This is a genomic window from Paraburkholderia sp. GAS348, from assembly GCF_050434205.1.
Taxonomy (GTDB): Bacteria; Pseudomonadota; Gammaproteobacteria; order Burkholderiales; family Burkholderiaceae; genus Paraburkholderia.
Window position 1 is genome coordinate 230320 of the sequence record NZ_JBNPVT010000003.1, and the last position, 115343, is coordinate 345662.

Annotated in this window: 101 protein-coding genes and 8 pseudogenes (1 of these 109 running past the window's edge); 57 read left to right on the forward strand and 52 right to left on the reverse strand. The window is 62.3% G+C overall.

Annotated features, from left to right (window positions below; all coding sequences use genetic code 11):
- Positions 1-85 precede the first annotated feature (85 nt).
- Positions 86-1453, reverse strand: coding sequence for an MFS transporter (locus P3T22_RS06485; RefSeq protein WP_063499896.1), 1368 nt, complete (start codon positions 1451-1453; stop codon positions 86-88).
- 735 nt (positions 1454-2188) lie between these two features.
- On the opposite strand from P3T22_RS06485, the gene P3T22_RS06490 reads away from it, so the two are divergent.
- Complete coding sequence (locus P3T22_RS06490; protein ID WP_429324552.1) at positions 2189-4642, forward strand: glycogen/starch/alpha-glucan phosphorylase; 2454 nt, start codon at positions 2189-2191, stop codon at positions 4640-4642.
- A gap of 146 nt (positions 4643-4788) precedes the next feature.
- Here P3T22_RS06490 and P3T22_RS06495 read toward each other — a convergent pair whose 3' ends face one another.
- Together P3T22_RS06495 and P3T22_RS06500 are read right to left on the reverse strand one after the other, a co-directional pair.
- On the reverse strand, positions 4789-5916 hold the full coding sequence (locus P3T22_RS06495) for a hypothetical protein (RefSeq protein ID WP_429324553.1): 1128 nt from the start codon (positions 5914-5916) through the stop codon (positions 4789-4791).
- Positions 5917-6256: 340 nt separating this feature from the next.
- Positions 6257-6646 (reverse strand): DUF6232 family protein, encoded by a 390-nt coding sequence (locus P3T22_RS06500; protein ID WP_063500831.1) that lies wholly within the window; start codon positions 6644-6646, stop codon positions 6257-6259.
- A gap of 158 nt (positions 6647-6804) precedes the next feature.
- On the opposite strand from P3T22_RS06500, the gene P3T22_RS06505 reads away from it, so the two are divergent.
- Both P3T22_RS06505 and P3T22_RS06510 read left to right on the forward strand, forming a co-directional pair.
- Positions 6805-7056: a toxin HicA gene (locus P3T22_RS06505; RefSeq protein ID WP_429324554.1), complete on the forward strand. Its 252-nt coding sequence runs from the start codon at positions 6805-6807 to the stop codon at positions 7054-7056.
- Complete coding sequence (locus P3T22_RS06510) at positions 7046-7369, forward strand: type II toxin-antitoxin system HicB family antitoxin (protein ID WP_063499891.1); 324 nt, start codon at positions 7046-7048, stop codon at positions 7367-7369. Before P3T22_RS06505 ends, P3T22_RS06510 begins: the two co-directional genes overlap by 11 nt.
- A gap of 131 nt (positions 7370-7500) precedes the next feature.
- Here the strand turns inward: P3T22_RS06510 and P3T22_RS06515 are convergent, their stop codons facing one another.
- The 3 genes from P3T22_RS06515 to P3T22_RS06525 form a co-directional block, all read right to left on the reverse strand.
- On the reverse strand, positions 7501-8643 hold the full coding sequence (locus tag P3T22_RS06515; protein WP_063499890.1) for a porin: 1143 nt from the start codon (positions 8641-8643) through the stop codon (positions 7501-7503).
- Positions 8644-8900: 257 nt separating this feature from the next.
- Entirely contained in the window at positions 8901-10016 is a 1116-nt protein-coding gene (locus P3T22_RS06520) for a succinylglutamate desuccinylase/aspartoacylase family protein (protein WP_063499889.1), read from the reverse strand.
- 312 nt (positions 10017-10328) lie between these two features.
- Positions 10329-11111 carry an ABC transporter substrate-binding protein gene (locus tag P3T22_RS06525; RefSeq protein WP_063499887.1) on the reverse strand — a complete coding sequence of 261 codons (783 nt, stop codon included), beginning with the start codon at positions 11109-11111 and terminating at the stop codon, positions 10329-10331.
- 687 nt (positions 11112-11798) lie between these two features.
- Here P3T22_RS06525 and P3T22_RS06530 point away from each other — a divergent pair.
- From P3T22_RS06530 to P3T22_RS06550, 5 genes are all read left to right on the forward strand, one after another.
- Positions 11799-12947 carry an ABC transporter substrate-binding protein gene (locus P3T22_RS06530; protein WP_429324555.1) on the forward strand — a complete coding sequence of 383 codons (1149 nt, stop codon included), beginning with the start codon at positions 11799-11801 and terminating at the stop codon, positions 12945-12947.
- On the forward strand, positions 12947-14746 hold the full coding sequence (locus P3T22_RS06535) for a diguanylate cyclase domain-containing protein (protein WP_429324556.1): 1800 nt from the start codon (positions 12947-12949) through the stop codon (positions 14744-14746). Before P3T22_RS06530 ends, P3T22_RS06535 begins: the two co-directional genes overlap by 1 nt.
- A gap of 276 nt (positions 14747-15022) precedes the next feature.
- Positions 15023-15331, forward strand: a complete 309-nt coding sequence (locus tag P3T22_RS06540) for a hypothetical protein (RefSeq protein WP_429324693.1) — start codon at positions 15023-15025, stop codon at positions 15329-15331.
- A 14-nt stretch (positions 15332-15345) separates the two neighbouring features.
- A complete protein-coding gene (locus P3T22_RS06545) occupies positions 15346-15684 on the forward strand; it encodes a hypothetical protein (protein WP_063499884.1) in 339 nt (112 codons plus the stop codon).
- 99 nt (positions 15685-15783) lie between these two features.
- Positions 15784-16209, forward strand: coding sequence for a lytic transglycosylase domain-containing protein (locus P3T22_RS06550; protein ID WP_082855525.1), 426 nt, complete (start codon positions 15784-15786; stop codon positions 16207-16209).
- Here the strand turns inward: P3T22_RS06550 and P3T22_RS06555 are convergent.
- Positions 16199-16720, reverse strand: a complete 522-nt coding sequence (locus tag P3T22_RS06555; protein WP_429324557.1) for a glycosyltransferase family 2 protein — start codon at positions 16718-16720, stop codon at positions 16199-16201. The two genes, P3T22_RS06550 and P3T22_RS06555, sit on opposite strands and share 11 nt — an antisense overlap.
- Positions 16721-16854: 134 nt before the next feature.
- On the opposite strand from P3T22_RS06555, the gene P3T22_RS06560 reads away from it, so the two are divergent.
- Positions 16855-17145, forward strand: a complete 291-nt coding sequence (locus P3T22_RS06560; RefSeq protein ID WP_063499880.1) for a hypothetical protein — start codon at positions 16855-16857, stop codon at positions 17143-17145.
- 9 nt (positions 17146-17154) lie between these two features.
- On the opposite strand, the gene P3T22_RS06565 is transcribed toward P3T22_RS06560, so the two are convergent.
- From P3T22_RS06565 to phnG, 7 genes are all read right to left on the reverse strand, one after another.
- Complete coding sequence (locus tag P3T22_RS06565; protein ID WP_429324558.1) at positions 17155-18288, reverse strand: alpha-D-ribose 1-methylphosphonate 5-triphosphate diphosphatase; 1134 nt, start codon at positions 18286-18288, stop codon at positions 17155-17157.
- Positions 18289-18395: 107 nt separating this feature from the next.
- Positions 18396-19163, reverse strand: a complete 768-nt coding sequence (phnL, locus tag P3T22_RS06570) for a phosphonate C-P lyase system protein PhnL (protein ID WP_429324559.1) — start codon at positions 19161-19163, stop codon at positions 18396-18398.
- Between the two features lie 8 nt (positions 19164-19171).
- Positions 19172-19942 (reverse strand): phosphonate C-P lyase system protein PhnK, encoded by a 771-nt coding sequence (phnK, locus tag P3T22_RS06575; protein ID WP_063499877.1) that lies wholly within the window; start codon positions 19940-19942, stop codon positions 19172-19174.
- Entirely contained in the window at positions 19939-20862 is a 924-nt protein-coding gene (locus tag P3T22_RS06580) for an alpha-D-ribose 1-methylphosphonate 5-phosphate C-P-lyase PhnJ (RefSeq protein WP_429324560.1), read from the reverse strand. Before P3T22_RS06580 ends, phnK begins: the two co-directional genes overlap by 4 nt.
- Positions 20859-21986 carry a carbon-phosphorus lyase complex subunit PhnI gene (locus tag P3T22_RS06585; protein WP_429324561.1) on the reverse strand — a complete coding sequence of 376 codons (1128 nt, stop codon included), beginning with the start codon at positions 21984-21986 and terminating at the stop codon, positions 20859-20861. The genes P3T22_RS06580 and P3T22_RS06585 overlap by 4 nt, the downstream gene beginning before the upstream one ends.
- Entirely contained in the window at positions 21986-22621 is a 636-nt protein-coding gene (gene phnH / locus P3T22_RS06590) for a phosphonate C-P lyase system protein PhnH (protein WP_429324562.1), read from the reverse strand. The genes P3T22_RS06585 and phnH overlap by 1 nt, the downstream gene beginning before the upstream one ends.
- The gene (gene phnG / locus P3T22_RS06595; protein ID WP_429324563.1) at positions 22621-23106 is read right to left on the reverse strand and encodes a phosphonate C-P lyase system protein PhnG; all 486 of its coding nucleotides are present in this window, start codon (positions 23104-23106) and stop codon (positions 22621-22623) included. The genes phnH and phnG overlap by 1 nt, the downstream gene beginning before the upstream one ends.
- Positions 23107-23287: 181 nt before the next feature.
- Here phnG and phnF point away from each other — a divergent pair, with 181 nt between their 5' ends.
- The 3 genes from phnF to phnN are packed head-to-tail and all read left to right on the forward strand — an operon-like array spanning position 23288 to position 25331.
- Complete coding sequence (gene phnF / locus P3T22_RS06600; RefSeq protein WP_063499872.1) at positions 23288-24046, forward strand: phosphonate metabolism transcriptional regulator PhnF; 759 nt, start codon at positions 23288-23290, stop codon at positions 24044-24046.
- Positions 24043-24765, forward strand: a complete 723-nt coding sequence (locus P3T22_RS06605; RefSeq protein ID WP_063499871.1) for a DUF1045 domain-containing protein — start codon at positions 24043-24045, stop codon at positions 24763-24765. The genes phnF and P3T22_RS06605 overlap by 4 nt, the downstream gene beginning before the upstream one ends.
- 2 nt (positions 24766-24767) lie before the next feature.
- Entirely contained in the window at positions 24768-25331 is a 564-nt protein-coding gene (gene phnN, locus P3T22_RS06610) for a phosphonate metabolism protein/1,5-bisphosphokinase (PRPP-forming) PhnN (RefSeq protein ID WP_429324564.1), read from the forward strand.
- Between the two features lie 47 nt (positions 25332-25378).
- Here the strand turns inward: phnN and P3T22_RS06615 are convergent.
- Positions 25379-25501, reverse strand: a pseudogene (locus P3T22_RS06615) (LysR family transcriptional regulator); the annotation flags it as partial.
- 69 nt (positions 25502-25570) lie between these two features.
- On the opposite strand from P3T22_RS06615, the gene P3T22_RS06620 reads away from it, so the two are divergent.
- Positions 25571-26761: a M20 aminoacylase family protein gene (locus tag P3T22_RS06620; RefSeq protein ID WP_063499869.1), complete on the forward strand. Its 1191-nt coding sequence runs from the start codon at positions 25571-25573 to the stop codon at positions 26759-26761.
- A gap of 85 nt (positions 26762-26846) precedes the next feature.
- Here the strand turns inward: P3T22_RS06620 and P3T22_RS06625 are convergent, their stop codons facing one another.
- On the reverse strand, positions 26847-27671 hold the full coding sequence (locus P3T22_RS06625; protein ID WP_063499868.1) for an IclR family transcriptional regulator: 825 nt from the start codon (positions 27669-27671) through the stop codon (positions 26847-26849).
- 204 nt (positions 27672-27875) lie between these two features.
- Here P3T22_RS06625 and P3T22_RS06630 point away from each other — a divergent pair, with 204 nt between their 5' ends.
- From P3T22_RS06630 to P3T22_RS06655, 6 genes and pseudogenes are all read left to right on the forward strand, one after another.
- Complete coding sequence (locus P3T22_RS06630; RefSeq protein WP_063499867.1) at positions 27876-28580, forward strand: FadR/GntR family transcriptional regulator; 705 nt, start codon at positions 27876-27878, stop codon at positions 28578-28580.
- 195 nt (positions 28581-28775) lie between these two features.
- Positions 28776-29369: pseudogene (locus P3T22_RS06635) on the forward strand (four-carbon acid sugar kinase family protein); the annotation flags it as partial.
- Positions 29370-29491: 122 nt separating this feature from the next.
- Complete coding sequence (gene otnI / locus P3T22_RS06640) at positions 29492-30283, forward strand: 2-oxo-tetronate isomerase (protein ID WP_429324565.1); 792 nt, start codon at positions 29492-29494, stop codon at positions 30281-30283.
- Between the two features lie 127 nt (positions 30284-30410).
- A pseudogene (locus P3T22_RS06645) lies at positions 30411-30716 on the forward strand (D-erythronate dehydrogenase); the annotation flags it as partial.
- Positions 30717-31179: 463 nt separating this feature from the next.
- Positions 31180-32382: a 3-oxoadipyl-CoA thiolase gene (gene pcaF / locus P3T22_RS06650; protein ID WP_429324566.1), complete on the forward strand. Its 1203-nt coding sequence runs from the start codon at positions 31180-31182 to the stop codon at positions 32380-32382.
- Positions 32383-32939: 557 nt separating this feature from the next.
- Positions 32940-33512, forward strand: coding sequence for a hypothetical protein (locus tag P3T22_RS06655; RefSeq protein WP_429324567.1), 573 nt, complete (start codon positions 32940-32942; stop codon positions 33510-33512).
- Positions 33513-33758: 246 nt separating this feature from the next.
- Here P3T22_RS06655 and P3T22_RS06660 read toward each other — a convergent pair whose 3' ends face one another.
- Entirely contained in the window at positions 33759-35033 is a 1275-nt protein-coding gene (locus P3T22_RS06660; protein WP_429324568.1) for a metallophosphoesterase family protein, read from the reverse strand.
- Positions 35034-35037: 4 nt separating this feature from the next.
- Between P3T22_RS06660 and P3T22_RS06665 the strand changes: the two genes are divergently transcribed.
- From P3T22_RS06665 to P3T22_RS06675, 3 genes are all read left to right on the forward strand, one after another.
- A complete protein-coding gene (locus tag P3T22_RS06665; RefSeq protein ID WP_236721006.1) occupies positions 35038-35238 on the forward strand; it encodes a hypothetical protein in 201 nt (66 codons plus the stop codon).
- Between the two features lie 341 nt (positions 35239-35579).
- A complete protein-coding gene (locus P3T22_RS06670; protein ID WP_429324569.1) occupies positions 35580-36605 on the forward strand; it encodes a hypothetical protein in 1026 nt (341 codons plus the stop codon).
- 134 nt (positions 36606-36739) lie between these two features.
- Positions 36740-36994 carry a hypothetical protein gene (locus tag P3T22_RS06675; RefSeq protein ID WP_429324570.1) on the forward strand — a complete coding sequence of 85 codons (255 nt, stop codon included), beginning with the start codon at positions 36740-36742 and terminating at the stop codon, positions 36992-36994.
- Between the two features lie 66 nt (positions 36995-37060).
- Here P3T22_RS06675 and P3T22_RS06680 read toward each other — a convergent pair whose 3' ends face one another.
- Positions 37061-38278, reverse strand: a complete 1218-nt coding sequence (locus P3T22_RS06680; protein WP_063500827.1) for a sensor histidine kinase — start codon at positions 38276-38278, stop codon at positions 37061-37063.
- 556 nt (positions 38279-38834) lie between these two features.
- Here P3T22_RS06680 and P3T22_RS06685 point away from each other — a divergent pair.
- Entirely contained in the window at positions 38835-39995 is a 1161-nt protein-coding gene (locus P3T22_RS06685) for a porin (protein WP_063499860.1), read from the forward strand.
- A 73-nt stretch (positions 39996-40068) separates the two neighbouring features.
- Here P3T22_RS06685 and P3T22_RS06690 read toward each other — a convergent pair.
- Positions 40069-40700 (reverse strand): annotated as a pseudogene (locus P3T22_RS06690) (LysR family transcriptional regulator).
- Positions 40701-40806: 106 nt separating this feature from the next.
- Between P3T22_RS06690 and P3T22_RS06695 the strand changes: the two are divergent.
- Both P3T22_RS06695 and P3T22_RS06700 read left to right on the forward strand, forming a co-directional pair.
- Complete coding sequence (locus tag P3T22_RS06695) at positions 40807-41688, forward strand: aldo/keto reductase family oxidoreductase (RefSeq protein ID WP_063499859.1); 882 nt, start codon at positions 40807-40809, stop codon at positions 41686-41688.
- A 283-nt stretch (positions 41689-41971) separates the two neighbouring features.
- Positions 41972-42814 (forward strand): alpha/beta hydrolase, encoded by an 843-nt coding sequence (locus P3T22_RS06700; RefSeq protein WP_429324571.1) that lies wholly within the window; start codon positions 41972-41974, stop codon positions 42812-42814.
- Between the two features lie 159 nt (positions 42815-42973).
- On the opposite strand, the gene P3T22_RS06705 is transcribed toward P3T22_RS06700, so the two are convergent.
- Positions 42974-43474, reverse strand: coding sequence for a thioesterase family protein (locus P3T22_RS06705; protein WP_429324694.1), 501 nt, complete (start codon positions 43472-43474; stop codon positions 42974-42976).
- 304 nt (positions 43475-43778) lie between these two features.
- Here P3T22_RS06705 and P3T22_RS06710 point away from each other — a divergent pair, with 304 nt between their 5' ends.
- Positions 43779-44105 carry a DUF4148 domain-containing protein gene (locus P3T22_RS06710; protein ID WP_429324695.1) on the forward strand — a complete coding sequence of 109 codons (327 nt, stop codon included), beginning with the start codon at positions 43779-43781 and terminating at the stop codon, positions 44103-44105.
- Between the two features lie 165 nt (positions 44106-44270).
- Here P3T22_RS06710 and gabD read toward each other — a convergent pair whose 3' ends face one another.
- Positions 44271-45731 carry an NADP-dependent succinate-semialdehyde dehydrogenase gene (gabD, locus tag P3T22_RS06715; RefSeq protein WP_063499856.1) on the reverse strand — a complete coding sequence of 487 codons (1461 nt, stop codon included), beginning with the start codon at positions 45729-45731 and terminating at the stop codon, positions 44271-44273.
- Positions 45732-46283: 552 nt separating this feature from the next.
- Positions 46284-47567: a 4-aminobutyrate--2-oxoglutarate transaminase gene (locus P3T22_RS06720; RefSeq protein ID WP_429324572.1), complete on the reverse strand. Its 1284-nt coding sequence runs from the start codon at positions 47565-47567 to the stop codon at positions 46284-46286.
- A gap of 122 nt (positions 47568-47689) precedes the next feature.
- Here P3T22_RS06720 and P3T22_RS06725 point away from each other — a divergent pair, with 122 nt between their 5' ends.
- Entirely contained in the window at positions 47690-49207 is a 1518-nt protein-coding gene (locus tag P3T22_RS06725; RefSeq protein WP_063499854.1) for a PLP-dependent aminotransferase family protein, read from the forward strand.
- Positions 49208-49296: 89 nt separating this feature from the next.
- Here the strand turns inward: P3T22_RS06725 and P3T22_RS06730 are convergent, their stop codons facing one another.
- The 5 genes from P3T22_RS06730 to phnC form a co-directional block, all read right to left on the reverse strand.
- Positions 49297-50133 carry an EamA family transporter gene (locus P3T22_RS06730; RefSeq protein WP_429324573.1) on the reverse strand — a complete coding sequence of 279 codons (837 nt, stop codon included), beginning with the start codon at positions 50131-50133 and terminating at the stop codon, positions 49297-49299.
- A gap of 363 nt (positions 50134-50496) precedes the next feature.
- Positions 50497-52584 (reverse strand): hypothetical protein, encoded by a 2088-nt coding sequence (locus P3T22_RS06735; protein WP_429324574.1) that lies wholly within the window; start codon positions 52582-52584, stop codon positions 50497-50499.
- A gap of 1064 nt (positions 52585-53648) precedes the next feature.
- Complete coding sequence (phnE, locus tag P3T22_RS06740; RefSeq protein ID WP_063499852.1) at positions 53649-54491, reverse strand: phosphonate ABC transporter, permease protein PhnE; 843 nt, start codon at positions 54489-54491, stop codon at positions 53649-53651.
- On the reverse strand, positions 54488-55465 hold the full coding sequence (gene phnD / locus P3T22_RS06745) for a phosphonate ABC transporter substrate-binding protein (RefSeq protein ID WP_063499851.1): 978 nt from the start codon (positions 55463-55465) through the stop codon (positions 54488-54490). Before phnD ends, phnE begins: the two co-directional genes overlap by 4 nt.
- A 42-nt stretch (positions 55466-55507) precedes the next feature.
- Positions 55508-56425, reverse strand: a complete 918-nt coding sequence (gene phnC / locus P3T22_RS06750) for a phosphonate ABC transporter ATP-binding protein (protein WP_063499850.1) — start codon at positions 56423-56425, stop codon at positions 55508-55510.
- A gap of 291 nt (positions 56426-56716) precedes the next feature.
- Between phnC and P3T22_RS06755 the strand changes: the two genes are divergently transcribed.
- The 5 genes from P3T22_RS06755 (at position 56717) to P3T22_RS06775 (ending at position 65763) form a co-directional block, all read left to right on the forward strand.
- The gene (locus tag P3T22_RS06755) at positions 56717-57751 is read left to right on the forward strand and encodes a M14 family zinc carboxypeptidase (protein ID WP_063499849.1); all 1035 of its coding nucleotides are present in this window, start codon (positions 56717-56719) and stop codon (positions 57749-57751) included.
- The gene (locus P3T22_RS06760) at positions 57748-58524 is read left to right on the forward strand and encodes an alpha/beta fold hydrolase (RefSeq protein WP_429324575.1); all 777 of its coding nucleotides are present in this window, start codon (positions 57748-57750) and stop codon (positions 58522-58524) included. Before P3T22_RS06755 ends, P3T22_RS06760 begins: the two co-directional genes overlap by 4 nt.
- A 145-nt stretch (positions 58525-58669) precedes the next feature.
- Positions 58670-63511: an NAD-glutamate dehydrogenase gene (locus P3T22_RS06765; protein WP_063499847.1), complete on the forward strand. Its 4842-nt coding sequence runs from the start codon at positions 58670-58672 to the stop codon at positions 63509-63511.
- A 156-nt stretch (positions 63512-63667) separates the two neighbouring features.
- Entirely contained in the window at positions 63668-64573 is a 906-nt protein-coding gene (locus P3T22_RS06770) for a cation diffusion facilitator family transporter (RefSeq protein WP_063499846.1), read from the forward strand.
- Positions 64574-64689: 116 nt separating this feature from the next.
- Complete coding sequence (locus P3T22_RS06775) at positions 64690-65763, forward strand: purine-nucleoside phosphorylase (protein WP_063499845.1); 1074 nt, start codon at positions 64690-64692, stop codon at positions 65761-65763.
- Positions 65764-66070: 307 nt separating this feature from the next.
- Here the strand turns inward: P3T22_RS06775 and P3T22_RS06780 are convergent, their stop codons facing one another.
- Together P3T22_RS06780 and P3T22_RS06785 are read right to left on the reverse strand one after the other, a co-directional pair.
- Positions 66071-66379, reverse strand: coding sequence for a DUF4148 domain-containing protein (locus P3T22_RS06780; protein ID WP_063499844.1), 309 nt, complete (start codon positions 66377-66379; stop codon positions 66071-66073).
- A gap of 223 nt (positions 66380-66602) precedes the next feature.
- Entirely contained in the window at positions 66603-67607 is a 1005-nt protein-coding gene (locus P3T22_RS06785) for a LysR family transcriptional regulator (RefSeq protein WP_063499843.1), read from the reverse strand.
- Between the two features lie 185 nt (positions 67608-67792).
- Here P3T22_RS06785 and P3T22_RS06790 point away from each other — a divergent pair, with 185 nt between their 5' ends.
- The 4 genes from P3T22_RS06790 (at position 67793) to P3T22_RS06805 (ending at position 74798) form a co-directional block, all read left to right on the forward strand.
- A complete protein-coding gene (locus tag P3T22_RS06790; RefSeq protein WP_063500824.1) occupies positions 67793-68647 on the forward strand; it encodes an alpha/beta hydrolase in 855 nt (284 codons plus the stop codon).
- 49 nt (positions 68648-68696) lie between these two features.
- Positions 68697-69908, forward strand: coding sequence for an efflux RND transporter periplasmic adaptor subunit (locus P3T22_RS06795; protein WP_063499842.1), 1212 nt, complete (start codon positions 68697-68699; stop codon positions 69906-69908).
- A gap of 74 nt (positions 69909-69982) precedes the next feature.
- A complete protein-coding gene (locus P3T22_RS06800) occupies positions 69983-73168 on the forward strand; it encodes an efflux RND transporter permease subunit (protein WP_429324576.1) in 3186 nt (1061 codons plus the stop codon).
- Between the two features lie 13 nt (positions 73169-73181).
- Entirely contained in the window at positions 73182-74798 is a 1617-nt protein-coding gene (locus tag P3T22_RS06805; protein ID WP_429324577.1) for an efflux transporter outer membrane subunit, read from the forward strand.
- A 137-nt stretch (positions 74799-74935) separates the two neighbouring features.
- On the opposite strand, the gene flhC is transcribed toward P3T22_RS06805, so the two are convergent.
- The 7 genes and pseudogenes from flhC to P3T22_RS06840 all read right to left on the reverse strand — a co-directional run bounded on the left by flhC (position 74936) and on the right by P3T22_RS06840 (position 79032).
- The gene (flhC, locus tag P3T22_RS06810; RefSeq protein ID WP_028194931.1) at positions 74936-75505 is read right to left on the reverse strand and encodes a flagellar transcriptional regulator FlhC; all 570 of its coding nucleotides are present in this window, start codon (positions 75503-75505) and stop codon (positions 74936-74938) included.
- 14 nt (positions 75506-75519) lie between these two features.
- Complete coding sequence (gene flhD, locus P3T22_RS06815; protein WP_035558891.1) at positions 75520-75840, reverse strand: flagellar transcriptional regulator FlhD; 321 nt, start codon at positions 75838-75840, stop codon at positions 75520-75522.
- A 464-nt stretch (positions 75841-76304) separates the two neighbouring features.
- Positions 76305-76623 (reverse strand): annotated as a pseudogene (locus P3T22_RS06820) (YeeE/YedE thiosulfate transporter family protein); the annotation flags it as partial.
- A gap of 49 nt (positions 76624-76672) precedes the next feature.
- Positions 76673-77200: pseudogene (locus P3T22_RS06825) on the reverse strand (GNAT family N-acetyltransferase); the annotation flags it as partial.
- A gap of 126 nt (positions 77201-77326) precedes the next feature.
- Positions 77327-78241: a helix-turn-helix domain-containing protein gene (locus P3T22_RS06830; RefSeq protein ID WP_429324578.1), complete on the reverse strand. Its 915-nt coding sequence runs from the start codon at positions 78239-78241 to the stop codon at positions 77327-77329.
- A 120-nt stretch (positions 78242-78361) separates the two neighbouring features.
- Positions 78362-78664 (reverse strand): addiction module antidote protein, encoded by a 303-nt coding sequence (locus P3T22_RS06835; RefSeq protein WP_063499837.1) that lies wholly within the window; start codon positions 78662-78664, stop codon positions 78362-78364.
- Positions 78661-79032 carry a type II toxin-antitoxin system RelE/ParE family toxin gene (locus P3T22_RS06840; protein ID WP_429324579.1) on the reverse strand — a complete coding sequence of 124 codons (372 nt, stop codon included), beginning with the start codon at positions 79030-79032 and terminating at the stop codon, positions 78661-78663. Before P3T22_RS06840 ends, P3T22_RS06835 begins: the two co-directional genes overlap by 4 nt.
- 293 nt (positions 79033-79325) lie before the next feature.
- Here P3T22_RS06840 and P3T22_RS06845 point away from each other — a divergent pair, with 293 nt between their 5' ends.
- The 5 genes from P3T22_RS06845 (at position 79326) to P3T22_RS06865 (ending at position 81607) form a co-directional block, all read left to right on the forward strand.
- Positions 79326-79694, forward strand: coding sequence for a nuclear transport factor 2 family protein (locus tag P3T22_RS06845; protein WP_063499835.1), 369 nt, complete (start codon positions 79326-79328; stop codon positions 79692-79694).
- A 35-nt stretch (positions 79695-79729) separates the two neighbouring features.
- Positions 79730-79879 carry a hypothetical protein gene (locus P3T22_RS06850; RefSeq protein WP_429324580.1) on the forward strand — a complete coding sequence of 50 codons (150 nt, stop codon included), beginning with the start codon at positions 79730-79732 and terminating at the stop codon, positions 79877-79879.
- Positions 79880-80112: 233 nt separating this feature from the next.
- Entirely contained in the window at positions 80113-80577 is a 465-nt protein-coding gene (locus tag P3T22_RS06855; protein ID WP_424103801.1) for an RbsD/FucU family protein, read from the forward strand.
- A gap of 260 nt (positions 80578-80837) precedes the next feature.
- On the forward strand, positions 80838-81269 hold the full coding sequence (locus tag P3T22_RS06860) for a DoxX family protein (protein ID WP_063499833.1): 432 nt from the start codon (positions 80838-80840) through the stop codon (positions 81267-81269).
- A 65-nt stretch (positions 81270-81334) separates the two neighbouring features.
- Positions 81335-81607, forward strand: a complete 273-nt coding sequence (locus tag P3T22_RS06865) for a hypothetical protein (protein ID WP_063499832.1) — start codon at positions 81335-81337, stop codon at positions 81605-81607.
- Positions 81608-81693: 86 nt separating this feature from the next.
- Here P3T22_RS06865 and P3T22_RS06870 read toward each other — a convergent pair whose 3' ends face one another.
- Together P3T22_RS06870 and P3T22_RS06875 are read right to left on the reverse strand one after the other, a co-directional pair.
- The gene (locus tag P3T22_RS06870; protein ID WP_429324581.1) at positions 81694-83160 is read right to left on the reverse strand and encodes an MFS transporter; all 1467 of its coding nucleotides are present in this window, start codon (positions 83158-83160) and stop codon (positions 81694-81696) included.
- Between the two features lie 133 nt (positions 83161-83293).
- Positions 83294-84595 (reverse strand): MFS transporter, encoded by a 1302-nt coding sequence (locus P3T22_RS06875; protein ID WP_429324582.1) that lies wholly within the window; start codon positions 84593-84595, stop codon positions 83294-83296.
- Between the two features lie 408 nt (positions 84596-85003).
- Here P3T22_RS06875 and P3T22_RS06880 point away from each other — a divergent pair, with 408 nt between their 5' ends.
- Entirely contained in the window at positions 85004-85723 is a 720-nt protein-coding gene (locus tag P3T22_RS06880) for a response regulator transcription factor (RefSeq protein WP_063499830.1), read from the forward strand.
- A gap of 12 nt (positions 85724-85735) precedes the next feature.
- On the opposite strand, the gene P3T22_RS06885 is transcribed toward P3T22_RS06880, so the two are convergent.
- Positions 85736-86641, reverse strand: coding sequence for a dihydrodipicolinate synthase family protein (locus P3T22_RS06885; protein WP_063499829.1), 906 nt, complete (start codon positions 86639-86641; stop codon positions 85736-85738).
- A 347-nt stretch (positions 86642-86988) separates the two neighbouring features.
- Between P3T22_RS06885 and P3T22_RS06890 the strand changes: the two genes are divergently transcribed.
- From P3T22_RS06890 to P3T22_RS06915, 6 genes and pseudogenes are all read left to right on the forward strand, one after another.
- Positions 86989-87945: a 4-hydroxyproline epimerase gene (locus P3T22_RS06890; protein WP_429324583.1), complete on the forward strand. Its 957-nt coding sequence runs from the start codon at positions 86989-86991 to the stop codon at positions 87943-87945.
- Positions 87942-89069, forward strand: a complete 1128-nt coding sequence (locus P3T22_RS06895) for an NAD(P)/FAD-dependent oxidoreductase (RefSeq protein ID WP_429324696.1) — start codon at positions 87942-87944, stop codon at positions 89067-89069. The genes P3T22_RS06890 and P3T22_RS06895 overlap by 4 nt, the downstream gene beginning before the upstream one ends.
- Positions 89062-89331: pseudogene (locus P3T22_RS06900) on the forward strand ((2Fe-2S)-binding protein); the annotation flags it as partial. The gene P3T22_RS06895 and the pseudogene P3T22_RS06900, both read left to right, overlap by 8 nt.
- 128 nt (positions 89332-89459) lie before the next feature.
- Positions 89460-90800 carry an FAD-dependent oxidoreductase gene (locus P3T22_RS06905; RefSeq protein WP_429324584.1) on the forward strand — a complete coding sequence of 447 codons (1341 nt, stop codon included), beginning with the start codon at positions 89460-89462 and terminating at the stop codon, positions 90798-90800.
- A gap of 299 nt (positions 90801-91099) precedes the next feature.
- Positions 91100-91867, forward strand: coding sequence for a helix-turn-helix transcriptional regulator (locus P3T22_RS06910; RefSeq protein ID WP_063500822.1), 768 nt, complete (start codon positions 91100-91102; stop codon positions 91865-91867).
- Positions 91868-91879: 12 nt separating this feature from the next.
- Positions 91880-92209: a hypothetical protein gene (locus P3T22_RS06915; protein WP_028194912.1), complete on the forward strand. Its 330-nt coding sequence runs from the start codon at positions 91880-91882 to the stop codon at positions 92207-92209.
- Between the two features lie 19 nt (positions 92210-92228).
- Here the strand turns inward: P3T22_RS06915 and P3T22_RS06920 are convergent, their stop codons facing one another.
- From P3T22_RS06920 to P3T22_RS06930, 3 genes are all read right to left on the reverse strand, one after another.
- Positions 92229-92483: a hypothetical protein gene (locus P3T22_RS06920; protein WP_063499825.1), complete on the reverse strand. Its 255-nt coding sequence runs from the start codon at positions 92481-92483 to the stop codon at positions 92229-92231.
- Positions 92484-92639: 156 nt separating this feature from the next.
- Positions 92640-92972, reverse strand: a complete 333-nt coding sequence (locus P3T22_RS06925) for a hypothetical protein (protein ID WP_063499824.1) — start codon at positions 92970-92972, stop codon at positions 92640-92642.
- A 267-nt stretch (positions 92973-93239) separates the two neighbouring features.
- Positions 93240-95123 (reverse strand): bifunctional sugar phosphate isomerase/epimerase/4-hydroxyphenylpyruvate dioxygenase family protein, encoded by a 1884-nt coding sequence (locus tag P3T22_RS06930; protein WP_429324585.1) that lies wholly within the window; start codon positions 95121-95123, stop codon positions 93240-93242.
- Between the two features lie 319 nt (positions 95124-95442).
- Between P3T22_RS06930 and aroQ the strand changes: the two genes are divergently transcribed.
- The 3 genes from aroQ (at position 95443) to P3T22_RS06945 (ending at position 98261) form a co-directional block, all read left to right on the forward strand.
- Entirely contained in the window at positions 95443-95898 is a 456-nt protein-coding gene (aroQ, locus tag P3T22_RS06935) for a type II 3-dehydroquinate dehydratase (RefSeq protein ID WP_063499822.1), read from the forward strand.
- Complete coding sequence (locus P3T22_RS06940; RefSeq protein WP_429324586.1) at positions 95895-96788, forward strand: shikimate dehydrogenase; 894 nt, start codon at positions 95895-95897, stop codon at positions 96786-96788. The genes aroQ and P3T22_RS06940 overlap by 4 nt, the downstream gene beginning before the upstream one ends.
- Before the next feature lie 93 nt (positions 96789-96881).
- Positions 96882-98261: an MFS transporter gene (locus P3T22_RS06945; protein WP_429324587.1), complete on the forward strand. Its 1380-nt coding sequence runs from the start codon at positions 96882-96884 to the stop codon at positions 98259-98261.
- Positions 98262-98362: 101 nt separating this feature from the next.
- Here the strand turns inward: P3T22_RS06945 and P3T22_RS06950 are convergent, their stop codons facing one another.
- From P3T22_RS06950 to P3T22_RS06970, 5 genes and pseudogenes are all read right to left on the reverse strand, one after another.
- Positions 98363-99058, reverse strand: a complete 696-nt coding sequence (locus P3T22_RS06950) for a TetR family transcriptional regulator (RefSeq protein WP_063499819.1) — start codon at positions 99056-99058, stop codon at positions 98363-98365.
- 106 nt (positions 99059-99164) lie between these two features.
- A complete protein-coding gene (locus P3T22_RS06955; protein WP_429324588.1) occupies positions 99165-100496 on the reverse strand; it encodes an NAD(P)/FAD-dependent oxidoreductase in 1332 nt (443 codons plus the stop codon).
- Between the two features lie 15 nt (positions 100497-100511).
- Entirely contained in the window at positions 100512-101306 is a 795-nt protein-coding gene (locus P3T22_RS06960; RefSeq protein WP_429324589.1) for an anti-sigma factor, read from the reverse strand.
- A complete protein-coding gene (locus P3T22_RS06965) occupies positions 101306-101875 on the reverse strand; it encodes an RNA polymerase sigma factor (RefSeq protein WP_429324590.1) in 570 nt (189 codons plus the stop codon). Before P3T22_RS06965 ends, P3T22_RS06960 begins: the two co-directional genes overlap by 1 nt.
- A gap of 85 nt (positions 101876-101960) precedes the next feature.
- Positions 101961-102200, reverse strand: a pseudogene (locus tag P3T22_RS06970) (dihydrodipicolinate synthase family protein); the annotation flags it as partial.
- Between the two features lie 339 nt (positions 102201-102539).
- On the opposite strand from P3T22_RS06970, the gene P3T22_RS06975 reads away from it, so the two are divergent.
- Positions 102540-105620 (forward strand): transglycosylase domain-containing protein, encoded by a 3081-nt coding sequence (locus P3T22_RS06975; RefSeq protein WP_429324591.1) that lies wholly within the window; start codon positions 102540-102542, stop codon positions 105618-105620.
- Between the two features lie 105 nt (positions 105621-105725).
- On the opposite strand, the gene P3T22_RS06980 is transcribed toward P3T22_RS06975, so the two are convergent.
- The 4 genes from P3T22_RS06980 to P3T22_RS06995 form a co-directional block, all read right to left on the reverse strand.
- Positions 105726-106952 (reverse strand): ROK family transcriptional regulator, encoded by a 1227-nt coding sequence (locus tag P3T22_RS06980; RefSeq protein ID WP_429324592.1) that lies wholly within the window; start codon positions 106950-106952, stop codon positions 105726-105728.
- Between the two features lie 30 nt (positions 106953-106982).
- Positions 106983-107780: an ATP-binding cassette domain-containing protein gene (locus P3T22_RS06985; protein ID WP_063499812.1), complete on the reverse strand. Its 798-nt coding sequence runs from the start codon at positions 107778-107780 to the stop codon at positions 106983-106985.
- Positions 107781-107799: 19 nt separating this feature from the next.
- On the reverse strand, positions 107800-108786 hold the full coding sequence (locus P3T22_RS06990) for an ABC transporter permease (RefSeq protein WP_063499811.1): 987 nt from the start codon (positions 108784-108786) through the stop codon (positions 107800-107802).
- Positions 108787-108889: 103 nt separating this feature from the next.
- Positions 108890-109894, reverse strand: coding sequence for a sugar ABC transporter substrate-binding protein (locus P3T22_RS06995; protein ID WP_063499810.1), 1005 nt, complete (start codon positions 109892-109894; stop codon positions 108890-108892).
- 576 nt (positions 109895-110470) lie between these two features.
- Here P3T22_RS06995 and P3T22_RS07000 point away from each other — a divergent pair.
- Both P3T22_RS07000 and P3T22_RS07005 read left to right on the forward strand, forming a co-directional pair.
- A complete protein-coding gene (locus P3T22_RS07000; RefSeq protein WP_063499809.1) occupies positions 110471-110668 on the forward strand; it encodes a type II toxin-antitoxin system VapB family antitoxin in 198 nt (65 codons plus the stop codon).
- Positions 110665-111036 carry a type II toxin-antitoxin system VapC family toxin gene (locus tag P3T22_RS07005; RefSeq protein ID WP_063499808.1) on the forward strand — a complete coding sequence of 124 codons (372 nt, stop codon included), beginning with the start codon at positions 110665-110667 and terminating at the stop codon, positions 111034-111036. The genes P3T22_RS07000 and P3T22_RS07005 overlap by 4 nt, the downstream gene beginning before the upstream one ends.
- On the opposite strand, the gene P3T22_RS07010 is transcribed toward P3T22_RS07005, so the two are convergent.
- Positions 110947-111474: a LysR family transcriptional regulator gene (locus P3T22_RS07010; protein WP_429324593.1), complete on the reverse strand. Its 528-nt coding sequence runs from the start codon at positions 111472-111474 to the stop codon at positions 110947-110949. The genes P3T22_RS07005 and P3T22_RS07010 overlap by 90 nt on opposite strands.
- A gap of 130 nt (positions 111475-111604) precedes the next feature.
- Between P3T22_RS07010 and P3T22_RS07015 the strand changes: the two genes are divergently transcribed.
- The 3 genes from P3T22_RS07015 to P3T22_RS07025 form a co-directional block, all read left to right on the forward strand.
- Complete coding sequence (locus tag P3T22_RS07015; RefSeq protein WP_429324594.1) at positions 111605-112579, forward strand: sugar ABC transporter substrate-binding protein; 975 nt, start codon at positions 111605-111607, stop codon at positions 112577-112579.
- Between the two features lie 81 nt (positions 112580-112660).
- Positions 112661-114391, forward strand: coding sequence for an ATP-binding cassette domain-containing protein (locus P3T22_RS07020; RefSeq protein WP_429324595.1), 1731 nt, complete (start codon positions 112661-112663; stop codon positions 114389-114391).
- Positions 114392-114394: 3 nt separating this feature from the next.
- A protein-coding gene (locus P3T22_RS07025) for an ABC transporter permease (protein WP_063499806.1) crosses the window boundary here: on the forward strand, positions 114395-115343 show its 5' portion. Its footprint extends 53 nt past the window's final position; the window shows 949 of its 1002 coding nt (coding positions 1-949); the start codon lies at positions 114395-114397; its stop codon lies beyond the right edge, outside the window.

Below are 115343 nucleotides of genomic sequence, written 5' to 3' on the forward strand. Positions count from 1 at the left end.
GAATCGACATGGCGGGATCGAAAATACCGCGACTCAGGCAGTTTAGAAAAACGGGCGCACAGCCACTGCAGTGCGCCCGTTTCTTTTATTCCGCCGACGCTTTCGCGTGCACGCCCGCGCGGTGCGACGGCGCGAACAGACGCAGTCCGCTCGCGAGGCTCGCCGCGCCGGCAAAGAAGGCGCCGGCGCTGAGCGCGAGTGTCGGTCCGTGCCGGCCGGCGATGCCAAAGCTCAGCGCGACCAGCGCAGCGCCGGTGGTCTGTCCGAGCAGCCGGGCCGTCGCGACGATGCCGCTGGCGCCGCCGCTGCGCTCGGGTGGCGCGCTCGCCATCAATGCCTTCAGGTTGGGAGACTGAAAGAAGCCGAAGCCCGCGCCGCAAATCGCCATGCGGATGCCGATGTCGAGCACATGCGGATGCACCGGCAGCAATGCCAGCGACGCCATCCCTGCCGACATCACCGCAAGGCCGATCGCACCAAGCAAGCCCGGCGGATAGCGATCGGACAGACTGCCCGCCAGCGGCGCGGCCAACGCGACCACCACGGGCCACGGCGTCATCAGAAAACCTGTCTCGACCTGGCTGCGATGCAGCACATCCTCGAAGTAGAAAGGCAGCGACACGAACGCCAGCGCTTGCGCGGCGAACGAACACACCGCGGTCACCGCCGACAACGCGAACACCGGCCGCTTGAACAGATCGACCGGCAGCATCGGCGCCGGGTGACCGGCTTCACGGCGAATCAGCAATACGCCGAACACCACGGCGACCGCGGCCGCACTCAGCACCCGTTGCGTCGAAGCGCGCTGGGCCGCCTCGCCGAGCGCGAAGATCAGCGCGGCGAAGGTGATCACGTTGAGGAGCGCCGCAACCGGGTCGAAGTTGTGCTTGCCGCGCTCGGTGTGCGGCAGCGCAGGCCACGCGAAGGCCAGCGCCAGCAGGCCGAGCGGCACGTTGACCGCGAACAGCCACGGCCATGCGGCAACGGACAGAATCAGCGACGCCACCGTCGGCCCGACCGCAAACGACACGCCGACGATCAGTGCGTTAGTGCCGAGGCCGCGTCCGAGGCGATGCGGCGGATACAGATAGCGGATCAGCGCCGTGTTGACGCTCATGATCGCGCTCGCGCCGAGACCTTGCAGCACGCGCGCGGCGGCCAGCATTGGCAGCGTCGACGCGAGCGAGCACGCTAGCGACGCCAGCGTGAACAGCGCAATGCCGCCGATATAAATCCTGCGATGCCCGACGATGTCGCCGAGCGCGGCGAGCGGCAGCAGTGTTGCGACCATCGCGAGCTGGTAGGCGTTGATGATCCACACCGACGCCGCGGGCGCGGCGTGCAGATCCCCGGCGATGGCGGGCAGGGCAGTGTTGGCGATCGCGGTATCGAGCGTGGCGAGCGCGACCGCGAGCATGATCGCGGCCATCGCGCGGCGGTTGGCGGCGCTCATTGGGCCGTCCGCTGGAAGGGTTTGGTCGAGCGTGGCGCCACGGGTGGCGCTGGGTTGATCGGGCAAGGCGTGGCTCGTCGGTTATGCATGCCGTGGCGCCGGGCGCGTCGGAGGGATAGCGCGGCGCAAGCGGCAGGATTGCGTGGCGTGAAGCGCGCGGGGCCTGAGTCGAGCAGTCAGGTCGGCTCGCGCGGCGAATGGTGCGATTGTTACAGAGACGTGGAAATCGTGCTGGCCGGTCAGCGGGCGGGGCGCGTTGTCGAGTGCTTGCAATGCAACTAACGGTCAAGCCCGGGCGGCATCTTCGAACCGGCGCGCCTCGGCGTCGTCACGTACCACTTCAGCACCACCGTTCAGCAGACGAGGCGCTCCGATTTGATCACATATAGAGCCGGTCAACGCATTCATCGGCAAGTCACACGTCGGAAAAATAATCGTGCTGCCTCTCCCATGCAGGCGGCTTTCACTGCTCGCCATCGTTTGCCTGTTTTGCGGGCCGATGCACGCGCGCAGTGCCGCGCACCGGCTGCGTCTGCACCGGGTACGTGCGCGAAAGCCGTGAAGCAGCGTGTGTCGGCGGGCATGGCATGTGCATGAACACCCGCTTGCGCTCGCCGATGTTCGCGGGCCGTAAAATGTCGTACTCTGTTTGTTAACCCGCCTGACCGGCACGCGCCTCCCGTCCGTCACCTATGCGGTTCGCGCATGTCGCGTCGTCATTTCCCGGAGGCTTCGATGACAGCCGTCGATCTGGAATTCGACCAGCTCAACAGTACCGTCGACGCGCTACGGCGCTCAATTTCCAATCGCATGATGTATGGCGTCGGCAAGGACGCCGTCACCGCTCACCCGCATGACTGGCTGCATGCCGCGGCGCTCGCCGTGCGCGACCGGCTGGTCGCGCGCTGGATGAAGACCACGCGCCTGCAGTACGAACAGGACGTCAAACGCGTCTACTACCTGTCGATGGAATTCCTGATCGGCCGCACGTTTACGAACGCGTTGCTCGCGCTCGGCATCCACGATCAGATGAAGGAGGCGCTCGCCAGTCTCGGCGTCGATATGGACACGCTGGTCAATATCGAGCCGGACGCGGCCCTCGGCAACGGCGGTCTCGGGCGGCTCGCCGCCTGTTTTCTCGATTCGATGGCGACCCTCGGCATTCCGGGCTTCGGCTACGGTATCCGTTATGAATACGGCATGTTCCGTCAGGAGATCGTCGACGGCGAGCAGGTCGAAGCGCCGGACTATTGGCTGCGCGCAGGCAATCCGTGGGAGTTTCCGCGGCCCGAGATCAAGTACATGGTGCATTTCGGCGGGCGCACGGTACAACGCGGCGAGCATGTCGAGTGGATCGACACCGAGCATGTGAACGCCACCGCCTACGACACGGTGATTCCGGGTTACGCGACCAGTGCGACGAACACGCTGCGCCTGTGGTCCGCGCGCGCAACCGAAGAGCTCGATCTCGGCGCCTTCAACCGCGGCGATTACCGCAACGCGGTCGACACCAAGAACATGTCTGAGAACGTCTCGCGGCTGCTCTATCCGGACGATTCGACGCCGGCGGGCCGCGAGTTGCGGCTGCGTCAGGAGTACTTCTTTGTTTCAGCGACGATGCAGGACCTGATTCGCCGCTATCAGCGCACACACAGCACGTTCGGGCGCTTCTCCGAAAAAGTCGCGGTGCATTTGAACGATACGCACCCGGTGCTGGCGATTCCGGAGCTGATGCGTTTGCTGGTGGACGTTCATCATCAACCGTGGGACAAGGCATGGCAGCACGTCACCAGGATCTTCTCGTACACGAACCACACCTTGATGCCCGAAGCGCTCGAAACGTGGGACGTCGAGATGCTTGCGCGCCTTTTGCCGCGGCATCTGGAGATCATCTTCGAGATCAATGCGGGGTTTCTCAAGCATGTCAGCGAACAATTGGGACATGACGGCGAGATGATCCGCCGCATTTCGCTCGTCGACGAATATGGCCAGCGGCGTGTGCGGATGGCGTATCTGGCGATCGTCGCGAGTCACAAGGTGAATGGCGTATCGAAGCTGCACTCGCAACTGATGACGCGCGATATTTTCGCCGACTTCGCGCGCCTCTATCCGGACCGTTTCACCAACGTCACCAACGGCATCACGCCGCGGCGCTGGCTGGCGCAGGCGAGTCCGTCGCTGTCGTCGCTGATCGATCAGCAGATCGGCACGCATTGGCGCAGCAATCTGTTCGAGCTGGAACAACTGCGCAATCTGCGCAACGATGGTGCGTTCCTTGAGGCCTTTCGTGAAGCGAAGCGGCAGAACAAACTGCGGCTCGTGCAGCGGCTCGCGCATCACACCAAACTGCACTTCGATCCCGATGCGTTGTTCGACCTCCAGGTCAAGCGCATTCACGAATACAAGCGGCAGTTGCTGAACGTGCTGCACGTGATCGTGCGCTATAACCAGATTCGCGCGAATCCGGAGCGCGATTGGGTGCCGCGCGTGGTGATGTTCGCCGGCAAGGCCGCGTCCGCGTATCGCATGGCGAAGACGATCATCAAGCTGATCGGCGACGTCAGCGAGAAGGTCAATCACGATCCGTTGATCGGCGATCGCCTCAAGGTAGTGTTCGTGCCGAACTACGGCGTGAGCGTGGCCGAGTTGATCATTCCGGCGGCCGATCTGTCGGAGCAGATTTCAATGGCCGGCACTGAAGCATCAGGCACGGGCAACATGAAACTCGCCCTGAACGGCGCGTTGACGATCGGCACAATGGACGGCGCCAACATCGAAATCTGCGACGCGGTGGGGCGCGAGAACATCTTTATCTTCGGCCATACCGCTGACGAAGTGGACGACCTGCGCGCCACCGGTTACCGGCCGCGGCATGTGTACGAGGAGAATCCGGAACTGCGCATGGCCCTCGACCAGATTCGCACGGGCTTCTTCTCGCCGGACGATCCGCTGCGCTTCTCGGACATCTTCCACACGTTGGTGGATTGGGGCGATCACTATATGGTGCTCGCCGATTTTGCCGCGTTTGCGAAAGCGCAGGACGAGGTGGATGCGCGTTTCGTCGACAAGCGCGCGTGGGCCGAGAGCGCGATCGAGAATGTCGCGGGCATGGGGCAGTTTTCATCGGACCGCACCATCGGCGAATATGCGCGCAACATCTGGCATGTGAATCCGCTCAGTCTGGAGTGACGCGGGCGTGTTGCGGCGCTTGCTAAAATGCGTGCTCAAATAAGAAAAGGCCGTGCGTAATGAACTGCACCCCAAAAGTTGGACACCCGTCCAACGATTTGGGGTGCAGTTCATTACGCACGGCCTTTTCTATCGACCCATGAACATCACGGAGCGAATCGTTCGCTCTCTTGCGCGGCATGCAGACCTAACTGCCCGCGCGGGAAATCGAACAGCACGTCGATATTCTGCATCGCCATCAAACCGACCACGATCCGGCTAGCGTCCGGCTTCGCCTTGACGATCGTGACTTGCGCCTTCTCGTAACGGTGCACCCACGAACCCGTGCCGATGGCCGTCGCATAGTTGCCCTGGTCGAGCACATTGCCGACATCGCCGTCACCGGTCCAGTTGGGCGCTTTGTCCATTTCGATGCGGATCATGCCGGTGCTGCCGGTGGCGAACACCAGCGGCGCGCAGAAGGTCATCTTGTCGCCCACATTCACGCAGCCTCGCGGCCATTGCGCCGTGCCGTCTTTCGACACCGTCATCGGCACCATCGTGTAGTCCTTTGTAATCGCGTTCGAGGGGCTCAACACCATGTACGGCTTCGCGAAATTCGAGTGCACCAGATAACGTTGGCCGATGTTGCCGGGCAACGCACGCAATGGTTGGGTGCAGCAGCTATCGTCCGGCTGCGCGGCGCCGACGCCGACGATGCCGGAAAACGCCCAGCCGAATTCACCGGTGTAGCCGTCCATCCCGACGCACTTCCGCGCATTCGGCAGGCAGCGCACGACGTCCACCGCTTGTGTGGCGATCGGCGTTGGCGTCGTGCCGGCGAGGCTGAACGGCACCTTGACGGCCGCCCCGAGAATTTCTACGCCGTTCGCGAATGACAACGACGTCACGCCGCCGGCACTCGCATAGCTCGAACCCGGCAGCACCGACTTCAACACTCGCGTGCCTTGCGTGCCCGTGTCGAGCGCCATGTATACCGGCTTGCCGTCGAGCTGGACCGGCAGGCCGAGGCGTGCGTGATCTTCGTCGGCACGCTCCACGTGCAGCGGAATCAGCAGGCCATCGTTGCCGCCGTTGATCAGCGCGGCGTTGGCGGCTGGCGGCGTGGGGGTGGGGAAGGTGACGGAGCAGCCGGTCAACGCGGCGAGCGCACCGGCTGCGATCAGCGCCGCTGCGGCAGAACGACGAAATTGAAGGCGAAATTGAAGGCGGAAATGAGGACGGAAATGAAAACCGACATGCCGGCGCGCGGCATCGAGATACGACAGGGACATAGGATCACGCTTTGCAAAAAGGCGGGTCCCTGGCGAAGGCGATGCATCGTGAGCTGCCGGTTGGGCAACTCGAACAGCACTGGCGGCAATCTCACTGGATTGCTGCGGCGTGGGCGGGGGAAACCGGGACGCTTGCGGGGGCCTGCGGGAGGGAACACGCGATAACAGGAGCGGCGACTCTACACGGCCTCCCGCGGACAATTGCAAAGATGTGTAAAGATTTGAGGGGCAGCTAGCAAGTTGCCCGTGCAAGCATTGATCTATGTCAATAGTCGCGCGGACGGCGGATCACGGTGGCTTGCGCGCGACCGAGCGTGGCGCGATTGCGGATGGCGGTTGCTCAAGCCCCGGGCGCCGAGGTGGCAGCCTTTGCATCGTGCACGGCTGCGGCGACCCGCTCGACGAACTCGCGGTCGGTGCTCATGAGCGCTTCACGCGGGCCATTCGCGGTCTGCACCATCAAACGATGCGTGATGTCCTGAGTCGCCCACGTGAGCCAGCCGACCACGATCAGCATCGTGCCGCATACCATGCCGACGGGGGAGCGCAATATCCCGCCGGCAATAGCGCCCACGAGTCCGGCGAGCGAGATCGCGCGCGGCAGAACTTTGTTCTTCTGTACGGTGACGACCTGCACGTCGACGATGTCGCGCAGCGGAAAGACCTGGCCGGCCGACGAGAGTGCGTTGCGCGTGACCGACACGCCGCGGTCATTGAAAGGGGTTTCCATCGAGTCCAATGCAAGCGGTAGCGAAGGGCGCAGCGTACCAGATGCGGCGGCAGCGCTGGAAGTGGCCAGGTGGCGCAAGACGCTGCTGATCGATTCGCTCAGTGCCACACTTCAGCCTGACGCTTGAAAAGTGGTATCACTAATGGCACCATGGATTCATGACGGAGAAAATTCTTGGCCAGATGCGCCGCGAGCCGACCAATGTCCGTTTCTCGGCGTTACTTAAGGTGTGCACGCAATATTTCGGCGAACCACGCCGCTCGAGCACGAGCCACGCAGTGTTCAAAACGCCGTGGCCGGGAGATCCTCGCGTCAATATTCAAAACGATAACGGCAAAGCCAAGGCGTATCAGGTACGTCAGGTATTACAAGCCATAGAAAAGCTCACGGAGAGTCAACATGCCCGCTGATCACTACACCTATCGCGTTACCTGGTCGCCCGAGGACGGCGAACATGTCGGCTTGTGCGCGGAGTTTCCGTCATTATCGTGGCTTGCGCGCACCCCGGATGCCGCGCTGAAGGGCATTCGCGCAGCTGTCGCCGAAGCAGTCGCGGATATGCAGGAAAGCGGCGAGGCGGCACCCGAACCATTGGCCGAGAAGCGCTATAGCGGCGAGTTCAGAGTTCGGATACCGCCGGAGCAGCATCGCGCGCTCGCAATGCAAGCGGCTGAGCAGGGCGTCAGTCTGAATCGGCTAGTGAGTATGAAGCTCGCGGCGTAAGTGTCGGCGTGGGCGCGCAGAGTGCGTCGCATGGCACTCGAACCACCCCCCAAAAAGAAAAACGCCCCGCAGGGCGTTTTCCAGAACCTCGGGACAGCAAGGAACTCGCGCTCCTCGCCGGCAACACCCGATCAGAACTTGTGACGCAGGCCTACGCGAACCGCCAGTTGCGTGCTTGCGCCTGCGGCCGGCAGGTAGCTGCTCGCGCTGGAGCCGATCTGCGCTTGCAGATCGGTATTCTTCGACGTCTTGCCCGCAGCTTGCTGATAGACGCCCAGCAGGTACACGTCGGTGCGCTTGCTCAGTGCGTAGTCGGCGCTGGCATCGATCTGATTCCAGTGACCGTTGGTCAGATCCCTGGACTGCATGTACGTGTAGCCCAGCGCGCCCGTCAGTGCCGGCGTGAATGCGTACTTGCCGCCTGCTTCGTACGCGTTGAACGTCGTCATGTGCCCGGTGATCTGCTCGATGTTCGTGTGCGTCCAGAGAGCCCACATCGTAGCTGCGCCGATCGAGTACCTGGTGCCGACGCCGACCGTCGACAGGTCCTTAGCCGTACCGCTGATCGCCGAGTTAGCGAGCGTCGTCGAGAAGGTCGTCGGCGATGCCGAACCCGGGTAGCGGATGTCCGTATACGCCGCGCCGATGCCGAACGGACCGTTCGCATAGTTCAGGCCGAAGCTGTAAGCCGACGACGAACCGGTAGCGCCCGGCGCGCCAGCAAATGCACCCGCCTGGTTCGAGAAGCCGTACATCGCGCCGAACGTCAGGCCCGCGAAGTTCTCGCTGGTGAACTTGACCGAGTTGCTGATGCGGCTCGACGTGAGCTGGTCGATATCGTTGATGTGGTAGGCGTAGTTGCCCGCGACGGTCTGGCCGCCGTTGGCGTACGAGCCGCCCAGATAGTCGGTCGAGAACGAGTATTGACGGCCGAACGTGAGCGAGCCGATGCCGTTCTTCGAAAGGCCGACGAATGCCTGGCGGCCGAACAGCGAACTGCCTTGGCCCAGCGCGCCGGTGCCGGAGTTAAAGCCGTTTTCCAACAGGAAGAGCGCCTTCAGGCCACCGCCGAGGTCTTCAGAACCACGCAGGCCCCAACGGCTGCCTTGCGAGACGCCGTCGCCGTATTGGTAGAGGTGCTGGCCTTTGGGGCCGGCGTGATTGACATACGTGAAACCGGCATCGATCAGGCCATACAGCGTGACACTGCTTTGTGCGTGGGCGGCGCTGGCGAAGACTGCGAGAGTAGCGGCGGCAAATACTTTCTTGTTCAAAACAATTCTCCGATTAAAAAATAAGCGATCGCCACACCGTGCTCTTTGGCGAGGTCGTGCGATGGCCCGAAATTTAAGGGAGCGCCGAGTAAGGTCTGTGACAGCTTTGTTTATTTTTGGAATCTGTCGCGCCGGCGCGACACTCCGGGCGCGTAAACGCAGATCGCCCGCTGAAACAGCGGGCGATCTGCTTGGCCGGCACCGCTCCCGCATGCAAAAACAGGGGAGCGTCGCCGCAGGTGTTCCTCAAAGGCGCCTTAGTTGCTCAACAACGACCCGCTTCTGAACGCTTTCGCACCGGCAATGCGCGCGAATTCCAGCCCGGCCGTCGCGAAGCGCGTCAAATGCCGCGCGTACAGCACGCCGGCCACGTTGCTCTTCAGCGTCACGACGCGATCGGTCAACGGATCGACGATATCGGCGATCTCCTGGCCGACATCGACCCAGGTACCGACTTCGCAGCGATAGACAAGAACACCGCTGATCGGCGCGACGATCGGCTCGGCGCCGGCCAGAGGCGTCGCGGCGAATTCGAGCGCCGGCAGCGGCGCCGGCGTGCCGTCGATCACGCCACGCGCGGTCAGGTACTCGATGATCGCCTGGGCGTCGCGCTCGGCGTACTCGTACGACACTTCGCGTTGACCGCGCAATTCGATCGTGACCGAGATCGAGCCGTTCGGAATCGGGAAACGGTCGCCGTAACGGCCGCGCAGATCCGACCAGCAGAAGCTGTGGATTTCGTCGAACGGATTGCCTACCGAATTCAGCGCCAGCAGCGACGCCTTGGCGTCCAGATAGCGGGCAAGCGGCTCGACTTCCGGCCACAGGTCCGGATTCGTGTACAGATGCATCGCGGCTTCCCAGTCGCAGTGCAGATCGAGCACGACATCGGCGTCACACGAGAGCTTTTGCAGCGCCAGCCGTTGCGATTCGAGTTCGGTTTCGGGCTTTTGCGCGTCGAGCGCTTCGCGCATCGCCGCGCGGATTGCTGTGCGATTGGCGTCGGCGTTGTCGGTCAGACGCGCTTCGATGCCGGGCTTGATCAGCGCCGCCAGTTCGTAGAAATTGCGGTTGAAGTTCTGCGCACTGTTGGTCTCGAAGCGGCCCGTCAAATGGCCGAGAAAGTGCTGATTCAGACCGATCGGATTGGCCACCGGCACGATCACGACTTCGCCGCGCAGCTTGCCGGCGCCTTCCAGCGCCGCGAGCTTGCGACGCAACGCCCACGAGACCAGCATGCCGGGCAACTCGTCGGCATGCAGCGACGACTGGATGTAAATCTTCTGCCCGCCGCCGGGGCCATAGTGAAAACTCGTCAAATCACGGGCGGTGCCGAGCGTCGGGGCAATCAGCGGATGGGTTTGGGTTTGCATGGTTTTCAAATCCGCGGGCAAGTGGGGCATGCCGCGCTTTGTCGTTGATTACAGGGGGAAAGGGTGTCTCAAGGCCGGTCTTCGGCGGGCTGGTTTGGCGCGCCTCTATCGCACGATCTTAGCCGATATGACGCAACGCGTGGTCTTTTGCGGCGTCGTGCGGATCGTGCGCGGCATGCGGGCAGGCCTGTCCGGTTCGATCGCAGTCCGGGTGGCGCGGCAAAGCGGCCCTGCAAACGAAACGGGCTCCGCATGGTGCGGAGCCCGTTCCTCGCAAGCCGGCAAGCGCGTCGTCAGACGCGCGTGGCTGGCTTAGCCGCCGTACACGTCGAAGTCGAAGTACTTCTTCTCGAGCTTCTTGTACGTACCGTCCTTGATGATGTCGGCGATCGCCTTGTCGACCTTCGCCTTCAGATCGGTGTCTTCCTTGCGCATGCCGATGCCCGCGCCGTTGCCGAGGATCTTCTCGTCGACGATATCCTTGCCCGCGAACTCATAGCCCGCGCCGCGCGGCGTCTTCAGGAAGCCGATTTCAGCTTCAACCGCGTCCTGCAGCGATGCGTCAAGACGACCCGACAGCAAGTCCGCGTAGACCTGGTCCTGGTTCTGATACGGCACGACCTTCGCGCCCTTCGGTTCCCAGTACGTCTTCGCGTAGGTTTCCTGGATCGTGCCTTGCTCGACGCCAACCGCCTTGCCCTTCAGCGAATCGGCGGTCGGCAGGATGCCCGAACCCTTCTTCGTAACGAGGCGCGTCGGCGTGTTGAACAGCTTCGACGAGAAGGCGATCTGTTCAGCGCGTTGCGGCGTCATGGACATCGACGACAGCACGCCGTCGAACTTCTTCGCCTTCAGGGCCGGGATCATGCCGTCGAAGTCGTTTTCGATCCACACGCACTTGGCCTTCAGGCGCGCGCAGATTTCATTGCCGAGGTCGATGTCGAAGCCCGCGAGCTTGCCGTCCGAACCCTTGGACTCAAACGGGGGGTAGCTGGCGTCAACGCCGAAACGGATAGTCGACCAATCTTTAGCGTGTGCGCCAATCGAGACGGTTGCAAGCAGAGCAACCGTCAAAGCCGCTAGCAGTTTTTTCACTGTTTAACTCCTCGGTGTAGTTCAAATACTCCCGCATGCGGTTGTGCCGCTGCGGGATGCCCGGCGCGACTCACGACCAGGCCTGGGTTGAGGCTGCCGGCCGGGGCGGCCAAGCAGCGCGCGCAAAGCTTATCAGTTCAAAAAGATTGGGTAGCTAGTGAAACACCGGATAGCGCATGGCCATAGCTTTTGAAGCTGGAATGTGGTGGGGATTCGGCGGCGCCCGCCATGCGTATTTTCGGTGCGCGGCGTGTTGCCCTGTAAAGACGGCGTAATGAAGTTAGCTAATGGCGGAGCTTTGCCCGAATGCTCCGCAAGATGCGGTGTGCCGGCAAAACCAGTCTCGAGAATAGCGCTATATACCGCCGCTTATTGCGAATTATTACAGCGCTCGCGATTGTTTCAAATGGCTGTCGATGAATTAAAGATTTCGCGGGAACTACCGTTAAATACAGATGAGTGCATTTGTTAAATCATGGCTGACAGGTTGTTTTTCTCGATCGGGACGGGGCCTGAACCAAAAATGCATTGCCTGGCGCTATCATCAACCGTTTGCACGCCTGCCTTCGCGGCGTGCGAATGTATCGGTATCTGTCTGAACAAACTGATCGGGCACGACGTCCGCGGTTAAATACCGCGCGCCTGTTTGCGTTCGTAATAACGGCCTTCTGCGAAGCGGTGTTGTATATGCACACGATTTCGATGGCAGACGAAATGCGCTGTTTCAAACCATCGCTCCGACGCCGAATTGCAGTCGCGGCAGCACGCGCGAATTCGCTGCGCTGCTGCGGGTTTTGCGGGGTTTTGACACTGCTGATAAACGCCGCTTTCTGCTGCAGCCTTTTGTCGTCAGCACCCGCCGTGGCCGCCGACAAAGTTCTGCGTGTACTGGCGTGGCCCGGTTATGCGGACGCCGATGTCGTCGAGACTTTCGAAGCGCGCTACCACGCGAAAGTCGAAGTCACCTTGGTCGATTCCGACGAGGCGCTATGGGCGCAGATGCATGCCCAGGGTATGCCGCAGTTCGATGTGCTCGCTGCGAATACGGCTGAAATCGAGCGCTATACCCGCGCGAATCTGCTGGCGCCGCTCGATCTGGCCAGTTTGCCGAATACGAAAAAACAGTTGCCGCGGTTTCAGGCGCTGTCGTCGATTGAAGGGCTGACTTCGGCAGGCAATGTGTACGCCATTCCATTCACGTATTCGTCGATGGGGCTGATCTATGATCGTACGCAGATCGCCGTTGCGCCGCGCTCGATGCGCGAATTGTGGAATCCGCGTTACCGCGGCAAGGTTCTGGACTTCAATAGCGCCCCGCATAATTTCTCGTTCACCGCGCTGGCGCTGGGCTATCCCCGTCCCTTCCAGCTCGACGCCACGCAGATGCGCGTGATCGCTCACAAACTCGTCGATCTGCGCCGCAACCTGCTGACCTATTACACGCTGCCGGAAGAAGCGACCGCGTTCTTCATCCAGCATAAAGTTGCCTTGATGTTCGGCAACTATGGCACCCAGCAGGTTGAATCGTTGCGCCGCGCCGGCGCCGACGTGGGCTACGTGATTCCCGACGAAGGAGCGCTCGCCTGGCTGGACTGCTGGTCGATGACGCGTTCCGCCAAGGATCGCCCGCTCGCGCTTGCGTGGATCAACTACATGCTCGAACCGGGCGTCAGTGGGTTGTTGACGCAACGTCAGGGGCTCGCCAACACGCTGACGGCGCCGGCGGAAGACAGCGACAAAGCGCACATTATCTGGATCGGCCCAGTGGAAGATATTCAGCGGCGTGAAGAACTGTGGAACAGAATCGTGTCCGGCGACAGGTCGGAGCGTTTTTGATGATGCGCCCCGGCTTGACATTCAAGTTATCGGTTCTGCTGGCGTGCATTGGCGTGCTCGCCTCCGGCGCGACCGGCTACTACACGTATCGTGCCAACCGTACGATGCTGGTGAACGAAGCCGAACGCAGCCTGCTGACTTCAACGGAACTGCTGGGCCAGCGCTTTTCCGTGGCGATCGACGATGTCGGCGCAGACGCGCTGGTGCTCGCGAGCTTGCCGTCTTCGGTGGACGTCTTGCGGACCGACAACGGCATGGGGGCAAATGCGCCACGCGAACAGCTGGCGCAGGTGTATGCCAGCTTCATGGTTCACCACCCCGAGTACCTGCAAATCCGCCTGATCACCCGCAAGCACTACGGACTCGAACTGGTCCGTTTCGATCGTGATGCGGACGGCCTGGTGCGGGTCGCGGGGAACAGCTTGCAGGAAAAAGGCCAGTTCGCGTATGTGTTCGACACGCTGGCGTTCTCGCCCGGGCGCATTTACACCTCGCCGATCTCGGTGAATCACGAGTACGGCACGCATGCCGCCGAGGGTAAGCCGACGCTGCGGCTCGGCACACCGGTGGCGGACGCGAGTGGGGCAGTGGCGGGCGTCGTGATTATCGACATCGATCTGGCCGGCCTGCTCAACCGTTTGCAAAACGATTTGCCGAGCGACTACCAAGTCTATCTCGCCAACGAATGGGGCGATTTCCTGGTCCATCCGGATGCCTCGAAAACGTTCGGCTTCGACAGAGGGCGCCGTGTTCTGATGCAGGACAGCTTTTCCGCCACCAGGCCGCTCTTCGATCAGTCGGAAGGCGAAGTTCTGCTGAACGGTCTCATGCGGCCGCGGCAGGCGGCGGGTCAAGTGCTGGCTTTCGTGCGCCGGCCGTTCGGCGCGTCCGAGGGCAACCGCTTTATCGTGCTCGGCCTTGCCAAGCCGCTCAAGGATGTATTGTCCGGCGCTACCGAGCTGGGTAACAGAATCATTCACATGGTGTTGATCTCTAGCGTGTTGGCGCTGTTCCTGGCGGTTCTGTTTGCGCGTGCCCTGACCAAGCCTTTGCACATTCTCGCGTTTGCAGCGACGCATCTGTTCGCCGAGCACGCGATGGAAACGCTGCCGCTCAAACGTACCGACGAGATCGGCATATTGGCGCACTGCTTCGATCGTCTGCGCCGGGAAATCAAGTCGCAGATGGATGTGCTGCATAACAAGCAACGTGAGCTCGTGCATCTCGCCACGCACGACGGGCTGACCGGCCTGCCGAACCGCATGCTGTTCATGCAGAAGCTCGAGGTGGCGATCAAGGAAGCGGCACGGCGTCAGGAAGGGCTCGCCGTGCTGTTCGTCGACCTCGACCGCTTCAAGCAGATCAACGACCAGTTCGGCCATTCGATTGGGGACAAGGTGCTCGCCGCGGTGGCGCACCGGCTGAAGCAGGTGCTCGGCACGGCGGATGTTGCCGCGCGCCTCGGCGGTGACGAGTTCATCGTGTTGATCGAGGGGCCGCGTTCTGCCGAGGCCGAACCGGGGATTGCGTCGCGGATCATGGCCGCGTTGAACGAAGCATTGCGGATCGACGGACAAAGCGTGACGGTGGGCGCGAGCATCGGCATCAGTCAGTTTCCGGACGATGGCGCTACGGCAGAGGAGCTGCTGCTCAACGCCGACGCGGCGATGTATGGGGCCAAATCCGATGGACGGTGTGGGTATCTGCGCTACCAGGATGTGCTGGCGGCGCGGAGGCACGCGCTGGAGCAGACGGGCGAAGGGGCAACGGAAGGCCGTGAAGCGGAGCCGACTGCCTGAAGCGCCGATAGCCGGTCTCATAATCGTCATACGAATAACCCGCCCGAAACGCGAGGCAACTTCGCCTCGTTCGGCGCTTCATCGAGCGCCGAAGCAATCGTTTGCGCCGATCTTGAGATAACTCTTTTTGATTTTCGCGGGCGCGTTTTCGGCCTATCAACTTTTCCCGCCGGCCTGCCGAAAACATCGCTATAGCAACGGGATTGACTGGAGATGGGTGTGAAGCGACAAGTGTGGTTTTTGGTGACCGTTCTCGCGTTGGCCGGCTGCGCTCAGATGTCTGCGCAGAATGCCGCGCGTACTGACAAGGCGCCCAACGAAGTCATCAGCTTCGAGATTCCGCCGGATGCGCTCGGGGCGCATGACCCGCAACTCACCACCGTGCTTGCCAAGGCAGGCGCCTTGGCTGCCGCGCAGCAGCAGTCCACGGTCGTGCAGGTCACCGCGCTGGGTCAGGATTTCGCGTACCTGAACCAGGCGGTATGGAAGGGCGTGCCTGTGCAACGCATGTCGAAGGTGAGCTTCGAAAATCGAACCGCCGGTCTTGGTCAGCCGTATAGCGTGTCGATCAGGACGGTGCAATGAGGGGGGCCATCGCGATGCTTCGAATCACCTTACTGACGGTGGCCACGCTGCTCGCCGCGCCTGCCTTTGCAGGCCAGCCGGGAACGGATCTGCAGTCGGCCGCCGCATTTCCCGCCGCGGCGGACAAGGTTTATCCGCCGTTGCCATCGCTTGCGATGCTGCCGCCGTCGAGTGGCAGTGACGATGACTTGCCTGTGAAGCCGGCGCTGCATCGAAAGAAATCACATGCGCCGGTACAGATGCAGGAGCGCAAGGCGCCGCCGATGCCGACTGTCCGGCTCGTCGTGTCCGATGCTTCACATGCGTACCTCGACTCCGTGCAACGGCAAATCGATCAGGCTCTCGCCAAGTGATTCGGCCAGCGGTCCGCTGCCTCCAATTTTTATCGCGATCAAGCGGAAGGATGAATCGTGTCCTTGAAAAACTTCTGTATTGCGCTGGCGTGGCTGTCGATGTGCGGTGTGGCACGCGCGGCGGATGATTGCTTCAATGAGGCCGCAGCTTACCAGGGCGTCAATCCATGGATATTGCGGGCCGTCGCATGGTACGAGTCGAAGGGGGACCCGGGCGCGATACACCGGAACGCGGACGGTTCGATCGACGTCGGTCAGTTGCAGATCAATTCGATTCATTTCGGCGATCTCGCGCGTGAGGGTGTGCCGCATCGTGCGCTGACCGACCCGTGCGTGAACGTCTATGTGGCGGCCTGGCTGCTCAAGCAGAAGATGGTCAAGCACGGCAATACCTGGCGCGCGATCGGCGCGTACCACTCGGAAACGCCGAAGCAGCGCGACGCCTACGCACGCAGCATTCAGCAGGTGCTGGTCGCCTGGGGGCAGTTGCCGTCCGCCCGCGAGTCGCTGGCCGCTAGCCGCTAGTCACGAAAACGCAGCGTCGGGTGGTTATCATGAGGCCCACGTTCGGCATTACGTTGCTGACCGATGCCGCATTTCTGGCTTCGCCGCTGGGCTCGCTCAGAAACGCTTTTGTGACGACCCGTTCGCCGGAGACAAAATCGAGGCCGATGGCGCGAAACGCCAGCAGGCTGTTCTGGCGCAGGCTCAGGCTGACTTGCGCCTTGCCTTGCAAAACGGGAAGGGCGAGCGCGCCGATGCACTCGGCGGTCAGCCCTTTCAGATCGGCGTCGAGCAGCATCAGCAACTCGCCTGTCGTCGCGGCGATTCCGGCTGCCATGGCAGCGCTTTTGCCACGGTTCTCGACGCATCGAATCAGCCGCACGGACGCGAAGCGTTCGACTATTTCAGCGGTGCCGTCGCTCGAACCGTCGTCCACCACGATGATTTCGCCGAGCAAAGGGTGGGCACAGGCCACGGCGAGCACCGTGCCGATGCGGGGCGCTTCGTTATAGGCACAGATGACGCAAGACATGCGTGGGAAATGACGGTTTGGCGCGCGAGCAGTCATAGGAATGGGCGTAGTGAGCAGACAATGGTGCGGTGCAGCAGGATACTGATTTTTCAGCTATAGTCGCGACACGGCTTATGCCCAGAGAGGTACAAAAAATGTACGACGCCGAAATCGCCGCCACCCTCCTGAACCGTTGGGCCACACGTTCGTCAACAACCGACTTCGACGCTTATCTCGACTTGTTGCGCGAAGGCAACCTCAGTTTCACCTATCAATCCGGTCACGTGCGCGAAGCCGGCCTCGAAGAGGGGGGCGCATTCAATATCGAATCTCTCGTTTTCGGTGACGGCTCGCGCACCCTGCGTGTCGAAGCGCCCGACCAGACACCCCGCTGGACGCGTTGGGCCGCGATTGAACCGCTGCTGCCCGTAACCAGCGAGGCCTGAACACCATCGTCAGACGATCCGCGCGCCGGCGCGATACGTCGCGCGAGGCACCGGCAGTGTGTCGAGCATCGTGACGCGCACGAAGTCCGCGCGCAAACCCGCTTCGATCGCCCCGCGGTCACGCAGGCCCGCCGTGCGGGCCGGTGCGGCGGAGACCGTCGCCATCGCGCGCGGCAGGGTCCAGCCGGCCTTGTTGACGAGTTCGAACACGGCGGTCATCAAACTGGACGGCACGTAATCCGAGGACAGGATATCGAGCAGGTCAGCCTTCGCCAGTTCGAGGGCCGACACGTTGCCGGAATGCGAGCCGCCGCGCACGATATTCGGCGCCCCCATGATGGTCGAAATACCGTGCTCGCGTGCGGCCTCGGCGGCGATGCGGGTGGTCGGAAATTCCGCCAGCACGATGCCTTCGGCCTTGGCCTGTTCGACGTGCTCGATCAGCGTGTCGTCATGGCTGGCCACCGGAATGCCGAGCCGCTTGCAGCGCGTCACGATCTCGCGACGGTGCGCGTCGGCGTAACGTTCCTGTTCGACGGACAGTTCGACCAGCGCGGTTGCTACGTGTTCGTCAGTCAGTTTGCCGTTGCGCTCCTGGAAGCGGCGCCATTGTTCGCGGTCGTGCCATTGACGTTGGCCGGGCGTGTGATCCATGACCGAGGCGAGCCGCAGCAACGGATGCGCGCACAACGAATCGAACAACTCGACCACGTCGGCGGTGGCGATTTCGCAGCGCAGATGCAGAAAGTGTTCAGCGCGCAGCAGCTCGCGCTCGGAGAAGCGCGTAAGGGATGCGGCACATTGCATTTGCATCTCGCGGCCGCGCAGCCCGACGTTCGAGCGCGAACCGATCGCGAGGGCATCGAACACCGTGGTGATGCCGGCCGCCGCCACCTGCGCGTCGTGGATCACGAAGGCGGCGTCGGTATTCCATTGCACGCCCGGACGCGGCACCAGATGCTTCTCGAGGTTGTCCGTGTGCAGTTCGATCAGACCCGGCAACAGATAGTCGCCTTCCCAATCTTCCGCTTCGCGCGCCGAGGTCGTGCCACGCGCGACGTCGCGAATCGCGCCGTCTTCGATGCGCATCACACCGGTAAATACTTCGTCTCGCGTCACGATGCGAGCGTTCCTGATCAACATCGACTTGCTCCGTAGTCTGTCTTGAGTGCCGCAGCTCAGCGCTTCGACTCAGCGCTTCGACTCAATGTTTCAACTCAGTGGTTTAGTTTAGTGCCGTTTCGTGTCAATTAATGGCGTAGCGGCGGCTGGAGTTCGAGGCGGCGCGTGGCCACCTTGTTGCGGGTATCTTCGTCGTGAAAGATGCCGACGATCGCCGCGCCACGCTCGCGTGCTTCAACGATCAGTTCGGCGACCACGTCGCGGTTCTCCGCATCGAGCGAGGCCGTGGGTTCGTCGAGCAGCAGCAGCGGATGCCCGGCGATCAAGCCGCGGGCGATGTTCACGCGCTGCTGTTCGCCGCCGGAGAAGGTGGCGGGCGCGAGCGACCACAGCCGCTCGGGCACGTTCAACCGCGCCAGCAGGGCAGCAGCACGCGCACGGGCTTCGTCTTCCGCGACGCCGCGCGACAGCAGCGGTTCGGCGACGAGCGTGAGCGTCGGCACGCGTGGAATCACGCGCAAAAACTGGCTGACGTAGCCGACCACGCCGCGGCGCAGACGCAGCACGTCGTGCGGCTCGGCGCCGGTGATCGACACCGGCGGCGCGTCATCCGCCGCCGCAGCGCGAATCGCAATGGAGCCCGTACTGGCCAGATAGTTGCCGTACAAACAGCGCAGCAGCGTACTCTTGCCAGCGCCTGAAGGCCCGACCAGCACGACACACTCGCCGCGTTCGACATCGAGCGACACGCCCGCGAGCGCTTCGATCTGCACGCCGCCCTGACCGTGCAGCGTGAAGGTTTTACCGATGCCGACCGCGCGCAGCATTAGTGCGTTGTTCTCGCTGAACGCGCGTTCAGCAGCGTGTGATTCCTTGCTTGTTTCAATGGATCGCATTGTGAGCCTCAAACCGGCAGAACCGAGGAAACCAGCGTTTGCGTGTACGGGTGCTGCGGATCGTCGAGCACCTGGTCCGTCAGGCCGGCCTCGACCACTTCGCCGCCTTGCATGACCATCAAGCGATGCGCAAGCAGACGCGCCACGCCGATATCGTGCGTCACGATCAGCACCGACAGATGCAGCGTGGACGTCAATGTGCGCAGCAGATCGAGCAGACGCGCCTGCACCGATACGTCGAGACCGGCGGTCGGCTCGTCCATGAAGACGAGCCGCGGACCGGTGACGAGATTGCGCGCGATCTGCAAACGCTGCTGCATGCCGCCGGAAAACGCCGCCGGAAATTCGTCGATGCGGGTGGCGTCGAGTTCGACGCGCTCCATCCATTGCGTTGCCGTGTGGCGAATATCGCCATAGTGGCGAGCGCCGACGGCCATCAACGGCTCGCCGATATTCGCGCCGGCGGAGACGCCGCTGCGCAGGCCGTCGCGCGGATTCTGCTGCACGAAGCCCCACTCGGTGCGCATCAACAGACGCCGGCGCGGTTCGGACAAAGCGCGCAGATCGAGCTTTTCGCCATGCGTGGCCGTGTAGTGGAGCGAGCCGCTATCGGCTTCGGTTTTCAGGGCGAGTGCATTCAGCAGCGTGGTCTTGCCCGAGCCGGATTCGCCGACGATGCACAACACTTCGCCCGGATAAAGATCGAAGTTGACGTTCCTGCAGCCGTTGCGGCCGCCAAATTGTTTGGTGAGCGAACGGGCGCTCAACAGCGGCGTCATGCGGTTTCTCCTTTGCGCGCTTCGTAAGACGGCAGCTCCAGGTCCTGATCGCCGCGGCGTTCATGGCAGTAGTCGCTATCCGAGCAAACGAACATGCGCTTGCCGGCGTCGTCGACGATCATTTCGTCGAGGAAGCTCTCCGTCGATCCGCATAGCGCACACGCGTGCTGCCACTTCTGCACTTCGAACGGATGATCGTCGAAGTCGAGACTGCGTACGGCGGTGTACGGCGGTATGGCATAAATGCGCCGTTCGCGGCCAGCGCCGAACAATTGCAGCGCGGGGTTCATATGCATCTTCGGGTTGTCGAACTTCGGAATCGGCGACGGCGAGCTCAGATAGCGGTGGTTGACGATCACCGGGTAGTCGTACGTGGTGGCGATGCTGCCGTGATGGACGATGTCCTCGTACAGCTTCACACTGATCAAGCCGTAATCAGCCAGCGCGTGCAGCTTCTTGCATTCGGCGACGCGCGGCTCCAGCCGGTATAACGGTTCGGGCATCGGCACCTGATAGACCAGGATCTGCTTATCGGTGAGCGGCGCTTCGGGAATCCGGTGACGTGTCTGGACGATCGTCGCTTCGGTGGTGCGGCGCGTGGTCGCCACGCCCGTGGTGCGCGCGAAAAAGCGGCGGATATTGACCGCGTTGGTGGTTTCGTCGGAGCCCTGATCGATGACCTTCAGCGTATCGTTCTTGCCGATGATCGCCGCGGTTACCTGAATGCCGCCCGTGCCCCAGCCGTACGGCAAGGGCATTTCCCGCGAGCCGAACGGCACCTGATAGCCCGGCACGGCGACCGCCTTGAGCAACGCGCGGCGCAGCATGCGCTTGGTCTGTTCGTCGAGGTAGGCGAAGTTGTAGCCGTCCGCTGCACTGTCGTACGGAGCGGTGGTGAGGGAGGTGTCCGGCGCGTTCATGCGGCTTGCTCCTGCTGATCCTGATCTTTGCTTTCTATGCTGTGTTGCGCCCGCAGGCGCCGCACGAGTTCCAGTTCGGACTGGAAGTCGACGTAGTGCGGCAATTTCAGATGCTGAACGAAGCCGGACGCTTCGACGTTATCGCTATGCGAGAGCATGAATTCGATATCTTGCGTCGGCGAGGCGAGCGTTTCACCGAGCTCCTCGGCGCGCAACGCGCGGTCCACCAGTGCCATCGCCATCGCTTTGCGTTCCGAGTTTCCGAACGCGAGGCCATAGCCTTGCGTGAAAGCAGGCGGCACATCGCCGCTGCCGGCGAACTGGTTGATCATCTGGCATTCGGTGACATCGATGTCGCCGATTTCGACCGCCTCACCCAACTCGTCGAGTTCCATTTCGATGGCGATCGTGCCGAAGCGGATCTCGCCGGCAAACGGATGCGAATGCGCGTAGCCGCGTTGCGTGGCGTAGCCCATCGCGAGCAGGAAGCCTTCGTCGCCGCGAGCGAGATTCTGCAAACGCGTGGCGCGGCTCGCGGGAAACGCGAGCGGCTCGCGCGAGAGGTCGCCGGGTTCAGGTGCTTCCGGTGCGGGGCGTTCCTGCTCGATCAGACCTTCCTTGTCGAGCAGCGCGACCACGCGTGGCATGGCTTCTGCTGCAGACTGGGCGGCTTGATTGGACGATGGGGCTGCGGCCGCATCGGTTCCGGCATCGCCTTCGGCGAGCAGCGCGAAATCCAGCAGACGCTGCGTGTAATCGTAAGTCGCGCCAAGCAGCTGCCCGCCGGGCACGTCCTTGAACGTCGCCGAAATGCGGCGCTGCACCTGCATGGCTTCCGTGTCGATTGCCTGCGTATAACCGAAACGCGGCAACGTCGTGCGATACGCACGCAACAAAAAGATCGCCTCGACCAGGTCGCCCGCGGCCTGTTTGATCGCGAGCGCGGCGAGTTCTTCGTCGTAGACCGAGCCTTCGGTCATCACCCGAGCGACGGCGAGGCGCAATTGCTCGCGAATCTGCGCGACGCTGAGTTCGGCCAGCCGTGTATCGCCACGGCGCGCCTTGTCGAGCAGACGCCACGACGCTTCGATCGCGCGTTCTCCACCCTTGACGGCAACGTACATCAGTTCACCTTCGCTTGAGTTGTGCGCGGCAGGCCGATCAACGAGCTGCCGCAGACGAGATAACAATCGATGCCGCACGGGAAGAGCGGCGCGAGGGCGGCGCGTTCGCGCCAGAAATGCCCGGGCAGGCCGACCGGCGCGATCGTCGTGGTGTGCGCAATGCCGGGGCCGCTCAGCACGACCGGCGTGCCGCCCGTCAGTGCTTCGACGCGGATCAGCAACGTCACCGAGTGCTCAGGGGATTCCGCTTCGCCAAGCGGAAAGCTTTCCAGCGCCGGCATTGCGCTTGCGTCGTGGATATAGGCGAAGGCGGCAAGTCCCGGTTCGTCGACGAGCGGCGCGCCGGTATGAAACCGCAGTGCCGAAGCCAGCGCGGTGTCGGCTTGTGCGAGCCAGACGGGCGTGGCGTAGTCGCACAGTGTCAGCAGCGCGGCGAATGCGGCGAGCTCGGCGCGGGTGGCCCGTACTTCGGGCAAACCGCTTTCGACGACGCCCACCGTGCCGGGACGCGACAGCGCGTCGAGCAACGTGCGGAATACCGCCTGGGTGTCGTGCACCGGGTCTGCGAAACCGGGCGTCAATGTAGCCAATGAACTGGACAACGAAGTAGACAATGCAATCGGCGAGTTTTCCATTAGTCGCCCCGGACCATCGTGAAGAATTCGACGCGCGTGGCTGCAGCGTCCTGTCTGCGCTCGGCGCGTTGCGCGGCCTGCCGTGCGGCAAACGGCTCGATCAATTGCTGATGCAAGGCAGCGTGATGCTCGGGCATTTGCAGCAGCGCGTCGGCCAGCGCCGCCAGTTCGGCGCGGCGGCGGTCGCGGCCTAGATGACATGCAACACCGACGGCTGCGGTTGCGTCAGCGGTGACGCGCAAACGCAACGTGGCGCGCGTGACGGTGGCTTCGCCGAGATTGAACGGGTCGCCGCTGCCCCCAACGCGGCCGCGCACCATTGCGAGCCCGATTTCGGGTGGCCGCAGCCAGTCGTAAGCGGGGGGCGGGACGCCTTGCAGCGCGAGATCCAGTGCGGCTTGGAGATCGGCGCGCGGCGTGCGGGCCAGCACGGCCATCCATGCACGCCGCATGACGGAGGAAGGCGAGGTGGAAGTGGCACTCATCGGAATTCCTGTTGATCCAGCGAATGGACATTTGACCATCTATTCATCTAAACGTCTAGACGTTTAGGGGTGTGCTTGTGGAGCGTTGTCGCGCATGGCCGCCGTTTCACATTTCCATCACGGCTTGCGCACTACAATGCATGGCATAGCGAATATTTGAACCCAAGGGAATGACAGCACCATGACATCGAACGACAACGCGACGCCGGGCACGCTGCTCGAACGCGGCGCGGGCGTTGCCGTCTGGCGGCAGATCGAGCGGATTCTGGCGGCGGAAATCGCCGCGAGCGGCTTCGGCGAAGAAGGCCGTTTGCCGAGCGAAGGCGAACTGGCCAAGCGCTTCGACGTGAACCGGCATACCGTGCGCCGCGCCATGCTCGGTCTGGCCGCACTGGGTCTCGTCAGCGTCGAGCAGGGGCGTGGCACGTTCGTGCAGCCCGGCGCGATCGACTATACGATTGGCCGGCGCACGCGGTTTACGGAAAACTTGCGTCAGCAGCATCATGCGGCGGCGGGCACGATGTTGTCGGCCGCACGCGTGAAGGCCGAGCCGAATGTCGCGAAGGCGCTCAGCCTGCGGGCGGGTGCGCCGGTCTACCGGATCGAGACGCTGCATGAATCGGATGGCGTGCCGCTCACGTTCGCGCGCAACTGGTATCCGGCTGCGCGTTTTCCGGACTTGCCGGAGGTGCTGCGGCGCACCGGCAGCATTACGAAGTCGATGGCTGAATTGGGCGTGACCGATTATTTGCGCAAGTGGAGCCGTATTGGCAGCGTCTTGCCTGAGCCGGAGGTGGCGCGGCGTTTGAATATCAACCGGCAGCAGCCGGTGTTGTGGGTCGAAAACGTCGACGTCGATCTGGAAGGCACGCCGGTTAAATACGGCTTTACGCATTTTGCGGCGGACCGCGTGCAGTTGCTCGTGGAGCATGACGTATGAGCGGCGCGGTATGGGGCGCCGGGGCACGTTTCGCGGTGTATTACGCGCCGTCGCGCGAGTCGGCGTGGTGGCGGGCGGGTTCGGCGTGGTTGGGCCGTGATGCGGAAAGCGGCGAGCGATGCGTGTCGCCGCAGCCGGAAGCGCTGGCACGCCCTCTGGCCGATCTGACCGAAGCGCCGCGCCGCTATGGCTGGCACGGCACGCTGGTTGCGCCATTCCGTCTTGCTGAAGGCGTTACCCAGCAGGATCTGCTGGAAGCGGCGCGCAAATGGGCCGGCGCGCAAAGTCCATTCGCGCTGCCTGTCGAAGCCGCGACGCTCGGCGATTTCGTCGCACTGCGTCCTGCCGATCCGGATGGCGAAGCGAACATTCGTCACGTTGCATCCAGTGCGCTGCAAACGCTCGATGCACTGCGCGCCAGGCCGTCCGCTGCAGACGTCGCACGCCGTCTCGCCACGCCGTTGAGTGAACGGCAGCGTGCATTGCTGATCGAATGGGGTTATCCGTACGTCTTCGACGAGTTCCGTTTTCACATGACGCTTTCCAGTTCGCTCGCCGATGCCGATGAGCGCGCGACGCTGGTGGCGTGGTGGCAGGCGCAAACGCCCGCGCTCGGACCGCTCGCTCTCGATCACGCGGCGCTCTTTGTCGAGCCCGCGCCCGGTGAGCCGTTCGTCCTGTGGCAGCGCATGCCGTTTCAGATCCGCGAGGTGAAGTAACAATGGCAGGTCGATTGATCTATGTAATGGGGCCGTCCGGCGCAGGCAAGGATTCATTGCTGAGTTTTGCGCGCCGCCGCCTGATGGGCGAGCCGATTGTCTTTGCGCATCGCTACGTCACGCGGCCGAGCGGCAACGGCGAAGAGCATGTTGCGTTGAGCGTCGAAGAATTCGCGGCGCGCTCGGTGCTCGGTCTGTTCGCGCTCGAATGGTCGAGCCACTCACTGCGTTACGGCATCGGTATCGAGCTCGATGCATGGCTTGCACGCGGTTGCACGGTCGTCGTCAATGGCTCGCGTCAGCATTTGCAGCATACGTTGGCGCGTTATCCGCACACGGAAGTCGTGCACGTGGACGCAGCGCCGCATATTCTCGAAGCCCGGCTCGGCGCACGGGCGCGTGAGTCGGCGGAACAGGTCGCGGCCAGGCTCGCGCGGCGGGTGCCGTTTTCGCTGCCGGAAGGGCTTCGGTGCACGACGATCGATAACTCCGGGGCGCTGGAAGAAGCCGGGCATGCGCTGATTGCGTTTTTGCAGGCGGAAGCCGACGTTCCCGACGTTCGATAAGCTCGACTACTCCGCCACCGCCACCGCCACCGCCACCGCCACCGCCGCTCGCTGGTCGTTTCCTGCAAGCACGACACGAACTGCAACACCGCCGGTGTCGGCAGCAACTCAGGCCGCGAAATGATGCTGGGATCGTAATTCGGCAGCGCTTCTTCAATTTGCGCGACACGACAACGCGGCGTGGTTATAGTGCTTGCCTGTTTGCCGCGTTAAGCGGCGTGAATTCCATGGAGCGATAGATGAGCGAAGCCGCGCGTTTTACTGAAGTGTCCGACCTGGTGCCTGCCGCCGAAAGCCTGCGCGAGATCCGCCATCACATCCATCACCACCCGGAACTGGCCTACGAGGAAGTGCAAACCGGCGCACTGGTGGCTGAGAAGCTCGAACAATGGGGCTGGCAGGTCACGCGCGGCGTCGGTCGAACGGGTGTGGTGGGCACGCTCAAGGTGGGCAGCGGCACGCGCAGCATCGGCATTCGCGCTGACATGGATGCGCTGCCGATCATCGAGCAGACCGGTCTGCCTTATGCGAGCGGCAGCCACGGCAAGATGCACGCATGCGGCCACGACGGCCACACGACGATGCTGCTCGGCGCCGCGCAGCGCCTTGCCGCCACGCGCAATTTCTCGGGCACTGTGCTTCTGTACTTCCAGCCGGCCGAAGAAAGCGGCATCGACAGCGGTGCCTTGAAGATGATCGACGACGGCCTGTTCGAGCGCTTCCCGTGCGACGCGGTGTTCGGCCTGCACAACCATCCGGGCGAGGAACCGGGGGTGATGCTGTTCCGCAAGGGGCCGTTCATGTCGGCGGGCGACAAGGCGATCATCACGATCGAAGGCGTCGGCGGTCATGCGGCGCGTCCGCATCTGACGGTCGATCCGGTGGTGGTGGCGGCGAGCATCGTGATGGCTTTGCAGACGGTCGTCGCGCGTAACGTCGATCCGTCTCAGCCGGCGGTGGTGACGGTCGGCTCGATGCATGCGGGCACCGCGAACAATGTGATTTCCAGCAGCGCGAGGCTGGAATTGAGCGTGCGTTCGTTCAGCCCCGAAGTGCGCGCATTGCTGAAAAAGCGCATCACCGAACTCGCCGAAAGCCAGGCCGCGAGCTATGGCGGCAAGGCGGTGGTGGAGTACATCGAAGGCTATCCGGTGGTGATCAATTCGGATGCCGAAACGGATTTCGCGGTGCAGGTGGCGCGCGAACTGGTCGGCGACGACAACGTGGTCGAGCAGACCGATATGCTGATGGGCAGCGAAGACTTCGCCTTCATGCTGCAGAAACGGCCCGGCACGTTCCTGCGGATCGGTAACGGCGCGGGCGAAGACGGCTGCATGGTGCACAACCCCCATTACGACTTCAACGATCGCAATCTGCCGGTCGGGGCGGCATTCTGGGCGCGGCTGGTGGAGCGGTATCTGGGGCAATGAGGGGTCTGAGGCGCGCCGTCCGTCGCGGCGCGATTGCCGCGACGATGATCGGCAACTGGCTCGAATTTTCCGGTTTCACCGCGTCTCAACCGCGCCGCGCGACCATCTCCGAGACAGCCTGCGCGGCCTGCTGCAGGGGCTCCAGAAACGCTTTCACCATCTGCCTGGCCGAATTGCGCTGAGCGTTGCCGCTGATATTCATCGCCGCGATCACGCGCCCCTGGCGGTTGCGAATCGGCGCGGACAATGAGATCAGACCGCCTTCCAGCTCCTGATCGACGATTGCCCAACCTTGCTGGCGCACCTGCGCGATCAGCTTTTTCAACTCCTCCTTGTCGGTCACCGTGCGCGGCGTGTGCGCGTAGAGCGGCGACGAACCCAGCGTCGCTTCGAGCGTTTCGTCGTCGAGCGCGGCCAGCAGCACGCGGCCCATCGACGTGCAATACGCCGGCAAGCGGCTGCCGATCGACAGGTTGATGGTCATGATCTTGTGAGTCGGCACGCGCAGCACGTAGACGATCTCGGTGCGGTCGAGCACGGCCGCCGAGCAACTCTCGTGAACCTGCGCCGACAGACTTTCCATCACAGGTTCGGCGAGATTCCAGAACGGCATCGAGGTCAGGTACGCGAAACCGAGGTCGAGAATCTTCGGCGTGAGGCGGAAAAGCCGGCCTTCGGCCTCCACGTAGCCGAGCGTCTGCAGGGTCAGCAGGATGCGGCGTGCGCCGGCGCGTGTCAGGCCGGTGGCGGCCGCGACGTCGGTGAGCGTCTGTTCGGGGCGGTCTGCACTGAACGCGCGGATCACCGAGAGGCCTCGTGCGAACGACTGCACATATGAGTCGCCCGGTTTGTCCGCGGCCGGTTCGGCGCTGACAGGATCGGCAGAAGACGGCGGCAGGGCTTTGCTCATGGACCTTGAAAGATGCGTTCGAAGAGGGGCGCACAGCGCCGGCACGGTTCAGCCGGCGCAATGCTGGGCAAAGGCGTGACGATAGCTTAAGCCTTCTGTTTCGCCAACTTTGGCCGCTTTTGCCAAAAAGAACTCAGGGTTTGCATGGATGCCTCCGCGGTCTCAAATTTGTATGATGACCCGACAACATGCATCGAGGCACCCATGTTCGAGAAGATTCCTGCCCGCGCGCTGAGCGATACCGTTGCGCAGCAGTTGCTCAAGCAGATCGACAAAGGCACCTTTGCCCGCGGCGGCAAACTGCCGACCGAGGCGGTGCTGGCGCAGCAGTTCGGCGTGAGCCGCACGGTGATCCGCGAGGCGATTTCCCGGCTGAAGAACGAAGGCGTGGTCGAGCCGCGCCAGGGCAGCGGTGTGTTCATCGCCGCGCACGGCGCGATCCGGCCGCTGCGGATCGACTACGCGGAAGCGGTTGAAACGGGCTCGGTGCTGCAAATCCTCGCGCTGCGGCGGGCGATCGAGGCGGAAGTTGCCTCGGAAGCCGCCATGCGCCGCAGCGAAACGGACATGATGTCGATTGACGCCGCCCTCGCCAGAATTGACGAAGCGGTGGCCGAAGGCGAGAACGGCGTCGCCGAAGACGTCGCTTTCCACCGCGCCATTGCCGTGGCCACCGGCAATCCCTATTTTCTCAAGACGCTTAGCTTCCTGAATCAGTACCTCGAAGCCGGCACCGTGGTCACCCGCCGCAACGAAGCGTTGCGCGATGACTTCTCACGCCAGGTGCGCAAAGAACATGCGGCCATCGTCGCGGCGATCCGGGCGGGCGATCCGCTGGCGGCGCGTAACGCGGCGAGCACCCATATGAACAACGCGGCACGGCGGCTCGCGGAAGCGGGTATTTGCTGAACTGAATCGAGCCGGCCCGGGTTGGGCCGGGTTGGGCTCCATCGGGGCGCTTGCGGCTAACCAATGTAGAGGTCAGGCATGTCCAGTCGTGAACGCCGCTCAAACCGAAACGGTGCTGCCTTGCCCTTGTCGGCGGCGGCGCATCAGATGTTCATGATGGCGTCGGCCGCAGGGTACGGCGGCGAGGACGATGCCGTCGAAGCCGACGCGTTAGTCGTCGCGCTGAAATCGCGCACGATTCCCGCCGCCGATGCGGTCGCGCAATCGCTTGCCGCACTCAACTGGTTGCGCGCGCAAGGATGCCGTCAGTTCTTTTTCAAATACTGTTCGACGTTCGATTCGACCGACGCCGGCAACATCGGCCCGGTCACGGATGCCTTGCTCGATGCCTTGTCCGCCGAGGTTGGCGCAATGGCTTTCACGATTGCCTGCCCGGCGTTTTCTGAGAACGGCCGCACGATCTATCGCGGTTATCTGTTCGTCGGCGATACGTTGCTGAACGAATCGGGCATGGAAAACCATCCGCTGACGCCGATGCGCGATGCGAACCTCGTACGCGTGCTCCAGCGGCAGACCGGATCGAAAGTTGGCCTCGTGCGTTACGACACAGTGGCGAAGGGCGTGTCGACCCTGCGCGAATCGTTCGATGCGCTGCGCGGCGACGGCGTGCGAATGGCGATCGCCGATGCCGTATCGGACGCGGACCTCTATGTACTCGGCGAGGCGTGTGCCGACCTTACGCTGATCACGGGCGGCTCCGGGGTTGCGCTAGGCCTGCCCGGTAACTTTCCGCCGTGGTGCAGGCGCTCGACGTGCGCACGTTGCGGATCGGCGCGCAGATCGATCCGGGCGTGCCCGCCACCGCAACGATCTTCCGGGCTGAACCAAACCGTTTCCAAGGAGTTGCCGTCATGCCTCGCTTCGCCGCTAACCTGACCATGATGTACAACGAGCACGCTTTCCTCGACCGTTTTGCCGCTGCCGCAAAAGACGGCTTCAAGGCGGTCGAGTTCCTGTTTCCGTACGATTTTCCCGCTGCGGATATCAAGGCGCGGCTCGACGACAACGCGCTGACCCAGGCGCTCTACAACGCGCCACCTGGCGACTGGGCCGCGGGCGAACGCGGCATTGCTTCGCTCCCGGGCCGCGAAGACGAATTTCGCCGCAGCATCGAGACCGCACTCGATTACACGCGCGTGCTCGGCAATCGCAAGCTGCATGTCATGGCCGGCTTGATCGGCGCGGATCAGCCGCGGGCGAAGCATCGCGAGGTGTATCTGAAGAATCTCGCCTATGCCGCCAAGGCCGCGCAAGAGGAGGGCCTCACCGTCGTGATCGAGCCGATCAATACGCGCGATATGCCGGGCTTCTTTCTGAACCGCCAGGACGACGCGCAGGCGATTTGCGCGGAAGTGGGCGCGCCGAATCTCAAGGTGCAGTTCGACTGCTATCACTGCCAGATCGTCGAAGGCGATCTGGCAGTGAAGCTCAAACGCGATATGGCAGGCATCGGCCACATTCAGGTTGCGGGTGTGCCGGAACGCCACGAGCCCGATATCGGCGAGCTGAATTATCCGTACCTGTTCGAGCTGATCGACACGCTGGGCTATGACGGCTACATCGGTTGCGAATACCGGCCGCGAGCCGGCACATCGGCAGGGCTCGGCTGGCTCAAACCGTATCTGAACGCCACCGGCCAATAAGGGCAAAGCAAGGACAAAGCACATCATGAAAGTACTGGTTACCGGCGGTGCGGGTTTTCTCGGCCAGCGTCTCGCGCGCGAACTATTGGCACGCGGTGCCGTGAAGGACGAGCATGGCAAGCCGCAAGCGATTACCGAACTGGTGCTGCTCGACGTGGTGCACGGAAGCGATTTCGGCGACAGCCGCGTGCTGAATCTGCCGGGGATTTCGGTGAGCGTCGACGAGATGGTGGCGGCGTTGCGCGAGGTGGCGGGCGAAGAGGCCGTGAAGCGAATCGTATGGGCGCCGGATGCGCGGGTGGAGAAGATTGTCGGCAGTTGGCCGGGGCAGTGGGATTCCGCGCGTGCCGAACGGCTCGGGCTGAGCGGCGACCGCAGCTTCGCCGATGTGATTCGGGGCTATATCGCCGACGAACAGATTCCGATCAGCTGATTGCGCGCATGTCGGGGCTGGTGTTTCAAGGACACCGAGCACAGCAGAACGCTCCAAAGCCTCATGCCGGCAGGCGCGGAAGCACGTTTGCCGGCACGAGCGCGTCAATCTTCAGACCCTTTGCATAGCCATTGCAACAAGGCCGCCAGCCTGCGCGTATTCCCTGATTCGGGACGGGCTTTGCTTGACATGGTTTCGGGCGCGCGCCTATTATTGAGCCTAGTTGTTCGATACATGACCGCATGTTCGTATATAGAACAAATGGCCGCAATTTCAGGCCCCTCGCTCACCATCCTGCGCTAAGCTGATCTGAAGTAACGGCTGCTATGCGGCCGTTTCCCATTGCACTAGCCGGGTCGATGCTGTGGAGCAGCCGGCTCGCGCCAGGCTGCAAGCGGCCCGCGCGGCTAGCGGATATCCGCTAGCCGCGCAGCGCACGTAGCACACCAACTGGAGACATCACATGACCGAAGCATTCCTGTGCGACGCGATTCGCACCCCGATCGGCCGCTATGCGGGTTCGCTGTCGTCGGTGCGCGCCGACGATCTGGGCGCCGTGCCGCTCAAAGCGCTGATGGAGCGCAATAAAGACGTCGACTGGAACGCGATCGACGACGTGATCTACGGCTGCGCGAACCAGGCCGGTGAAGACAACCGCAATGTGGCGCGCATGTCGCTGCTGCTGGCCGGTTTGCCGCAAGGCGTGCCGGGCTCCACGGTGAACCGCCTGTGCGGCTCGGGCATGGACGCCGTCGGCATCGCTGCGCGCGCGATCAAGTCGGGCGAGGCCGCGCTGATGGTGGCGGGCGGAGTCGAAAGCATGAGCCGTGCGCCGTTCGTGATGGGCAAGGCGACCAGCGCGTTTTCGCGCCAGGCCGATATGTTCGACACGACGATCGGCTGGCGTTTCGTGAACCCGCTGATGAAGCAGATGTACGGCGTCGATTCGATGCCCGAGACCGGCGAAAACGTCGCAACCGACTACAAGATCAGCCGTGCCGATCAGGACGCGTTTGCGCTGCGCAGTCAGCAGAAAGCTGCACGCGCGCAACGCGATGGCACGCTCGCGCAGGAAATCGTCGGCGTGACGATCGCGCAGAAGAAGGGCGATCCGATCACCGTGTTGCAAGACGAACACCCGCGCGAAACCAGCCTTGAAGCGCTGGCCAAACTGAAGGGCGTGGTGCGCCCGGACGGCACGGTCACGGCAGGCAACGCATCGGGCGTGAACGACGGCGCGGTGGCTTTGCTGCTTGCCAACGAAGCAACCGCGAAACGCTTCGGCCTCACGCCGCGTGCACGCGTGCTGGGTATCGCAACGGCAGGTGTTGCACCGCGCGTGATGGGTATCGGCCCGGTGGCCGCCACGCAGAAGTTGCTGGCTCGCCTGAACATGACCATCGACCAGTTCGACGTGATCGAATTGAACGAAGCATTCGCCTCGCAAGGTATTGCCGTGCTGCGCACGCTCGGCGTCGCGGATGACGACGCACGCGTGAATCCGAACGGCGGCGCCATCGCGCTCGGCCACCCGCTCGGCATGAGCGGCGCGCGTCTGGTCACGACCGCGATGTATCAACTGCACCGCACGCAAGGCCGTTTTGCACTGTGCACGATGTGTATCGGCGTTGGCCAAGGCATCGCGATCGCTATTGAACGCGTGTAACGGTCTGGAGCCTGGGCAGGGAAGCGCTGCAGCGTCGTTAGCGTTGAGGCGACGCGCCTGGCGCTCCTCTGGCCGCATCATGAACAGCCCCTTCGCTCAGGCGACGGGGCTGTTTTATTTTTGGTGCCGCGCATGGATTAACCGGCTATTCAATTGATGTTCAATCCATGCTAATGACGGCTTTTGATTGCATCGCGGCGAATGCCGTCGATAAAAATAATAATGAGCCGTCTGGCTGTCATGCAGTATGAATTTAATGCCGTATGCATATAAAATATTGTCGCTTTATATGGATGGTCCGCAAGATTAAAGCAGTGTTGTCAACCGGCAAGATGTCGCTGCGACGCCGTGTGGCGGCATTTTGCATCATGCCGCCCACTGATTTTAAAATCGCAATATAAACAATCGTAGCTTCTTGTAAGGCATGTACAATCGTTGCGCCGTACCCATTTAGTAATGGTCACCCTGAAGCTGTATGCATTCGTGGCGTTAATCGGCATCCTGCGGTTTCAGATCGCCGTAACGCCAGATCGAACAATTTCTCGAGGAGAGCGTAAATGAAGGCAGCGACGATTGGAGCAGCGTTGATGGTAGCGGCTTTCGCCGCGGCGCAACCGGCGTGGGCGCAAGATGCAATGGCCAGTGCCGCGCAAGGCATCGTCAGTTCGGTGCAGCCGGTGCATGTGAAGGCGCAGATCGTCGGTATCGATCCGGGCAGCCGCACGCTCACGCTCAAAGGGCCGGGCGGCAATGCGGTGGTCGTGCTGGTGAGCCAGCAGGTGGCCAGCTTCGATCAACTCAAGGTCGGCGATCGGGTGGACGTGCTGTACAAGAATGCGTTGCTGGTGAAGGCCGACAAGGTCACCGGCGCAGACAAGGGCATTCGTGAACGCGTCGATACGCAGGTGTATGCCCCGGCTTCGGGTGGCTTTGAATCCGCGCGTCAGGTCGAAGTGCTCGCCACCGTGCAGAAGATCGATCACAAGAAGCGCCTCGTCACGCTGCGCGGCGCGTATCAGACGCAAACGCTCGAAGTCGGACCGGACGTGGATCTGAAGGGCGTCAAGGTCGGCGATACGATCCACGCGGTATTCGTTTCGGCAGCGGCCGTGCAGGTGACACCGCAATAATTGGCGCAGTCCATGCCGCGCCGGTATGAGGCACGCGTTCAGGCAGCCCGTGTTTCAGCAGTCCGTGCTTGAGCAATCCGCGTTTAAGCCACATCAAGCAGCTGCGCAACACGGCATGCCTGGCGCCTCGGAGCTGGCATGGCTGATCAGCAGACGCCTCGATCCGGTGGACGGCGGCACCCACAAAACAAAGGCCAGGCCCCTGCCGTTACCGGCGGGGCTTTTGGGTCTCGCGAAGTCCCGCCGCTAGCGGCGTACCAAAGCACGCACCGCTCTCGCCGCCATCGGATGCCCCATGTCCGCCGCAACGAAATGAGCCACTTTGCGCTCGGCGAGGTTGACCGTCACGTAGTCGTTCGGCGCTTTCGTGTTGAGGCCGTCGGACGCCGAGTGATACTCGATACGTAACTGCGCGGCGGTGACGACTATGCGCAGATAGCCGTAGTTGGTGTCATCGTAGTTTTCCAGCACGACCTGATCGGCGGTGGCCGACGCTGCCTGCATGATTTGCGGCGCGCGGATGGCGGGTGCTCCCTGTGCGGCGAGCTTGATCAAACCGTGTCCGCCGTTGCCGCAGACGAGGTAGGGAATCTGCGTGCCGTCCGCATTTCGCGTGCGCGTGAAGCGCTGATAGTTATGGGCATGGCCGGAAAGAAACGCATGCGGCCAGACGTCGTTGGCTTCGCAGACTTTGTCGATCTGCGCCAGCATATCGACGCTCGATCCGTGTCCGCCCGCGCTGTACGGCGGATGATGATCCGCGATCAGCAGTGCGCCGGTGAACTTCTCGGCTTTGACGCGCTTGAGCGCGGCGTCGAGAAAGTCGAGCTGAGTACTCCCGATCTTCGGGTCTGAAATCACACCGGGATCTTCGAGCGTATTGCTGTAAATCACCAGTATGCGCACGAACGGCGCATCGAACGTGAAGAACACGCCCGGCTGGATTTGCGCGGTGCGCGACAATCCGCCCGCTTCGGGCGTCACGGCGAAGGTCTCCGCGCAAAAATTTCGCAGGAACGCGGCGAGACTCGCGGCGTGCGCTTCCGGCGAAACCATTCCGTCGTGATTGCCGGCGCAGGCGAGGATCGGCGCCGGATAGTCTCGATACGGTTCGTAAAACTGATCGTAATAGTACTGGCCCTCGCCAAAGCTATAGACGACATCGCCGAGCAACAACGCGAACTGAGGCACTTCGGCGGCGTTGGCTTCGTTGAAGTCGGCGGTCAATTTGTCGGCCACTTCGTTTTGGGTCGCCGGGCCTTTCGTATTGCCGCAATCGCCTAGCGCGTGAAATACCAGTTGTCCGGCGGCTGTGAGTCTGTCGATGGCGGTTGCGTTGCCGCCCATGACATCGGCCAGGGTGAACTGGGGCTCCGCGCCGCCCCTCGGCGCGGGAAACGGCAACGGAAACAGTTTGTGCTCCGCATTGAGCTTGTCGATTTCCTGATAGGCCGCATCGTCCGATGGATGGGGCACACGAAACACTGTGGGGTCCGCGGTCGGCTGAGGTTGTGCGAACACGGGCTTGTCCAGCATCCGCGGACTGAGCGCTGTCGGGGTGGCAGTCCCGGCAGGCTGGTTTGAGCCGCTGGCGAGCGCAGTGGCCCTTTTGCCGGATGCGGCGGCCTTGCTGGCCGGCTTTCGTTTGTCTTCTGCTTTCGCCGTGCTTTCTTTCGTCTTGGCTTTGGATTTCGACTCGCGTTTTGTCGACATGAGCGCCTCTTGAAGGAAGAGTAAGCGGGGTGACAGGTAAGCGGCTTTCGCCGTTGCGTTCATCGAACCGTACGACATGAGTATTTCGGAAAAGTGTCGCGGTGGTGTCAAACCTGGTTCGCTGTCGCGTTTGACCCTTCGCGCGGCCGGGGAGGGGCCCAGCCTGTGGCAATTTATGTCGACCTATGTCACGGCCCGTTCGAAACGTTCGCAAACCCTTGTCCAGCGGACCTCTGTCGCGGTGAAACAGGGTGACATATCTTCGCTGCTGATTAATGGAAGGCGTCCCTCTATAGTCCGTTTGTCGCCACGCCGCAGTGCGCAGAAGTGGCCCGAAATCAAGAAGGACATATCGTGAAGAACTGTTCGTTCGTCGTCCCAGCCACCGCCACCGCCACCGCCACCGCCGCCTCCGCCTCCGCCGCTTCAGCTGCCTCCATGACGCCCTCCGCGTCCGTGCGCCGCGCGCTGCGCAAGCTCGCGCTTACCGCAACCGTCACCGTACTCTCGCTCGGCAGCGCTTCAGCTTTCGCCTGGTCGCAGCACGGCACCGCGTACACCTCCCGTGGCACCTACAACGGCGCGCGTTACGGCTCGTGTGGCGGCGGCAGTTGTTCGCATGCTGGCGGCGTGGCCGGCCCCTACGGTGGCGTGGCGACCAACACCGGCACGGTGACCCGCAATGCCCCCGGGCAGTTCTCGAATTCAGGCACGGCGACGGGACGCTACGGCAACCAGGTCCAGCACGCCGGCGACACCAATTGCGCGGGTGGCACCTGCTCGCATACCGGCACCCTCACCGGACCGGACGGCAAAACCGCCACCACCTCAGGCGATGTGACCAAAACCGCGCCTGGCCAGTATTCGTCGTCCGGGTCGATCACGGGCTCGAACGGCAACACGGTCAACCATTCTGCATCGACCAGCTGTGCGGGGGCTTCGTGTTCACGTTCGGGCACGGTGACGGGGTCTGACGGTGGCACCGTCAATCACTCCGGTACGGCCACGCGTGTTGCACCAGGTGTCGTGACGACGTCGACGAGCACGACGGGGACACACGGCAACACGGTGACGACAAGCGGAACGGTTACGACCACCGGCGTCGTCACGACGGGCGGCACGACGGTCGTGGTTGCACCGAAGCCGGTTGTCGTCGTACCGCCGCCGGTTGCGTATGTGCCGCCGCCTCCGGTTGTTGTCGCACCGCCGCCGGCGGTGTACGTTCCGCCGCCTCCAGTTGTCTACGTTCCGCCGCCACCCCCGCCGCCTGCTGTGTATGTCGCACCGCGCGTTGTCTATGTGGCGCCTGCGCCGCGCCCAGTGGTGTGGGTGCCGGGGCACTGGGTGGGCAATGTCTGGGTGCCGGCGCACTGGTCATGAGTGAAAACACGCAAGTGAGAGCCGGCGACGAGGCCGGGCACATTGGTCGGCCTCGTCGCCGGCAGGGACGTGCGCAGGCGGTCCGGTCACGTTTCAACGCGATCCGCACGCGGACGTGCTGCAAGGTAGTTGCGTTGGCAACGATGATCGTTGCTGCAGGTGTGGCGATTGCAGTGGGTGAGGGCGTCACAAACACTGAAACGCATGCCGTGCGCCGAGCGATCGAACCCCAGCAGGACTGTTCGGCGAAATACGCGGCGTTGCTCGACCTCGCCGAATTGGCGAGACGTGATGGCAAATCGTCCGAGGTCGTGGTGCGGGGGCTGAGCGACCGCGGCGGCGCAATGAGCGGATGTTTGCCGGCCGGCAGAAACGCCCAGGCGGGGTAGACGCGCGATTGGCCGGAGTGGCCATTCGCGCTTGTCAAACGACCCGAGCCGCAGCAAGCGTTCCGTTTATTCGGTTTCAGCCAGCACCAGCGGGAACCGGATTTCGAACGTGGTCCCCACGCCTTCGCGTGACACGAAATCGATCTGACCGTTCAACACGTGGCAAAGCTCCTTGACGATCGCGAGACCGAGGCCCGTGCCGGGAATACCTTCGCCCGCAGCGCGTTCGAATTCGTCGAACACCCGGTCCGCATCCGAAGGCGCAATGCCCACGCCAGTATCCGATACGCGAATCAGCCAGTGGTCCGCGCCGGCCGTTGCGAAGGCAAGTTCGATCTCGCCGGACTTCGTGTACTTTGTCGCGTTGGAGAGCAGATTGACGGCAATCTGCTTAAGTTTGAGACGATTGGACGTAACCACGGATAGCGCCGGATCGAACGCTGCACGCAACTTCAGTCCTTTGGCCTCGATTGCCGGACGCGAGGAGTCAACGAGTTCATCGTAAAGCTCACGCAGCTCGACCCGGTCGCGGGCGAGCGGAGCGTCGTCGCCGAGCACGACCGAGTACTCGACCATCTGGTCGACGAGTTGTTTCATGTCCGAGGCCTGCCGGTTGGCCAGCGTCAACGCCATATCGGCCTTTGAAGGCGCTCGTCCGATCAATTGCAACGCAATCGAAAACGCGTTCAGAAAATTGCGCAGATCGTGGACCACGCTGCGGGTGATCTGCATGCGTGACTCGTAAAGATCGCCGACCAGCCGCTGCTTGAGCGTCAACTCGTGATTGGCGCGCTCGAGCCTGCCGGTGTACTCATCGATCTTGCGGTCCCGTTCGCTGACCGCCTCCTTGATCGACGTGAACGTCACCATGCTGAGTGTTTCGGCGATCAGGCGCCGCGCCCGGCCTTCGTGACGGCGCGTGAACGTGCTGTCCTGGCCAGCGAATTCTTCCAGCGCGTCGGCGAGCAGCTGATGAAACAGGTCGAGCTCGCGCACGAGTTCCTCGATCCGGTAGCCCTGGCGCCAGCGGACCATGCCGTGTTTTCTCGCATTACGTTCGATGGCCGGCTCGACGCGTTCGAGATCTTCGACGTCGAGCGCAAGGCACAGTCCTTCGAGAATGTCCGGCAGGTGATCGGCGAGCTGCTGATAGGTGAGCTTGTCCGCTTCGACGAGGTCGACATCGCCGAACACCGCTTTCATCCATTGCGCGGTCAGGCGCGTCCGTTGCTCGCGAACGAAATCGGCAAATTTGCGCAGCGGGCTAACGTGTGTTTCGGTCATATTGGGTGCATCGGGGTGAAGTTGCTGCCCCATTATCGCCGCAATTGCTGATCGTGGAACACGTATCGCGTAACCCGCGAGCAAGAATCCTCGCAAGTGTGGGAGGCGTTGACGCAAGCGTGGCGGTAGGAGGGTGAGCCGTTGACTCTTGATGCGGCACGTCGCCTGAACGTGCCATTCGAGTTTCACTACAACGTTGCCGACGTAGGCCACTCGTGTTCTTTTGGCAACACGTCATTTTATTTTTGACGTGCTATTTATTTTCGAACCCATATCATCGCACTGTTCGTTTCCGGCAGCGCTCGCAAGACGCGCCTGCGTAACCTGATTGAAAACCATACTGTAGTCAGTACGCGCCATTCGTAAGTCATTGGAATGCACTACACGCAATAATCAGCAAGCGATATCGAATGTTTCCGCAATTCGCGTAGCACCAGCGTGCGAATGCGTTGCCCGTCCATTGGTAGAACTTGTTGGCGCTCAACACGCTCGCCAGTAAGTATCGAACACACACAACTGATTACACCATCACCGCTAAATCACGGAGCCAACAGGTATGAAAAAATCTTTACTCGTGGTCGCGCTTTCCGGCGCCTTTGCTATGTCGGCGCATGCGCAAAGCAGCGTGACTCTCTATGGTCTTATCGATGCGGGATTGATCTACACGAACAATCAAGGCGGCCATAGCAACTGGCAGGAAGTGACCAGCTCGACGCAAAACACGGTCTTCGGCCTCAAAGGCACGGAGGATCTCGGTGGCGGCTTGCATGCGGTCTTCAAACTGGAGCAGGGATTCCTGCTGAATAACGGCGCGCAGGCCTTCTCCGGCGACGGTTTCGGCTCTCAGGCGTGGGTCGGTTTGCAGAGCGATCCCTACGGCACCTTGACGTTCGGCCGCCAGTTTGACGTGATGAACGACCTCGTCGGACCGCTCACGGCAGGGACCAACACGTGGGGCGGCAACATGGCTGCGCATCCGTTCGAAAACGACAACCTTGCTGCGGACTCGGTCGTTGTCAACAATATGGTCAAGTACGCCAGCCCGACATATCGTGGCGTTACGTTCGAAACGATGTACGCCTTCAGCAACAAGGCAGGCAGCTTCGCGAACAACCGCTCGTACGGCTTCGGCGTTTCCTATACGGAAGGGCCTGTCAATCTTGCCGCCGGATACCTGCAGTTCAACAACGCAGGCGGCGCAGGGAGTGCCGTTACCACGGGTGACACCAGCGCGAACTTCCTTGCACAACGCCAGCGCATCTGGTCGCTTGGCGGTAACTACACGTTCGGGCCGGCTACCGTTGGCCTGGTCTGGAGCCATACGCAACTGGACAACGCGTCGGGTGTCTTTTCGTTCGGAACCGGCACTTACCTCGGTGCAAACGACCCTTCCGCCGGAAGCCTGACTGGCTCGCTGCGCCTCGACAACTACGAAGCGAACGTAAAGTACGCGCTCACGCCTGCGTTGAGCGTATCGGGCGCGTATACGTACACGCATGGCGCCTATAACGGCTCGTCGCCGGGATGGAATACGGGGATGCTTCAGGCCGATTATTCGCTCAGCAAGCGCACCGACTTCTATCTTGAAGGCGTCTATCAGAACGTGCACGGCGCACCTGCGGACTCCGTGCTCTCGCATGCCATGATCAACACGCTCTCGCCTTCGTCGTCGAACACGCAAGTGGCGGTCACGGTGGGGATGCGTCACGCATTCTGATCGGACTCGCGATACGCGACCCGTAACGACGGATGCCCGCATTCTGGTGGGCATCCGTCGGCACCGTACCCGCCTAACCACCCGTCTTCAGGAAATCGACAAATACGCGCAGCGGTGCGGGCAAATGACGACGGCCGGGATAGTAAAGAAACGGCCCCGAAAAGCGCTGCCACCACGGCTCCAGGATCGGCTCCAGGGCGCCGCTGTCGAGATGCAGGCGCAGCATGTCCTCGAAAAGGTGAATCACCCCCACGCCTGCGACAGCGGCACTGACTGCAAGGTCGATTGCTGCGCCAGGCCTGACGAGGAGCGGTCCCGACGGATTCAACTGGACCACCTCGCCGTCGCGCTCGAAATACCAGGTCGGCGTAGCGCCGCCGGCAAATTGACCACGCAAGCACGCATGAGAGAGCAGGTCGCGCGGATGCTCGGGTCTGCCGTGCGTGTCGAGATACTCCGGCGCCGCGGCCGTAGCGAAACGCTGCACGCGCGGACCGACTTCAGCTTTTCGATCAGACGCAGTCCCGCTTCGGTCGGGGCCACGCTGCGCGTGGTTCGGTTGAGCAAGCGCAACCCGAGCTTCGACTCGAGGCGACGCACGGCAATGCTTAGGCTGGAGGCGGAGACACCGCTGATGCGCGCGGCGTCGCGAAAGCCCCCGGCGCGAGCGACCGAAACGAATGCGGCAAGATCGTTGAATTCCATGGTCGTTGTTCAAAATGTTCAACAACCCGTCCAATTTTGGCTGGATTATCGAACAACGCAATCCGCGCCATACTGCCGCTCAACACCTCACATCAAGGAGCGCGCTATGTCGAACTTCACCTCCGTGGACACATTTTTGCTGGCTGGCCACCCCGTGCAACGCATGGGCTATGGCGCCATGCAACTGGCCGGACCCGGCGTATTCGGGCCACCGAAAGATCGTGACGTCGCCATCGCCGTGCTGCGCGAAGCGGTGGCGTCGGGCGTCAATCACATCGATACGAGCGACTTCTACGGGCCTCACATCACCAACCAGCTGATTCGCGAAGCACTGCATCCTTATCCGGACGACCTCGTGATCGTCACCAAGGTTGGCGCGGTCCGCGGTAACGACGGTTCGTGGCTGCCGGCACTCGAGCCGGAAGACATCGCGCGCGGCGTTCATGACAATCTTCGCAATCTCGGTGTCGACGCGCTCGACGTCGTCAATATGCGAATCATGGGCAGCGTGCATGCACCTGCCGAAGGATCGATTGAAAAGCAGGTCGCCGCGCTCGCCGAACTTCAACAGCAAGGGCTGGTTCGCCATATCGGTTTGAGCAACGTGACCGCGGCCCAGGTCGCCGAGGCGCAAGGCATCGCGGAAATTGTCTGCGTCCAGAATCACTACAACCTGGTTCATCGGGAAGACGATGCGCTGGTCGATGAATTGGCGGGGAAGGGGATCGCTTATGTACCGTTCTTCCCGCTTGGCGGATTCACGCCGATCCAGTCATCAGCGCTGTCCACGGTCGCGCAAACGATCGGCGCGACGCCGATGCAGGTGGCGCTCGCCTGGCTGCTGCATCGCGCGCCTAACATTCTGCTGATTCCGGGCACTTCTTCGCTAGGGCATCTGTGTGAAAACCTGCAGGCAGCACGCCTGAGCCTGAGCGACGAGGTGCGCGCGGAACTGGATGCGATCGGCGCAGGGAATGGGGAAGCGTGATCGCGCACGCGGCAACGCACGTATTTTTTCAACCGTTCATTGCGTTGATGTCGACCTAGGTCCCGGAATGCATTCACGTGCGGGGCGTAGTCGTTCAATAGCGTTGAAGGGAGGCTCGGTTTGGGCCGGTCCGGCTCCCTCTGGAGCGGCGCCAAGCTGACGAGACCGTATGCTTCGCTGAAATTTGGCTGTAAGTCGCCGTTGTTAGAGTCGTCGTCAGAATTTTGCCGCCAGATGCCAGACAGTGTTCTTCGGACACAAAGAAAGGGGAGAGCGACAAACCATGAAAATGAATCGTGCGTTCTGGCTCATTCTGACGCTGCTGTTCACGAACCCGGTCTGGGCGTTTCAGTCCAGGGTCGTCACCATTCCCAGCGCGGCCATGCATAAGTCGTTCGAGGCGACTGTGGTGCTGCCCGACCAGTACACGCACGGCAAAGCGGCCGATCGCTTCCCCGTCGTCTACTTGCTGCATGGTTCAGGCGGCGATTACACCGACTGGACCGCGAATTCGCATATTGCCAAACTCGCCGACCGTTATCACGTGATCCTCGTCATGCCTGACGGCGGTCACGAGAGCTGGTATATCGACAGCCCTGTCGATCCGCGCAGCCGTTACGAAACCTATGTCGGTACAGAAGTCGTCGGGTATGTCGACACGCATTTCCGCACGATTGCGACGCGCCAGGCGCGCGCGATTACGGGCTTGAGCATGGGCGGGTTCGGGGCGTTGCATATCGCGCTGGACCGGCCGGACGAATTCGGCGCTGCGGGAAGTATTAGCGGAGCGGTCGATCCGCGCGGGTGTGAGGACGAGCCCGGGATCGATCAGGTGTTTGGGGATCCGGCTCGTCACGCCGACTTCTGGAACAACGAGGCGATTGTTGAGAACGCTCGTAGTTTGGGCAATGCGCATATTGCGCTGACGATCGATTGCGGGGTGAATGATTCGCTTGTTCAGTCGAACCGGATGCTGCATGCGCGGCTTGTCGAGTTGGGCGTGCCGCATGATTATGCGGAGCGGCCTGGCGGGCATACGTGGACGTATTGGGCGAATGCAGTGCAATACCAGGTGCTATTTTTTGCCAGTTCGTTCAAGCGGAGTGGGGGAATGGCGCAGACGTGAAGGGATTGATACGCCAATGGCATCACGCGACGGCGGAATGCGCGTCTAGAAACTGGCAGACAGTGCGATGCAACGCACTTCGGCTATCACATCGGCGGGTAAAGGCGGCGTGAGCGCCGCCGCATAGCGCTCGCAAATTGCATCCTCCCCCTCGCTTGCCTAACTTCCATTGCGCGGCGTCTTGACCGGCAATCCAATTACGCGGCCCGCAAACCTGGCTGGCGGCAACACAGCATGCGCTTGCGCGAGCGCCCGAACGCGCGCCTCGACATCAGGGTCGAAGGCAACAGCGCGCGGGCCGCCGGTATCGACGTGCAGCAGCATCTGTTCGCCTGCGGCCACCGGTGCGACTCCATCATCGGCAAACATCTCGAGGTAAAGATGCAGCCGCTTCGCGTCATGCCCAAGCACGCGCATATCGACGCGAACCTGCACGCCTTCCTTGATTTCATGCAGGTAGTTGATATGCGCTTCGAGCGTATAGATCGAGCGGCCGCGTTCTTTGCGCACCGGATCAGGCAGCCCGATTACATCAATCAGCGCGTCAGTCGCGAAGCTAAAAATCAGCATGTAGAACGCGTCGCGCAAGTGGCCGTTGTAATCGACCCATTCAGCGCGTACGGAATCGCGATAGCAGGGTAGCGTTGCGTGGTCCGGCATATGCATGGTCTCCGTCATAAGTATGGGCTGCATCGGCCGCTTCGGGAACGCATTGGGCCCATGCAGCGGTGCGCTTGCCCGTACACTGCGGCATCACTCCGCGGGAAGCAGGCCATGCCGCGCCTTGGCTTCCCCGATCGCCGCCAGCGCACTCGTAATGCAAATGTGATTGTGCCGATTCTAGCAACAGTGAATTCGTTTCTTAGGCGTTTACCCTATATTAATTGACTCCTAGACTGCTTCCACTGGCTGCAAACAAACGGGTTTGCAGCACGGCAAAAAACAAACTCTGGAGGTAGTCGTCATGAAATCCCTGATCGAAGCTGTTGTTATCGCCGCTCTCATCACCGCGCCGCTCGCTGCGTTTGCCCAATCCAGCCAGCCGGTGACCCGCGCCCAGGTGCGCGCTGAGCTGGTCCAACTGGAAAAGGCCGGCTACAACCCGTCAACAGCGAATGTGGACGACTACCCGGAAAACCTTCAGGCCGCCGAAGCACGCGTTGCGGCACAAAACGGCACCGCTCAAGCCAGCGGTTACGGAACGGCTACCAACGGTTCGTCGCAAGCAGGCGGCCACACCGAAACGACGTCGAGCTCCTATTCAGTTCCGGTCGCCAGCTTCGGTCATTAATAGGCGGCGGTGTGAGCGATAGTCTCGCACCCGCCTGATTCCCATCTTTGCGCAGCGGCCTTGCATTCACGTCGACGTGAATGCAAGGCCGCTTTGCGATTGAGCGTTGAACGAAACACGTAGCTTCCAGCGTAAGGCCTATATTCGACCCTTTACAGTAAAGGCTCAGATTCCGCCGACGCACATGTACTTGATCACGACGTAATCGTCGATACCGTAATGCGAGCCCTCGCGGCCAAGACCGGATTGCTTGACGCCGCCGAACGGCGCGACCTCGTTGGAAATCAACCCGGTGTTGATCCCCACCATGCCGTATTCGAGCGCTTCCGCGACACGCCAGACGCGGCCGATATCGCGGCTATAGAAGTACGACGCGAGGCCGAATTCCGTATCGTTGGCGAGGCGGATCACTTCTTCATCCGACGAGAAGCGGAACAGCGGCGCGAGCGGCCCGAAGGTTTCGTCGTGTGCGACCTTCATGGCCGGCGTGACATCCGCGAGCACGGTCGGCTCGAAGAAGCCGTGACCGAGGGCATGGCGCTTGCCGCCGGTGACGATGCGTGCACCTTTGGCGAGGGCGTCTTCGATATGCGATTCGACCTTGAGCACGGCGGCTTCGTTGATCAGCGGACCTTGTGTGACGCCGTCTTCGGTGCCGCGGCCGACTTTGAGTTGCTCGACGGCGACGCGCAGTTTTTCGGCGAATGCGTCGTAGACCTTATCGTGCACGTAGAAGCGATTCGTGCAAACGCAGGTTTGGCCGCTATTGCGATATTTCGACGCGATGGCGCCCTCGACGGCCGCATCCAGATCCGCGTCGTCGAAGACGATGAACGGCGCGTTGCCGCCGAGTTCGAGCGACACTTTCTTGATTGTCGGCGCGCACTGCGCCATCAGTAGACGGCCCACTGGCGTCGAGCCGGTGAACGACAGTTTGCGCACGATCGGATTGCCGGTCATTTCGGCGCCGATGGTTTTCGGCTCGCCGGTGATGACGTTGAACACGCCGCGCGGCACGCCGGCGCGTTCGGCCAGCACGGCGAGGGCGAATGCCGACAGGGGGGTGGCTTCCGCCGGTTTGACGATGATCGGGCAGCCGGCGGCGAGCGCTGGGCCGACCTTGCGAGTGATCATTGCTGCCGGGAAATTCCACGGCGTGATGGCTGCGCAGACGCCGACCGGTTCTTTCGTCACGACGATGCGTTTGTCGTTTGCCGGCGTGGGGATGGTGTCGCCGCTGACGCGTTTGCCTTCTTCTGCGAACCATTCCAGGAACGAGGCGGCGTAGAGGATTTCGCCTTTGGCTTCGGCGAGGGGCTTGCCTTGTTCGGTGGTCAGGATCGTTGCCAGATCGTCGACGTTTTCCAGCATCAGGTCATGCCATTTGCGCAGGATCGTGGCGCGTTGTTTGGCGGTGCTTGCTCGCCATGCTGGCCATGCGGCGTTTGCTGTATCGATTGCCCGGCGGGTTTCGGTTGTGCCCATGCGGGGCACTGTGGCGATTGTTTCGCCTGTGGCGGGGTTTTTTACTTCGAAGGTTGCGCCGTCGTCGGCGGGTTGCCATTCGCCTGCTATGTAGGCTTGTGTTTTTAGGAGGGAGGGGTCTTTTAGGACTAGCGTCGGCATTTTTGGTTTGCTCCTGGGTCTTTAAATATCGGTCTTTGCCCGCGCGGCGCCGGTTTGTTTGTGCGCGTACGGCGTTGGCCTTTCATTCGGTCTGCGAGTTTGCACTTTCATTCACTCGCGAAACTCGTCTCCGGGACACTAGGGCACCTCGCCGAGGCGAAGCCGCTGGCTCCCACAGACTTGAACCGAAGCCCCTGGTTTCCCATGCAGACCCATCCGCGACGCACGTAGTGCGGAGTGGGAGCTGATGAATCCTTTGTCACTGGCGCCTGAAGGTGCGAGGGCCCGGATTCCAGATGCACCACTACCCGGTGCAGGCCACGGGACCCGCTTAGCATTAGCGGTTTGAGCCGCTTTCTTTGCTTACTTTCTTTGCGGCGGCAAAGAAAGTGAGTGCCGCCCCGCATAGGGGCGACGCTAATAGACCACGAACAATTCAAGGAAAGGCCAACGCCGCAGGCAGACAGACAAACCAGCGCCGCGCAGACAAACAAATCAAGGAAAGGCCAACGCCGCAGGCAAACAACAACCGCCGCGCAGGCCAAAACACCATCAAACAGCTACAGAAACACTTTCCTTAAGCACAGCTTCCAGAATCCCCATCGCCTCATCAAAGACGGAGTCTTGAATCGTAAGCGGGAACAGGAACCGAACCACGTTCGAATAAACACCACAAACCAGCAGCAACAACCCGCGCTCAAGCGCCAGCGTGTGCACCCGCTTGGTGAAGTCGGCATCCGGCTCCGTCCCGCCTGCCTTGCAGAACTCAACAGCCACCATCCCGCCCGGCCCGCGCACATCGGCGATCTGCGGAACTTCGCCCTGAAGCGCGATCAGCTTCGCCTTGACACGGTCACCCAAAACCGTAGCCCGCTCGCAGAGCTTCTCTTCATCGATGATATCGAGCACAGCATGCGCGGAAGCCACCGCCAGCGGGTTACCCGCATAGGTGCCACCCAGGCCGCCAGGCGCCGCCGCATCCATCAAGTCAGCACGCCCAACCACACCCGACAACGGCATCCCGCCCGCCAGACTCTTGGCCATCGTCATCAGATCAGGCACCACGTCATAGTGATGCATCGCGAACAACTTGCCGGTACGGGCAAAACCCGTCTGCACTTCGTCGGCAATCAGCAAAATGCCATGCTCGTTGCACAGCTTGCGCAAGGCGCGCACGAACTCGGCCGGCGCCGGATAGAAACCGCCTTCGCCCTGAACCGGTTCGAAAATAATCGCCGCGACGCGCTTCGGATCGATGTCGGCCTTGAACAGAAACTCGATCGCCTTCAGCGAATCAGCCGTCGTCACGCCATGCAGCGGATTCGGGAACGGGGCGTGGAACACGTCCGCCGGGAACGGCCCAAAGCCGATCTTGTACGGCGCGACCTTGCCAGTCAGCGCCATGCCCATCATCGTGCGGCCATGGAAACCGCCGGTGAATGCGATCACGCCCGGACGGCCAGTCGCGGCACGCGCGATCTTGATCGCGTTTTCAACGGCTTCGGCGCCCGTCGTGAAGAAGGCGGTTTTCTTCGGATAGTCGCCCGGCGCACGCGCGTTGATCTTCTCAGCCAGCTCGACGTACGACGCGTACGGCACGATCTGATACGCGGTGTGTGTGAAATGATCGAGCTGGTCGCGGATCGCCGCCAGAATCTTCGGGTGACGGTGGCCCGTATTGCACACCGCAATACCCGCGGCGAAATCGATGAAACGGCGGCCTTCGACGTCCCACAACTCGGCGTTCTCCGCGCGCTCGGCGTAGAAATCGCACATCACCCCGACGCCGCGCGGCGTGGCAGCGTCTTTGCGGCTCTTCAGTTCAGCATTCTTCATGGATATCTCCTTCGCTCCTCGGTTTGGCGAGGTCCGCGCGCTCAGCGCAGCACATGCAGCGACTATAATGAGATTTGGCTCTTAACTTCAGAGCCATTTCAATAAAAATGTAGGAGCCAATCATGCGCGCGAGCGTTTTGTCCGACTGGCTGGCACAGCGCCTCGACCGCGGTAACGGCCAGCCGATCTATCGTCAGCTGCATCGGCTGTTGCAGCAGGCGATCCTGTCGCGCGAATTGCCGGCGGGCAGCAAGGTGCCGTCATCGCGTCTATTGGCGCAGGAACTGGGCATCGGGCGCAATACCGTCACGCAAGTGTACGAGCAGTTGGTGCTCGAGGGCTATGTGAGTTCGGCGACCGGCCGCGGCACGTTCGTCGCCGATAGCGCGCCGGACGAGATCGTCGGCGTGTCCGATGCCGAGGTGCTGGCCGCGCCGCTCGAGTCGTTGCCGCCGCCGCTGCCGGTGCAGGGCAACCGCGCGTTGTCGACGCGCGGCGCGCGGCTCATCGCGGGGGCAGGTGTTTCGAAGCGCCAATGGGGCGCGTTTATGCCCGGGGTGCCGGATGTCACGAAGTTTCCAGCGCGTGTGTGGAGCCGCCTGCACAACAAGTATTGGCGCCGGCTGCGCCCGGACCTGCTGACCTACGCGCCGGGCGGCGGGCTGGCCTCGTTGCGGCACGCGTTGGCCGACTATTTGCGTACTTCGCGCTCGGTGCGTTGTACGCCCGAGCAGATCATCATCACGACCGGGATCCACCAGTCGGTCGACCTGGCCGTGCGCCTGCTGTCCGATCCAGGCGATCTGATCTGGACCGAAGACCCTTGCTATTGGGGCGTGCGCAGCGTGCTGCACGTGTCCGGCCTGGAATCGCGGCCGATCGCCGTCGACGAAGAGGGCATCAATCCCTCCGCTGACGATCTCGCGCAACCGCCGAAGCTGATGCTCGTCACGCCATCGCACCAATATCCGCTCGGCATGGTGATGAGCCTCGCGCGGCGGCGCATGCTGCTCGAGTACGCGCGGCAGAACCAGTGCTGGATCATCGAGGACGACTACGACAGCGAATACCGCTACGGCAGCCGGCCGCTGGCATCGCTGCAGGGGCTGGACAGGTCCGGGCAGGTGATTTACGTGGGCAGCTTCGGCAAGACGCTGTTTCCGGGGTTGCGCATCGGCTACCTGGTCGTGCCTGAAGCGCTGGCCGAGAGCTTTGCGACCGCGAGCGCGGAGTTATATCGGGAAGGGCAGTTGTTGCAGCAGGCGATGCTCGCGGAGTTCATCGCGGAAGGGCATTTCACGTCGCATATCCGCAAGATGCGCACGCTTTACGGGCAGCGTCGCCAGACCCTGCTGGATGCCGCCGCGCACCGTTATGGCGATGCGCTGCCGGCCGTGGGCGGCGATGCCGGTTTGCATCTGGTGATGCAATTGCCTGAAGGCAGCGACGACCGCGCGGTGGCGGCTGCCGCACTGCAGCGCAATATTGTCGTGCGGCCTTTGTCGGGGTATTACGCGCAACCGGCGCTGGCGCCGTCGGGTCTGCTGATCGGCTACGCGTGCGTGCCGGACGAGGAGATTGCGCCTGCTTTCAATACGCTGGCCGATGCGATCGACGCGACTCTTGTGCAGTTCGCTTGAGCGGGGGGGGGGCTTTACGGCCTCAAGGCGGCTTCAGAGCAGAGCAGCGAGGCGGCAATGACGTGGCATCAACATAACGCCACTGTGCGTCAAATCCGGATCAACACAGCCCCCAGTGTCACCAGTGCGCATGCCACGATACGCCGCGTCGTCAGCTTCTCCTGCATGAACAGCCAGCCGATCAGCACCGCGAAGATCGAACTCAACTCGCGCAGCGCGGAAACCATCGCAATCGGCAGATAGCGGTAGGCTTCGATGATCAGGCAATAGGCGGTGAGGGCGAGCGCGCCGGACGCGATGCCCTTGAGCATCTCCGTGCGGCCGATGAACAGCCCCTTGGCGCCGCCGCGCCAATGCCAGGCGAGCAGAAACTGCGGGATGTTCCAGATCAGATAGACCCACATGATGTAGCTCAGGCCGTTGCCCGCCACGCGCGCGCCGATTCCGTCGACCACCGAATACGTCGCGATGAAGAAGCCGGTCAGCAGCGCGAACGGCACGCTTTCGCCGGAGAACCGCATGCCGCGCCGGAACGCCAGCGAGACGATGCCAAGCGACACCAGCGCCACGCCGATCACCGCCAGCGGCTTGAGCGTTTCGTGCGCGAACACCAGCGCGCCGACGAACACGAGCATTGGCGAAAGACCGCGCGCAATCGGATAGATCTGGCCGAAGTCGCCACTCCTGTACGCGCGGATCAGCGCCAGCAGGTAGCCGAATTCGAGTACTACCGACGCGAAGATATAAGGCCAGGCCGCCGGTGCAGGCAAAGGCAGCACGATTACGCCGACCGCGCTGACGGCGATATACGGAATCGCCATCATGCCGAGCAGCCATACACGGTCTTCGGATAGATGCAAAAACGCGTTCCAGGTGGCGTGAAGCAGCGCGGAGAGCAGCACCAGCAAGACAAAGAGCGTTTGCATCTGAGGCGAGGACTCGGATTAAAGGTAGGAAGGGTGCGGCGACGGTTGCGGCCGCAACCGTATGATTATTCCACTAGAACATTTGCGTCGGCAATTGACGTACTAGTCCCGAAGGGTTTTAAAGATTCACGTTCGGTCCGGCAGGGGGGGCTGAACAGGCAGCTGGGAAACGCTCTCAACCCGCGACCGGACGGCATCGTGCGAGGCTGGCGGTTGGAATTGTGGACCCTCGCGTTCGTCAAGGGGAAAGAAGCCGGCGAGTGATCCTCGCCTGCTCACCCCTCGAATCGCCGCTTCCAGGATCAGGTACCGTTTGTGTGACTTCCAGAATTGGCTACGACTTGCGGAGCCGACAACACCACGTCACGGCCGCCCGAGTTTCTGAAACTCGATGTCGGTCACCGCGACTTTGCCGATTGCCTTGGGAAACGTTAGCTTCAGTTGCGACAGACTACCCGAGTCAACCCCGGGGAAGGCCGCCAGCGGGATCGCGATCATGTTGAGTAACTGTGCGACTCCGCCTGCGGCAAAAGGGGCGTCGGTTGGATCGTCCGTCATCGGGCGGCCGTCCGCTTTTGGCTGTGGTCCGAGGTATAAAGCATCACTGAAATCACTTGCATTGACCGTAGCCGAATGGCCCGTGGTATCAGTCATGGTGACCAGCACCTCCTGGCCAGCAGGACGCACAATTGCGATGCGGAAAGTCAGTGAATCGTATGCGGAGGCGGACATGCCGCCCAAAACGGTAATGAGCGTAGCATTCGGCTTGAACCATGATAGCTCGAGGTGATCGGCAATCGAGAGGAGTCCCTTGGTATGCGGGCCTGAATACTCAAAGGCTGGGAGTCTTTCTGGAGTGCATATCCCAACTGTGTCCGAGTCGCCGAATGGCATCCGGCAATTCGCAATGGAGTCGAATCCTGATAGTGCAATAGCGCCACCCAGATCATTGCGTCTTAGACTGTCATTCCGCTCGAAACGCTGAACTAATGTGCGAAACGCCGCACTTTTCTGAACGGAGAGCACCGTGCGTGAGTCGCATGGACCTTTCCCCTCTGGACATGCCGCCTCAGGTAGTTGTGCCGTGCCATTCCAGTAAGCGGCAAATTGCTGCTCATCTCCTACGAAGCGGCGCATGAATGAATTGACAAGAAACTGCCCTCCGCGCCGCTGATCCTGCGCGCTTAGACGGATACCGTCAGGTCGGTTGGCGCAGTAGTCGGTTGCATTGGTCGACGGGTAGTCGTCGTCAGTCCAGATTGTGTTGAAGAAGTTGTGGTTTGCGCCTCGCACCAGAATCTGGTAGCGCGGTGCCATGTCGGTATCGAAGCCAAAGCGATTGTGGTCGAACGTGCGCGCACCTTCGAGGTCCGCCATGTCGCCGTCGCAGGATGGAAGCAGCACGGCGAGTGCTACGTTGTTCAAGCCGAGATTGCCGCTGAAATCCGTCGGTGCCAGCATGAGCGCTGCTTTGAAGTTATACGGGGGAGTCGATTCCGCGCCGGCGGCGCCGAAGATGTTGTATTCCCAGAGGGCAGCCTGGAATCTGGGCGTGTCGATAGTCCGCGTGCCGGGGGCCGTATCAATGACGGCAGCGGCAAGGTCGGGATAATCTGTGTTGAACGACGAGGGGTCGGCGAGAAGTGCGGCTTTCAGGTCGTCGTCGGTGACACCAACTCGGGTGATGTTGTATTTTAGTGTGTTTGCAACACCTTGCCCGCCGCGCGAATGGCCCATGATTCCAACTCGGGTGAAATCCAGTTTGTCTTTCAGTTGGTCCAGCATGCCAGGGCCGCCACGCTTGTCGATATCTCGAAGCCGATCCAAGGTGCCCAGCACTAACTGGGCGCGCGACCTGCTCGATGCGTCTCCGTTGCCCGCACTACCGTTGATGGCATTCGCGTCGATTGAGATTGCGACATAGCCTTGGGTCGCCAGATCCTGCGCCAGGTAGTCGTAGCCTTGATAGCTCGGCACGGTTGGATCGTGTTGTCCGTGCAAAAAAATGACGATCGGAAATCGAGTGCTGGTTTTCGTCACGGAAGTGCTCGCGAGGGGATAGCGCACCCAGCCTCTTACCGGTGTAATGAAAACGTGATTGTCTATGCCCGACTGCGCCGTGAGGTTGCCAAGGTCGTAGGCGATTGCTGGCGATGACTGAAATGCTGCCTGTTCCGTCGTTGCCGGGGCCACGCTGGTGAAGCGCGCTGCATTGGAAGCGGGGGCCAGCCCTGCCGATTCTGGAATGTTGGTGCTTCCATTGCTTGGAGCGACAGCAGGAACAACGTCAGTGCCGGGTACGGGGGTTGCGGTTCCTGGCACCGCCGCGTTCGGACTTGGCGCAGGGGAAACAGGAACTCCGGGGTCTTTGCCGCCGCATCCATTCAGTACTATGGCCGCGAGAAAAAATGCCAATAAATTAATTGCACAACTAATCAATGATTGTTTCATACGAGCCTCGCTTGAAAACAGTGGCCCCGATGGGTTTTGAGATTTATCTTTGTTTGAGACGTCTTTAATACGGGCTTCCATCTTTTCGATGGAGCTAAAGCAGTTGGCTAGAAGCCAGCCTTGTTGATCAATTACTAAGCTTCGTGAGCTTCGGTTTTGTGGGTAGGTAGATAAGTGATTGAGTGCGTGGGTGCTGCAGCGCCCTTCAACGCGGAGTCACCGTTTCTCGGAGGAGGCGTCTGACTATTGTGACAATCATCAGACTAAAGCCGATGCGCTAGAAACCAGGGGAAGCCCGATACGAAATTAGGACTTATCCGATATCTAAAGATCGATTAGTTCGCTCACCTGAATGTGAAAAATATAGGGTTCGCTTTAATCTGCCGTCGCTCTTATCGGTTGTGAGTGCGGTAGGCTTGCAGGGCTATGCGATACGCCTGTCTTGAAAAGTACTAAAGATGGTTTAGGTGGTGCGGGCAGCCGGAGACGGGCGGCGATGTTGAAATAAAATTATGGTCTGGTAAAAATTTTTTATAACTGGATTTTTTATAAAAATGGGCGGTTTCAAATGCCAGGTGCAACAGCGGGGTCGATAGCAATACCTTGCTTTGCGCAGTTTCAATGAAGACCTTGCCCGGCCGGCGCCATTCAAGTGTTTCTCGAGGGCGTCAATTCAGGTTCGCTTGTCCTACGGTCCTCGAATTTCATCGCAAAGATCACACCGCGCTCTTCGGCGCTCAGATGTTCTTATATTTTTCCCATGCAACGTATCCTAGCTGATGCTGTTGCACTTGTATTTTGAAACCGCCATGTAAAAAAAGATGCACGAATTTATCAACGCTGGACGCTACGTTTTGCCGGCTGAGTTCGCTCTCGTCAGCGCACGGCCACGCGCGTCAGCGTGCTAGTCGCCTTCGGGCGGGCAGTGCGCACTTTGCCCATGGAATGGGGCGCAGAGAGCGTGGGTGATTCGAGGGCGAAGACGGCGCTGGACCACGAGCCCTGCGACGCCTTCTCGCCGAAACTCAGCATTCCGCTTTGAGCGCCGCGCGTTCGACCGTCCGTCACGTCACCCGTTCGCGCAGCCACGCGGACGCCAGATCGATCGCCGTCACGACGACGATCACCATGATCATCACCGCGGCTGTCTGCGCGTAATTGAACGAGCGGATCGCCTCGTACAGCACCACACCGATCCCGCCCGCGCCGACCATGCCGACCACCATCGCCGAGCGCACGTTCGATTCGAAGCGATATAACGCGTACGAGATCCACAACGGCAGCACTTGCGGCAGCACGCCGTAAATGATTTCGTCGAGACTGGTCGCGCCGGTGGCGCGCACGCCTTCGGCCGGACGCGGATCGATGGCCTCGACCGCTTCGGCGAAGAGCTTGGCGAGCACGCCGGTGGTGTGCACCCACAGCGCCAGCACGCCGGCGAACGGACCGAGTCCCACCGCGACGATGAACAGCATCGCGAAGACCATTTCATTGATCGCGCGGCAAGCGTCCATCATGCGGCGCATGGGCTGCACGATCCACATTGGCGCCATGTTATGTGCGGACATGAGTCCGCACGGCACCGCGCATACCAGTGAGAGGGCCGTGCCCCACACCGCTACCGACAGCGTCACAACCATCTCATGAAGATAGCTGCGCCATTCGGTGAAGTCCGGCGGGAAGAAGTCCCGGGCGAACTGGCCCATGTTGCCGGAGTCGGAGAACAGGTCGAGCGGACGCATATCGGCGCCATGCCATGCGCCACCCAGCACGGCAAGCACGGCGATCCAGCCGATCAGCGACAGCCAGCTGCGCTTGCCCGCAGCGGGGCTGGCACGGCGCGCCGCCTGCGCGGCGAGCGCTTCGCTCGCACGCGTGGGCGACGTGATCAGATCAACGGTGTTCATTGCCTGGCTACGGCGCTGTTGAGTGCGCTCAGCTTCGCATCGAGCGCGGCCAGCTGGGTCTTGCGGTCGTCGTCGGAAAGATGCGTGTCGCTCTCGATCTTCTGCTTCTGCTGGAACAACGCGACCTGGCGAATCGGCAGCAGCTGCGCATCCGACGATGCCGCGAAACCGGCGTAACCCGTAATCGCCGCCATGACCGCTTTTTCATGCGGATCGGTCTTTCCGTAGTTCAGGAAGAAGTTGCGGATCTTGTCCTTGGTGGCTTGCGGCAGATCCTTGCGCCAAACGAGCGGGTCCGACGGAATCAGCGGCGAGGTCCACAGCACGCGTACTTGCGCGAATTTGTCCGGATGCTGCTGTTTCAGCGTGTCGAGCATTTCGGTGTTGTTGGTCGCGATGTCGATCTTGTTGTTCACCACGGCCAGCAGATTCGCTTCGTGGCTCGACGGCAGCACGGCCTTGAACGACGTGTTGACCGGCGTGTTGTGCTTGGCGAACAGGTAGTAGCCGGGGATCAGCGTGCCTGAGGTGGAGTTCGGATCGCCGAAGCCGAGCGTGACGTCCTTCGTGTTTTTGAACACGTCGTCGAGCGTTTTGAAGCGGCTGTTGACGTTGGTGATGAGCACCGATTTATAGCCGGCGTCGCCGTTCGCATACTGGACCTTCGCGAACACTTCGCCTTGCGAGCGATCCACCGCTTCGATCGCCGACGCATTGCCGAAATAGCCGACCTGTACCTTGTTGAAGCGCATGCCTTCGATGATGCCGGCGTAGTCGGTCGCGAAGAACGCTTTGACGTTCAGGCCGGTTTGCTTGTTCATGTCTACGATCAGCGGCTCCCAGCGCTGTTTCAGCACGGAGGACGAATCGGTCGAGATGATGCCGAGGCTGATGTCTTCGGCTTGAGCGCTGGCGACGCAAGCGAATGCGGCGGCGCCGACGGTCAGCGTGATCAATGAACGCAGGAATTTCATCGCTTTGAGGTCCGGTTGAGTGAACAGAATGGGTGGGCGCGCTCAGTTCGAGTGCGCCGGATTGAGGGCGAACGCATAACGCGTCGAGGTGGGTGCGGCGTCTTGCGCCGCTGCGCCGGCGTTTTCCTCGTTAGCGTTGTGGTCCGCATGATTGGCCGGGCTATTGGCGCTGGCCTCGTCGAGCAGTTCGCAAGCGTCGTCGCCATAGAGCTTCTTGAGCAGGGCAGGGCTCAGCGCGGCAGAGGGGCCGTCGTAGACCACCTTGCCGCGACGCAGCGCAACGGTGCGCGGGCAAAACTGCATGGCGATGTCGACCTGATGCAGCGACACCAGCACCGTCAGTCGATGCTCGACGTTGAGCGTGCGCAGCATCTCCATGACGCGGCGCGACGATTCGGGGTCGAGCGAGGCGATCGGTTCGTCGGCGAGCACGATGCGCGCGCGCTGCACCAGCGCTCGCGCCAATGCCGCGCGTTGCTGCTGACCGCCGGAGAGGTTGGCCGCGCGTTCGCGCGCGTGCTCGCCGATGCCGACTTCATTGAGCGCGGCCATCGACAACACCCGCTCCGCGTTCGGAAAGCACCCGCTCAAACGGCGCCACAAAGGCAGCCGCGCCAGCGCGCCGATCAGCACGTTGCTTTCCACGGAAAGCCGGTTCACCAGATTGAATTGCTGGAACACGAAGCCGATATCGCGGCGAATGCTGCGCACTTCTCGCACGATGCGGCCGTTCTGCTGGATCGGCCGGCCCAGAATCGCGATCTGCGACGGCTGCGCATCCGAGGCCGTGAAGCCCGCGATGTGCCGCAGCAGCGTCGACTTGCCCGAACCCGAGGCGCCGATCAAGGCAACCATTTCGCCCGGCTCGATTCGCAGATCGATTTCGTCCAACGCCTTGCGGCCGTTGCTGAACGTCTTGCTCAACCGTTCGATACGAATTGCTTCCCGAATTGCGTCCATAAGTACCCCTTGATGCATCCGGCCATTACCGGCATGTGTGGGGCTCATTCTAGGAAGCGTCTGTGACGGTTGAGTGAAGGCATCGCAACGTCTAGACGACTATATCTTTATATGTCTTTTTTGCGTCGCCAGAAAGACAGGCAGAAGTCATTCGTTCGAATAAAAAATGACACCCGTATGACACGATTTGCATTGGGTCGGGTCCGCTGCGCATGATCGCCCGCAGCCAGGCTATATTGCGTCAATCGGCGTGCCGTCCCCAATAACCTTGCAGTTCCTTTCGACGTCGTCATGCAGCCTTTGAGCTTTCTTCCCGACAGTTTTGCGGAGTACGAAGATCTCAAGGCGATCCTCGACCAGGGCAGCGCCAGTTTCGAGATCTGCACCGTCTGCGAGACGACGGTGCGGGGCCGGCAATTTGCCGTGCACACCGCGAGTATTGGTTCGACCGATCCACTCGCACCGGCAATCGGCTTTTTTGGCGGCATTCACGGGCTCGAGCGGATTGGCTCGCAACTCGTGCTCGACTACATGCGCGCGCTGCTCGCCCGGCTGGAATGGGACGAACTGCTGGTGCGGCAATTGCAGTCGATTCGTCTGATCTTTATGCCGATCGTCAATCCGGGCGGCATGTGGGCCGCCACGCGCGCCAACCCCAACGGTGTCGATCTGATGCGCAACGCGCCGCAGAATGCGGACGAACGCGTGCCGCTGCTCGCCGGCGGCCAGCGGGTGGGGGCATGGCTGCCCTGGTATCGCGGCCGGCAGGGCGATCCCATGGAGCCGGAGGCGGCGGCGCTTCTGCGGGTGGTCGAAACTGAAATGGCCGCGCGGCCCCTGAGTTTTGCGCTCGATTGCCACTCGGGTTACGGCTGGAGGGATAGCATCTGGTTTCCTTACGCGCGCACGCGCAAGCTGATGCCGCATCTGCCTGAAATGTACCTGCTGAAAACCATGTTCGAGCGTGCGCATCCGCATCATGGCTATGCGTTCGAACCGCAGAGCCACCAGTATCTGTTGCACGGCGATCTGTGGGACTTCGCGTACGACCGTGCGCCGCCGCCGAACGTGTTCCTGCCGATGACGCTCGAACTCGGTTCGTGGCTGTGGATCAAGAAGAATCCGCGCCAACTGTTTTCGCGTCAGGGCATGTTCAATCCGGTGAAGGCGCATCGCACCGCGCGCGTGCTGCGGCGTCACGCGAATCTGCTCGATTTTCTCGCGCGCGCGGCGTTCTCGTCGCAACGCTGGCTGCCGCAGGGTAATCGTCGCGAGCAATTGCTGCAAAGCGCGATCGACCATTGGACCAAACCGGAAGCGTCATGAGCACGTGGATTCTATTGCGGGGCCTGACGCGCGAAACACGCCACTGGGGCCGTTTGCCCGGCTTGCTGCGCGAGGTGGTCGGCACGGATCGCCTGTTGCTGCTCGATCTGCCCGGCAACGGCGAGTTCGCTAACTTGCGCGCGCCGGCGGCGGTAGAGGACATGGTGGGCTTCGTGCGAATTGCTGCGCTGCAAACCGGAGCGCCAGGCCCCTATCGCGTGCTGGCGATGTCGCTTGGCGGCATGGTGGCGACCGACTGGGCGCAACGGCATCCCGGCGAGATCGAGCGGCTTGTGCTGATCAATACCAGCATGCGGCCGTTCAGCCGCATGCATGAACGCTTGCGTCCATCCGCCTGGCCGGGCCTTCTGGGTGTCGCAGCACACTGGCGCGACGCGCCGCGCGCGGAAAGCGGCATTCATCGGCTGACGTGCAATAACGTCGAAACGCTCGGCGCGGATCTCGATGCATGGAGCGAAATCCGCCGGAGCGCACCAGTGAGCCGGGGCAATGCCTTACGGCAACTGTGGGCCGCCGCGCGTTTTAGTGCGGCGGCAACGAAACCGCGTTGCCCGTTGCTGATTCTTTCTTCGCGCGCCGATCGGCTAGTCAACCCGGTGTGTTCGGCGAAGCTCGCGGCGGCGTGGAGCGCCACGCATTGCGAGCATCAATGGGCCGGTCACGACCTGCCTCACGACGACCCGGCGTGGATCAGCGAACAGGTTCATGCATGGCTGAAGCAAGAGGCAGGGGGACTGAAAGCCGCGCTTTAAACAGAGGCCGCACGCTCACCGGCAGCGGGTATAACCTAAGTGAGCTCACGCATCGCTTTTCGGGCGGCAGGTGCATAATTCCCGTTCAGACGATGCATGCGAATCAAGCGATACTCGCTATTGCCGCCCGCCAGGGGAGTTGATCATGCAAGCAAAGAATGAAGAAGCCGTCACGCACCTGCTGAACGATGTCGTCGAGTTTGCACGCGGGCGCTTGCCGGAGCCGACCTTCAAAGTCGTCGAGCCTTTCCTGCGGCACTACTACGATTTCGTCGACGCCGACGATCTGCAGAGCCGCTCGATCGCCGATCTTTACGGCGCGGCGCTCGCGCACTGGCAAACCGCGCAGCGCTTCGTGCCAGGCAGCGAACGGCTGCGCGTCTACAACCCGATACTCGAACAGCACGGCTGGCATTCCGATCACACGGTGATCGAGATCGTCAACGACGACATGCCGTTTCTGGTCGATTCGGTCTCGATGGCGGTCAACCGCCTCGGACTCGCGCTGCATTCCGTCGTGCATCCGGTGTTTCGCATCTGGCGTGGGCCGGATGGCAGCATCGTGCGCGTGGGCCAAGGCGCGGAGGACGCAGCCGATACGCGCTCGCAGCTCGCCTCGTTCATTCACTTTGAAGTCGACCGTTGCGGCGACGCAGCGAAGCTCGACGCATTGCGTGACGAGATCGCCAGAGTGCTGCACGACGTGCGCGCCGCGGTGGAAGACTGGCCGAAGATCGTCGAACTCGCGCGTGTCACCGTCAAAGGCATGAAGGCCGGCGAGGCAGGGCCCGAAGGTGTCGAGGCTCGCGCGTTCCTCGAATGGATGGTGGCCGATCATTTCACGTTTCTCGGCCAGCGCGACTACGAACTGGTGCAGCACGATATCGGCTTTGGCCTGCGCGCGGTGCCCGGCTCCGGGCTCGGCATCCTGCGTGACGCGCCGCGTCCCGAGGGCGCGGCCGAAGTCACGCCGTTGCCACCGGCGGCCGCGGAGATCATCTCCGGCTCGTCGCCCATTTTCCTGACCAAGGCCAACTCGCGCGCGACGGTGCATCGGCCGGGCTATCTGGATTACGTCGGCATCAAGCTGACAGGGGCGGACGGCAAGGTGACCGGCGAGCGGCGCTTTATCGGCCTGTATACGTCTACGGCATATCTGGTGTCGGCCTCGGAGATTCCGATCGTGCGGCGCAAATGCGCGAACATCGTGCGGCGGGCCGGTTTCCTGCCGAAGGGCCATCTGGCCAAATCGCTAGTGACGGTGCTCGAAACCTATCCGCGCGACGAACTCTTTCAGGCCGAGGAAAACCAGCTCTACGATATCGCGCTGGGTGTGCTGCGTTTGCAGGAGCATCAGCGCACGCGCCTGTTCGTGCGGCGCGACCGGTTCGACCGCTTCGTGTCGTGCCTCGTATTCGTCCCGCGCGACAAGTACAACACCGATCTGCGGCAGCGCATTGCCAACCTGCTGGCCGATGCATTCAATGGCGAAAGTGTCGAATTCACGCCGCTGTTGTCCGAGTCGACCCTCGCGCGTATTCATTTCGTCGTGCATGCGAAGCCGGGCGGCATGCCCCGTGTCGATACGCGCGAACTCGAAGCGCGGCTCGTGCAGGTCACGCGCCGCTGGCAGGACGATCTCGCTGACGCATTGATCGACGCGTTCGGCGAGGAGCAGGGCAACCGTCTCTTGCAACACTATGCGGATTCGTTTCCCCCAGGCTATCGCGACGACTATCCGGCCCGCACCGCGGTGCGTGATATCGAGCTGATCGAGCGCGTGCAGGGCAGCGAGCGGCTCGCCATGAACCTGTACCGCCCGATCGAAGCAGGGCCGCGCGCGTTTCGTTTCAAGGTTTATCGTGCGGGCTTGCCCATTGCGTTGTCGCGCAGCTTGCCGATGCTCGAGCATCTCGGCGTGCGTGTCGATGAAGAGCGGCCTTATCTGATCGAAGCGCTCGACGCCACGCCTGCCTGGATTCACGACTTCGGCCTCGAACTCGCGGACGATGCGGAGTTCGATATCGAACGCGTGAAGGATCTTTTCGAAGATGCGTTCGAACAGGTGTGGACCGGCGGCATCGAAAGCGACGATTTCAACCGCCTCGTGCTGCGCGCGCAACTGAGCGCGCGCGAGGTGACGATTCTGCGTGCTTATGCCAAGTACCTGAGGCAAGTGGGTTCGACCTTCAGCGACGCGTATATCGAACGCGCGGTCACCGGCAATCCGGCGATCGCCCGCATGCTCGTGGAGTTGTTCATTGCGCGCTTCGATCCGGTGCTCGGCGATACGCGCGAGATCCGCGTCGCCAGCTTGTTGAAGACGATCGACAGCGCGCTCGATCAGGTGCCGAATCTCGACGAGGACCGGATACTCCGGCAATTCCTCGGCGTCATCAAGGCGACGCAACGCACGAATTACTATCGCTTCAATGCCGACGGCCATCCGAAGCCGTATCTGTCGTTCAAATTCGATCCCGCGCATGTGCCCGGTTTGCCTGAACCGAAACCGATGTTCGAAATCTGGGTGTACTCGCCGCGAGTGGAGGGTGTGCATTTGCGCGGCGGCCGTGTCGCGCGCGGCGGGCTGCGCTGGTCGGATCGGCGTGAGGACTTCCGCACGGAAGTGCTCGGCTTGATGAAGGCGCAGATGGTGAAGAACGTGGTGATCGTGCCGGTCGGCTCCAAAGGCGGTTTCGTCGTGAAGAATCCGCCGCCGCAGACCGAGCGCGACGCATGGATGCGTGAAGGCATCGCCTGCTATCAGACGTTCCTGCGCGGCCTGCTCGATTTGACCGACAACCTCGCCGGTACGGCAGTGGTGCCGCCGCCCGATGTGGTGCGGCATGATCCCGACGATCCCTATCTGGTGGTCGCCGCCGACAAGGGCACGGCCACCTTCTCCGACTACGCGAACGCGATTTCACAGGAATACGGCTTCTGGCTCGACGACGCCTTTGCGTCGGGCGGTTCGGTCGGCTATGACCACAAAAAAATGGCGATCACGGCGCGCGGCGCGTGGGAGTCGGTCAAGCGGCACTTCCGGGAAATGGGCGTCGATACGCAGGCGGCTGATTTCACCGTGGTGGGCGTCGGCGATATGTCGGGCGACGTGTTCGGCAATGGCATGCTGTTGTCGCCGCATATCAAGCTGGTGGCCGCGTTCGACCACCGGCATATTTTCCTCGATCCGAATCCCGATCCAGCGATAAGCCTTGCGGAACGTGGGCGCCTGTTCGTTCTCGACCGGTCGAGTTGGGCCGACTACGATCCGTCGCTGATCTCGGCCGGCGGGGGGGTGTTTCCCCGCACCGCCAAGACGATTCCGTTGTCTGCGGCGGTGCAGTCGGTACTTGGCATCAGCGCGCCGGCGCTCGCACCCGCTGAATTGATGCGCGCCATTCTGCAGGCGCCGGTCGATCTGCTCTACAACGGCGGCATCGGCACCTATGTGAAGGCGACCGGTGAAACGCATCTGCAGGTCGGCGACCGCGCCAATGATGCGATCCGCGTCAACGGCGCCGATCTGCACTGCAAAGTCGTCGCGGAAGGCGGCAATCTCGGCCTCACGCAACTCGGGCGTATTGAATTTGCGCAGCGCGGCGGCCGCATCAATACCGATGCGATCGACAACTCCGCCGGCGTCGACTGTTCGGACCACGAGGTCAACATCAAGATTCTGCTGGGGCTGGTCGTCTCCGACGGTGAAATGACTGAGAAACAGCGCAATGCACTGCTCGCGGAAATGACCGACGAAGTCGGCTTGCTCGTCTTGCAGGACAACTATTATCAGACCCAGGCGCTCTCGATTGCGGGCCGCTACGGCGTCGAATTGCTCGATGCCGAAGCGCGCCTGATGCGTTACCTGGAACGCGCGGGCCGCCTGAACCGCGTGATCGAGTTCTTGCCGACTGACGAAGAAGTCGCCGAACGCCAGGCGGCGAAACAAGGGCTGACCACGCCCGAGCGCGCGGTGCTGCTTGCCTATAGCAAGATGTGGCTGTACGACGCACTGCTCGAATCGTCGATGCCGGAAGACCCGCTCGTCAGCGACATGCTGATCGAATACTTTCCGAAGCCGTTGCGGCAGCGCTTTAGCGAACCGATGCAACGTCACCCTTTGCGGCGCGAAATCCTCGCAACGCATCTGACCAATGCGTTGGTGAATCGCGTGGGCTGCGAGTTCGTGCATCGCCTGATGGAAGAGACCGATGCGAAGCCCGGCGACATCGTGCGGGCCTGCATCATGGCGCGCGACGTGTTCGATCTCGACGACGTATGGCGCAGTATCGACGCGTTGGATAACCGTGTCGCCGACGATGTACAGGCGCGCATGTTCGTCGAAGTGGCGCGGCTCGTCGAACGCTCTGCGCTGTGGTTTCTGCGGCAGTTGCAATCGGGGGCGGTCAGCGACGGCGACGTCGCCGGCTTGCTTGCACGTTGTCGCGACGCGGCGCAACGCCTCGCGCCGCAATGGCCCGCGCTGCTGCCGGGCGCCGATCTCGACACGCTGTCCGAGCGGCAACGCGCGCTCGTGGACGCCGGTGTCGATAGCGAACTGGCGGTGCGAATCGCCAGCGGCGAGATCTCGGCGGCTTTGCTCGACATCGCCGAGGTGTCGTCGACCTGCGGGCGCAGTCTCGAACTCGTGGCTGGCGTCTACTTCGCGCTCGGTACGCTGCTGAACTACAGCTGGATCAGCGAGCGCGCGGCCGCACTGCCGGCGCCCACGCACTGGGACATGCTGGCGCGCGCGACGGCGCTGGCGGAACTCGCCCGCCTGAAACGTGCGCTGACCACGAGCGCGCTGGCCGACGCCGACGAGGCTTCGACGCCGGACCTATTGGTTCACGCGTGGCGCGAGAAGCGCACCGCGCAACTCGAGCGTTACGCGCGCCTGCTGGCCGATCTGCGGGCCACGGGCGGCGCGAGCCTGTCGATGCTGCTGGTGATCGTGCGGGAGATGGCTGCGCTCGAAAGGGCATAGCGCGAGGGACCGCGAGCGAAGGTAGAGGCACTGCATGCGTCACGGAACCCGGCACAAAACAGCGCCGGGGTTGGACGCATGCAGTCTGGCATGTCCATAATACGAACTATTGCCAACCGAAAGCGCTCTGTAAACTCCCGGACGCCCTCCACGACGATGAACGAAGAATCGCCGAAAGCCATTTTCTATGCGCTTGCCGCCAACCTCGGCATTGCCGTCTGCAAGTTCGCTGCTGCCACGTTTACCGGTTCCGGCTCGATGTTCGCCGAAGCCATTCACTCGACCGCCGACTGCGGTAACCAACTGCTGCTGCTATTCGGCTTGCGTGAAGCGCGCAAGCCCGCGAGCCCGTTGCATCCCATGGGCGGCGGCCGCGAGATCAATTTCTATTCGCTGCTGGTGGCGTTGCTGCTGTTCTTTGTCGGCGGCGCGTTTTCGGTGTACGAGGGCGTGCATCGTCTGTTTGCGCGCGAGCCTTTGCAGCATGCCTATGTGGCGCTCGTCGTACTCGGCGTTTCGGTGGTGCTCGAAGCGCTTTCGTTGTGGGGCGCGGTTAAGGAAATCCGCAAGACGCATCCCGACAAAAGCCTGTGGCGCTGGTTTCGCGAAACGCGCGAGTCCGAGCTGCTGGTGGTGGCCGGCGAGGACATTGCCGCGTTGGTGGGTCTTGCGATGGCCTTCGTCGCCGTGCTGCTGACGATGGTGACCGGTAATCCCGTCTACGACGCGTTGGGCTCGATCGGCGTTGGTTTGCTGCTGATGGTGATTGCGTGGCTGGTGGCGCGCGAAGTGAAGTCGATGATCGTCGGCGAATCGGCGGGCCCGGAAGTGCGTCGCGCGATCGAGTCGCATCTGCGCGCCCGGTCGGAGATTCGCAGCATCATCAACATGATTACGCTGCAGTGGGGCCGTCATGTAGTGGTGGCCGTGCAGGCCGAAATGATCGACTACGCGAGCGGCCGAGCGATGGTCGATGCGATCAACGTGATCGAAGCGGACCTGCAGGCGGCATTTCCGCAAGTGCGCTGGGTGTTTTTTGAACCGGATGTGCCGCGGGTTTGATGCATTGTCTGATACCGCGATACGTAGTGGAAAATAAATTCTTCGCATCTATACTTCATTCGGCTTGAAAGCAGCCCATTAGCCAATCTGCATCACAAGCAAAAGGAAGGATCACGATGCTGACGCGCGCACTCGGTGCAATCTCCGTCATTACCCTCGCGGCTTGCGCCGCCTTCACATCCGGCCCTGCCAGCGCGGACGGCAACGATGGCTTCTCGCAAGGCGACGGCGGCTCGCACGGGCAACCGGTCAAGGTGATGATCATTTCGATGTTCGGACCGGAGGGGCAAGTGTGGCTCGATCGGCTTGGGCCATGGCGCGAGATTGCGGTCGAAGGTTTATCGCCCGACTACCCGACGGTTCATTGCAATAAGCAGGACGTGTGTGTCATGACCACTGGCATGGGGCATAGCAACGCTGCCGCGTCGATCATGGCGTTGACCTTCTCGCCGCGCTTCGATTTGCGGCATACGTACTTTATGGTGGCGGGTATTGCCGGGATCGATCCGCAGCAGGGCACGGTCGGGTCTGCCGCGTGGGCGAAGTATCTCGTCGATTTTGGAATTCAGTGGGAGATCGATGGGCGGGAGATTCCGGCCGGCTGGAATACCGGCTACCTTGGAATCAACACCAGGAGCCCTGCGGATAAGCCGCCGCTCGACTATCGGACGGAGGTGTTTCAGTTGAATACCCAGTTGGCCGATACTGCGTTTGCTTTGTCCCGTAGAGTTGTGCTGTCCGATAACGCTCAGGCGCAGGCTGCGCGGGCCAAGTATTCGTATGCGCCTGCGAATCGGCCACCTACTGTCATTCAATGCGATACGTTGGCAGGGGATACCTGGTGGTCAGGGACGCTGCTTGGGCAGCGGGCTCGGGATTGGACCAGAATCTTGACGGAGGGCAACGGTGTCTATTGCACTACGCAGCAGGAGGATAACGCTACGTATGAGGCGCTTAAGCGCGCGGCCTCCGTGCATAAGGTCGATTTGAATCGCGTTGCCGTGCTGCGGGCTGGGTCTGATTTTGATCGGCCATACGATGGGCAGACTAGTGCGGATAATCTGCTTGACTATGCTGCGCAAGGGGGTTTTACGATTGCTATTGAGAACCTGTACAGGTCGGGGAATCCGCTTGTGCAGGAAATTGTTGCCCATTGGGGCGAGTGGCGGGAGGGGGTGCCGAAGAAGTAGATTTTTTGCCTTTGGCAGCGCTTGTTTGTCTGTGTTTTTATGGCACAAGCGCACAGAAAAAAACGCCGCGCAGACAAGCAAAAAAAGACCAACCCAGCAGGCATACAGAAAAACCGCGCGCCGCGCAGGCAAAAAAACAAACCGAACCTTTATCGCTGCGGCGCCCGATAAGGCGTCCACACCGGCGCATCCATATCCCAATGATCAAGTTCAGACGGTGTCATAACATGCTCCTTCGTAAAGAGTGAAAAAATCCCACCGCGATGAAAATTTCTTTTGGAAACCGAATCATCGCGGCGTATTCGCCTTACTGCCCGTTGGCGACGCGGGTGACGTCACCGCCGGTGCCTTCCTGCAATGCAATCCGCGCAGCCTGCGTCTGACCAATCAGACCTTTATTCGGATACGACGTACGATTCAGCGCAGGCAGCGAACCATCGCGATACGCCGCGACCAATTCGGCATTCACCTCTGCACGGGTCTTGCCGCCCACAGTCGGCGTCGGTTGCGTTTCGTATGTGCCTGCACGGCCAATGCCGCCGCCGTTGCTTTGAGCGAACACCGGTGCGCTGGCAAGCAGCGAAAGAACCAGACCTGCTAAGAGTTTGCGTTTCATGATTCACTCCTGTCGATTCATTGGCAGCGCAAGCAGCGCTGCGACAGGGTGAAATGTAGACTTCGAAGCGGTGTGGATAAATCGCACTTTCGCGAAATGAATTGTCGCGATTCTGGAACAATCGCGGCAACGCGCGTGTCACCCGGTTACTGTCGGGCAACCGCGGCATTAGAGCCGCGGTTGAAATTCACTGTTCCAGATTTTGTACTTCAAATAACCCGCGTTAAGCAACCCACTCCGTTATCACCGGCGTATCGAGCATTGGAGCAGATTCGCGTTCTTCGAAAGTACGCTTCGTGCACGTCGCGTCCAGACCGCCGCGTCCGCTCAGCAACGGGCAGCGGTCAAACAGCTCGGCAATCCAGTCTACGAAAACGCGGACTTTAGGCGACAGATGCCGACTGTGCGGATAAACCGCGGAAATCGGCATCGGCAAAGGCTTCAGCTCCGGCAGCACTTCAACCAGCTGGCCCGAACGCAGATGCGGCAGCACCATGAAGAGCGCCGGCTGAATCAGGCCAAAGCCTTCCAGTCCGCAAGTTACGTAGGCATCGGCGTCGTTCACCGACACAATGCCCTTCATCTTTACTTCGATCTCTTTGCCATCAACCATGAAGGCCCAATCGATCGTGCGCCCCGTGCGGCTCGAAAAGTAATTGACTGCTTTGTGATTGTCGAGGTCGTCGAGCGAAGCCGGCATGCCCGCGCGCTCGATGTAGCCGGGGGCCGCGCATGTCACGCCCTCGAACAAACCGATACGCCGCGCTACCAGCGAAGAATCCTGTAGCGCACCCACACGCACCACGCAATCCACGCCTTCCTGCAGCAGATCGACGGGCCGGTCCGTCAATCCGAGCTGCAGGTCGATGTCCGGGTAACGCGTGTGGAATTCGCACAGCGAAGGAATCACCAGCAAGCGCCCGATCGATCCCGGCATGTCGATGCGCAGCTTGCCGTGTGGTTTCTTATTGCCGCTCTGGAAGCTGGCCTCGGTCTCTTCGACGTCCGCAAGGATGCGCACGCAGCGCTCGTAATACGCAGCACCGTCCGGCGTCAGCGACAAACGCCGCGTGGTCCGGTGCATCAGACGCGTGCCGAGGAACGCTTCGAGGTTCTGAATGATGGTGGTAACCGATGCGCGCGGCAGGTCGAGCGTTTCCGCCGCACGGGTAAAGCTGTTGGTGTCGACGACGCGCGTGAACACTTGCATGGCCTGAAGCCGGTCCATTGCAAACCTCCTAAAAGGGGCCGGCGCTCCAGGCAGGGTTCGAATCTGCAGCGAATCCACAGAGTAATCCCGTCCGATTGTTCGGGGACGCCGAATTGTGTTGCCGGATTATAGGCATTTATTTAGGAATCTGCCGAACCCACAATTCGCACCATTGAAGTTCTATGCGCATTGCGCGGCTCGACATGGATGCATTTAAACCGCCGTACGCCTTTGTGCCCGCCGGCAGCGGCCCGGCACAGGCCAACAGCACGGCACTCGAGATCACTGACGTGCAGATCGAAGGGCACGCACAGGACATTACGCTGCGTTTGTACCGGCCGTCACAGAAAACCGCACTGCCGGTACTGCTTTATTTCCACGGCGGCGGTTTTACCAAGGGCTCGATCGATCAGGCCGACTACGCCGCGCGTTATTTCGCAGAACACTTACCGGCTTTGGTCGTTTCGGTCGGTTATTCGCTGGCGCCGCAATTTCCGTTTCCGGCGGCGCCTGAAGACGCACATCGCGCGGCGCTGTGGGTGCGGACAAGAGCACGCGCGTTTGGCGGGAATAGCAAGAAGATCGCCGTGGCGGGCCACGATGCGGGCGGGCAGTTGGCCAATTGCCTCGCTTTCATCGCGCGCGATCGCGGCGACGTGCGCATCGCCGCGCAGGCGCTGTTCGGGCCGATGCTCGATCCGAGCCTCACGCGTCTGGGGGACGAGCAGCGCTTAGGTTCGGACATCACCGCGAAGGAATGCGCGGCGTGTTATCGCGCGTATCTGCCGCAAGCGTCGCAACGCATGCATCCGTATGCCGCGCCGCTCGAATCGTCACGCCTCGCGGGGCTGCCGGCCACGCTGATCGTGACGGCGCAAAACGACGTGCTGCATGTGGAAGCGGAGAAGTACGCGAGCAGTCTGATCGACGCGGGTGTGCTGACCCTCGTGGTCCGCTGTCCCAGCATCTCGCACGCCGCGTTGGCCGACCATCCGCCCGCCTTGCAGGAAGCGGTGCGATTTTTTCAGTGGCGCTTCGACGCGCGCGCTCATCGCTGAGACACAAACAAATAAGCAGAACTTTAATCAACGATACCGGGAGCTTCTCATGACTATCCTTCCTCTTTCCCGTCGCCGTGTGGCGATTGCCGCGCTAGCCGTCATCGTCGTGGCCGGGCTGGGCACGTTCGGCGCGATTCGTGTCGACGCGAGCTCGCCCGCTGCGCCCACCATCGTGCCGGAAGTCGATGTGGCCACCGTGGTGCAAAAGACCATCACCGACTGGCAAAGCTATTCGGGCCGCCTCGAAGCGGTCGAAAAAGTGGACGTCCGCTCGCAGGTGCCGGGCACGATCGTGTCCGTCAACTTCAAGGACGGCGCGCTCGTGAAGAAGGGCGACACGCTGTTCGTGATCGATCCGCGTCCGTACGCAGCCGAAGTCGATCGCGCCGAAGCGCAACTCGCGGCGGCGCAAGCGCGGACGGGCTACACGCAAAGCGATTGGGAACGCGCGCAACGCCTGATCACCGACAACGCGATCGCCAGGCGCGATTACGACGAGAAGCAGAACGCCGCGCGCGAAGCGAGCGCCAACCTGAAGGCCGCGCAAGCCGCCGTCGAAACCGCACGCATCAATCTCGGCTACACGAAGATCGTCGCGCCGGTGTCGGGCCGCGTCTCGCGTGCGGAAATCACGGTGGGCAATGTGGTGTCGGCGGGCGCAAGCTCGGCGCCCCTAACCACGCTGGTGTCGGTTTCGCCGATCTATGCATCGTTCGACGTCGACGAACAAACCTACCTGCAATACCTGAGCCGCGCGAAGGATGGCAGCAAGGTGCCGGTGGGTCTGGGTCTGGCGGATGAAAGCGGCTACTCGCGCAGCGGCACGATCGAATCCGTCGACAACCGGCTGGATACGTCGTCCGGCACGATCCGGGTGCGCGCGCGCTTCGACAACCAGGATGGGGCATTGATCCCAGGCCTGTATGCACGCGTGAAGGTCGGCGGCAGCGAGCCGCATCCCGCACTGCTGATCGACGACGCCGCGGTGGGCACCGATCAGGACAAGAAGTTCGTGCTGGTGCTCGACCAGAGCAACCACGTCGTGTACCGGGAAATCGCGGTGGGCGACATGCAGGGCAACCTGCGCGTCGTCAAGGGCGGTTTGCAGGCGACCGACCGGATCGTCGTGAACGGTATCCAGCGCGTGCGTCCGGGCGATGCAGTACGCGCTCACATGGTGCCGATGAGCGCCGATCAGGATCCGAACAGCGCGCCGCTCGCGCAGACACGAGCGAAACCAGCGGACAAGAATTCGTGAGCCTCGTGCGCCGCGCTTATCCGGTCTTGGTACCTGGCCGTAGCTGGCACATGCTCCAACGTTAAGAGCTTCCCATGAACATATCCAAATTCTTCATCGATCGACCGATCTTTGCCGGCGTGCTCTCGGTATTGATCCTGCTGGGGGGCATCATTGCGCTCTTCAAGCTGCCGATTTCGGAGTACCCGGAAGTCGTGCCGCCTTCGGTGGTGGTGCACGCGCAATATCCGGGCGCCAATCCGAAAGTGATCGCCGAGGCCGTCGCCGCGCCGCTCGAAGAGCAGATCAACGGCGTCGAGAACATGCTGTACATGCAGTCGCAAGCCAATAGCGACGGCAATCTCACGCTGACGGTGACTTTCAAGCTCGGCACCAATCCGGACCTTGCGACGCAACTGGTGCAGAACCGCGTCAACCAGGCGCTGCCGCGCTTGCCGGAAGACGTGCAGCGCCTCGGCATCACGACCATCAAGAGTTCGCCCACGCTGACAATGGTGGTCCACCTGATCTCGCCGAACAACCGCTACGACATGACGTATCTGCGCAACTACGCGCTGCTCAACGTCAAGGACCGGCTGGCGCGGATTCAGGGCGTCGGCGAAGTACAGTTGTGGGGTTCGGGCGACTACTCGATGCGCATCTGGCTCGATCCGCAGAAGGTCGCACAGCGCGGTTTGACGGCGACCGAAGTGGTCAACGCAATCCGCGAGCAGAACATTCAGGTGGCAGCCGGTGTGATCGGCGCATCGCCTTCGGTGCCGGGCACGCAATTGCAGTTGTCGGTGAATGCGCGTGGCCGTTTGAAGACTGAGGGCGAATTCGGTGACATCATCGTCAAAACCGCGCCGGACGGCGGCGTGACGTACCTGCGTGATATCGCGCGTATCGAACTGGCGGCGTCGGAATACGGCCTGCGTTCGCTGCTCGACAACAAGCCGGCGGTTGCGCTCGCCATCAATCAGGCGCCGGGGGCGAACTCGCTGGCGATTTCCGATCAGGTTCGTACAACGATGAAAGAGCTGGCGGAAGACATGCCGCCGGGCGTCGAATACAAGATCGTCTATGACCCGACACAGTTCGTGCGCGCGAGTATCGAAGCGGTGATCCACACGCTGCTCGAAGCGATTGCGCTGGTGGTGATCGTGGTGATCGTGTTCCTGCAGACGTGGCGTGCGTCGATCATTCCGTTGATTGCGGTACCGGTGTCGATCGTCGGAACGTTCTCGTTGCTGCTTGCGTTCGGCTTCTCGATCAATGCGTTGTCATTGTTTGGGATGGTGCTGGCCATCGGGATCGTGGTGGACGATGCGATCGTGGTGGTGGAGAACGTCGAACGGAACATCGAAAACGGACTCAGTGCGCGCGATGCGACCTATAAGGCCATGCAGGAAGTGAGTGGGCCGATTATCGCCATCGCGCTGACGCTGGTCGCCGTGTTCGTGCCGCTCGCTTTCATGACCGGCTTGACGGGCCAGTTCTACAAGCAGTTCGCGATGACCATCGCGATCTCGACGGTGATCTCGGCATTCAATTCGCTGACCTTGTCGCCGGCTTTGTCCGCGATGCTGTTGCGTGGCCATGGCGCCAAGGAAGACTTCCTGACGCGGGTGATGAATCGCGTGCTGGGCCGCTTCTTCAGGGGCTTCAACAAGGTGTTCCAGCGCGGCTCGACGGAATATGGCCGCGGCGTGACGGGCGTGCTGCGCCGTAAGGGCGCGATGCTCGCGGTCTACGCGATCCTGCTGGGCGCAACGGTGCTGATCTCGCGTGTCGTGCCGGGTGGCTTCGTGCCGGCGCAAGACAAGGAGTATCTGATCGCGTTTGCGCAACTGCCGAACGGTGCATCGCTGGATCGCACGGAAAAAGTGATCCGCGACATGAGCGCGATTGCGCTGAAGCAGCCGGGCGTTGAAAGCGCGGTGGCATTCCCGGGTTTGTCGGTGAACGGTTTCACCAATAGCTCGAGCGCCGGCATCGTGTTTGTGACGTTGAAGCCTTTCAAGGAACGCGGCAGCAAGAAGCTCTCGGCCGGTGCGATTGCCGGCGCGTTGAACCAGCAGTACGGCGCGATCAAGGATTCGTTCGTCGCGGTGTTCCCACCGCCGCCCGTTCTCGGCCTCGGTACGTTGGGCGGCTTCAAGATGCAGTTGGAGGACCACGGCGCGGTCGGCTATGCGGAGTTGAACAAGGCGGCGGAAGCGTTCGTGAAAAAAGCAGCGCAAACGCCTGAACTTGGACCGACGTTCTCGAGCTACCAGATCAATGTGCCGCAACTGAACGTCGATCTGGATCGCGTGAAGGCCAAGCAACTCGGCGTGCCGGTCACGGACGTGTTCAACACGATGCAGATCTATCTGGGCTCGCTGTATGTCAACGACTTCAACCGCTTCGGCCGTGTGTATCAGGTGCGGGTGCAGGCAGATGCGCCGTTCCGTCAACGTGCGGACGACATCCTGCAACTGAAGACACGCAATGCTGCGGGCGACATGGTGCCTTTGTCGTCGCTGGTGACGGTGACGCCTACATACGGTCCGGAAATGGTGGTGCGTTACAACGGCTATACGGCTGCCGACATCAATGGTGGTCCGGCGCCGGGCTACTCGTCGGGCCAGGCGCAAGCCGCGGCCGAACGCGTGGCGGCCGAAATCTTGCCGCACGGTGTGAAGCTCGAATGGACCGACCTGACGTATCAGCAAATCATCGCCGGCAACGCGGGCTTGTGGGTGTTCCCAATCAGCGTGCTGCTCGTGTTTCTCGTGCTGGCCGCGTTGTACGAAAGCCTGACCCTGCCGCTCGCGGTGATCCTGATCGTGCCGATGAGCGTGCTGTCCGCGCTCACCGGTGTGTGGCTCACGGGTGGCGACAACAACATCTTCACGCAAATCGGTTTGATGGTGCTGGTGGGGCTGTCCGCGAAGAACGCGATTCTGATCGTCGAGTTCGCCCGGGAGTTGGAGCATGACGGGCGTACGCCGCTGGCGGCGGCGATCGAGGCGAGCCGCTTGCGTCTGCGTCCCATTCTGATGACGTCGATCGCTTTCATCATGGGTGTGGTGCCGCTGGTGATCTCGAGCGGTGCGGGTTCGGAGATGCGTCACGCGATGGGTATCGCGGTGTTCTTCGGCATGCTCGGCGTGACGCTGTTCGGCCTGATGCTGACCCCCGTGTTCTATGTGGTGCTGCGTTCGTTGGCGGGCGGGACGATTCACGTCGCGCAGAAAGACGCACCGCACCTTGGGGCGCCGGTGACGGACGCCTGAGGAGAAAACAATAATGAAGCGTTTTGAATCTTTAAGCGGGTGGGGCGGAGCGGCTACCAGCGGCTTGCTGGTGGCGCTGCTTGCAGCCTGCTCCGTGGAGCCCACGTATAAGCGGCCGGAGGTGGATACGCCGGTTGTGTTCAAGGAAGCGCCTGCTGCTGCGTCGGGTGCGTCGGCTACATCGGCTACGTCCGCCGCATCGCCGCAGGACACGGGCACCTGGAAGCAGGCTCAACCCGCGGACGACGCGCATCGCGGCGCATGGTGGACGGTTTTCGGCGACCCGCAGCTCAATGCGCTGGAAGAGCAGGCTGCTGCTGCGAATCAGGACCTGAAGGCGGCCGCGGCGCGTGTGCGACAGGCGCGCGCGGTGACCCAGGCGGCGAAATCGGACTGGTTCCCTAAGCTCGACGGGGGCTTTGGGCCGACGCGCGAACGTGCGTCGGCGGCCTCGCAATTCCAGCCGGATAGCGCGGGCGGCACGACGGGCACGATCTGGCGCGCCCAGGTGGGCGCGTCGTATGAGACCGATCTGTTCGGGCGAGTCGGGTCGAATGTGAATGCGACGCGTGCCGACGAGCAGCAAACCGAGGCACTGTTCCGATCGGTGCAGTTGTCGCTGCAGGCTGACGTCGCGCAGAACTACTTCCAGTTGCGCGAGCTCGACACGGATCAGGACCTGTACCGCCGTACCGTGGCGTTGCGCGAGGACACGCTGAAACTGGTCGAGCGCCGTTTCAGGGAAGGCGATATCGGCGAGCTGGATGTTTCTCGCGCTCGCAACGAACTGGCGAGTGCGCGTGCGGATGCAGTGGGCGTGGCGCGTCAGCGCGCGGCCTCCGAGCATAGCCTTGCAATTCTGCTCGGCAAGCCGCCGGCGGACTTCTCGTTCGCGGAAGCGCCGCTCGTGCCGGTGACGGTGCGCGTGCCGCCAGGTTTGCCTTCGGCGCTGCTCGAACGTCGGCCGGACATTTCGGCGGCAGAGCGGGCGATGATGGCGGCGAATGCGCGGGTCGGCCTGGCGAAGTCGGCGTTTTTCCCGAAGCTCGACATCACGGGCGCGCTTGGGTTCGAGTCGGCGACGCTCGGCGATCTGTTCATGTGGTCGAGCCGTGCGTTCATTCTCGGGCCGTTTGCCGGTACCGCGTTGACCGTGCCGCTGTTCGACGGCGGCCGTCGCAAGGCAAACCTCGCGCAGGCTCGCTCGAAGTACGACGAGGATGTGGCCCAGTATCGTCAGCAGGTGCTCGTGGCGTTCCGTGAGGTCGAGGACAATCTGGCCGATCTGCGTTTGCTCGACGATCAGATTCGCGAGCAGAACGATGCGGTCGTGGCCTCGCAACGTGCGGCGCATCTGTCGCGCACGCAGTACACGGAAGGCGCGGTCAGTTATCTGGATGTGATCGACGGCGAGCGGCAGGTGCTGACTTCGCAATTGCAGGCGAGTCACCTGTCGGGCACGCAGGCGGTGGCGACCGTGAATCTGATTCGCGCGCTGGGCGGCGGCTGGGGCGATGTGAAGCCTGCGGGCGATGAGGCGGTGGGGGCGGTTGCGCCGGCTTCGGGTGCGGCTCGGGCTTCTGCTGATGCAACTGCTTCTGTGCCGGTGGATCAGGTCGCGACGCGCTAGGGTTTGCTTTTAGCTGGTTGGCTGGTGAAGAACGCCGGGTTGCGCAAAAGCGCGGCCCGGGTTTTTTTGGGCGGACCTTTTTCCTGGGTGCTTCGGTTCGAATCAGGCTGGACCGGCCCTCATCGATTCAACTCAACTCAGGCGGCTTGCGCAATCTGCGCTGCTTCGAGCGCTTCCTGGCGAGCGGCGGCGGCCTTCTTGGTCTTGCCGGCGCGCGACGGCGGCTGGCAGGCGCCACACACCACGTTGTGTTGCAGGTCGTGCTTGTGCGCGACGAACTTGCCGGTGCAACGGCAGCATTTGGTCAGCTGCAGGATGTTGGCGTCGAAGAAACGCACCAGCGTCCATGCACGAGTCAGATCCAGCACCGGTTCGGTTTCGCTGTGCTGGCAATGTTCCAGATACAGCCGATACCCTTTGGTCAGCGCATCCAGGTGCGAGCAACGTGCTTCGTTCTTCAGGAACAGGTACGTGTTGTAGAACAACGACGCGTGGATGTTCGCCAGCCATGTCATGTACCAATCCGCCGAGAACGGCAGCATGCCCTTGGGCGGCGATACACCTTTGACCTCGCGGTACAGGCGGATCATGCGGTCGCGCGAAAGCGTCAACTCGCTTTCTAGCACCTGCATGCGCGCGCCAAGTTCAATCAGCGCGATGGCACGGAATACTTCTTGTGCGTCTTCCGTCAGGCTACGCTTGAGCATCGCGGTCACCTCGATTAAGCAAACTGCTCAGCGGGCTGGCCTGCAAGCAGGATCGCCGCGTGAGTTGGTGCAACTGCTGCATGCTTCGTCGTTTGTGTCAACGCCGACAACATGGCGTGGTCGTTGAAGCGGAAGAAGCATAAAAGCTGATCGGAAGCGGCCAGCTTGACGATCTGCGCGAGCGACAGCCCGGCAAGCAAATCAGCCAGTTCCGACGACAGTCCCAGCCGGAACATGCCGACCGGTTTGTCCTCACGCAACATACGTTGCGCGAGCATGATGTAAGACAAGTTAATCTCGCGGATTGAATCCAGCGTCTCGCTGCTACGGTCCATTTTCTGTGTTTCCGAAGCCCCGAATTACTCTGTCGGCATTTTTTGCCGTTATGTCTTTTGTGCCTCGCCGGAAACGTTGTCCTCCGGCTACATGTCACCACCTGATACAGATAGCGACTCTTTGATACATAGCGTTACATCTCGTAACAGCTTGGGACGAATTGTATGAAGGGTAAAACAAGAAATCAATCCCTTCTAAAAAAAATATCCCGAAAAGATACGTCAAATTTCGGTAACTATTTCATGGTCCTGTAATAGAGGGTGCTTAGCAGATTTTTTGTCGCCTGTGAATTTTGTCTGATCCATGAAAACCCTTGTGTGGTGGGATATAGAGTCTTTCATCTGAACAATGATGGGTGCCCGGTCGAGAACCGGAAAATCAGTATGGAATCGGAAAGGAAATAGAAAGCGGAGCCGATTAAAAGTAATAAATACCGCTCACTTGCACGGCTGTGGGGGACAAATCAGAGGTGTAACAGATCGATGTGGCCCCGGTTACAAATGAGGCGGCATTTGTAACTTCTAGCAACGTTTGCGCGGACCCGTTCGACTTCGAGTACGAACGCCGGGCGCAGGCGGGTGCCGAGTACGTTGCGCGAAGGCGGCGACCAGCCACAGCCAGCCGCGTAAGCTGTCTGACACGATGCCGCTGAAATAGGCTCCGATGTTACAACCGTAGGCCAGACGGGCTCTGCAGCCGAGCATCAGGCTGCCGGCCAGCGCCGTAATCAGCGAGCGGACCGGCATCTTCCAGAGCGATGCGTAACGATCGGTGCGCGCTGCGCCGCGGGCCGCACGCCCTGAGGGCAGGATTGGTCACCGATAGCTGTTCCATGAAGCGCGCCATCAGATCGGCGTCGTGAAACACGCCGTTGACGTTCAACGCGCCGATCTCGCAGCCATATTTGCGAAAGCCAAGCGACTCATAGAGTTTGCGTGCCGCCTCGTTCCGGCTACCCACCATCAACTGGATTTGCCGCAGGCCTTCTATTTGCGCCGCTCGCGCCAGCAACTCGTCAAGCAACCCGCGCCCGACCCCACGGCCCGCAGCTTCCGGAGCGACATACATGCCGACGACGGAGGCCTTGTGCCGTTCCTTGTCGCGCTGGCTGCGCAGTAATCCGACCACGCCGATCAACGGCGCATTGGCTGATGCGAAAGCGCCGAGCAAAAAGTCGCCTTCGGCTGCGCGCGCGCCTTGCAACATTGCGTCATGTCGCGCGGCGCCTTTGGCCACTGCTTCCTCGTAGCTTTGACCGAACGACTCCGGATGTGCCTTCAGTCCGCGCAGACGAAGCTGGAAGTAGGCGTCGCGGTCGGCCGGACCGAGTTGGCGGATCAGTGGGGCGCTGTTGATCAAATGGGTCTCTCTGTGTGGTTCGAATGGCGCTGCAGACTGTAACAACGCAGTGTTCGATGATGCCCTGCGTTCTGCGTTCTGCGTTCTGCCTTCTGCCTTCTGCAGTTCTGCAGTTCGGCGGTCCTGCTATGGCTTCACGGCTTCAGCCTTTTGCCCCTCTGCGCGTTGGCTTTCGGCGAACTCGCGCAAGGCCGCTGCGGTTTGCTGATCGGCGGGAAAGAACGCTTCAATGGCAAGTTCCGACAGTGTCACATCCGCCGGTGTGCCGAATACCGTGGTCGTGCTGAAGAACGATAGCTCGCCGATCGGCGTGCGCAGCCGCAGCGGCACGGCGACTTGATGACTTGCGGTGTCGTCGTGGCCGGCCACTTCCGCGCCGGGCGGAGCAGGATACGCGGCTAGCTCGTCGCGCAATGCGCTCAACGTGCCGTCACCACTTACGTCGATTTGCCGCTGGAGTCGGGACAGCGCGTGCGCACGCCAGGCATGCCAATTGACGATCGACGCTGCGATGCCGTCCGGATGCAAGCTCAGTCGCATCGCATTGACCGGCGGTTTCAGCAGTTCCGGGCTTGCGCCCGCGAGCAGCGGCGCGAGCGCATTGTTCGCTGCAACGATGGTCCAGTGGCGGTCGATCGCGAGTGCCGGATACGGCTCGTGACCTTTGAGCACCAACTCGACTGCCTCGCGCGCAGCGGCCAGCTGCGGATCCGTCAAGGGACGTTCGCGGAACAGCGGCGCATAACCCGCCGCGATCAGCAGTGCATTGCGCGCACGCAGTGGCACGTCGAGCCGCTCGGCGAGGTGCATGACCATTTCCCGGCTGGGCACTGCACGGCCTGATTCGACGAAGCTCAGATGTCGCGTTGAAATATCGGCTTCGGCGGCGAGCAATAACTGGCTCATTCTTCGCCGTTGCCGCCATTCGCGCAGCAGATCGCCGACCGTGCGGCTTGCCGTCGGCCCGTTCGACGGGATGGTTTGCGCAAGAGAGAGTGTGTTCATACTGCCGATGATAGCCAAAGCGCGGTAGCGATCCATTACCTGGCGGGTAATGGAATACCCCGGAATACCCCGGAGCACCCGAGAAAGCGTAGGAGCGCCCACGAATACGCAGCCCATTCAGAGCGTTGCCCCAAGCGACAACGAGGCAAGCGCGAATCAGGCGTGCGCCACACCTTCCGGCACGGCGTTGAGTTTGACGCCCAGCGCCCGAAGCAGTTTGAACACCGTATCCATGCGCGGTTTGGAGCCCGGCGCGAGTGTTTTATAGAGGCTTTCGCGCCCGAGCCCGGCGTCAGCCGCGACCTTCGCGATGCCGCGTGCTTTTGCGATGTCGGCGATCGCGGCGAGGAGGAGGTCGGCGTCGCCTTCTTCCAGTGCAGCGTTGAGATATTCAGCGATCATTTCCTCGCTATCGAGGTAGTGCGATGCGTCGAACCGTGCGGTTTTGACTTTGCTCATGACAGTTCCTTTCTGATTGCTGCCCACATTGATTTGGCATGCTTGATGTCGGCCGGCTGCGTGGACTTGTCGCCACCGCAGAGCAGCAGGTACACCATGCGCCCTTCGCGCGCGAAGTAGACCCGATAGCCGGGACCGCAATCGATGCGCATCTCGGACACACCGTCTTCCAGCAGCTTTACGTCGCCGAAATGACCTCGCTCCGCACGCCGGACCCGCACCAGGATTTTTGCCCTCGCTCTTAAGTCTGCGAGGCCGGCAAGCCAGCTGTCGAATTCCTCGGTGCGGTTGACCGTGTACACAGGCGGTGAACCGATCTGCTGATGAGTGTATCCTTCTAGATACGATCTTGCAAGTGTAAAAACCATATTGAAAAAGCGGCTCGTGTCCGCACCCGTTCAGTTCGTCACATGCCGCGCGTCAACGTTGCGCGGCCCCCATTTGCCCCACGAGGTTAGCGGCTGACGCAGCGCGTGACGATTCGGCCGGATGGCCAATCCGGCGGGAAACAGGGCGCAGTTTTTCATCTCGATGCATCCGGATGCTTACCTCTCACGTAATCGACGCGCTGCGCTCGAGCCGCCAATCTTCACTCCGAGCCCGCCGCATACAACGTGTCTGCCGAGCGTAGTGCTCAGTCATGCCAATCAAGGAGTCTGAGATGAATGCGCATACCGATCTGATCGACCGTTATTTCGACGCATGGAATGAAACCGATGCAGCGCGCCGCCGCGAACTGATCGCCGCGACGTGGGCCGCCGATGCCGACTATCGCGATCCGTTGCTGGCTGGCGTGGGCCATGACGGCATCGACGCGATGATCCGTGCGGTGCATGAGCGCTTCCCGCACCACACGTTTCACCGCACGACCGAGGTCGACGGCTTTGCGAACCGGCTGCGCTTTTCGTGGGCACTCACCACGCCGGCAGGTGAAGCGATCGTCAAGGGTTCCGACTTCGGCGTGCTCGACGCACGCGGCCGCCTGCAGGCGGTGACCGGCTTCCTCGACCAGGTGCCTGCCGCCAGCTGACAACTCGCAACTCGCAGTTTTTCACGGAGACGATCATGCACGAGTCCGTTGTTTCTACGACTGCTGGTACCGTCCTCACGTTCGCGCGTCTGTCGGGCGCCGTCGACGCGCTTTCCAGCGCGATCGCCGGCTTCGCGCTGCTGGCTGGCACGCGCGCGTTCACCTTCACTGCGTTGCTGGCCTGACGCGAACCGGTGGTGGGTGGCGCGGGACTCGTGCTGCTCGCGTTGGTCGGATGGCTGCGGTGGCAATGCCGCCAGAAAGCCGCTTGCCGCACCGTGTGGAAAAGCAGATTGACGATGAGCCGCCGGCAACGGACGGTGCGCGACCGTCTTGCTACAATCGATCGCGATGTGCGACAGGGACAAACCGTTCGAACCTCGGCGGCCAGCCGTCAACCAGACCTCAAGGAGACACCGTGCTGAAGAATCTGGACCCGCTGCTGAATGCCGATGTGCTGCATGCACTACGCTCGATGGGGCATGGCGACGAACTGGTGGTTTGCGACGCCAACTTCCCGGGCGCGTCCGTCGCGCAGGAGACGGTGTTGGGCAAGCTGCTGCGCCTCGATGGCGTGAACGCACCGCGCGCGATTCGCGCGATTCTGTCGGTGATGCCGCTGGATACATTCATCGAGCGGCCTGCGTCGCGGATGGAAGTGGTGGGCGAGCCGAATACGATTCCGGCGGTTCAGCGCGAAGCGCAGATCGAGATCAATGCGGCGGAAGGGCGCGAGGTGCCGTTTGCTTCGGTCGAACGTTTCGCATTCTATGAGCGGGCGCGCAAAGCCTATTGCGTGATCGCTACCGGCGAAGAGCGCGGTTACGGCTGCTTCGTTTTTACAAAGGGTGTTTTGCTCGCGCCGGATGCGCCGCAGCAATAGTCCCTCACCACGGTGGCGAAACCCATGAGCTTCTCTCATCCTCGCGCATAAGCACGGCGGCGATACCGGCCGTGCCGTGCAGAATCGGACATGCGCCGAGTGCTCGGTCGCCTTTTTCCTTCCCTTGAGACCGCGCGAGCTGCGCCCTTCACATCGGCCGGCGCTTGGAAAAGGCGGGCAACGCACCTATTCTCAGATGCAAAGTGGGGAACTGCGGCCACCTGGCCGGGTCTGCTGCTTATTCATTACAGGAGCCCCCCATGACGCGTCCCGTCGATTCCGGCGTCATCCTCATTGCGCGTATCGCTCTTGCCGTGCTGTTTTTGTGGGGCGGCGTGATGAAATTGCTGGGTTATGCGGGCTTGGTCGGCTATCTGCATTCGAAGGGGGTGCCGTTCGTCCAGGTCGCCGCACCGATTGCAACAGTGGTCGAAGCACTCGGCGGTCTGCTGCTGATCGTCGGCTTCAAGGTACGGCCGCTCGCACTCATCATGGCCGTCTACACCGTGGCAACCGCGGTGCTGGGCCATGACTTCTGGAACGTTGCCGATCCCGCTTTGCAACGCGATATGGTGATCCACTTCTGGAAGAACATGGGTATCGCCGGTGGTTTCCTGCTGTTGTTCGTGACCGGAGCGGGCCGTATCAGTATCGACGGCGCGCGCGCGCCACGCGGTGGGCTGAATCTCTGATCACGCTGTTGAAGTAGTCTGTGCAGGTCGTTTTTTGACTCTGGCTGCAATCAAGGGAGCAAATAATGATTCAAAGTTTTGAGCAAACCATTGGTGGCAAGGTCACTCAGTTGTGCGCAAGTCTCGGTGAAGGGCCTACGCCGCATCGCGTCATCATCAGCCTTGCCGATTCGGCGAAAACATTGGTGGTTCTGGATGCATCCGGCCTCATTGGCACGATCAAGGCCGAAATCGAACAGCCGGAAAAGCTGATCGCCGACGCGATCGCCAAGGCGCAAAACGAAGGGCTGATCGAGCGCGCGATTGACACCGGCACGATTCAGGAAGCGCCGCTGTAAGCCGTGCGGTGACAGCGTGAGTTGAGTTGCAGCGTGCACTGCTAGTGCCGACTCGCCGGTTCGTGCCTGGCAAATCGATGAGGCGATCAGCGCGATTCACGAACTTGCCCGGGGCCAGTCTTGTGCGGCCTGGAGGCAGACGCGTGCGGTTCCGGATGTACAAGGCAGCCCATGACGCCGGCGACCACTAGCAGACCGAGCGAGATCGCCGTCGCGGCTTGCAACCCCGAGACGATCTGCGTGGCGGCTGCGCCGCTCGCCAACGCGCCGAAGGCGGCTACACCCACCGCGCCGCCTGCTTGCCGGGCGGTATTGAGTACGGCGGACGCGGTGCCTGCGCGCTGCGCTTCGACGGAGGCCAGCACGGCGGTTGTCATCGCTGGGACCGCGAGACCCATCCCCGAGGGAATGAGCAGGAACGGCAACAGCAAACCGACGAGCGGCGTAGACGCGTCGAGGAGATGCAGCAGGCTATAGCCGAGCCCCGCAGTGATCGCACCGGCGATCATCGGCACGCGCACGCCGAAGCGCCCGACCACCCATCCGCTCGCCACGTTCGAGAGCAGAAAGCCGCCGGTCAACGGCAGGAAAGCGAGGCCCGCCTGCAGCGGTGTATAGCCGCGTACGCGCTGCAAATACAGGCTCAGCACGAACACCATGCCGTAGTACGTCAGATTCACGCAGATGCCGAACAGCACCGCCGCATTGAAGGTGCGCTTGCTGAATAGCGAGAGCGGCAGCATCGGTGCCGCGACACGCGATTCCACGGCGATAAAAGCGGCGGTCGCGATTAGCGCGAGTATGAAACCGCCGGCTACCAGCGGATGGCTCAGCCCCAGCGGCCGCATTTCGATCACAGCGGCGACGAAGGCGGTGAGCGCGACGATCGCAAGGGACTGACCGCTCAGATCGATACCAGTCGTGGTCGGAGCCGCTCCTTGCGCGCTTTTCTGCGCGAATTCAGGCTGCGGCACCCACACCAACGTCGCCACCAAACCGGCTATGCAAATCGGCAGATTGACGAGAAAGATACTGCGCCAGCCGAACGCCGCAATCAGCAGACCGCCAAGCACCGGGCCGGCCGCGATCGAAATCGCGCCGGCGGCGGTCCACAGCCCGACAGCACGCGCCCGGAGCTTCGGGTCGTGACCGTACGACTGATTGAGCAGCGCCAGCGAGTTCGGCAGCATGGCGGCCGCGCCGATGCCCTGCACCGCGCGCGCCGCGACCAGCATAGCGGCATCGAGCGCCAATCCGCAGGCGAGTGAGGCGAGCGCGAACAGCACGATACCTGCCGCGAACATGCGCCGTGTGCCGAGCCGGTCGCCGAGTGCGCCCGCCGACAGCATCAGCACGGCGAACGCGAGCGTGTATGCGTCGACGACCCATTGCAGCCCCGCGACATTCGCATGCAGGTCCGCACCGATCTTCGGCAGCGCGATGTTGACGATGGTCACATCGAGTTGCGTGACGACGAAGCCGACGCTGACGGTCGCGAGAATGCGGCCAAGGGTGGGCGAATGGGAGTAGTTTGGCGTTTTCATGTGATACATCGTAGGTCCGATGCAGCGCACGATGTTTCGGGCTGACGTGAAGTGTGAATGTCGCCGAAACTGCCGGAAAGGCGGGGCATGGAGCCGATGGAACAACGGCGCACCACGCGTGCGCCGTTGCGGAACAGCTCGCTTAGCGCGCTTGCGGCGCGTTTTTGATCAACAGCGTAGTCAATGCCCCGACAATGCAGATCGCGCCGACATAGAGCGGCGCGGCCATCGGGTTCGACTTCATCATCAGCGAAACGGCGATCGGCGTAAGACCGCCGAACACCGCATACGCGACGTTATACGAGAACGAGATGCCCGAGAATCGCACGGCGGCTGGAAACGCCTTGACCAGCACGAACGGAATCGCGCCGATCACGCCGACGAAAAGGCCGGCCACGGCATACAGCGGCACGAGCGCCGACGTATCGACAGCGAGCTGCTGGAACATTACGTAGTACGTCACCGCCAGCGCAAGGCCGCCGATGAAAATCGTGCGCCCCGCGCCGATCCGGCCGGCGATCGAACCCGCCATCACGCAGCCGATCGTCAGGCACAGCGTCGCCACGCAGTTCGCCAGCAGCGCGGTGGCCGGCGCGATATGAAACTGCTTCTGCAGCAGCGTCGGCGTCATCAGAATGACCACGACGATCGCGGCCGACAGCATCCACGTGAGCAGCATCGACACGATCACGGCGCGGCCGTGGTCGCGCAACACGGCCTTGAGCGGCACTTCCGCGGCGATCGCCTTGCGTTGCTTGAGCTCGGCGAACACCGGCGTCTCATGCAGCCAGCGGCGCAGATAAACCGAGAACATGCCGAACACGCCGCCCACCAGGAACGGAATGCGCCACGCGTAAGCGGAGATTTCCGCGGGCGCGAAGTCGCGGTTTACCGCCGACGCGATCAGCGAGCCGAGCAGAATGCCCGCCGTGAGCCCGGCCGTCAGCGTGCCGCATGCATAGCCGACGTGCCGCTGCGGCACGTGTTCCGAGACGAACACCCATGCGCCCGGCACTTCGCCGCCGACCGCCGCACCCTGCATCACGCGGAACAGCAGCAGCAATACCGGCGCCATCACGCCGATGCTGGCGTAGGTGGGCAGCAGACCCATCATCAGCGTCGGCACCGACATCAGCAGCACGCTCAGCGTGAACATGCGCTTGCGGCCGAACAGATCGCCGAAGTGCGCCATGATGATGCCGCCGAGCGGCCGTGCCAGATAGCCTGCCGCGAAGATGCCGAAAGTCTGTACTTGACGCAGCCAGTCCGGCATCGCGGCGGGGAAGAACAACTGGCCGATCGCCGGCGCAAAGAATACGAAGATGATGAAGTCGTAGAACTCCAGTGCCCCGCCGAGCGCGGCGAGGCCGAGCGTCTTGTAATCGCTTCGCCCAAGAGGGCGTGGGGTGACAGCCTGTGCTCCACCCAGATTTGTCGCTTGCATTGCTTGTGTCTTGTCTTGAATTGGGAGCCACACGTAGCGCGTGGAAATAGGGCGGTCGTCGGGCGAGAAGTGTGGCAAGCGCTGGGTAGAGCACGGGACACCGGCGCGCCGGCCCGGGTAGGGCAAGCGCGATGACGACTAGGGCCAGACCGGGATTTTACAGGATGAAAGTCGTGCCTTTCGGGAAGTACTTAATTAGATTGGAAAAAGTTCCCGAAGACGTGCCTTTTCGGCGGCGAGCAGGGCCGCGAGGTTTGCGCGTCGTGCGAGCCGCAGCTCTCGAGTGTAGGAATGCTGCGCGCACCTGTCGGAGCGGGGTGATTGGTGCGTAAATTAGGAATGCTCCTATGGGATGACTTGGGCGTCTCTCTGAGAATCGCGTCCGAGCTATCAGTTAAGAGTTATCCCATGCGCATTGCCATTCTTCAGCGTGACCCCCTCATGCGCCAGTCGATCGAAAAGGTCCTCATGAGCGCCAGCCATACGTGCATCGTCTATGACGACGGCCTGACCATGTCGAAAGCGCTCGCTCGTTCCACTGTGGATATGCTGGTGCTGGACTGGCAAGGCAGCCGCCTGTCAGGCGCCGAAGTCCTGAGGTCGGTGCGCGCGGTTGGCGGCGACCGCCTGCCGGTCCTGTTCGCTTCGACGGAGACGTCGGAGGACAGCGTGGTGCGTGCCTTTGCCAGCGGTGCCGACGACTATGTCGCGCTGCCGTTGCGCCCGGGCGAGTTCCGCGAACGTGTTACGGCGTTGCTGCGCCGCGCCTATCCAGACCGTTTCAACGCGGCGAGCTTCGATATCGGCCCCTACCATTTCGATACGCATCGCCAGCTCGTCATGCTGCGCGGCCAGCCGGTGCAGCTATCGGGTACGCAATACCGGTTGGCGTCGCTGTTCTTTTCCAATATCGGCCGCGTGATGTCGCGCGACCATATCTTTGCGATGGTGTGGGGCCGTGAATTCCGCGAGTTCACCCGCACGATCGACAGCCATGTGTCGCGCCTGCGGTTGCTGCTCGAGATCGAGCCGCAAAACGAATTCCGGCTGCAACCGGTCTACAAGAGCGGCTATCGCCTGCTGCATCTGCGGCAAGGCGAAGCGGGTGCGCAAAAGCAGGCGGCCTGAACTTGCCGCAACTCAAACTTGCGGCAGCGCCGGCCGGGTTTCAATCGCCCGGCGGATCAACGCTTCAACGGCTTTGCGTTCATCCCCGGCCAACGGCAGGCGCGGCGGCCGCACCGGCTCCGTGCCAAGCCCGACGATCGTCTCTGCCAGCTTGATGTTTTGCACCAGCTTCGACGAGACGTCGAGCGCGAGCAGGGGCGCGAACCAGCGATAGATCGCGCGCGCTTCTTCAAGACGGCCCGCCTTCAGCAACTTGTAAATCACCACCGTCTCGCGCGGAAACGCGCATACGAGACCGGCCACCCAGCCATGCGCGCCCATCAATATCGCTTCCATCGCGAGATTGTCGACCCCGCACAGAATCGCGAAGCGGTCGCCGACCACGTTGATCAGGTCGGTCACGCGCCGCACATCGCCGCATGATTCCTTGATCGCGACGATCTTCTTTTCGTCGGCGATTTCCGCGAACATCTCGGGCGTCATGTCGACGCCATAGGCAAGCGGATTGTTATAGATCATCAGCGGCAGCGCGCTTGCATTGGCGACGCTGCGAAAGTGGTGGAGCGTTTCGCGCCGGTCCGACAGATAGCGCAACCCAGGCAGCACCATGAAACCAGCCGCGCCGTGCTCACTGCCGGCTTCGGCCTGGCGGCATGCGTCGAGCGTGCTGTTCTCGGCGATCGTCAGCAAAACCGGCACACGGCCGTGCGAGGCCTCGACGGCGATGTCGAGGACTTGCAGCTTCTCGTCCAGCGAGAGCGTCGACGCTTCGCCGAGCGATCCGCATACGATGATGCCGTTCACACCCGCGTCGATCTGCGCCTCGATATTCTTCCCGGTCGATTCGCGATCTATGCTGAAATCCGCGTGAAACTTGGTGGTCACCGCGGGCCATACGCCTTCCCAGATATGCGCCACGACTGCTCTCCTGAGTGTGTTGAGTCGAAGCGCAGTGTAAGCAGGGAAAATGCCGCCGTCTTGCGTGATTCGCGCGTGGCGGATGACGATTTCAGCATAGTGGCGATGCCTGTAAGCTTAGCGAGATCGGGCAAGCAGACTATTTCAGGACCACATGAAAAGTGCGTCGAAGTCGCATGGGCGGCACTTTACGTGTGTTGTCGAGTGTGGTTTCCATGCGTTGTTCGGGTGTGGACTTTGCCTGTTTTCAAAGATCGAGGCGTGCGAGAACTGGCGCAAATACTATGCCGAAATCGTCACAATCCACGCTTAAGCACACCAAGACTCCACGGGCCGGCATTCCTACCATGTACATCATGAAAACCCTCGACATCATCGACTCGCACACCGGCGGTGAACCGACCCGCCTGGTGGTGTCGGGTGGCCCGGCGCTCGGCGGCGGCACACTGGCGCAGCGTCTCGACGCGTTTCGCACGCATTTCGACGACTGGCGCACGGGCATCGTCACCGAACCGCGCGGCTCGGACGTGGTGGTCGGCGCGCTGCTGTGCGAGCCGGACGACCCCGCGTGCGCGGCCGGCGTGATCTTCTTCAATAACGTGGGCTATCTCGGCATGTGCGGGCACGGCACGATCGGCCTCGTCGTCTCGCTTGCGCACATGGGGCGGATCGGGCCGGGGCGTCATCGGATCGAAACGCCGGTCGGCCTCGTCGAAGCGACGCTCAACGAGGACGGCAGCGTGGCCGTGCGCAACGTGCCGGCTTATCGTTACCGGCAAGGCGTGCAGGTGGACGTGCCGGGCTACGGCAGGTTGACCGGCGACATCGGCTGGGGTGGCAACTGGTTCTTTCTCGTCGCCGACCACGGGCGCACGCTGGAGGCCGCGCGTATCGCCGAGCTGACCGCATTCAGTGCGGCAATCCGCGATGCGCTGATCGCGCAGCGCATCACCGGCGCGGATGGCGCCTTGATCGACCACATCGAACTCTTTGGACCCGGCTCGCGCGAAGGCATCGATAGCCGCAGCTTCGTACTCTGTCCCGGCAATGCGTACGACCGCTCGCCGTGCGGTACCGGCACGAGCGCGAAGATCGCCTGCCTCGCCGCCGACGGCAAGCTCGCCGAAGGCGCGGTGTGGTGGCAGGAGAGCATCATCGGCAGTGTATTCGAGGCGAGCTATCGTCACGCCGGCGACGGTGTCTCGGTGATTCCGACCATTACAGGCCAAGCGCGCATCATGGCCGAAGGGCGTTTGTGTTTCGACGAGCGCGACCCGTTCGCGTGGGGCATCCGCACGGCATGACGGCGGACGCGTTGATCGTCGGGGCCGGCATTGTCGGCGCGGCTTGCGCGGCGGAGTTGGCCGCGCTCGGCCTGCGGGTCGAGGTACTCGACGCACAGGGCATCGGCGGCGGCGCGACGGCGGCGGGCATGGGCCATATCGTCGTGATGAACGACTCGCCCGCGGAATTCACGTTGAGCCGCTATTCGCGCGACTTGTGGCTAGCGCTCGCGCCGCAGTTGCGCAGGCGCGACGCGTTCGCGCGCTGCGGCACGCTATGGGTTGCCGCCGACGATGAGGAATGGCAAGCCGCCCGCATCATGCATGCCGCGTTCGAAGCACAGGGTGTCGCAGCACAATTGCTCGACCCGGCCGAGCTGCGAGCGTGCGAGCCGGCGCTGGCGCATTCGATGGCGGGCGGCTTGCGGATCGAGCACGACAGCATCGTGTATGCGCCCACCGTTGCCGAATGGCTGCTGACGCAATCCTCAGGAGTTCAGAATATCCGTGTGCGGCTCGGCACGCGGGTTACCGCAGTCAGCGCTGGTGGCGTGACGCTGGCCGACGGCGAGCGCATTAGCGCCGCGCATGTGATCGTGGCCAATGGTCTCGGCGCTAAGCAACTGCTGCAGTCGCTGCCGTTGCAGCCGAAGAAGGGTCATCTGCTGATCACCGACCGTTACCCCGACCTCATTCGTCATCAACTGCTCGAACTCGGCTACATCAGGAGCGCGCATCATGCGGCCGGCACTTCGGTGGCATTCAACGCGCAGCCGCGGCCTACCGGCCAGTTGCTGGTCGGCTCGTCGCGCCAGTTCGATACGACCGATCCCGCCGTCGACATGCCAGTGCTCGCGCAGATGCTGCAACGCGCCGCGCACTATCTGCCGGTCTTGCCGACACTCAATGGCATCCGCGCGTGGACCGGCTTCCGTGCAGCGTCGCCCGACGGATTGCCGTTGATCGGTCCGGCAGGCGATTTCTCCCCCGGCGCGTGGCTCGCAGTCGGACACGAAGGTCTTGGCGTGACAACTTCGCTGGCGAGCGCAAAGTTGCTCGCCGCGCAAATCACGGGGAACGCCGCGCCGATTCCTGTCGAGCCGTACCTGCCGGTCCGCTTTGCGCAAAAGGTGGTCCATGACTAACGCCAATGCAACACGCCTCCAGTTGACGATCGACGGTCGAAGCGTCGCGGTCGAAGCGGGTACGACCGTGGCCGCAGCGCTTGTCATGGCGGGCGCGGGCGGCACACGGACGTCGGTCAGCGGCCAGGCGCGCGCAGCACTGTGCGGGATGGGTGTGTGCCAGGAGTGCCGCGTCACGATCGATGGCCGGGCGCATGCGTTGGCATGCCAGACTCTTTGCCGCGAAGGGCAAGTGGTTTGCACGACTGTCGCTACGGCCACGGCCAACGTGGCCAACGCAGCCAACGTGGCCAGCGCAGCCAGCGCAGCCAGCGCAGCCAACGCAGCCAACGCAGCCAACGCAGCCAACGGGACCAACGGGACCAACGGGACTACCACCACGGGCACGCGATGAAGCAGCACTTCGATATCGTCGTAGCAGGCGCCGGTCCGGCTGGGTTGAACGCCGCGCGGACAGCGGCGCGCGAAGGCGCCACGGTCGCGCTGCTCGACGACAATCCGCGCGCCGGCGGTCAAATCTGGCGGCAAGGTCCCGGCCATCCGCCGCAAGCTCAATTACACGCGCTGCTCGAAGCCTTATGCATGCGGACCAATGTCACGTTGTTTGCGTCGACTCGGGTGATCGCGCCTTTGGGTCTGCGCGGGTTGCTGCTCGAGTCGGCTGAGCACGGTAGCGTGTCGATCAGCTACGATCGATTGATCCTCGCAACCGGCGCGCGCGAGCGGCTATTGCCATTCGCCGGCTGGACGCTGCCCGGCGTGACCGGTGCAGGCGCGCTGCAGGCACTCATCAAAGGCGGCATGCCGGTGCGCGGCGAACGGATCGTGATTGCAGGCAGCGGTCCTCTGCTGATCGCCGCGCTCGCCACCGCGCGTGCTGCCGGGGCGCAGGTGGTGGCGGTCGTAGAGCAGGCGTCGGCGCTCGAGGTCGCCCGCTTCGGAATCGCACTATTGGGCGAGCCGGCGAAGTTGCGGCAAGCCGTTACCATGACGCGCGGCTTCGCGGGCGTGCGTTACTGGACCGGCAGCATCGTCCGGCAAGCTCATGGCGATGGCCGCGTCGAACGCGTGACGATCCTGCGCGGCCAGCGAGAGTCAACGCTTGATTGCGACCGCATCGCGTGCGGCTATGGACTCGTGCCGAACATAACACTTGCGCAAGCGCTCGGCTGTGCGATCAACGAAGCGGGCGAGATCGTCGTCGACAGAGAGCAGCGGACCTCAGTGGACCGCGTGCTGGCAGCAGGCGAATGCACGGGCGTCGGCGGCGCGGAACTGGCGGGCGTGGAAGGCGAGATCGCCGGGCTCTCCGCGAGCGGCGCCCCGGCAAGCCATACCCCGGCAAGCCATACCCCGGCAAGCCATACCCCGGCAAGCCATACCTCGGCAAGGCGCACCGCATTGCATGCGCAACGAGCCCGCTGGGGGCGTTTTGCGAGGCGCGTCGATACGGCCTTTGCCTTGCAGGCTGCCGCGCGCACGCCACCCGACGACGCCACGCTGCTCTGCCGTTGCGAAGACGTCAGCCTCGGCGAGGTGCGCGCCTATCCGGATTGGCGCGAGGCCAAGCTGCATACCCGCTGCGGGATGGGCGCATGCCAGGGACGAATCTGCGGCGTCGCGGCTGGGCTGTATTTCGGCTGGCAAGCCGGAGCGCCGCGCCCACCGTTCGGTCCGGCCCAAATCGGCACGTTGATGGCGGCGGGTGCGGAGCCGCCACAGGCTGAATGACGCCGGCGTCCATGCGGCCGCTGGATATCGTCTACAGCCGCGTGGTCCTATAATCGAGCGCAAGCGAGCGCCCGCAAACGCCCGACCGCGTAGTCGCTCGGATGAGGAACGCACCGGCAAATGCAACAGCGAACGCGCCGGGGCATGTACGGGCGAGCGCACCGGCAATGCTCGACCGAAGCTCGACCAAAGCTCGACCAACGCATAACCAACGCACAACCAACGCACAACCAACGCACAACCAACGCACAACCAACGCACAACCAACGCACAACCGCACCGACCACGGAACCCGCATGATGAACACGCTGGCTCATCCGCTCGAACCGGACGACGCAACGCTGTCCGGCATGCTGTCGCATTTCACTTTGCTAGAGCCGGTGTTCGATGCGATGCCGGACGTCGTGTTCTTCGTCAAGGACGCGCACGCTCGCTATGCGCTGGTCAATCGCACGCTGGCTTCGCGCTGTGGCTTCAAGGAAAAGGCAGCGTTGCTCGGCAAGACCGCCGAGGACGTCTTCCCGCGCCGCTTCGGCCGCATCTACACCGCACAGGACAAAGCGATCATCAACGTCGGCAGCCAGATGATCGATCAGCTGGAACTGCACCTGTATCCCGGCCGCCAGCCGGGTTGGTGCCTGACTTGCAAGCAGCCGTTGCGCGATCCGGCGGGGAAGGTAGTCGGCCTCGCCGGCATCTCCCGCGATCTGAAAGCGGACGAAAGCAGTCATCCCGCTTACAGCCGGCTGGCCACCGTGGTGCAGTCCATTCAGGAAAACTACGTGCAGCCGTTAAATCTGAAACAGCTTGCTGCCATGGCGGATATGTCGGTGGCGCAACTGGAGCGCTACTTTCACAAAGTGTTTCATTTGACGCCGCGCCAGGTATTGCTGAAAACGCGCCTTGACGCCGCTACCGCGCTGCTGGTTTCGCACGACAAGGTTACCGACGTCGCCGCGCTCTGCGGCTACACCGACCACAGCGCCTTCACGCGCCAATTCAAGGCGACCGTCGGCATCACGCCGACCGAGTACCGGATGCTGCTGCACGGAACCTCGCGAAGTTGAGCCGCCGCATACATGGTTCGTCGCAAGCATCATTACTACGTCTACGTCGTCGCGCTGGACGATACCGTCTGGAACGAGGCGCGCTTTCGCCGCGCGAATCCGGATTACCGGTTCGACAAGCCGTGCGTCTACGTGGGAATGACGGGACTGGACCCGGATCTGAGATTCGACCGGCACAAGGCTGGGATTCAGGCAAATCGCTATGTGCGCGATTATGGCCTGCGCCTCTTGCCCGAATTGTATGAAGTATTCAATCCAATGCCTTACCGCGGTGCACAGGATATGGAAGTGGAATTGGCGATTGGACTGCGAGAGGCGGGATACGGTGTATGGCAGGCGTAATGAAAATGTAATGGGTGCCTTATTTCACGCCCAGTCCGCGCAACACTGCGTTGCCTTCAGGCGTAAGACGGATATGCGAGTCACCTGCGCCGCCGCAGATCGTTTCGATCAAACCGGCTTCGTGAAGCTGCGGAATCTCGGGTTTCGCGGATGCGTCGATCGGCGCGTGCAGCAACAGCAGCAGCGTCGCCAGTTCGTGGTGGCTCAGCAGGCGGCGCAGAATCGTGGGTCGCTTCGCCGGCGTGTCATTCGTATTGGGGTCGGGCTGGTTCATGGAGCGCACCTTGTGCGGAATAGTGTCGGGTGGATGATGCGGATGAAGTCTTAAACGATTCTTAAGACACATTGTGATGTAACACCGTGACACTATGATTGCATCGGAACAAGTTACCGACCGTTACACATGGCCGATTGTTACCTTTTGCTTACCTTACGGCGCGCAGGTTTTGCTCGCCGATTCAATCCACAGATTGTTCACGTGGCGCTTGCCCGCGTAGAAGCGATAAGTCGTCGCGCCGTTGTCGCTGCGCACCTTGACGATATTCGAATCGCCGAAGTCGAGCATCTGGCCTTGCGGGATTCCGGTCGATTTGAACGCGGCGTTATGGCTGGTCGCCACTTGAGTCAGGCAGGCGACCACGTCGTTGACCGAGCGCTGCGTGGTGGTGTCCGTGACGGGCTCGCCGGCATCCGGATTCTTCTGGAAGTACGCGCAAGCGCTGAGAAGCAGGGGAACTGACAGGACTACGGCAAACTTCTTCATATCTCTCCTGGCGTTTCATTCGGCCGACGGTTCGCGCGGCGCCCGCATGGGCAGAATGCGCACGGCACCGGGCTGCGGATCAGCCGCCATTATATCGGTGCGGCGCACCCGCTCATCCCCTGAAGCATGGGCTGTGCCCGATCCGCCTGAATCCGTCGGCGGCAGGTCGCAAACTGGAGCCCGCAACCGGCAACCGGCAACCGGCAACCGGCAACCGCCACCCGCCACCCGCCACCCGCCACCTCCACCGTTGCAGGCCGCGAACGCCTACTTCCGGCGTTGGGCCTGCGCTGCGAGCCGCACAGCCGCATTGGCCGCGCCATAGCCGTCGTAGCCGCCGCGCCGCTCGACAATCTCCATGAAAAAGCGCTGATCCAGTTGTTCCGTGTAAGCGTGGAAGAACTCGCCACCGCGCTCGTCCCGGTCGTACAGGATGTTGTGCGCGCGCAGCGCCTCGAGCGTTTCGTCCGGCAGTGCATAGCGGGCGGCGAGGTCGTCGTAGTAATTGCGTGGGATGCGCAGCACCGGCAAACCGTCGGCGACGAACTCGGGAATCGCGCTGAAAATGTCGCCGGTGCTGAATGCGACGTGATTCAGGCCCGAGCCGTGGTAGGTGTGCAAGGCCTCGGCCACCGCCGTGTGATGGTCCACCGACGCGTTCAGTACGATGCGCACCGAACCGTCACGACTGCGCAGCGCGCGGCTGCGCACCAGCCCGTACGGGTCGGGCACCAGAACGCCCGGCTCGGCCTGGAAGCCGAGCGCGGTCCGCAGAAACAGTACCCACGTATCCAGCGAAGGCGCCGGCACGGACAGGCAGACGTGGTCGATGCGGGTGAGCGGCCCCACTTCAGTCGGACCGTTGACGTCGGTGAGCACGAAATCGGCTTCGAACAGGGTGGGCTGGTCCGGTGTCTCGTCGACGAAATAGTTCAGGCTGCCGTCGGGCGCCTGCACGGCGGGCAGCACGCGTTCGTTCGGCCCGATCTGGCCGGAGAATGGCGCGTAGCCGAATCCGGCGGCGCGCTCGAACGCCTGATGGGCGTTGTCCACGCGAAACGCCGACGCGCACAGCGACAAGCCATGCTGCTGGAAGAAAGCGTTGGCGAATGAATCCGGTTCGGCGTTCAGCACGATCGACGCCGCGCCGTGCTGGAACAACGTCACATCTTTCGAACGATGCTGGCCGGCCTGGCGAAAGCGCAGCTTGCCGAGCCAGTCGACGAGGTGCGCGCGGGTGGTGTGATCGACCGCGAACTCGAGAAACTGGTAGCCGACGTGCGCCGGCGCGGCGGGCGATTGATAGAGCTCGCCGACCGGCTGCCGGGTGGCTTCGAGCAGCGCGCGGGTCTGTTCCTCGAGGAACAGCAGCGAGCGATGGCCGTCCGCCGCGGTGATGGTGGTCGGTGCGGCGCGAAAACCATCGTTGAATATTTCGAGCGAAAGCGGCCCTGCATAGCCGGTTTTCACGATCTGTGCGGTGAAGCCTGCCAGATCGAAATCGCCCTGACCCGGGAAGCAGCGGTAATGGCGGCTCCATTCGATTACGTCCATGGCGAGCTTCGGCGCATCGGCGATTTGCACGAAGGCGATGCGATCCCCGGGAATATCGGCGATCGCGTCCACCGTATCGTTCAGCGACAGCGTATGAAAGCTGTCGAGCACGAGCCCGAGATTCGGATGATTCACCGCGTTGACGAGCTTCCATGCGTGGCGGTAGGTTTTCACGTGCTTGCCCCACGCGAGCGCCTCATAGCCGGCGATCACGCCGGCCGCTTCGGCCGCGCGGGCGAGGGCGCCGAGCTGGTCGGTCATCAGCGAATCGTCGCCGATGGTGTCGGGCGAGACGTTGCTGCACACCAGAATCCGATCCGTACCCAGTTCGTGCATCACGTCGAACTTGCGCTTGGCCCGATCCAGATTGCGTTCGAGGCGCTCCGGGCTCACCCCGTCGAAATCGCGGAACGGCTGGAACAGCATGATCTTCAACCCGAGATCCTCGGCGATGCGCCGCACGTCGGCGGGCGAGCCGTCGAAATACAGCAGGTCGTTCTCGAAGATTTCGACGCCTTCGAAGCCCGCCGCCTGGATTGCGGCCAGCTTTTCGACGAGGGTCCCGCTGATCGATACGGTGGCAATCGAACGTTGCATGAACGGCTCCTGCAAAAACAATGAAACGGCGGTTAGGACGGTGCCGGGCGGCTACAGTGCCGCGTTCGCATGCCTTGCGGACCGCCATGCTGCAATGCGAAAAATGGTCTAGCTAGTTACCTGTGCTCAGCTGGACGCGGGCATGTAGCTCAAACAATAACGCAATTTTCCGACAGTTTATACAAACTAACTAGATGGTACAAATTCGTATAAACCCCGAATGACGAATGCAGCCAATGCGCGCACACTGTGCTTATGTTGTAGGGCCGCGGCGTGTGCCGTGGCCCGCTTTATGCCTTACTTTGCAGGAGTGCCCGTCATGAGTTTTGCGTCAGTGCTGGTCCTTAACGGACCGAATCTCAACCTGCTCGGCACGCGTGAGCCGACCATCTATGGCTCGGAAACGCTCGACGACGTCGCGCAACTTTGCCGTGACGCGGGCGACCGGCTGGATCTGTCGGTCGACTTCTGTCAGTCGAATGCGGAACACCAACTCATCGACTGGCTGCATGCGGCGCGTACCAAGGTCGACGGCATCGTGATCAATCCGGCGGCTTACACCCATACCTCGGTGGCGATTGCCGACGCGCTCACCGCGATCGAAAAACCCGTCATCGAAGTGCATATTTCAAACGTGCATCGCCGCGAAGCGTTCCGGCATCACTCGTATGTGTCGGCGGTGGCCGATGCGATCATCATCGGTTGCGGTACGCAGGGTTATGTGCTGGCGCTGGAGCGGATGGCGGTCATCCTTAAGAATAGGGCGGCTAAATGAACACACAAGCGAACACACAAGCGAACGCTCAGGCGAGCCCGCAATCGTTTCTCGTCGGTCTGATCGGTTCGGGCATCGGCGGATCGCTCACTCCCGGGATGCATGAAGAAGAGGGCAGCAAGCTTGGATTGCACTATGTGTACCGGCGCATCGATCTGGAAGCGTTGAAACTCGATACCGCAGCGCTCGCCGATTTGCTCGTCGCTGCTGAACGCATGGGCTACAACGGACTGAACATCACGTACCCGTGCAAACAGGCCGTGATTCCGTTGCTCGACGAGCTCTCGGACGACGCGCGCGCACTCGGCGCGGTCAACACGGTTCTGTTCAAGGACGGCAAACGTATCGGCCACAACACTGACTGGTCCGGTTTCGCCCGCGCGTTTCAACGCGGCTTGCCGGACGTTTCGCTCGCGCGCGTCGTGCAACTGGGTGCGGGCGGCGCGGGCGCAGCGGTCGCGCATGCCACGCTGACGATGGGCGCGCAAACGCTCACGCTATTCGACGTGGACGCCGCGCGCGCCGCATCGCTCGCCGCGGAATTGCAGAAGCGTTTCCCAGCCGCCACGGTCAGCGCCGGCAGTTCGCTGGCCGAATCGCTCGCCGCCGCTAACGGCCTGATTCACGCGACGCCTACCGGCATGGCGAAATTGCCGGGCTTGCCCTTGCCGGTCGAATTGCTGCATAGCGGTTTGTGGGTGGCGGACATCGTCTATTTCCCGATCCGCACCGCGCTGTTGCAGGCCGCCGAAGCGCTTGGCTGCCGCACGCTGAGCGGCGGCGGCATGGCGGTGTATCAGGCGGTCGACGCGATGCGCATCTTCACGGGTCTGGAACCCGACGCCGAGCGCGTGTACACGCATTTCCAGTCCTTGTTGCAACGCCCCTGAGGAAGTCTCCCCTTGGGGGATGCCAGGCCAGTAGCAGTGGCGCATAAGCCATGCACATTCGGTACGTAACCAGACCGAGGAGACAGAAACGACATGCCGCAACCGATTCAATCCACGCCCGCCGACGCGACGCGCCAAACGAATGCGACGGTAAGCACCGTGCGCCGCTCGAAAGCCCGCTATCAGATTCTCTCGCTGCTAGCGGTCGGCACGATGATCAACTATCTGGACCGCACGGTGCTCGGCATCGCGGCGCCGCAGTTGACCAAGGAGCTCGGCATCAACGCGGCGCTGATGGGGCTGCTGTTCTCTGTGTTTTCGTGGAGCTATGTGGCCTCGCAGATTCCGGGCGGCCTCTTTCTCGACCGCTTCGGCAGCAAGCTCACGTATTTCCTGTCGATGACGTTCTGGTCGCTGTGCACGCTAGCGCAAGGGCTCGTGCATGGCATCGGCGCGTTGTTCGTGTTCCGGCTCGGCCTCGGCGTGTCGGAAGCGCCGTGCTTTCCGACCAATAGCCGCGTGGTGGCCACATGGTTTCCGCAGAGCGAACGCGCGATGGCGACGGGCACCTACACGGTCGGCGAATATATCGGCCTCGCGTTTTTCAGCCCGTTCCTGTTCATGCTGATGGGCGCGTTCGGCTGGCGTTCGCTGTTCTACGCCGTGGGCGGCGTGGGCCTCGTGTTCGGTGTGATCTGGTGGATGTTCTATCGCGAACCGCACGATCATCCGACCGTCAATCAGGCGGAGCTCGACTATATCGAAGCAGGCGGCGGTCTGACGCACCGGAAGAAGGACGCCGATCGTGCCGGCGCGCCGGCTGCAGCGGCTGCTGCTGGGAAAAGCGGCTTCGAATGGCGCACCATTGGACGTCTGCTCAAGCATCGTCAGCTGGCCGGCATCTGCCTCGGCCAGTTCGCCGGTAACTCGACGCTGGTGTTCTTCCTCACCTGGTTTCCGACGTACCTCGCCACCGAACGCCATATGGCATGGCTGAAGATCGGCTTCTTCGCGATCATGCCGTTCATTGCCGCGTCGATCGGCGTGATGTTCGGCGGCATCTTCTCCGATTGGCTGTTGCGGCGCGGCAAGTCGCCGAATGTGGCGCGCAAACTGCCGATCATCGCCGGCCTGCTGCTCGCGTCGACGATCATTCTCGCCAACTATGTCGAGAGCAACGTGGTGGTGATCGTGATTCTGTCGGTCGCGTTTTTCGCGCAGGGAATGGCGGCGCTGGGCTGGACGCTGGTGTCGGACATCGCACCCGACGGCCTGCTCGGCGTGACGGGCGGTATCTTCAACTTCGCCGCCAATCTGGCCGGCATCGTGACGCCGCTGGTGGTAGGTTTCATCGTCGCGGCAACCGGCTCGTTCGTCGGTGCGCTGGTGTTCATCGGCGCGATCGCGTTGATCGGTGCGCTGTCATACATCTTTATCGTCGGCGATATCAAGCGGATCGTGCTGGTGGATTGAGCCGCACGCGTCGGCGAAATAGCGCGATCGAATAACCTGACGCAATCGAGAAGGGGGACGTGGCGATGCCACGTCCCCCTTCGTTCGTTTTCAGGCCGGCCTCAGTCTTCCTTGCGCACGAAACGCAGCACGGCGTCGACGATCATTGCGCGATGACGCGCCCGCAGGCGCGGGTGCGACGGATCGCGGCCGAACGCCGTCCCGAAGGTATGGCGATTGCCGACGCGGTGAAAGCACAGCGAGCTGATCAGCAGATGCAGGTCGATCGCATCGACGTCGCTGCGGAACAGTCCCGCCGCGATGCCGCGCGAAAGCAGATCTTCGATCGTATGAATGACGGTGACGTTGCGGCCTTTGAAGCTCTTCACCTGCTCGACGTACTTCGCACCGTGAATGTTCTCGATCGTCACGAGGCGTACGAAGTCGCGCTGGCGGTCGTGATAGTCGAACGTGAACTCGACCAGCGCGCGCATGCCCTCGATCGGATCGAGTTCGCTGACGTGCAGATCCTGTTCGAGCGCACGGATGTCGCCGTACACTTTTTCGAGCACCGCCTGATACAACCCTTCCTTGCTGCCGAAGTAGTAGTACAGCATGCGCTTGGTGGTGTTCGTGCGCTCCGCGATCGCGTCGACGCGCGCACCGGTCAGCCCCATCGCCGAGAACTCCTGGGTCGCGACGTCGAGGATGTTGCGCTTCGTCTGTTCGGGATCGTACTTGCGTCGGGCGTCGGCGCGCGGAGCGCCGGACGCGATGCCGGTGGTATCAGGCTCGGCGGCCTTGCTTCCCTTTTTCATTGTGTATTCGAGCGGCAGTGACGGCGCATTCTAGCATGGTGAAACCGGCCTCCGGAGCGGGTTTCGGGCATAAGCAGCCGCGTATTGAGTCGCGTATCGAATAGCGTCACGGCGTTGACCGGGTCGAGCTGCGGCGGGCGGCGAGTGCGTCGCGCGTCTGCATGGCGGTGTAGGTGAGTTGAGCGGCCGCGAGACCGAGCGCGCCGTAGGCAGGCGTCAAGCCGAAGGCCGCGAACGCGTCGGGCACCGGCCGTTCGCCGGAGATGGCCGCCGCCAGCAATTCGCCGGAGACGGTGGTCGGCGCCATGCCGTGGCCGCCGAAGCCGACCGCGTACCAGACGCCATCCGTGCTGCGGCCGATTTGCGGCATCTTGTGCCGCGCGTAGCTCATCAGGCCGCCCCAGGCGTACTCGATACGCACGTCGTGCAGTTGCGGATAGACTTTCAGCAGATCGCGCCGCAACAGCCGCGCGATGATGTCGGGGGCGCGGTCGCGCACCGAGATGCGGCCGCCCCACAGGATGCGCGTGTCGGGCAGCGGGCGGTAGTAGTCGAAGGCGAAGCGGGTGTCGTAGACGGCGGCGCGGGTGTCCATCGCGTCTTTCAGGCGTGCGCCGAGCGGTTCGGTCGCCATCACGTAAGTGGCGATCGGCAGCACTGCGCGCTCGACCCTTGCATAAACGTTGCGCGCATAGCCGCCGCCGGCCATCACCACGTGGCGCGCTTCGAGCGCGCCGTGCGGCGTATGCACCACGAAACCGGCGCCATCGCGCCGGGCGCCGTTGCGCTGGGCGCCGTCGCGCTGCAAGCGCACGACGGGCGACTTCTCGTGAATCTGCACGCCCGCATTGGCCGCGGCGTCGGCGACGCCGAGCACATATTTCAGCGGATGAAAGTGGAACGCGTTGCGCTCGAACAGGCCGCCGTGATAGCGGCTCGTCTTCAGTTGTGAAGCGAGTTCAGCGGCCGCCACAGGTTCCCACTCGACACCGAACGAATCCCGCATCAAACGCCGCTGCGCGTCGAGCCTTGCCGGTTCGTCGAACCAGTTGGCGAGGATGACGCCGGCATCGGTCACGTCGCAATCGATGCGGTAGCGCTGGATACGCTTCCTCACCAGATCGACGGCGTCGGTGGTCAGCGTATAGAGTTCGCGCGCGCGGGCCGGCCCAAGGGTTTTCAGCAGATCCGCGCAATCGAGGCTGTAGCCGCCGAACACGAAGCCGCCGTTGCGGCCGGAGGCGCCGAAGCCCACCTGTTCGGCTTCGAGAACGGCGATGTCGGCGACGCCGCGCTCGGCGAGTCCCAACGCCGTGGACAAACCCGCGAGGCCGCCGCCGATGATGCAGACGTTGACGCTGCGCCGCCCGGTTAGCGGCGCGTAAGCGGACGAGCGCCCGGCAGAGCGGGCGACAGTGGCTTCATAAAAGCTTTGCATAGTGTTGAGGTTAGATTAGGACACCGGCAGCAGCTTGCCGCTGAACACCACCGGACCTGTAGGCGCATTGTGATCGGGCGAGCCGCCCGGCGCCTCGATCGAGACCGCCAGCGCGGCGTAGCTTTCCGGTTTCTGCTGACCGGCCGTGACCTTGCCGTTGGCGCTGTCCGGCAGCATACCGAGCGACACCGGGTGGCCATTGGCCGGAATACCCCACAGCTCCATCGCCCGGCCGGCCGGCAAGTCGACCTTGCCGAGCGGATGCAGCGTCATGGTGGCGTGGGCTTTGTCCCACGCCACCAGCATGACCGGATGCGCTTCCTTGTCGTTCAGCACCGCGACGTGCGAAACGGCCGTTTCCGGCTGTTGCGCGACGGTTGGCGCCGTGGAAGGTGTCACGCCGGACGGCAGCAGCGAGCGTACGGCGACCACGACGGCGAGCGCGGCGAGCCCTGTCACGCCGATCGCCCAGCCACGCCAGAACGCGAGGTTCTCGAAGATGCTGCCGGACGGACGCGCGGGTTGTTCGGCCACGGTGCGGGGTTGTGTGACTTCGCGTGCTGCCTCACGTGCCGAGCTCAGGCCGAGACGCCGCTCGACGGTATCCCACACGGCGGCCGGCGGCATGCGCGGCTCCGCGAGTTCGGCCAACGGCGAGATTCGCCGCTGCCATTCTTCGACGGCCTGACGAATCACCGTGTCGTGGTCCGCGTAATGTTGGAAGCGGCGCCGCGCGCCACCGCGCAGCGTGCCGAGCACATACTCGGCGGCCAGCATATCGACCAGCTGAGGATAGCGATGGAGATTCATCACTCACCTCCCAGGCAGGCTTTCAGCTTGGCAAGACCGCGCCGGATCCAGGATTTGACCGTGCCGAGCGGCACCGTCAGAACTTGGGCGATCTCGCTATGGCTCTGATCACGCAGGTAGGCGAGGGCAACTGCCTGACGCTGCGCCGGTTCCAGTTGCTGCATGCAGCCGGCCAGCAGACGTGCCTGCAAGCTGACCGCACTCAGCGCTTCGGGATCCGGATCGCCGCTTGCAACAAGATCGTCCAACGCATCGCTCCATTCTGTTTCTTGTGTGTTGACCCGCCGCAGGTGATCGAGAGCACGGTTCCTGACGATCGCCGACATCCACGTCATCGGGGCGGACAGTGCCCGCCGGTAGTCATCGGCAAAGCGCCAGATATTGACGAAACTGTCCTGCAAGACTTCTTCGGCCCACTCGTGCCTGCTCAATATACGGAGTGCGATGCCAAACAGTTTCGGGGCGGCGAGATCATATAGCTCGCGCAGTGCCGCAGCGTCTTGTTTGGCAATGCGTTCGAGCAACCCGGCAAGGGTTTCCGGCGTCAGTTCTCGAGGATTGGCGGTCATGGAAAGTGGGGTGGTGAGCTTGCGGGCCCATGTTACTCAATTTCTTCCTGACCTTATATGTGGTTTTTCCCCGTGAACTGCGTTAGCTGAAATGCGTGGTCGTGATGATCACCGGCACGCGGCCGGCAACGTGTTCGAGCACCAGAAGCATGCGCGTGTTGCGCTCGTCGTCGGACAGCGCGAACTGCTCGGAGAAGTTCGCCAGAATGCACAGGCCGTTGGAACCCGCATCGATCATGAAATCGATGCAGCGTTTCTGGCCGTCCAGGTCGAGACGGCTGGCCTCGTCGAAGATGGTCGGTGCGACGGGGAACACGCCTTGCAATGGAGCAGGGTTGTGGGGTTGGGCCACGGTGATGTGCGTTGTGCTTCATCGAGTGACTGTGCGGGCAGACGGCGGGACAGAAGCTGGGGCAGATGAAGGGGCCGCCGGTGGCGCAAGCAGCGCAAAAAGCAAAAAAACGCCTGAAACGGCGGTTTTTCGACCCACGGAAGATAACGAATATCTCACGCCAGGCGACACGCCGCCATGTCTTGCGACGGGGTGTTGCGGCGGCGACACTCTCGGGTAAATCCGAACCGATTGCATGTTCGTTTTCCGAGCTACACTTGATCGAAGGTGCGCCAGAATCAAGAGCATGGCGCACGCTCGGGGAGAGCAGCCATGAATCGGCCACTGGTTCGTTTACCGCTTCGCGCGATAAGTACGGCGCCTGTCAGGAGATGGCTCAAATGGGGGCTGGCAGCGGCATTTCTGCTTGCGCTGGCTTTGGCGGCCCGCTTTATCCAGGTCGAGATCGAAACGTCTCGACTGCAGGCGCGCTATCTCTCCGAACTCACGCGCGACGTGGGTTTTTCCGTCGACAACGGTCCAAGTCATTCCATTCGATTCCCTCAGGCAGACAAAGGACCCTACGACAGCCGCCTCGGCTACGCCTTGCTACCATCGTTCCAGCAGCGATTGCTGCAACGCGGGTTTGAAATCAGCGCACAGTCGCGTGATTCCGAGCGGATGCTGTCGCTGGCCAATAACGGTCTATTTATTCCCTACGCCGAAAAAGATCAGGCGGGGCTGCAACTCTTCGACGGTACCGGCGCGCCGCTCTTTGGTGCACAGTTTCCGGGCCGCGTTTATGACAGCTTCGATTCGATCCCGCCGCTGGTCGTCAATTCGCTGCTGTTTATCGAAGACCGCTATCTGCTCGATCCGGATCAGCCGAACCGCAATCCGGCGATCGACTGGGGGCGCTTTAGCCGCGCGGTAGTCGACCAGGGCGCGCGCATGTTCAACCGGCATCAGTCGACGCCCGGCGGCAGCACGCTCGCTACGCAGATCGAGAAGTTCCGCCACTCGGCGGGTGGGCGCACAGCCACGCCGCCGGAGAAATTGCGGCAAATCGCTTCGGCCTCAGTGCGCGCTTATCTGAATGGCCCGCAGACCCTGCCCGCACGCCAGCAGATCGTCGTCCACTATCTCAACTCGGTGCCGCTTGCCGCGCAACCGGGCATCGGCGAAATCAATGGAATCGGCGACGGTCTGGCCGCCTGGTATGGTCGCGATTTCAACGACGTCAACCGCATTCTCAAAGCGCCGTCCACAGATGAGAATCTTGCCGAGCAGGGCGTCGCATTTCGCCAGGTTCTTTCGCTGATGATCGCGCAGCGCGCGCCGTCGTATTTCCTGCGTCACGGCTATACCGAACTCGAACGTCTGACGGATAGCTATTTGCGGTTGCTGGCGAACGGCGGCGTCATCACGATTGCGCTGCGCGATGCCGCGTTGTCCGCACAAGTGGACCTGCGCCACGCACTGAACAATACGCAGAACGCGGACTCGTTCGTGTCTCGCAAGGCTGTGACGTCGATGCGCTCGCATCTGCTGGCGGCGCTCGGTATTCCGAGTTTCTATGAACTCGACCGGCTCGATTTGCAGGCGACAGGCACGCTCAACAACGCCGTGCAGCAGGCCGTGAGTGAACGCCTCGCCGCTGCCGCCACGCGGGATGGCGCGAAAGCCGCCGGAATCGTCGGCTATGAAATGCTGCGCGCCTCCGACGATCCGTCGAGAATCGCCTATAGCTTCACACTGTTCGAGCGGCGCGACGGCGCAAACCTCGTGCGGGTGCAAACCGATAGCGTCAACCAGCCATTCGACATCAATTCCGGCGCACGCCTGAATCTCGGCTCGACCGCGAAAATGCGTACGGTGGTGACGTATTTGCAGATCGTCTCCGACCTGCATGCGCGTTATGCACCGCTGAGCACAGCGGAGCTGAAAGCCGTGAAGCCCGACCCGAACGATCAGCTCACGCGCTGGGCGCTCGACTATCTGACGCATACCTCGGACCGCTCGCTACCAGCCATGCTCGATGCGGCCGTGGAACGCAAATACTCGGCGAGTCCGGGCGAAACGTTTTATACGGGCGGCGGCGCGCAGAGCTTCAATAACTTCGACTCCGACGACAACAGCCGCATTCTCACCGTGCACCGCGCATTCCAGCATTCGGTGAATCTGGTGTTCGTGCGGCTGATGCGCGATATCGTCCACTACGAGATGGTGCAGACCACCGGACCGTCGTCGCAATGGCTGGGCGATCCGGCGATGCGCAAGATGTATCTCACGCGTTTCGCCGATCAGGAAAGCCGCGTGTATATGAATCGCTTCTACACGAAGTACCACGGCAAAGCGCCCGAGCAGCAGCTGGCCTTGCTGCTGCTCGGCGTGCGCAAATCACCGCCTAAGGTGGCGACGGTGTTGCGCAGTGTGGCACCGGACGAATCGAATGCGTGGTTCAACGCGAAGATGCGTGCCGCGTTGAAGAACATGCCGGCTGCCTCCATGCTGGACGATGAGGATCTGGCGAACCTGTATGACAAATATGCGATCGACCGCTTCAATCTGAACGATCGCGGCTACATTTCGAGCGTGCATCCGCTTGAGTTGTGGACCCTCAACTATCTGCGCGCTCATCCTGACGCGACGCTCGACCAGATACAGAACGCGAGCCGCGACGTGCGCCTGTCGACGTATTCGTGGCTATTCAAGACCCGCTATCACGCCACCCAGGATCGCCGCATCAAGCGGATGGTCGAATTGCGTGCGTTCGATGCGATCGGCAAATCCTGGCAGGCGCTCGGCTATCCGTTTGCGACGCTCACGCCGTCGTATGCGGCGGCGATTGGCGCGTCCGGCGACCGCCCGGCTGCGCTTGCGCAACTGATTGGTGTGATTGCTAACGATGGCAACAAGGTGCCGACAGAAAGCCTCACCCAACTCGACTTCGCGAAAGATACGCCGTACGAAACGCATTTCCAGCGTGCGGCGGTAGCGCCGCAGCAGCAACTGTCGCCGGAGATTGCCGGGGTAGTCAGGGGGTTGTTGCGTGACGTGGTATTGGGCGGTACGGCCAAGCGTCTCGCGCAGGGCATGACGTTCCCCAACGGCCAGACACTTGAGATTTACGGCAAGACCGGCACTGGCGATCAGCGCTTCAACGTGTGGGCCAAAGGCGCGCGTCTGATCGAGTCGCGCAAGGTGAACCGCAGTGCAACCTTCGTGTTTGTGATGGGAGACCGCTTCTACGGCACGCTGACCGCCTGGGTGCACGAGCCGTATGCAGCCCATTACGACTTCACGAGTGCGCTCTCGGTGCAGTTGCTGAAGTCGCTCGCGCCGGTGTTGCAGCCGTTGCTGGACAATCCGCCTGCCAAAACCGCTTCTGTAACGAAGGTGACCGAGCAATAAGCGCTTGGGTTAGCAACGGGCAATGACTGCTTGATAACCGTGCGAGACGTTATGGACGAAGTCGTGCTCCGTGTGATCTCGCAAGAGAAGGGCCGCTGTCAGTGGCTAATAACCGGCATCTGTTGCCGGCTTAAGGAACAGTTCGTGCACGGGCGCGAAATGGGCGTATAGCGGCAGAATCGCACCGCCCATTGCCCGCGCATCGGCGCCGATGGTGCCTTCCAGTAGTTGCGGGCGCACCATTCCCTCCCATTCAAAGCGATCGAGCACGCGCTCGGTTCGGCGGATGATTTCGCGGACCAGTTGCCGGTCGAGCTCGCCGTCGATCACCACCGCTTCAAGGTCGAGCAAGGCAGCCGCATTGGTCAACGCGCTGGCGATGGCCGGGCAAGCGGTGTCGAGCCATTGTTCGGTCAGCCGCCACATTTCAGGCGACAACGCGCGATGGTCATGCGCGGCGGCGGCCGGCGCACCCGCATCGCTCAACAGCCGTTCCAGAATAAAGCCCGATGCTGCGTGCAGCAGTTGCCGCGCGGGTTTGCGAGCGCTGCCGTCCCGCAGCGGTATCGAGCCGACTGCGCCCGCGTTGTCGTGCGGTCCGGCATGCAAACGGCCGTCGATCACCAGGCCGCCGCCGATAAACGTGCCGACGAACAGGTAGAGAAAATTGTGAATCCCGCGGCCCTGGCCCATCACGAGTTCGGCCGCGCAGGCGGCGGTGGTGTCTTTGGCGAACTCGACCGGCAAGCCCGTCATCGTCGCGATGCGACTGCGCAAGTCGATCTCGTGCCACGCTTCCAGCGCTTCTTGCGGCGCGCCGAGAAAGTCGCGCCAGCCGCCGAGCCACAACGGCGCCGCCACGCCCACGCCAACCACTTTGTGCGCCTTCGCGCCGAGCGTCTGATTCACGCGTGCCAGTTTGCTTTCGAGCGCAGGGAATAAGGTGCGCGGATCGGGATAGGCATAGTCGACTACATCGCGGCACACCACGCGGCCCGCGAAATCCATCGCCAGTACGTCGAGACTGCGGCGTCCCACCTTGATGCCGATGGTGTACGCGCCGTCGGCACGCAACGCGATCGGCACCGAGGGTTGACCGATGCGGCCGCGCACGCGCGCCTGCTTCTCGAGCAGGCCATCGTCGATCAGACGGTCGACGATCATCGACACCGTCTGCATCGACAGCCGCGTGAGACGGCCCACGTCGGCTTTCGGCAGCGGTCCATGCAAACGGATCGCCTGCAGGACGATTCGTTCATTGAACTGCCGCATGCCGACCTGATTCGAGCCGACCGTGCGTTTAAGGGGCGAGCGGGTGCCGGTAGTATCCATCGTCGCGTGCCCCTCAGCGGGATGCAACCATCATGCAATCGCCTTGACGTCCGCTGTCTTCGCGCCCGTCATGATCGCCACGGCCTCCGACATGTGGATGTCTTTGGTGTTCACGAGCGCCGCGCGCCGGCCGAGCCGCTGGATATGAATGCGGTCCGCGACTTCGAACACGTGCGGCATGTTGTGGCTGATCAGGATGACCGGCAGGCCGCGCTCGCGCACGCGGCGGATCAGTTCGAGCACCATGTTGCCTTCCTTCACGCCGAGCGCGGCGGTGGGCTCGTCGAGAATCACCACATGCCGCGCGAACGCCGCGCTGCGCGCCACAGCCACGCCCTGACGCTGGCCGCCGGATAACGTTTCGACCGCCTGGCGCATCGAGCGGATGCCGATTTGCAGATCCTTCATATGCGCGGTGGCTTCGTCGAGCATGCGGCGCTTGTCGATCATCTTGAAGATCGAGCCGCGCCAGCCCGGTTTGACAAGCTCACGGGCGAGAAACAGGTTTTCGGCGATGCTCATGGCGGGCGCCACCGCGAGTTCCTGGTACACGGTTTCGATGCCTTGGGCGCGTGCATCCAGAGGGCTGCGGAATTTGACCGGCTTGCCGTCGAGCAGGATTTCGCCTTCATCGGGAACGGTGGCGCCCGAAAGCGCCTTGATCAGCGAGGACTTGCCCGCGCCGTTATCGCCGATCACGGCGAGAATCTCGCCGGGCAGCACTTCGAAATCGCAGCCGTCGAGCGCGGTGACGTTGCCGTAGCGTTTGACGAGTCCGCGTGCCTGCAGAACGGGCATCACGGCAGAAACGGAAGTAGGTGTCGACATGACAGGTTCCTTTGAGCGTTCAACCGCGACGATGGGAAAGTTTGTCCGCGGCGACCGCGAGAATCACCAGCATGCCGGTGATCAACACCTGGTAGACCGAAGAGACGCCGATCAGCGTCAGGCCATTGCGAAACACGCCGACGATCAGCGCGCCGAGCAGTGTGCCGGTAATCGAGCCACGTCCGCCGAACAGACTCGTGCCGCCCAGCACCACCGCCGTAATGCTGTCGAGGTTCTCGGTTTGCCCCGCCTGCGGATCGCCGACGCCGGTGCGCGACACCGACAACAGCGCGGCGATACCGTAGATCGCGCCGGCCAGCGAATACACGGTGAGCAAAATCTTCTGCGACGAGAGGCCCATCAAGCGCGCGGCTTCGGGGTTATTGCCGAGCGCATACAGATGACGGCCTGGCACGGTGTCGCGCAAGACGAACCACGTCGCCACGTACATCAGCAGCGTGAGCACCGTGCCGTAGGTGACATCGGCTGGGCCGAGCTTGAACGTGTTGCCGAGGAACATGATTGCGTCCGGCAGATTCGAGACACTCTCCGCGTTCGAATAGATCTGCGTGAGTGCGAACGCGATGTTCAGGGTACCGAGCGTGACGATGAAGGCTGGCAGTTTGATGCGTGTGATCAGCACGCCGTTGAGCGTGCCGAACAGCGTGCTCGCGGCAATGCCGCACAGAATCGCGAGAATGGGCGGCACGCCGAGCGTGACCGCGAATTTGGTCATGATGATCGAGCCGAACGCCATCACCATCCCGCACGACAGATCGATCCCGCCTGTCAGCACGATCAGCGTCTGGCCGATGGCGATGACGGCGACCACCATCGTCTGCTGCAGGATCAGCGAGAGGTTCTGGAACGACAGGAACCGGTTGCTCTGCGAAATAAAGAAGCCGCAGGCCAGCAGCAGGGCGATCAGCGGTCCGATTTCAGCGAGCGACGGCAAGCGGTCGGCGAAGGGGCGCGAGTGGCTGGCGGGCGCGGAAGGGGTCGACATGATAGGTGTCCTCGATGCATAAGCGTGGCGGGTTGGCCACGCGGTATATGCGCGGGGCCGGCCATCCGGCAACCCAACGGAGCGGGCCGCCGTTCAATGCGCGTTACTTGTTGCCCCAGCAGTTGTCGAGGCCGAACTTCGTATTCTTGCTGTCGACGCCGGACATCGGCTTGTCGGTGATCAGCGTCACGCCCGTGTCCTGATAGCCGGAGACCTTCTTCCCGGTCTTCGCGTAATCGACGCCCGCCGTCACGCCGAGCGCGGCCATCTTCAACGGATACTGCTGCGAGGTCGCGGCAATCGCGCCGGCCGTCACATTGCGTACGCCTTCGCAGCCGCCGTCGATCGAAACGATCATCACGCTCTTATCCTTGCCCGCCGCTTTGAGCGCACGATACGCACCCGCTGCGGCCGGTTCGTTGATCGTGTAGACCACGTTGATATCCGGCGATTTCTGCAGGCAGTTTTCCATCGCCGTCTGGCCCTTCGACTGATCGCCGCGGGTGTCCTGGCTGCAGACGATCGACGGATCGCCTTCCTTCACGCCGAAGCCTTCCAGGAAGCCGTTATGACGCAGCACGCCGACCGATACGCCGGGTGCGAGGTCGAGCGTGGCAATCTTCGCGGGCTTGCCGTTCATGGCCGCTTTCGCATACCTGCCGATCAGCACGCCGGCTTTGAAGTTGTCGGTGGCGAAGAGGGCGTCCGTGGCATCTTGCGGATCGGTCGGCGTGTCGAGTGCAACCACCATCACACCGGCCGCGCGCGCTTTCCTGATGCTCGGCACGATCGCTTTGGTATCGCTCGGCGTGATCAGAATCGCTTTTGCGCCGGCCGTCATCATGTTTTCGATGGCAGTGACCTGGCTCGCGTTGTCGCCGTCGAACTTGCCGGCGGCGGTGATCAGCTTGGCGCCGTCTTTCGAGGCAGCCGCTTCGGCGCCCTGTTTCATCTTCACGAAGAACGGATTGGTGTCCGTCTTGGTGATGAGGCCGACGACAGGCTGGTCGGCCGCCTGGCTCGCGCTCGCACACCACGCTGCCGATGCCGCGATGCACATCGACACGATTTTCCTGGCGACAGGAAGCCTGTGGGAATTCAGATTCATGGGACGCTCCTCCGGTTATTGGCCACGACGCTGTGAACTGTGGGCGGTAGCGCACGCGAACGCTGCGCGCTTGCCACCTGCTTGCACCTGCTTGCAATCTGGTTTGGAACCTGTAGCGATTTCGAGTCAGTCCGAAGCCGGCTGCTTAAATCACTTTAGTTGATTTAGTACAGCAGGCATGGGGACGCTCGTCAAGAAAACGATCGGGCCGGAAGTTGACGTGCTGAAGCCGCCACGAGGGCGGCGAGTCATACGTGGCGGGGCTTGGCGGAGGTGGTGGGGTGCAAGGTCGAGCAACGGAACTTCGGGAAAGTCCTGGTTCGTTTGAAAGCTAATTGAAGACTTAAGTGATCTTTCGCGACAGATTTACATCCGCGTCAGCGCTGCCGTTCGATTCATCATCTGCTGGATCAGGACTGGGCGCTCAATTTCGCACCTGACGGCCAGGACGCACTTATCGACTATCTGTTCACGCCGGAATGTTGCGGCAAAACGCGCTCATCGCGAAACGCCGAAATGCACCATTTTAGGCATCAAACGATGCTATTATTGGTGCTAATATTTGCGGAGATTCCCATGCGCACGACTATTTCGCTTGATGACGACTTGATCGCCAAGGCTCAAGCCTATACAGGCGTGGAGGAAAAAACGGCACTCGTGCGTGAAGCGCTAAAGGCTTTGATCCAGCGTGAAGCCGCGAAACGACTCGCGAATCTCGGCGGTAGCCAACCGGGCATCAAGGGCGCGCCGCGTCGCCGGCAGGACGTCGAATGATTCTTGTCGACACGTCGGTCTGGATTGACCATATCAACGCCTCTGATTCCATGCTGATTAGCCTGCTTGCCGAGGAGCGCGTGCTGGCTCATCCCTATGTGATAGGCGAGATTTCGCTCGGTAGTCTGCGTGACCGTGACGTCGTGCTTGGCGCGTTGCTCGATCTGCCGCGCGCGCCAGTTGCAACGCCGGAGGAGACGTTTTATCTGATCGAGCGCGAAGGCTTGTTCAATCGCGGAATCGGATATGTCGATACATCGCTGTTGGCATCCGTGCGCCTACAGCCCGGCACCACTCTCTGGACACGCGACAAGCGGTTGAAGAAGGTTGCCGATGAACTCAATCTCGGCGCGGTGCTCGCGCATTAGATAACGGAAAGGCGGTTTTGCCGATGCCCGATCAAGCTGCCGGACCATCGCGAGCGACTGAGCCCCGGCCCCGGTCTGACGGAATATCTCCGCAATACTGCCGGTAACGTCCGCGGCGCGCTCGATCTGGTGGGCGAGATCTTCCATCTGTTCGGCCCAGGCCAGCACGCGCGCGCCAAATGCCGTCACGGTGCAGCCTGACGGCACCCGGTCGATGAGCGGCTCGCCCAGCCGCCGTTCAAGCTCGATCAGGCGGCGCGACAAGGTCGGCGCGCTCAGATCACATGCCGCCGCAGCGGCTCGCATAGTCCCGCCGCGCGCGATCTCCACCAGAATCCGCAAGTCGTCCCAGTCTACGTGTTCCATTTTTGAAACGCTCGATTTTGAAATTGGGCATAGCATAACGTGGATGGCGAGGATAGCATTGGACCTGGCCATACTCGTCCCGGCATCTGGCGGAGAAACCCGAGGGTTTCATCGGCAGCTGGCGGCAAGTGTGGCGACCTGACCCATCACACGACTCAACGGCTATCAATACGTAGACCGAACGAGCGATACGGAGACATCGATGATTCGTCATTTCCAGCCGGCGCGGCGTCGCGCCATCGTAGCCAGCGCAGCCTTCCTCGCAGTGTCGATTCTGCCGATGCCCACTGCGTTCGCCCAAGCCACCCAGGCCGCTCACAAGCCGAAAGTCGCGCTGGTGATGAAGTCGTTGGCGAACGAGTTTTTCCTGACCATGGAAACCGGCGCCAAGGATTATCAGAAGCAGAACCCCACGAAATTCGATCTCGTCACGAACGGTATCAAGGACGAAACGGATACGGCTAACCAGATTCGCATCGTCGAGCAGATGATCGTGTCGAAGGTCGACGCACTCGTGATCGCCCCGGCCGATTCCAAGGCGCTGGTGCCGGTGCTCAAGAAGGCGGTCGACGCCGGCATTATCGTGGTCAATATCGACAACAAGCTGGATCCGGATGTGCTCAAGTCGAAAGACCTCAACATCCCGTTCGTCGGGCCGGATAACGCCAAGGGCGCATTGAAGGTGGGCGACTACCTGGCCAGGCATCTGAAGTCGGGCGACAACGTCGCCATTATCGAAGGCGTCTCGACCACCACCAACGCGCAGCAACGCTCGGCCGGCTTCAGGCAGGCCATGGCGGCGGGCGGCATGAAGGTCGTGTCGCTGCAGTCGGGTGAGTGGGAAATCGACAAGGGCAACGCTGTAGCGAGCCAGATTCTCAATGCGAACCCGGACGTCAAGGCGCTGCTGTGCGGCAATGACAACATGGCAATCGGCGCGGTATCGGCCGTGCGCGCGGCGGGCAAGGCCGGCAAGGTGCAGGTGGTGGGCTACGACGACATCAATGCGATCAAGCCGATGCTCGCCGATGGCCGCGTTCTCGCCACAGCGAATCAGTACGCCGCCAGGCAGGCCGTGTTCGGTATCGACACGGCTTTGAAGGCACTGGCTGAGCACAAGAAACAGTCGGAATTGTCGGGCGTCGTCGAAACGCCTGTCGATCTGGTCACCAAGTAAGACTGGCATAGCGCGTGGCCCTTGTTGTTCATGTCGCACGCGGGCCGCGCCGCCTGATCTTTGTCTGGCTTTATCAATCTGATGTCCACTCCCTTCCTGTCCTTGGCCGATGTCCCGCCCGTGTTGAGTGTTCGCGGCATCGGCAAGACCTACGCGGGGCCGGTGCTCGCCGATATCTCGCTGGAATTGCACGCGGGCGAGGTGCTGGCGCTGACCGGCGAAAACGGCGCGGGCAAGAGCACCTTGTCCAAGATCGTCGGCGGTCTCGTTCCGCCGACTACCGGTTCGATGACGCTCGGCGGCGCTGCCTACACGCCGGCCAGCCGCAAGGACGCCGAGGCGCTCGGCGTGCGCATGGTCATGCAGGAGTTGAACCTGCTGCCGACCCTCTCGGTGGCGGAGAATCTGTTCCTGAACCGCTTGCCGCAGCGCGGCATGTTCGGCTGGATCGACCGCGCCAAACTGCGCGAGGACGCCCGGCACGCCATGGCGCAAGTCGGGCTCGACGCGATCCACCCTGACACGCTGGTGGGCACGCTGGGCATCGGGCATCAGCAGATGGTCGAGATCGCGCGCAATCTGATCGGCGATTGCCGCGTGCTGATCCTCGACGAACCCACGGCAATGCTGACCGCCCGCGAGGTGGACCTGCTGTTCGAGCAGGTCGAACGGCTCAAGGCGCGCGGCGTGGCCTTGGTGTACATCTCGCACAGACTGGAAGAGTTGAAGCGTATCGCGGGGCGCGCTGCCGTGCTGCGCGACGGGCGGCTCGTGCATGTCGACGAGATGGCCAATCTCCCGGCCGACCGTCTGGTCACGCTGATGGTGGGGCGCGATATCGGCGAGCGGATCGATCTCGGCGAGCGGCGCATTGGCGACGTGGCGCTCAAGGTCACGGGCATGACCCGCGAGCCGGCCGTGCGCGAGGTGTCTTTCGAAGTGAAGGCCGGCGAAATTTTCGGCATCAGCGGTTTGATCGGCGCGGGCCGCACGGAATTGATGCGGCTCATCTACGGGGCCGACCGCGCGGATGCCGGTACGGTGGCGATCGCGCATGGCGGCGGGCCGCTTGCGCCGGTGAAGGTTTCGTCGCCAACGGACGCGGTGAAGAACGGCATCGCGCTGATTACGGAGGACCGCAAAGGCGAGGGCCTCCTGCTGACGCAGCCTATTGCGGCCAATATCTCGCTCGGCCATCTGCGCGCGGTGTCGAAGAACGGCGTGGTGGACGGCCGTCGCGAGGCGGCGCTGGCGCGCAAACAGATCGATGCGATGAGCATCCGTAGCGCGGGGCCGTCGCAACCGGTGTCCGAACTCTCGGGCGGGAACCAGCAGAAGGTGGTGATCGGGCGCTGGCTCGCGCGCGATTGCACGGTGCTGCTGTTCGACGAACCGACGCGCGGCATCGACGTCGGCGCGAAGTTCGATATCTATGCCTTGATGGGTGCGCTCGCGCGGGAAGGCCGCGCGTTGGTGGTGGTGTCGAGCGATCTGCGCGAGTTGATGTCGATTTGCGACCGGATTGGGGTGATGTCGGCAGGACGGATGACCGGCATGTTCGAGCGCGGAAGCTGGACACAGGACGCGCTGCTGGCAGCGGCGTTCGCGGGCTACACGAAACGTGACGCGCTGCTGCACGATCCGATCGAACCCGACGCACGGGCGCCCCACGCGAAAGCGCCCGGTGCAGCGGCGCTCGATGCAAAGGCGCCCAGTGAAAAGGCACCCGACGCAGCGGCTCCCGACGAAAAATCGCCCAGTGAAAAGGCGCCCGGTGCACCGGCGCCCGACGAAAAATCTGTGGAGGATTGAAGCATGACCGCACCAACCAGCCTGCCTACGTTGCAGAACGAACCGCCCAAAGACGCGAAGCCGATCGGCACGCGTCTTGGATTCTCGAACTACCTCGGCCTGCTCGGCGCGTTGCTCGGGATGATCGTCCTGTTCTCGCTGCTGAGTTCGCACTTCCTGAGCTACGACACCTTCAGCACGATCGCGAACCAGATTCCCGATCTGGTCGTGATGTCGGTCGGCATGACCTTCGTGCTTATCATCGCCGGGATCGACCTGTCGGTCGGCTCCGTGCTGGCGCTCGGCGCGGCGCTCACGAGCGTCGCGGCCTTGCAGTGGCACTGGCCGGCGTTGCCCGCGGCCTTGCTCGGCATGGCGGGGGCGGCCTTGACGGGCTGCGTGACCGGCGCGATTACCGTGGCCTGGCGGATTCCTTCGTTCATCGTGTCGCTCGGCGTGCTCGAGGCGGCCCGTGGTCTTGCGTACCAGATGACCAACTCCCGCACGGCCTACATTGGCGATGCGTTCGATTTCCTGTCCAACCCGATTGCGTTCGGCATTTCTCCCGCGTTCCTGATTGCCGTCGTCGTGATGGTCGCGGCGCAGTTGGTACTGACCCGCACGGTGTTCGGGCGCTATCTGATCGGCATCGGCACAAACGAGGAAGCGGTGCGTCTCGCGGGCGTCAACCCGCGGCCCTACAAGATTGCCGTTTTCGCGATGATGGGCCTGTTAGCCGGCCTCGCGTCCCTGTTCCAGATTTCGCGGCTCGAGGCAGCGGACCCGAATGCCGGCTCGGGCATCGAATTGCAGGTGATCGCGGCCGTCGTGATCGGCGGAACGAGTTTGATGGGCGGGCGCGGCTCGGTGATCAGCACGTTCTTTGGCGTGTTGATCATCTCGGTGCTGGCCGCAGGCCTCGCCCAGATCGGGGCGACCGAGCCGACCAAGCGCATCATCACGGGGGCGGTCA

Coding starts and splice junctions, on each gene's coding strand:
- P3T22_RS06700 (WP_429324571.1), top strand. CDS start 41,972: ATGAAAATGAATCGTGCGTTCTGGCTCATTCTGACGCTGCTGTTCACG.
- P3T22_RS06955 (WP_429324588.1), bottom strand. CDS start 100,496: ATGCAAAGCTTTTATGAAGCCACTGTCGCCCGCTCTGCCGGGCGCTCG.
- P3T22_RS06920 (WP_063499825.1), bottom strand. CDS start 92,483: ATGAACCAGCCCGACCCCAATACGAATGACACGCCGGCGAAGCGACCC.
- P3T22_RS06960 (WP_429324589.1), bottom strand. CDS start 101,306: ATGAATCTCCATCGCTATCCTCAGCTGGTCGATATGCTGGCCGCCGAG.
- P3T22_RS06905 (WP_429324584.1), top strand. CDS start 89,460: ATGAAGCAGCACTTCGATATCGTCGTAGCAGGCGCCGGTCCGGCTGGG.
- P3T22_RS06760 (WP_429324575.1), top strand. CDS start 57,748: ATGAGCACGTGGATTCTATTGCGGGGCCTGACGCGCGAAACACGCCAC.
- P3T22_RS06560 (WP_063499880.1), top strand. CDS start 16,855: ATGTACGACGCCGAAATCGCCGCCACCCTCCTGAACCGTTGGGCCACA.
- P3T22_RS06720 (WP_429324572.1), bottom strand. CDS start 47,567: ATGAAGAATGCTGAACTGAAGAGCCGCAAAGACGCTGCCACGCCGCGC.
- phnG (WP_429324563.1), bottom strand. CDS start 23,106: ATGAGTGCCACTTCCACCTCGCCTTCCTCCGTCATGCGGCGTGCATGG.
- P3T22_RS06500 (WP_063500831.1), bottom strand. CDS start 6,646: ATGGAAACCCCTTTCAATGACCGCGGCGTGTCGGTCACGCGCAACGCA.
- P3T22_RS06730 (WP_429324573.1), bottom strand. CDS start 50,133: ATGCAAACGCTCTTTGTCTTGCTGGTGCTGCTCTCCGCGCTGCTTCAC.
- P3T22_RS06535 (WP_429324556.1), top strand. CDS start 12,947: ATGATGCGCCCCGGCTTGACATTCAAGTTATCGGTTCTGCTGGCGTGC.
- P3T22_RS06710 (WP_429324695.1), top strand. CDS start 43,779: ATGAAATCCCTGATCGAAGCTGTTGTTATCGCCGCTCTCATCACCGCG.
- P3T22_RS06980 (WP_429324592.1), bottom strand. CDS start 106,952: ATGGATACTACCGGCACCCGCTCGCCCCTTAAACGCACGGTCGGCTCG.
- P3T22_RS06775 (WP_063499845.1), top strand. CDS start 64,690: ATGCTGACGCGCGCACTCGGTGCAATCTCCGTCATTACCCTCGCGGCT.
- P3T22_RS06785 (WP_063499843.1), bottom strand. CDS start 67,607: ATGGACCGGCTTCAGGCCATGCAAGTGTTCACGCGCGTCGTCGACACC.
- P3T22_RS06765 (WP_063499847.1), top strand. CDS start 58,670: ATGCAAGCAAAGAATGAAGAAGCCGTCACGCACCTGCTGAACGATGTC.
- P3T22_RS06875 (WP_429324582.1), bottom strand. CDS start 84,595: ATGCAAGCGACAAATCTGGGTGGAGCACAGGCTGTCACCCCACGCCCT.
- P3T22_RS06510 (WP_063499891.1), top strand. CDS start 7,046: ATGCCCGCTGATCACTACACCTATCGCGTTACCTGGTCGCCCGAGGAC.
- P3T22_RS06655 (WP_429324567.1), top strand. CDS start 32,940: ATGAAGGCAGCGACGATTGGAGCAGCGTTGATGGTAGCGGCTTTCGCC.
- P3T22_RS06550 (WP_082855525.1), top strand. CDS start 15,784: ATGTGCGGTGTGGCACGCGCGGCGGATGATTGCTTCAATGAGGCCGCA.
- phnD (WP_063499851.1), bottom strand. CDS start 55,465: ATGAAATTCCTGCGTTCATTGATCACGCTGACCGTCGGCGCCGCCGCA.
- P3T22_RS06805 (WP_429324577.1), top strand. CDS start 73,182: ATGAAGCGTTTTGAATCTTTAAGCGGGTGGGGCGGAGCGGCTACCAGC.
- P3T22_RS06835 (WP_063499837.1), bottom strand. CDS start 78,664: ATGAGCAAAGTCAAAACCGCACGGTTCGACGCATCGCACTACCTCGAT.
- P3T22_RS07005 (WP_063499808.1), top strand. CDS start 110,665: ATGATTCTTGTCGACACGTCGGTCTGGATTGACCATATCAACGCCTCT.
- P3T22_RS06800 (WP_429324576.1), top strand. CDS start 69,983: ATGAACATATCCAAATTCTTCATCGATCGACCGATCTTTGCCGGCGTG.
- phnL (WP_429324559.1), bottom strand. CDS start 19,163: ATGCGATCCATTGAAACAAGCAAGGAATCACACGCTGCTGAACGCGCG.
- P3T22_RS06565 (WP_429324558.1), bottom strand. CDS start 18,288: ATGTTGATCAGGAACGCTCGCATCGTGACGCGAGACGAAGTATTTACC.
- P3T22_RS06555 (WP_429324557.1), bottom strand. CDS start 16,720: ATGTCTTGCGTCATCTGTGCCTATAACGAAGCGCCCCGCATCGGCACG.
- P3T22_RS06705 (WP_429324694.1), bottom strand. CDS start 43,474: ATGCCGGACCACGCAACGCTACCCTGCTATCGCGATTCCGTACGCGCT.
- P3T22_RS06520 (WP_063499889.1), bottom strand. CDS start 10,016: ATGCAAACCCAAACCCATCCGCTGATTGCCCCGACGCTCGGCACCGCC.
- flhD (WP_035558891.1), bottom strand. CDS start 75,840: ATGGACCGTAGCAGCGAGACGCTGGATTCAATCCGCGAGATTAACTTG.
- P3T22_RS06895 (WP_429324696.1), top strand. CDS start 87,942: ATGACGGCGGACGCGTTGATCGTCGGGGCCGGCATTGTCGGCGCGGCT.
- P3T22_RS06485 (WP_063499896.1), bottom strand. CDS start 1,453: ATGAGCGCCGCCAACCGCCGCGCGATGGCCGCGATCATGCTCGCGGTC.
- P3T22_RS06910 (WP_063500822.1), top strand. CDS start 91,100: ATGAACACGCTGGCTCATCCGCTCGAACCGGACGACGCAACGCTGTCC.
- P3T22_RS06695 (WP_063499859.1), top strand. CDS start 40,807: ATGTCGAACTTCACCTCCGTGGACACATTTTTGCTGGCTGGCCACCCC.
- gabD (WP_063499856.1), bottom strand. CDS start 45,731: ATGCCGACGCTAGTCCTAAAAGACCCCTCCCTCCTAAAAACACAAGCC.
- P3T22_RS06530 (WP_429324555.1), top strand. CDS start 11,799: ATGCACACGATTTCGATGGCAGACGAAATGCGCTGTTTCAAACCATCG.
- P3T22_RS06625 (WP_063499868.1), bottom strand. CDS start 27,671: ATGAGCAAAGCCCTGCCGCCGTCTTCTGCCGATCCTGTCAGCGCCGAA.
- P3T22_RS06580 (WP_429324560.1), bottom strand. CDS start 20,862: ATGAACGCGCCGGACACCTCCCTCACCACCGCTCCGTACGACAGTGCA.
- aroQ (WP_063499822.1), top strand. CDS start 95,443: ATGAGTTTTGCGTCAGTGCTGGTCCTTAACGGACCGAATCTCAACCTG.
- P3T22_RS06755 (WP_063499849.1), top strand. CDS start 56,717: ATGCAGCCTTTGAGCTTTCTTCCCGACAGTTTTGCGGAGTACGAAGAT.
- P3T22_RS06930 (WP_429324585.1), bottom strand. CDS start 95,123: ATGCAACGTTCGATTGCCACCGTATCGATCAGCGGGACCCTCGTCGAA.
- P3T22_RS06950 (WP_063499819.1), bottom strand. CDS start 99,058: ATGAAAAAGGGAAGCAAGGCCGCCGAGCCTGATACCACCGGCATCGCG.
- P3T22_RS06605 (WP_063499871.1), top strand. CDS start 24,043: ATGAGCGGCGCGGTATGGGGCGCCGGGGCACGTTTCGCGGTGTATTAC.
- P3T22_RS06780 (WP_063499844.1), bottom strand. CDS start 66,379: ATGAAACGCAAACTCTTAGCAGGTCTGGTTCTTTCGCTGCTTGCCAGC.
- P3T22_RS06770 (WP_063499846.1), top strand. CDS start 63,668: ATGAACGAAGAATCGCCGAAAGCCATTTTCTATGCGCTTGCCGCCAAC.
- P3T22_RS06915 (WP_028194912.1), top strand. CDS start 91,880: ATGGTTCGTCGCAAGCATCATTACTACGTCTACGTCGTCGCGCTGGAC.
- P3T22_RS06620 (WP_063499869.1), top strand. CDS start 25,571: ATGAGCGAAGCCGCGCGTTTTACTGAAGTGTCCGACCTGGTGCCTGCC.
- phnN (WP_429324564.1), top strand. CDS start 24,768: ATGGCAGGTCGATTGATCTATGTAATGGGGCCGTCCGGCGCAGGCAAG.
- P3T22_RS06725 (WP_063499854.1), top strand. CDS start 47,690: ATGCGCGCGAGCGTTTTGTCCGACTGGCTGGCACAGCGCCTCGACCGC.
- phnK (WP_063499877.1), bottom strand. CDS start 19,942: ATGACGCCGCTGTTGAGCGCCCGTTCGCTCACCAAACAATTTGGCGGC.
- pcaF (WP_429324566.1), top strand. CDS start 31,180: ATGACCGAAGCATTCCTGTGCGACGCGATTCGCACCCCGATCGGCCGC.
- flhC (WP_028194931.1), bottom strand. CDS start 75,505: ATGCTCAAGCGTAGCCTGACGGAAGACGCACAAGAAGTATTCCGTGCC.
- P3T22_RS07010 (WP_429324593.1), bottom strand. CDS start 111,474: ATGGCCAGGTCCAATGCTATCCTCGCCATCCACGTTATGCTATGCCCA.
- P3T22_RS06925 (WP_063499824.1), bottom strand. CDS start 92,972: ATGAAGAAGTTTGCCGTAGTCCTGTCAGTTCCCCTGCTTCTCAGCGCT.
- P3T22_RS07020 (WP_429324595.1), top strand. CDS start 112,661: ATGTCCACTCCCTTCCTGTCCTTGGCCGATGTCCCGCCCGTGTTGAGT.
- P3T22_RS06840 (WP_429324579.1), bottom strand. CDS start 79,032: ATGGTTTTTACACTTGCAAGATCGTATCTAGAAGGATACACTCATCAG.
- P3T22_RS06995 (WP_063499810.1), bottom strand. CDS start 109,894: ATGAATCTGAATTCCCACAGGCTTCCTGTCGCCAGGAAAATCGTGTCG.
- P3T22_RS06545 (WP_063499884.1), top strand. CDS start 15,346: ATGCTTCGAATCACCTTACTGACGGTGGCCACGCTGCTCGCCGCGCCT.
- P3T22_RS06495 (WP_429324553.1), bottom strand. CDS start 5,916: ATGTCCCTGTCGTATCTCGATGCCGCGCGCCGGCATGTCGGTTTTCAT.
- P3T22_RS06795 (WP_063499842.1), top strand. CDS start 68,697: ATGACTATCCTTCCTCTTTCCCGTCGCCGTGTGGCGATTGCCGCGCTA.
- P3T22_RS06845 (WP_063499835.1), top strand. CDS start 79,326: ATGAATGCGCATACCGATCTGATCGACCGTTATTTCGACGCATGGAAT.
- P3T22_RS06630 (WP_063499867.1), top strand. CDS start 27,876: ATGTTCGAGAAGATTCCTGCCCGCGCGCTGAGCGATACCGTTGCGCAG.
- P3T22_RS06870 (WP_429324581.1), bottom strand. CDS start 83,160: ATGTATCACATGAAAACGCCAAACTACTCCCATTCGCCCACCCTTGGC.
- P3T22_RS06990 (WP_063499811.1), bottom strand. CDS start 108,786: ATGTCGACCCCTTCCGCGCCCGCCAGCCACTCGCGCCCCTTCGCCGAC.
- phnH (WP_429324562.1), bottom strand. CDS start 22,621: ATGGAAAACTCGCCGATTGCATTGTCTACTTCGTTGTCCAGTTCATTG.
- P3T22_RS06685 (WP_063499860.1), top strand. CDS start 38,835: ATGAAAAAATCTTTACTCGTGGTCGCGCTTTCCGGCGCCTTTGCTATG.
- phnE (WP_063499852.1), bottom strand. CDS start 54,491: ATGAACACCGTTGATCTGATCACGTCGCCCACGCGTGCGAGCGAAGCG.
- P3T22_RS06945 (WP_429324587.1), top strand. CDS start 96,882: ATGCCGCAACCGATTCAATCCACGCCCGCCGACGCGACGCGCCAAACG.
- P3T22_RS06585 (WP_429324561.1), bottom strand. CDS start 21,986: ATGTACGTTGCCGTCAAGGGTGGAGAACGCGCGATCGAAGCGTCGTGG.
- P3T22_RS07015 (WP_429324594.1), top strand. CDS start 111,605: ATGATTCGTCATTTCCAGCCGGCGCGGCGTCGCGCCATCGTAGCCAGC.
- P3T22_RS07000 (WP_063499809.1), top strand. CDS start 110,471: ATGCGCACGACTATTTCGCTTGATGACGACTTGATCGCCAAGGCTCAA.
- P3T22_RS06505 (WP_429324554.1), top strand. CDS start 6,805: ATGACGGAGAAAATTCTTGGCCAGATGCGCCGCGAGCCGACCAATGTC.
- P3T22_RS06540 (WP_429324693.1), top strand. CDS start 15,023: ATGTCTGCGCAGAATGCCGCGCGTACTGACAAGGCGCCCAACGAAGTC.
- P3T22_RS06735 (WP_429324574.1), bottom strand. CDS start 52,584: ATGAAACAATCATTGATTAGTTGTGCAATTAATTTATTGGCATTTTTT.
- P3T22_RS06830 (WP_429324578.1), bottom strand. CDS start 78,241: ATGGATCGCTACCGCGCTTTGGCTATCATCGGCAGTATGAACACACTC.
- P3T22_RS06890 (WP_429324583.1), top strand. CDS start 86,989: ATGTACATCATGAAAACCCTCGACATCATCGACTCGCACACCGGCGGT.
- P3T22_RS06985 (WP_063499812.1), bottom strand. CDS start 107,780: ATGTCGACACCTACTTCCGTTTCTGCCGTGATGCCCGTTCTGCAGGCA.
- P3T22_RS06965 (WP_429324590.1), bottom strand. CDS start 101,875: ATGACCGCCAATCCTCGAGAACTGACGCCGGAAACCCTTGCCGGGTTG.
- P3T22_RS06880 (WP_063499830.1), top strand. CDS start 85,004: ATGCGCATTGCCATTCTTCAGCGTGACCCCCTCATGCGCCAGTCGATC.
- P3T22_RS06790 (WP_063500824.1), top strand. CDS start 67,793: ATGGATGCATTTAAACCGCCGTACGCCTTTGTGCCCGCCGGCAGCGGC.
- P3T22_RS06975 (WP_429324591.1), top strand. CDS start 102,540: ATGAATCGGCCACTGGTTCGTTTACCGCTTCGCGCGATAAGTACGGCG.
- P3T22_RS06865 (WP_063499832.1), top strand. CDS start 81,335: ATGATTCAAAGTTTTGAGCAAACCATTGGTGGCAAGGTCACTCAGTTG.
- P3T22_RS06490 (WP_429324552.1), top strand. CDS start 2,189: ATGACAGCCGTCGATCTGGAATTCGACCAGCTCAACAGTACCGTCGAC.
- phnF (WP_063499872.1), top strand. CDS start 23,288: ATGACATCGAACGACAACGCGACGCCGGGCACGCTGCTCGAACGCGGC.
- P3T22_RS06860 (WP_063499833.1), top strand. CDS start 80,838: ATGACGCGTCCCGTCGATTCCGGCGTCATCCTCATTGCGCGTATCGCT.
- P3T22_RS06850 (WP_429324580.1), top strand. CDS start 79,730: ATGCACGAGTCCGTTGTTTCTACGACTGCTGGTACCGTCCTCACGTTC.
- phnC (WP_063499850.1), bottom strand. CDS start 56,425: ATGGACGCAATTCGGGAAGCAATTCGTATCGAACGGTTGAGCAAGACG.
- P3T22_RS06680 (WP_063500827.1), bottom strand. CDS start 38,278: ATGACCGAAACACACGTTAGCCCGCTGCGCAAATTTGCCGATTTCGTT.
- P3T22_RS06940 (WP_429324586.1), top strand. CDS start 95,895: ATGAACACACAAGCGAACACACAAGCGAACGCTCAGGCGAGCCCGCAA.
- otnI (WP_429324565.1), top strand. CDS start 29,492: ATGCCTCGCTTCGCCGCTAACCTGACCATGATGTACAACGAGCACGCT.